The organism is Bradyrhizobium sp. IC3195 (assembly GCF_020193585.1).
Taxonomy (GTDB): domain Bacteria; phylum Pseudomonadota; class Alphaproteobacteria; order Rhizobiales; family Xanthobacteraceae; genus Bradyrhizobium; species Bradyrhizobium yuanmingense.
Genome location: NZ_JADYVG010000027.1, coordinates 1 through 97,991 on the forward strand (window position 1 = coordinate 1; position 97,991 = coordinate 97,991).

Genomic DNA, 97,991 nt, shown 5'->3' on the forward strand with positions numbered 1-97,991 from the left:
GGTGGAGGGGGTGACGGGGTGACTTCCCTTCTCCCCTTGTGGGAGAAGGTGGCGCGAAGCGCCGGATGAGGGGTTGTTGCCGCGCGTGGGACCGTTCGCGAGGATAGAACCCCTCACCCGGCTTCGATGCTTCGCATCGAAGCCACCCTCTCCCACAAGGGGAGAGGGGAAGCGCACTCCGCTACCGCTGCTTTTGCCTTTCGCTGACACTTTTCGTTAAAATTCTCAGGCGCGCCTTAGGCGGATCGCATCATCTCTTTTCCATGATTGGGACAGATCAGCCGCCGCGACCTGCGGAGTTGGAGGAGACGTGCCAATGCATCCGCGAAAGTTCGTCCGTGTGAAGCCCGCGGGCCTGGTGTCACGCCAGGCCAAGATCATCACCGACCCGCGCGCGCCGGTGATCCCGTGCACGCTGATCGACTATTCGCCCGGCGGAGCCTGCGTCGATCTCGGCGGCCAGGTGGCGATCCCCGATCGCTTCGAGCTGCTCCACGTCAACACCAAGAAGCGCTGCCGCATCGCCTGGAAGCGCGGCACGCGCGTGGGCGTGGTGTTTTGAGGGGGCGCTGATAGCCTGCCCTGCTTCGGCATCGGCACTGCGCTCCCTCCCCCGCCTGCGGGGGAGGGTTGGGGAGAGGGTGTCTCTGCGTTGGGGTTGTCGAGAATTGACTGAGGCTCTCCCTGCGCGGCGAGAGATCTCTGCGGGATACCCGCGACGGCTCCGCCGCGGAGAGAGCCCTCTCCCCAACCCTCTCCCGCAAGCGGGAGAGGGAGCTCGGTCCCGACGCCGAAGCACTGTTCACACAATCTGCAACAGCCCGCCTTTGCGCTGCAAACGGTCAGCGTCTTCGCGCATGACGGCTCCGGCGGGGTCGGCTAGATTGCGGCCACAACAACAAACGAATTGTCCGGGGAGGACAGGCGTGCACCAGGGGCGTGTCGTGTTCGGTGCGATCGAGGAGGTCGTGTTCGGCCATCCTGCGGCTGAAGCCATCGTCGCGCAGATGGACCGGCTGGGAACAAGCCGCGCCTTCCTGATGGTGTCGGGGACGCTGAACCGGCAGACCGATGAGATCACGAAAATCAGGGAGGCGCTCGGCTCCCGCTGCGCCGGCCTGTTCGACGCCATGCCGGCGCATACGCCGCGCGAGGCGGTGATCGCGGCGACACAAGCGGCGCGCGCGGCGGAGGCGGATCTGATCGTCACCATCGGCGGCGGTTCCATCACCGACGGCGCCAAGGCGGTGCAGCTCTGCCTTGCCAACGGGATCGACGATATCGCCGGTATCGACCGCATCCGCGTGCACAAGGGCGTTGCGCCCGAGATGAAGGCGCCTCACGTGCGGCAGGTCAGCGTGCCGACCACGATCGCCGGCGGCGAGTTCTCATCGATCGCTGGTGTCACCGACCGCGCGAGCCACGTGAAGCAGATGCTGCGGCATCCGCTCGCGGTGCCGCGCGCGACCATCCTCGATCCTGCGATCACCGTGCACACGCCGGAATGGCTGTTCCTGTCGACCGGCATCCGCGCCATCGACCATTGCGTCGAGGCGATCTGCTCGCGCGAGACGCATCCTTACGCCGATGCGCAGGCGGTGAAGGGCCTCGCCATGCTCGCCGACGCGCTGCCGCGGGTGAAGGCCGACCCTTTGGATCTCGATGCGCGGATGGATGCGCAGATCGGCACCTGGCTGTCGATGGGTGCGCTCGCCGCCGGCGTGCCCATGGGCGCGAGCCACGGCATCGGCTACGTGCTGGGCGGGGCCTTCGACGTGCCGCACGGCTACACCTCCTGCGTCATGCTGCCGGCGGTGATGCGCTGGAACGCGCGCGACAATGCCGAGCGGCAGATGATCGTCGCGGCCGCCATGGGCTATCCCGGCCGCAATGCTGCCGACGTGCTCGATGCCTTCATCCGCTCGCTCGGCATGCCGCGCAGCCTCGCCGACGTGCGCATCGCGCCGGATCATTTCAATGCGATTGCGGAAGCCGCGATGCGCACGAACTGGATTCCGCGCAACCCGCGCAAGATCGCTAGCTCCGCCGATGTGCGCGAGATCCTGCTGCTTGCCGCCTGATCGACATCCGGAGGATCGATGTATACAGGTCACCACGCCCGCCTGCGTCCGCTGCAGCCCGCCTTCATCATGGCGGCGACCGGCGAGGCCGTCACCTATCGCGACTTGGAGGCGCGCAGCAACCGGCTGGCGCACTTGTTCCGCCAGCACGGCTTGAGGCGGCTCGACCATTATTCAATCTTCATGGAGAACAATGCGCGTTATCTCGAAGCCTGCGGCGCGGGCGAGCGCTCCGGGCTCTACTACACCTGCATCAACTCGTTCCTGACGCCGGGCGAGCTCGCCTATCTGCTCGTCAACAGCCAGTCGAAGATTTTGATCACGTCGATGGCCAAGCTCGCCATCGCGCGCGAGGCGATCGAGGCTTGTCCCGACATCAAGCTCTGCATCGTCGCCGACGGCCCGGGCGAGAGCGAGCGCATCGTTGGCCTATCGGAGGTGACCGCCGGCCTGCCGGCAACGCCGATTCCCGACGAGTGGCTCGGCACCGCCATGCTCTATTCCTCCGGCACGACGGGACGACCTAAGGGCATCCTGCGCCCGCTGCCGGAGGAGAAACCGAAGCACAATCTGCCGCTGTTCGATTTCCTGTTGAGGCTCTGGCACTACCGCGAGGGCATGGTCTACCTGTCGCCGGCGCCGCTCTATCATTCGGCGCCGCAGGCGGCCGTGAACCTCACGATCCGCATGGGCGGCACCGTGATCATCATGGAAAGCTTCGATCCCGAGCGTTACCTGCAGCTGGTCGAGCAATGGGGCATCACCCACACGCAATTGGTGCCGACGATGTTCTCGCGCATGCTGAAGTTGCCGGAGGAGGTGCGCGCCCGCTACGATCTGTCCTCGCTGGAGATCGCCATCCACGCCGCCGCGCCCTGTCCGCCGCAGGTCAAGGACGAGATGATCAAATGGTGGGGACCGATCATCCACGAATATTACGGCGCCACCGAAGGCCTCGGCTTCACCGCCTGCAACAGCGAGGAATGGCTGGCGCATCGCGGCACCGTCGGCAAGGTGCTGCTCGGGGACCTGCACATTCTCGACGAGAACATGCGGGAATGCCCGACCGGCACGCCCGGCCAGGTCTGGTTCAAGACGGCAACGCCGTTCGAATATTTCAACGATCCCGAGAAAACCAAGGAGGCGCGCTCTGCCGATGGGAGCATGAGCACGGTCGGCGACGTCGGCTATGTCGATGCCGACCGCTTCCTATACCTGACCGACCGCGCCACCTTCATGATCATCTCCGGCGGGGTGAACATCTATCCGCAGGAATGCGAGAACCTCCTGATCATCCACCCCAAGGTGGCGGACGCCGCGGTGTTCGGCGTACCCAATGCCGATCTCGGCGAGGAGGTGAAGGCGGTGGTGCAGCCGATGCCCGGCGTGGAGCCGGGGCCGGCGCTCGCCGAGGAGCTGATCGCGTTCTGCGCAAAGTCGCTGTCGCGGCAGAAGGTGCCGCGCTCGGTCGATTTCGAAAAGGAATTGCCGCGGCTGCCGACCGGCAAGCTGTACAAGCGGCTGCTGCGGGACCGGTACTGGGGGAACAAGGTCTCGCGGATCGTGTGAGGGCTGCTTCGCTGCGCGCGCCGGCAAGCGCAACAAACTCTGCTGTCGTCCCGGGGCGCGACGAAGTCGCGAGCCCGGGACCCATAACCCCAGGGAGGAGTTGCGGCATGAGCTGGCAACTCCAAGTCTTCGCCAAACTCCTCCCTGTGGCTATGGATCCCGGATCGGCGCGCGCTTAGGGCGCGCTTGTCCAGGATGACAGCGGAGGTTGTTGAGGCGACCTCGCGCAAACTCTCACAGGGAATCGCGTCTTCGCACCTGCACTCTCGCATGATGAGAGAAGCGCCTGAGATATTCCGTCATCCGAATTGTCGAGAGCGCAGCTAGCCTTGCGGGTTGCCTCGCTGCACGCGCCTCGCTATCGTCGGGATAAACAGGCCGCAAAAGGCCGAGGTCCAGGGAGGATGAGCATGCGGAGCGTGTGGGCGCTCGCCGCAATGGCGGCGTTATCTGTGCTGACGACCTCAACTGCCACGCTCGCCGGCGAGCCCAAGCAGGGCGGCATTTTGCGGATGTATCACCGCGACAGTCCGGCCAACGCCTCGATCCTCGAAGGCGCGACCTATTCGATCAACATTCCCTTCATGGGGGTGTTCAACAATCTCCTCATCTACGATCAGCACATCGCGCAGAACAGCCCCGATACGCTGCGGCCGGACCTCGCCGAAAGCTGGTCCTGGAGCAGCGACAACAAGAAGCTGACGTTCAAGCTGCGCCAGGGCGTGAAATGGCACGACGGCAAGCCGTTCACCTCGGCCGACGTCAAATGCAGCTTCGATCTGTTGATGGGCAAGTCGCAGCAGAAGCTGCGGCAGAATCCGCGCAAGGCCTGGTACAGCGAGGTCAACGAGGTCACGACCAACGGCGAATTCGAGGTCACCTTCGACCTGAAGCGGCCGCAGCCCTCGCTGCTGGCGATGCTCGCCTCCGGCTACACGCCGGTCTATCCCTGTCATGTCTCGCCGGCGGACATGCGCACTCATCCGATCGGGACCGGACCGTTCAAGTTCGTCGAGTTCAAGGCCAACGAATCGATCAAGCTGACGCGCAATCCCAACTATTGGAAGAAGGGCCTGCCCCATCTCGACGGCATCGAGTACACCATCATCACCAACCGCTCGACCGCGATCCTGGCCTTCGTCGCCGGCAAGTTCGACATGACCTTTCCGACGCACATCACGATCCCGCTTTTGAAGGACATCAAGTCGCAGGCGCCGAATGCGACCTGCGTCGTCGAGCCGACCAACGTCTCGACCAACATCATCGTCAATTCGACCTCCGCGCCGTTCGACAACATCGACATCCGCCGTGCCATGGCGCTCGCGCTCGACCGCAAGGCGTTCGTCGACATCCTGTTCGAAGGCCAGGGCGACATCGGCGGCACCATGCTGCCGCCGCCGCAGGGCCTCTGGGGCATGCCGAAGGACAGGCTGGAGACCATTCCGGGCTATGGCCGCGACATCAACGCCAACCGCGAGGAAGCCAAGAAGCTGATGCAGAAGGCGGGCTACGGTCCGGACAAGCGCCTCGCCGTGAAAGTCTCGACGCGTAACATCGCGGAATATCGCGACCCCGCCGTGATCCTGATCGACCAGCTCAAGACCATCTATATCGACGGCGAGCTCGACGTCGTGGAAACCGCGAACTGGTTCCCGAAGGTCGCGCGCAAGGATTACATGCTCGGCCTCAACCTGACCGGCAATGCCGTCGACGATCCCGACCAGTCGTTCTACGAGAACTATGCCTGCGGCTCGGAGCGGAACTACACCAATTATTGCAACAAGGAGATCGAGAAGCTGTTCGACGTGCAGTCGCAGGAGACCGACATCGGAAAGCGCAGGCCGCTGGTGTGGGACATCGACAAGAAGCTGCAGGAGGACGTCGCCCGCCCGATCATCTTCCATGCCCGCGCCGGCACCTGCTGGCACCCCCACGTCAAGGGCGTCACGATCATGTCGAACAGCTCCTACAACGGCTTCCGCTACGAGGACGTGTGGCTCGACAAGTGACGCGACGCTAACGGCTGGCGCGGAGGGCGGTGCATGTTTGCCTATCTGGTGCGGCGCCTGTTCCTGATGTTCGTGACCCTGTTCGGGATCTCGATCGTCATCTTCTTCCTGCTGCGCATCGTGCCGGGCAACATCGTCGACATCCTGTTCGCCGCCGCCGGCTATGTCGACCCGGCCGACAAGGCCAATCTGGAGAAGGAGCTCGGCATCGACCGTCCCCTGATCGTGCAATATTGGCACTGGATCAGCGGCTTCATGCGCGGCGATTTCGGCTTCTCCTACGTCTCGGAGAAGCCGGCGCTGCAGGAGATCCTGCCGCGGATTCCGATCACGGCAAAGCTCGCCGGCCTCGCGCTGCTGTTCTCGGCATCGATCGGCATTCCGCTCGGCGTCATCAGCGCGGTGAAGCAGGGCACGAAGCTCGACTACGCGCTTCGCGTCGTCAGCCTCAGCGGGCTGTCGCTGCCCTCGTTCTGGCTCGGCCTTCTGATCCTCACAGCGTCGGTGGCGATGTTCGGGCAGATGCCGATCTTCAATCCCAACCCGAAGACCTGGCTCGAGGCGTTCGCGACCTACGCCGTGCCGGCTGCCGCCGTCGGCTTCCGCAGCGCGGCGCTGACCATGCGCATCACACGCTCCTCGATGCTGGAGGTGCTGCGGCAGGACTACATCCGCACCGCCCGCGCCAAGGGCGCATCCGAGGCGGCGGTGAACTATCACCACGCGCTGAAGAACGCGATCCTGCCCGTGATCACGGTGATCGGCATCGAGGCGGCGTTCCTGATCGGCGGCCTGATCGTCACTGAGACCGTGTTCAACATCCCCGGCGTCGCGCGCTTCCTGGTGGAGGCGATCCGCTGGCGCGACTATCCGATCGTGCAGAACCTCGTGATGTTCATCGCGGTCGTGGTGGTGTTCGCCAATTTCACCGTCGACATGCTCTACGCGGTGTTCGACCCGCGGATCAGGTACACGGATTAGGAGAGCAGCTTGGCCGCGATCGACTTCGACGTTGAGCTGAGGCGGGCCGGGGCGCATGCGACCGGGGGCTGGCGGCGCGTGCTGTTCATGGCGCAGCGGCACGTGCTGGGCGCGGCCGGGCTCGTCATCATGACATTGTTCGTGCTGACGGCGATCTTCGCCGATGTCATCGCGCGCTATGATCCGCTGACCGTCGATTCCGCCCGCGCGCTGGCGCGGCCGAGCTGGGCGCACTGGATGGGCACCGATTCCTTCGGCCGCGACGTGTTCAGCCGCATCATCCACGGCGCGCGGATTTCGCTCGCGGTCGGCATCGGCTCGACCGTGCTCGGCGGCACCATCGGTGTGATCGTCGGCCTTACCTCGGGCTATCTCTCCGGCTGGTTCGATCTGGTGTTCCAGCGCGTCTCCGACGTGCTGCAGGCACTGCCGCTCCTGGTGCTGGCGCTAGTGATGACAGCCGCGCTCGGGCCCTCGCTGCCGAACGTGATCATCGCCATCGCCATTCCGCTGATCCCGACGGTGGCGCGCGTCATCCGAGCCAACACGCTGGCGCTACGCGAACAGCCGTTCGTGGAGGCCGCCAAGTCGATCGGCATGAGCGAGATGCGGATCGCGCTGCGTCACGTGCTGCCGAACACGCTGGCGCCGCTGATCGTGCTCGCCACCGCCCAGCTCGGCTCGACCATCCTGACCGAGGCTTCGCTGTCCTTCCTCGGCCTCGGCATTCCCGAACCCTATCCGTCGTGGGGGCGCATGTTGTCCGAATCCGCCGCCGAATATGTCCGCACCGCGCCGTGGCTGGTGATCTTCCCGGGCGTCGCGATCAGCCTCGCCGTGTTCGGCGCCAACCTGTTCGGCGACGCCCTGCGCGACATCCTGGATCCGAGGCAGCGCGGCTGATGGCGGACAAGACCGATCTGGTGCTCGACGTGAAGAACCTGAAGACGGTGTTCTTCACCAATTCCGGCCTGTTCAAGGCGGTCGACGACCTCTCCTTCAGCGTGAGGCGCGGCGAGACGCTGGCGATCGTCGGTGAATCCGGCTGCGGCAAGAGCGTCACCGCGCTGTCGCTGATGCGTCTCGTGCCCGATCCGCCCGGCCGGATCGTCGGCGGCTCCGTCTCGCTGGAAGGCACCGACCTGCTGGCGCTGGATGAGGCGCAGATGCGCGCCGTCAGGGGCAATCGCATCTCCATGATCTTCCAGGAGCCGATGACCTCGCTCAATCCGGTGATGCGGATCGGCGACCAGATCGTCGAGGCGGTGCGGCTGCATCGGCATATCTCGGCGAAAGAGGCGCAAGGCATCGCCGTCGAGATGCTGCGGCTGGTGCGCATTCCCGAGCCGGCGCGGCGCGCGCGCGAGTATCCGCACCAGCTCTCCGGCGGCATGCGCCAGCGTGCGATGATCGCAATGGCGCTGGCCTGCCGGCCGGCGCTCCTGATCGCGGATGAGCCGACCACCGCGCTCGACGTCACCATCCAGGCGCAGATCCTGGCGCTGATCCTCGACCTGCAGAAGGAGCTCGGCACCGGGCTCGTGCTGATCACGCACGATCTCGGCGTGGTCGCGCAGACCGCGCAACGCGTGATCGTGATGTATGCGGGGCGAAAGGTCGAGGAGGCCAGCGTCGAGGCGCTGTTCGCCGCGCCGAAGCATCCCTATACGCGCGGGCTGATGGCCTCGATCCCGGCCGTGCCGGCCTCCGGCGCCGCCGCGCAGGCGCGGCTGAACGAAATCCCCGGCACGGTGCCGTCGCTGGTGCGGCTGCCGCAAGGCTGCGCCTTCGCGCCGCGCTGCAAGCTCGCCATCAAGCGCTGCGAGGCCGAATATCCGCCGCTGGCAGATTGGGGCGGCGGGCATCTGGCCGCCTGCTGGCGCGCCGAAGAAGTCGCGGAGGTGGCATGACCGAGGCGTTGCTCGAAGTCACCGACCTCAAGAAGCACTACCCTGTGCGCGCCGGCGTGTTGCGCCGGCAGGTTGGCACCGTGCACGCGGTCGATGGCGTCTCGTTCGCGCTCGGCACCGGCGAGACGCTCGGCCTCGTCGGCGAATCCGGCTGCGGCAAGTCCACGGTGGCGCGCAGCGTGCTGCGGCTGGTCGAGCCGACCTCGGGCCAGATCCGTCTCGACGGCGAGGACATCACGCATCTGTCGAAAACGGCGATGCGGCCGCATCGCCGCTCGATGCAGATCGTGTTCCAGGATCCGTTCGCCTCGCTCAATCCGCGCATGACCGCCGGCGACATCGTTGGCGAGCCGATCGCCGTGCACGGACTTGCCACAGGCAAGGAGCTGGAAGCCCGGGTCGCAACACTGTTCGAGCAGGTGGGATTGCGGCCTGACCAGATGCGCAATTTCCCGCATCAGTTCTCCGGCGGTCAGCGCCAGCGCATCTGCATTGCCCGCGCGCTGGCGCTGGGGCCACGCCTGATCGTCTGCGACGAGCCGGTCTCCGCGCTCGACGTCTCGATCCAGGCGCAGGTGATCAACCTTCTGATCGACCTGCAGCGGCAGCACGGCTTCTCCTATCTCTTCATCGCGCACGACCTTGCCGTGGTCGCCCATATCAGCCACCGCGTTGCCGTGATGTATCTCGGCCGCATCGTCGAGATCGCCGACAAGGACGAGCTGTTCCGCAATCCCCGGCATCCCTACACCCAGGCCCTGCTCGCCTCGGTGCCGGTCGCCAACCCGCTGGCGAAGAAGCTCGCGCCGCTGGTCGACGGCGACGTGCCGAGCCCGGTCAATCCGCCGTCGGGCTGCGCATTTCACACCCGCTGCCGGTTTGCGATGGAGCGGTGCAAGACGCAGCGGCCGGCGCTGGTGGATGCCGGAGACGGGCATCAGGTGGCGTGTCTGCTCAATGACGGGACGGGGCGAGGCCGCTAAGGCGGACTCATAGAAGAAATGTCAGCTCCTGAGGGAGGAGCGGAAATCTTCTGCTCGGCAGAGCGTTACCGCTTTTGACCCAAAGCGGACCTCAAGGGGCTATATGGGATCATCCTCACATGGAAATGACCAGTAAGGGCGGCTCTCGAGATTTGCGGGCCCAAGCCGATGCACCTCGCCCGCCAAGCAGGCGTGACAGGGACGGCGGCACATCCAAAGGATCCGGACAAGAATCTTGAAGTAGCGCAAAAATTTTTGCAGGTCCTCTTGACTAGAAATCCGCGTATTCCTAGGTCGTTTGCCGCCCGGGGGCCGGTTCCGGACCCGGATTTTGGACATCGCTGAACCTACCCAAGGAGGATGTGCATGCATTTCCGCCCGTTGCACGACCGTGTGCTCGTGCGCCGCATCGATGCCGAGGAGAAGACCGCCGGCGGCATCATCATTCCCGACACCGCCAAGGAGAAGCCGCAGCAGGGCGAGGTCATCGCCGTGGGGCCGGGCGGGCGAAACGAGCAGGGCCAGCTTGTGCCGCTCGACGTCAAGGTCGGCGACCGGGTGCTGTTCGGCAAGTGGTCGGGCACCGAGGTCAAAATCGACGGCGAGGAGCTGTTGATCATGAAGGAAAGCGATCTTCTCGGCGTGGCCGAGCAGGCCGGCACGCTGAAGAAGGCGGCGTAACGCTGACAGTCATCGAACGGAAAGGAGTTTAACAACATGGCTGCCAAGGACGTGAAGTTCGCGACCGAGGCCCGCGAGCGCATGCTGCAGGGCGTCGACACACTGGCGAATGCGGTGAAGGTCACGCTCGGTCCAAAGGGGCGCAACGTCGTCCTCGAGAAATCGTTCGGCGCTCCCCGCATCACCAAGGACGGCGTCACCGTCGCCAAGGAGATCGAGCTGGAGGACAAGTTCGAGAATATGGGCGCCCAGATGGTGCGCGAGGTCGCCTCGAAGACCAGTGATCTCGCCGGAGACGGCACCACCACGGCGACGGTGCTGGCGCAGGCCATCGTCAAGGAGGGCGCCAAGGCCGTCGCGGCCGGCATGAATCCGATGGACCTCAAGCGCGGCGTCGACCTTGCCGTGGATGCGATCGTCGCCGACCTCAAGTCGCACGCCAAGAAGATCACCTCTAACGACGAGATCGCCCAGGTCGGCACCATCTCGGCCAACGGCGACACCGAGATCGGCCGCTTCCTGGCGGATGCGATGCAGAAGGTCGGCAATGAGGGCGTGATCACGGTCGAGGAAGCGAAGAGCCTGCACACCGAGCTCGAAGTGGTCGAGGGCATGCAGTTCGACCGCGGCTACATCTCGCCCTATTTCGTCACCAACGCCGAGAAGATGAAGGCCGAGCTCGAAGATCCCTATGTGCTGATCCACGAGAAGAAGCTGTCGGGCCTGCAGACCGTGCTGCCGCTGCTGGAGCAGGTCGTGCAATCCGGCAAGCCGCTCCTGATCATCGCGGAGGAGGTCGAGGGTGAGGCGCTGGCGACGCTGGTCGTCAACCGCCTGCGCGGCGGCCTGAAGGTGGCCGCCGTCAAGGCGCCGGGCTTCGGCGACCGCCGCAAGGCGATGCTGGAGGATATCGCGATCCTTACCGGCGGCACCGTGATCTCCGAAGATCTCGGCATCAAGCTCGAGAACGTCACCGTGAAGATGCTGGGCCGTGCCAAGAAAGTGGTGATCGAGAAGGAGAACACGACGATCGTGGACGGCGCCGGCGCCAAGAAGGACATCGAGGCGCGCAGCCAGCAGATCAGGGCGCAGATCGAGGAAACCACCTCGGACTACGACCGCGAGAAGCTGCAGGAGCGTCTCGCCAAGCTCGCCGGCGGCGTCGCGGTGATCCGGGTCGGCGGCGCGACCGAGGTCGAGGTCAAGGAGCGCAAGGACCGCGTGGACGATGCGCTGCACGCGACCCGGGCCGCGGTCGAGGAAGGCATCCTGCCGGGCGGCGGCGTGGCACTGCTGCGCGCGCTCAAGGCGCTCGACGGGGTCAAGACCGCCAATGTCGACCAGAAGGCGGGCGTGGACATCGTGCGCCGCGCCATCCAGGTCCCGGCGCGGCAGATCGTGCAGAATGCGGGTGAGGACGGCTCCGTCGTCGTCGGCAAGCTGCTCGAGAACCAGACCTACACCTGGGGCTTCAATGCCGCGACTGGCGAGTACCAGGATCTGGTGCAGGCCGGCGTGATCGATCCTGCCAAGGTCGTCCGCACCGCCTTGCAGGATGCGGCCTCGGTGGCCTCGCTGCTCATCACGACCGAAGCGCTGGTGGCCGAGAAGCCGAAGAAGACGGAAGCGCCGAGCGCTCCCGCGATGGACTTCTAAGGACGGGCGAGCCCGGCCGAACGGCCGGGCTCGTTTGCCATGGATCTGTGACTGTGTTCTCGAACGAAAGGAGGATGAAATGATCAAGGATCGTGCTTTCTCCGCTCGCGGGGAAACCACTCGGAAAACGTTGCGGCGGCTCGCCGCCTTGGCCGTTGGGGCTGGCCTCTCGCTGGTGCCCTTTGCGGCCTTTGGCGCCGAAAGCCCCGGCCCTGCCGCCAAGACTGCGGACAGTTTCGAGCGGCTCGCCTTGCCGCCGATCCCGTACCTGGACACGATGCCGTGGTCGAGCTGGGATCGGGGCAGCCCGACCATGAAGGTGGACACATTGCTGCCGGTCCTCGGGCCATCCGGGATCCGGCTCGACCTCACGCCGCCTGATCGGGACAGGCCGGAGCCTGCCACCAGCTGATACGGGGGAGCGGCCGGCGAGGCCGCTCCTCATCGTTGCAGCCACTCATCGCTCACGCGAAAGGAGGATCATCAGATGAGAGGCATTGTCCTCGCCGTCGCTTTGTTGGGCATGGCCAATGGGCTCCAGGCCAAGGAGGCCGACACGCCTCGCGCCGAGATGCGGAGCTCGGCCGAGCCCGCCCGGCAGCTTGCGACCAGTTCCGTCGGAGCGTCTCGGAGCAATCCTGAGAAGTCCGGCCAGACCGAGCGCAGGAGCCGGGAGTTTTCGCCCGAACGTCTTGTCCCCGATATCTGCAGAGGATGCTGATCGGCCTTGGCCGATCAGCATTCTTCTTCGCTCGCCTAACGCGACGTCGCAAGGCGCGCCTCATCGAGGCGCGCGAACATCTTCGCCTTGATCCGCTGCAACGCGCGCTGCTCGATCTGCCGGACGCGCTCGCGCGAGATGCCGAACTTGCCGGCGAGCGCATCCAGCGTCTGCTGAGGCTCGCCGAGATATCGCGCCTCGACGATGCTGCGCTCCCGCGGTGTCAGCGCAGCGAGTGCATCGGCGAGGGCAGCCTTGGTGCGTTCACGGTCGGCCGCGTCCAGCAGCAGACTCTCCGGATCGGGAGAGAGATCCACCAGCCGGTCCTGCCATTGGTCGCCTTCTGTCTCGACGCTGATCGGCGCGTTGAGTGAGATGTCGCCGCGCAGCCGGCCGTTCATCTCGGCGACGTCGGCTTCCCTGACGTCGAGATGCCTCGCGATAGATGTCAGCTGATCCGTCCGGAGCTCGCCATCCTCCGCAACGCCAAGCTTGTTCTTCAGCTTGCGCAGGTTGAAGAACAGCTTCTTCTGCGCAGCAGTGGTGCCCAGCTTGACGAGCGACCATGATCGCAGGATGTATTCCTGAACCGAGGCCTTGATCCACCAGGAGGCATAGGTCGCAAGCCGGAAGCCTTTCTCGGGATCGAACCGCTTGACGGCCAGCATCAGCCCGACATTGGCCTCCGAGATGAGGTCGGCGATGGCGAGGCCATAGCGGCGATATTGCAGCGCGATCTTCGCCGCGAGCCGCAAATGGCTCGTCACCAGCCGATAGGCGGCGTCACGATCGCCGCTATCGCGCAATCGCCTCGCATAGTCGGCTTCCTCCGATGCCTCGAGCAGCGGAAAACGATGGATCTCCTTGAGATAGCGGGATAGCCCGCTTTCCCCGTGAAGGGCAGGAAGTGAGGCAACCAACATCGCGCCCTCCCTCACGAGCACCGTTCGCCCCGATCAGGGGCGCCTTGCCGATCCAAGCGATAATCTGAGTGAAGCGCCGAGAGCGGCGCGGTCCGAGCGCAGTCAGGTTTCATGGCCAAATCCTCGTTAGAGCAAGATGGTTGGACCACCGCGAACCTGATCGCTGAGCCCGATCATGGCACCCAGACGCCTCAGGCCGGTGGGCGCCACTAGAATTTGGAAATGGCCGGAATGTTCCAGCGTGAACGGTCGTGACGGAAATTGCGATTGCCGTATGCCTTTGCCGCTGCAGACAGGCTCTTGAAACGCGAAGCCTTCATTCCAATCTGGTCCACGCAGGCGCCGATGAGGCTGCACGCATGTTTGGTTCGTGGGATGGATAACTATCGTGATCTCGTGAGCGCGGCTCTTGCGCTGTTCTGCGCCGGCTTGATGTTGGTGGCCGGCCATCTCCTGATCGAATGGCACGCCAGAAGCACCGATCCCGGCATCGGGATCGAGGCGCCGAAGCGCGACGGCGCGCCCGCGCCGCTCATCTCGAACGGTTCGCCGCCGGACACGTGGATGATCGAGCTTCCCGCCGAGATCAGGCGCAAGCGCGCCGCGTGAGTGGCCCTAGATCGCCCGCAGCCCTTCCTTGGGCATTTCCCGGATCAGCGCATCGATGTCGCTCTGCTCCAGCGTCTCCTTCTCGAGCAGCTTCCTTGCGGCGCGGTCCAGGATCGGCCGCCGCGTGGTCAGGATGCCCTGGGTGCGCTGGAACACCTGGTCGACGATGGTTTTCACCTCGTGGTCGACCGCGGCCGCGGTCTCCTCGGCATAGTCGCGCTCGCGCGTCGGATAGGGGCGGTCAGGGCCGGCCAGGAAGTTGCCGGGATCGCGCTCATAGGCGACGCTGCCGAGACGCTCCGACATGCCGTAGCGCGTCACCATGCTGCGGGCGATATCGGTGACGCGGCGCAGGTCGTCCGCCGCACCGGTCGACAAGTGCCCGAACACGATAAGCTCCGCGGCGCGGCCGCCGAGCAGCACTGCCATCTTGTTCTCCAGCTCCTCCTTGGTCATCAGGAAACGGTCCTCGATCGGCCGCTGGATGGTGTAGCCGAGCGCGCCGACGCCGCGCGGGATGATCGAGACCTTGTGCACGGGATCGGTCCCCGGCAGTGAGAGCGCGACGAGGGCGTGCCCCATCTCGTGATAGGCGACGATCTCGCGTTCCCTGGGGTTGAGCAGGCGGTTGCGCTTTTCCAGGCCTGCGATCATGCGCTCGACCGCATTGTTGAAATCGCTCATGGTCACCGCCTCGGCGGCGCGGCGCGTCGCCAGCAGCGCGGCCTCGTTGACGAGATTGGCGAGATCCGCGCCCGTGAAGCCTGGTGTCAGCGCGGCAACGGCGTCTGCATCGACATTCTCGGCCAGGCGCACCTTCTTCATGTGCACCTTGAGGATCTCGATCCGGCCCCGCTTGTCTGGACGGTCGACCAGCACCTGGCGGTCAAAGCGGCCGGCGCGGAGCAGGGCAGGGTCGAGGATCTCGGGCCGGTTGGTGGCGGCGAGGATGACGAGCCCGGAGCGCGAATCGAAGCCGTCGAGCTCGACGAGCAGCTGGTTGAGCGTCTGCTCCTTCTCGTCATGGCCGCCGGCGAACGGGCCGATGCCGCGGGCGCGGCCCAGTGCGTCGAGCTCGTCGATGAAGATGATGGCCGGCGCCTTTTCGCGCGCCTGCTGGAACAGGTCCCGCACCCGCGCCGCGCCGACGCCGACGAACATCTCGACGAACTCCGAGCCGGAGATCGAGAAGAACGGCACCCTGGCCTCGCCGGCCACGGCCTTGGCGAGCAAGGTCTTGCCTGTACCCGGCGGCCCCACCAGCAGCACGCCCTTCGGCATGCGGCCGCCGAGCCGGCCATAGTCGGTCGGGTTCTTCAGGAAATCGACAACCTCGCGCAGTTCGTCCTTGGCCTCGTCCACGCCGGCGACGTCGACAAAGGTGACGCCGGTGTTGGATTCGACGTAGACCTTGGCCTTGCTCTTGCCGATCGCCATCAGCCCGCCGCCGATCCCGCCGCCCTCGGCCATGCGGCGGCCGATGTACCACCAGACGCCGAAGAACAGCAGAACCGGCATGACCCAGGACAACAGGTCGCGCAGAAACGTGCTCTCGATCTGCCCGGTGAAGCGGACGCTGTGCTTCTCTAGCTCCTGGGCGACGTCCTGGTCGACACGCGTGGTGACGAACTGCTTCTGCCCGCCGGGCAGCGGCTCCTTCAGCGTGCCCTGCAAGGTGCGGTCGGAGATGCCGACCGCCTCGACTTTCCCCTGCCGCAGCAATTGCTGATATTCGCTGTAGGGGATCACGGCGATCTGGTTCGCCGCCGAGATCAGATACTGGATTAGGAAGACCGCGAAAATTGCGGCGATGGCATATCCGAGATTGAAACGGGCATTCTTGTTCATGCGAAGACCAGATCCGATCGTGTTTCGCGGGCCGGGCTAACGTCGAGGCGCATCTTGGCGCGCGCGCTCGGGCCCGGTGCGCGTCCGGACCTGCATCTTAGCGACAGAACTTCTCCTGCTGCCATCGGTTCCAGTCGTCCCAAACGCGGGCGCGGCAGCGCCGTACTCAGGCGATCGAGATGCCAGGCAGCGATAAGGCCCGGTTGCAGGCCGGGCCTTTGCATCAGTTCACCAGGGATACCAGTAAGGGTATGCCGCCGGATAATACCGGACGGTCCGGTAATATCGGGGGCCGTAATAATATCGCGGCGGACCATAGACCGGCGCATAGTAGACCGGAGGTGCAGCCGCGGCGGCAAGTGCTCCGGTGAACAGGCCGAGCGCGATGGCCGGACCAATGCCTGGACCGCCCCAATGATGATGATGGCCCCGCCAATGGGCCGAGGCCGGCGCAACCGTTCCGATGAGGAGCGTTGCTGCCGCGGCGATTGCAAGAGCAAGCTTTCTCATGTGACTTCCCTCGACTTATGCCCGCGCAAGCGGGCTTCTCGATCCTTTGCATGAGTTTCGTTTTGCCGGACACAGCCGGCAGCGTCTGAACTTAGGATGGGCGGCGACGACTTCAAGCCTCTAACCGACAATTGGCCAAGTGGAGAGAACAGTCAGATCGTGTCAATCGAAGAAGGGCTTCGAACGTCCCTGCTGGCGCGTGCCAATAGTGACTAAGTCCGTAAATTCAGCCTTTGGTCCATCTGCGAAGTTGCGCTGCGTCTCACAGAGGTCTGCTTATCGCGGCAGAGCGGTCCAGATTTGCTCAACCTGAGTTCTTCGCATTTTGACCCTTCAGCGACCTCCGGAGCCGTCCGCTTTCCCGCCGCTGTTAAGGTTGGGACCGCAGGCGGTCAGCTGCTTAATGAGCACACAGCCTAGGACAGCACCGGCGCGGCGGGTCCGCCTCTCCGTTGCCATTATGCCGCGGGCCGCGATGGAAACCGGCTCGGCGATTACGCGGTTGATTTGGCATCGAAACCTCCGATGGAGGGTGCCATGCAGAATTGGGAAGGGAATTGGACGAACGCAAAGTTTTGTGACGTTGCGAACCTGATCCTCGGCGCGATACTGTTCGTTTCGCCCTGGATATTCGGTTTCGATGCGGGGACGGTCTCTCAGAACGCCGTTATCACCGGTATCGCCATCGCGATCCTTGCGGTCGCGGCGCTGGCGGCGTTCGCGGTGTGGGAGGAGTGGCTGAACCTCGTCGTCGGCTTGTGGGCACTGGTATCGCCCTGGGTATTGGGCTTCCAGGGAACCACCGCGATGACCGTGCATGTGATCATCGGCGCGGCGGTCGCAATCTTGGCAGCGATCGAGCTCTGGATTATGTCCCGCAACCCGCCGCGGCTGACCACCGGTAGCTGAGAAGCTGGATCGTTTGGCTCGTGGCATAGCTTCGCCGTCATCGGAAAAACCTGTCCAGCCGACGCGGACGAAATTCGGTGCGGACCTGGGGCCGGCAGCTACTCAGCGCAGTCGGCCTTGGGTCAGCCGTAAGTGCCGCAGCTCGAGCTAGCCTTGCTAACGGCTTACTCCCGGCGCCAAATTCCGAAAGTGCCGATGGAAAGGCCTTGCTCCGGGGCTAGGTTCATCGGGCATTCCGTTTGCGTCGGATTCCCAAATTTGAATGCCACGGGGCATGATTTTTGGGACCAAGCTGCGTTTGCCATCCAACGGCAGACCTCTCGGTCCCAGCTCGTTTTTCGATCCGGAAAAACCTCCAGGCTGGGGCCGATGTGGTCTACTCCGGGCGTAAGCCGCCCCATCAGTACCAGCCCATCTTGAAACAGAGACCAAGCCAACCAGCGAGCGCGACTAGAGCGGCAATGTTGATGTACTTCTGAGCGTCTTGCATCATTGCACCGCAATCAAAGGCGCCCCGCAATTCGGAGCAACGGTGATTTGCCACTACCCGTTCCGCCTCTCTGCCCTTGACCAGATCAACAAGGTTCCGGTTTCTGGCGCTCGGTTCATCGCGGGAGCTCGGGGTTTCTCCACCTTATGTGCTTTGGCGTGTTCTTCTCGACCTGCGGGACCATGCGGGCGGGATCGGGACCGCCCGGAACGCCCCTGGGGCCGAGCAGCTCACGCGTAATGTCATCCTCGGTTCTTTCCGGCTCGACGCCGTTGATGGGCCGCTGTCGCACGGGAGCGACCTCCTGATGCCCACGGCAAGCTCAGGTCACCTCAGGCTTGAAGGTCTGCGGCTGCTGCTCTGGCGGCGGCATTTTAAAAGGAATGGGGAACGGCCTGCGCGCGAGGCTTACCGGCGCCGCCCGTTCCTCGGAGAGACGGCTTTCGATGTACTCGCGCTCCAGATCGGAAAGGCGGGTCTTGAGCAGCCGGTGGTAGCGGTGAATGCTATTGCGGTGGGTGCGCAAGCGGGCGAGCTTTTCTTCCAGTGTCATCATCGTCGTCCTCGACGGTTACAAGCAATCCTTTCCAAAAGAGGTCGGAGGAGCCCTCCGGCGTGAGACTTAGAGAGGCTTGATCTTGTTTCAAGATGGATCAGAAGATTGGACCAATTGCCTCAACCTCAAGCCAGCGTTCTGTACGCTCCGTGCTCCCCAGCGCGGGGCCGGATCATGGCAACCGAAAATCCGCCATGTGCTCTTGCATCGTCCCGTTGATGTCCGCTTGTGGCCCTCAGCCGACCATTGGGATCTCGCCCTCCGAGGACCGCTTTCGACCCATAGCAGAAGTCTGAGCCTGCACTCCAACCCCTCAACCGCCCGGGTCGAAACTCATTCTTGCGGTTGCACGTGCCTGACGCCGGAACGTGAGCATCGTCAGGGTCCCTGATCCCCTTAAACAATGGCATGGTCAGCAATCGCAGCGAGATGTGTAGCAGTAATGCTGTCGCAAATTGGCTTGCCATATTGCAATTCTAGGTGCGGGAACAAATGCTTCTCGCTTCGTGGAGCTGGGGGAGACAGAAGTCTGCGGCGGTTCGCGGATGCAACGCTTTTGACCTTGGCCACTTTCAATGAGCTCGCCTGAACGGCTACGATGCCGTCACCAGAGAGTTTAGGAGCGCACATGAGACGGCGGGAGTTCATCACGCTTCTTGTCGGCGCGGCACCTCTGTGGCCGCTGACGGCGAGCGCGCAACGTTCAGCGGTACCTGTTATCGGTGTGTTGTCCGTGGGTTCCCCCGACATTGCGAGTCCCTATGACGCAGCATTCGAAAGAGGTCTCGCGGAGAGGGGTTTCGTAGTTGGCAAAAACGTTACGATACAACGTAGGTGGGCACGAGGAAACCACAGTAGGCTTCCGGAGCTCGCTCAGGAGCTCTTGCATTTCAATCCAGCGCTGATCATCGGAGGGGGCAATGTGGTTGCGCTCGCCGCAAGGAAAGTGACTTCAACCATTCCGATCGTATTCGTAATCGCGTCAGACCCCGTGAAGCTCGGACTGGCAAAGAGCTTCGCTCACCCCGGGGGCAACGCCACGGGCATATCTATGATGACAGCGAGGCTTGTCCTAAAGCGCCTCGAACTGATCCAGGAGCTGCTCCAGCAAAAGGCTACCGTCGGATTTTTGGTGAACCCTGACAATCAAGACTTGCTTCAGGAAATTGACGAAGTTGCCCGTTCGACCGGGCGGACCTTGAAAGTAGCCAAGGCGCGCAACCAGGATGAATTAGAGCCAGCTTTCAGGCAGCTTGTTAGCGCCCAAGTCGGTGCGGTCCTCGTCAGCAACGATGCGATATTTTTCAACCTGCGTGCGCAACTTGTCGCATTGGCCGATCGTCATTCGCTTCCGGCGTCCTATGAATTCCGCGAATTTCCGGCGGCCGGTGGCCTGATGAGCTACGGGCCGAGCCTTGTCGCAAACTTTGAAAAAGCCGGCATCTACGCCGCACGAATCTTGGGAGGTGCTCGGCCGGAGGATTTGCCCATTCAGCAGCCCACGGAGTTCAGTTTGGTTCTCAACTCAGCAACCGCGCGCTCCTTAGGCATCGAAATCCCGCCATCACTGCTCGCCCGTGCGGACGAGGTGATCGAATAAGGCTCTACGCCCGATGTCGGCCCGTAGCGACCTTGCCGCGCGACCGCGACCGTCTGCATTCGACCCATTGCGGACTCATTACCCTATCCTCGGTCCTGATTGCGCCCCATAATGCTCCGCTATTTGGAGGCGCTCGTCATGAGGCGACGCGATTTCATGTCGACTCTCGGCGGACTGGCCGCAATTTGGCCAGTTGCCGCGCGCGCCCGGCAAAAGGAACGTGTCCATCGAATTGTTTATCTAAGTGCTCCGAGCCGGGAGTTGGTACAACGCACGCTCGATGCTTTTCTGCGAAAGCTCCGAGAGCATAGTTGGGTTGAAGGCGAGAACTTCATCACTCGCTCTGACCCAATTCAGCGAGGTTCTTGCTGTGACGTTATTTTCGACTTATTCAACCAAACGGCCCATCTCAATCCCGCATACCTCCGTCGATCACACGGTCCCATGGCAAAATGCTAATGTAGTCATCCCCAGGCGTGGTCCTTGGAGGGTACATGCAGCGGCGGGAGTTCATTGCACTGATCGGGGCCATCGGTGCCGTTTGGCCGCGCAGCTTGATCGCGCAGCCCGCCCATCAGCTCATGAAGAAGATGCCTCGCATCGGTTTCCTGGCGTCAGTTCCGCACCAACGAATCGAAGCCTTCGATCGCGGACTCCGCGAGATGGGATATGTGGAGGGCGCGAACATCATCATCGAGCGCCGGTTCTGGAAGAATGACCGGGAACAACTGGCGAGATTTGCCGCCGAGCTGGTGGCTCTCGAAGTCGAGGTGATTGTGGCGTCCAGCACGCCCGAGGCAATTGCCGCCAGGGCAGTCACCGGCACGATCCCCATCGTGACTGCCACCGCAGACGCGGTCGGTGTCGGCCTTGCGGCAAGTCTTGCGCGGCCGGGTGGAAACGTGACGGGACTGACCGGGGTCGCAAGCAGCGGCAAGAATTTCGGGCTTCTGTTGGAGTTACTGCCACGGGCGTCGCGGTTCGCGGTGCTCCTCGACCCCGACAACCAATATCATGCACGGCTGATGGCCGACTTCCAGAAAACCGCCGCGGACCGGCAGGTCGAGATACTTCCGGTGATCAAACGCTCGGTGGAGGACATAGGCCCTGCTTTCCAGACCATAGCTTCGAAGGATATTCAGGGCCTGCTCGTGCTTGTGGACCCCATCGGGTTCGCCAACCGGCGCAAGATCATCGAGCTCGCCGCGCAAAACCGCATTCCGGCGGTGTATCACTGGCGTGAAGAAGCGGTCGAAGGCGGCCTTCTCGCGTATGGCCCTGACATCATTGACCTCAATCGCCGCTCCGCCGGTTATGTTGCAAAACTGCTGCGGGGCGCGAAAGCGGCCGAACTCCCGATCCAGCAGCCGGAACGCTTCCGATTGGTGATCAATCTTAAGACTGCTCGCGCTCTCGGTCTGAATATTCCAACCGCGCTACTCGCGACGGCTGACGAGGTGATTGAATGATGCTGCCCTGCATGAGTCCGCATGAGGCCCTTCAGCTGCATTGGAAGATTGCTGCTTCTCCGCTGGTGTTGGGGCTTAAGCGGACATCAGCCGGCGGCCAGCCGCTTAATGCGTACACGGCCTAGATCCCAGTGCCCGGATCACCGGCCAGGCCGCGAGCGCGGCGGCGAGATGTTTGAGCGTATGGCCTGAGATCATGTGGCCGGTCGCTTCGAACACGGTCACATCGCCGAGTTCGAACAGCTTGGCCAGCACATAGAAGACGATCACGCCGCCGAGCGGCACGCCAAGTGCGCCGGGCCGCGGGCGTGTCAACGCAAGGCCCACGGCCAGCGCCATGCCGCCGAACTGCACCACCACCCAAGGCGTGAGATTCTCGCGGGCCACCCAGGCAGCGAGCAGGCCAGCAACCATCGCCAGCACCAGCACCGTTTCGCCTGCGCGCGCGCTGATGCGTTCGCTGGCCGCGATGCCCAGAAAGCCTGCGAACGCGACCGCCATGCCGAGACGATCGGCGATGAGCCGTTGCGGCACGTCGGGGTCGAGATGATAGAAGCCCGAGCCGAGGCAAGTGAGGATCAGCCCGACGAAGAACCAGCTTGCACCCACCGGCGCATCATTTCGGGCGCGCAGCCGCTCCGAGCCCCACACGCCCATCGCGAGGAAGGCGAGATTGCTCAGCACGTCGCCGGCGTTGGGCACGCCGAGCCAGGTGCGGCTGTCGATGAAATGCGGGATGTGCCAAGCGGCGGCGGGTATCGCGGGCGCCAGAAGCGCGGTGAGCGTCAGGACGAGGAGCGCACCGATAAGATATTTCTCGCCGGTTTGAAGGGGGGCGTACGAGAGTCGGCGAACGACTGGCGGGACCAGTGCATTGGCCGGTTGAGCTTGGTCGCGCGCGCGCAGCATGAACATCTCTAGATATTGAACATTGTTCAATATTGGTAGCTCAAAATGAACTATGTTCAATGTGAAATGCTGTGGGATTTGCGTAACAAGCAAGATATTGAAATCGCTTTAGTTTCGGAGCGTGAGCGGCCGCCACAGCCGTAGGGTGGGCAAAGCGAAGCGGGCCCACCATTCCGCTTACGATCGATATTTGTGGGCACGGCGCTGCGTGCCTGCCCACCCTACGAGACCGCGTTTGTGGCGCTAACCCGCCCCGATCTCCGCGACGATGCGGCCCGTCGTGACCTGCTCGCCTTCGGCGACGTCGATCGCGCTGACCACGCCGTCGATGCCGGCCTTGTGGACGTGCTCCATCTTCATCGCTTCCAGCGTCAGCACCGGCTGGCCGGCGGTGACGCGGTCGCCGGGCTTGACGAGGACAGCGACGACGCGACCGTTCATGGCGGCGCGGACTTTGCCGTCGCCGCCATTCGTTGAAGTCGCCTTCGGCGCGGCGAGGGTGAGATCATTCGCCACCAGCGGGATGCCGCGGTGCTGGACGTACAGCCGATCGCCATCCCGCAGGAATTTTGCGCTGTCCATCACGCCGGCGAGGCGGAAGCGGACGGCGTCGGGATCGAGCTGGTCGATCTCGAACTTATGCTGGCGGCCTTCGACGGCGACGGTGTAGCTGCCGTCGCGCTCGCGCATGATGTCGAGCTCGTGCGCATCGCCGCCGATGTCGATTTTCGCCGGCAGCGGAAAGGTGGCGGCAAGGCTCCGCCCGCCCTGCCACGACGGCGCGCGCGGGTTGGTGACGTAGAGCAGCAGGCCTGCCAGCGCGATCTCGAATGCCGCGTTCGCACGCGGCGCAAGCAGCTCGTTGCGATGGGCGCCGATGAAAGCCGTCGTCGCTTCCCCCTTGGCAAAGCCGGGATGACGCAGGCACGACAACAGGAACGCCTGATTGGTCGTCACGCCGAACGCGGTGAGCTGCTCCAACCCGACGATCAGCCGCCCCCTCGCCTCCTCGCGATTGGCGCCGTGGCTGATCACCTTGGCGAACATGGAATCGTAGAATGGCGGAATCTCCGAGCCCGGTTGCAACGCGTGCTCGACGCGGATGCCCTCAGGCACCTGCCAGCGCGCCATGCGGCCGGACTGGGGCATGAAATCCTGCGCGGCGTCTTCCGAGCAGAGCCGCACCTCGATGGCGTGCCCGGAGAACTTGATGTCCTGCTGCTTGATCGGCAGCGGCTCGCCGCGCGCGATGCGCAATTGCAGCTCGACGAGATCGAGCCCGGTGATCGCCTCGGTGACGGGATGCTCGACCTGCAGCCGCGTGTTCATCTCCATGAAGTAGAACGCGCCACTGGCATCGAGCAGGAATTCCAGCGTGCCGGCGCCTTCATAGCGCAGCGCCTTGACCGCTGACACCGCGACCTCGCCCATTTTCGCGCGCAGCTCCGGCGTGACCGCCGGCGACGGCGCCTCCTCGATCAGCTTCTGGTGCCGCCGCTGCACCGAGCAATCGCGCTCGCCGAGATGGATGGCATTGCCGTGGCTGTCGCCGAACACCTGGATCTCGATGTGGCGCGGATTCTGGATCGCACGCTCGAGGATGACGGCAGCATCGCCGAACGCGGCTTTCGCTTCCGACCGCGCGCTGCGCAGGGCTTCGGGGAAGGACGCAGCGTCAGTGACGAGCCGCATGCCGCGGCCGCCGCCGCCGGCGACCGCCTTGATCATCACGGGGAAGCCGATCTTCCCGGCTTCGGCGAGCATGACCTCGTCGCCTTGCTCAGCGCCCTGGTAGCCGGGCACGATGGGCACGCCGGCCTTCTTCATGATCTCCTTGGCGCCTGCCTTGTTGCCCATCGCCTCGATCGCCTGCGGCGACGGGCCGATGAAGACGAGGCCGGCATCCTTGCAGGCGCGCGCAAACGCCTCGTTCTCGGCGAGGAAGCCATAGCCGGGGTGAACGGCATCCGCGCCGCTGGCCCTGGCCGCGGCCATGATCGCGGGGATGTTGAGATAGGATTGCGCCGGCAAGGCTTCGCCGATGCGCACGGCCTGATCCGCCTGCGTCACATGGAGCGCATCGCGATCCGCATCGGAATAGACCGCGACGACGCCGAGGCCGAGTTTTCGCGCGCTGCGCATCACGCGCAGTGCGATCTCGCCGCGATTGGCAACCAGAACCCTTGAGAACGGCCGGTGCTGCACTGATCCGTTCCTCATGGGCGGGCCACCGAAAACTGCATGCGCTGGGGCGTGCGCGCATCGCCCTCGCGGCAGATCGCGAGCACCTCCGACAGCACGGCGCGGGTGTCGCGCGGATCGATCACGCCGTCGTCGAGCACGCGGGCGCTGGTCGAGAACACATCCATCTGGCCGTCGAACACACCGATGATCTCAGCCTTCATGGCGTCCAGCCTGTCCTTTTCGATCGGCTTGCCGCGGCGCGCGGCAGCGGCCTCGGTCACGATCGCCATGGTCTCGGCGGCCTGCTCGCCGCCCATCACCGCGGTCTTGGCATTGGGCCAGGAGAAGCAGAAGCGCGGATGGAAGCCGCGACCGCACATACCGTAATTGCCGGCACCGAACGAGGCGCCGCAATAGATGGTGATCTGCGGCACCGTCGCCGAGGTCACCGCCTGGATCATCTTGGAGCCGTGCTTGATCATGCCGGCCTCCTCATAGGCCTTGCCTACCATGTAGCCGGTGGTGTTGTTCAGATAGAGGATCGGCGTGCGGGTCTGGCAGCAGGCCTGGATGAAATGCGTCGCCTTGTTGGCGCCGGCGGGATCGAGCGGGCCGTTGTTGGTGATGATGCCGATGGCCTGGCCCTCGATGCGGGCATGGCCGCAGACGGTGGCCGGGCCGTAACTCGGCGCCAGCTCGGTGAAATCGGAATCGTCGATAATGCGCGCGATCACCTGTTTCATGTCGACCGGACGCTTGTGGTCCATCGGCATGATGCCCAGCAGCTCGTCCTGGTCATAGCGCGGCGGCTTGAACTGCGACGACGCTTTGCCCGGTCGCTCCCAATGCAGCGCCGCCATGATCTCGCGCGCGATGCGCAATGCGTCACGATCGTCCTCGGCGAGGTAATCGCCGAGGCCGGAGATCTGCGTATGCATCTCGGCCCCGCCGAGCTCCTCCTCGGTCGCGATCTCGCCGGTCGCAGCTTTCAGCAGCGGGGGCCCGGCGAGGAAGGCGCGGGTGCGGCCGCGGACCATGACGATGTAGTCGGAGAGGCCGGTCTGATAGGCGCCGCCCGCGGTGGAGGAGCCGTGCGTGACGGTGACGACCGGCAGGCCCGCCGCCGACAGCCGCGCCAGGTTGCGAAAGATGTTGCCGCCGCGAACGAAATCCTCGACGCGGTAGCGCAGCAGATTGGCGCCGGCGCTTTCGACCAGTTGCACATAGGGCAGCTTGTTCTCCAGCGCGAGCTCCTGCACCCGCAGCGTCTTGTCGAGACCGTAAGGCTGCAGCGCACCGGCGTCGATGCCGGAATCGCTGGCGCTGACCATGCAGCGGATGCCCGAGACGAAGCCGATGCCGGCGATGACGCCGCCGCCCGGCACACTCTTGCTCGCATCCGGCACGTCGAACATGTAGCCCGCCAGCGTCGAGAGCTCGATGAAGGGCGCGCCGGGATCGAGCACCAGCGCGACGCGCTCGCGCGGCAGCAGCTGGCCGCGCTTGTGGAAGCGGTCCTTGGCCGCGGCGGACGCGGCGCGCGTGCGCTCCTCGAGCGCGCGCATGCGGTCGATCAGGCCGAGCATGCCGTCGCGGTTGGCTTGGTAGGCGGCGCTGCCGGGGGAGATGGTGTTTTCGATGGTGGACATGACTTGATCCTGCTCGTCATTGCGAGGAGCGAAGCGACGAAGCAATCCAGACTGCATCCGCGGAAAGATTCTGGATTGCTTCGCTTCGCTCGCAATGACGGGGCGATACCTTACCTGTTCGTCCCAAAGATCTTCCGCGCCTCGGCGGGGCTCGCGATCTCGCGGCCGGCGCGCCTTGCGCAGGCGGCGACGGCTTCGATCAGCTGGCCGTTCGACGTCACTTTCTTGCCGTCGGCGAGATAGAAGGTGTCCTCGAGGCCGGTGCGCAGATGACCGCCGAGCTCGGCGCAGCGCTGGTGCAGCGGCCAGATCTCCTCGCGGCCGATGGCGGTGACCTGCCAATGCGCCTCGGGGCGCTTCAGCTTCAAGAGGATCGGCAGCAATTCAGGATCGGCCGGCATGCCGGAGGCGACGCCCATGACGAAATTGTACTCGAGCGGGCCGTTGTACATGCCGACCTGGTGGTACATGCCGACGCAGCGGACGATACCGACGTCGAAGCATTCGAACTCGGGGATGGTGCCGGCCGCGTTCATGACGTCGAGATAGTCCTTCACCTTCTCGACCGCATTGTCGAACATCATCGGCGGCCAGGCCCAGCTGTTGTCGGCCTTCACCTTCAGGTAGTTCAGCGAGCCGGCATTGCAGGCGGCGATCTCCGGCCGGGTCTCGCGGATGCAGTCGAGCGCGCCTGAGTAATTCGGCCCCGACACGCCCGAGGTGTGGTTGATGATCACGCCCGGGCAGGCTTCGCGGATCGCCTGCTGGATCTCCTTGCTGACCGCGACCTCCCAGGACGGCAGATGTCCCTTGCCCGGCGCCTGCTGGCGCAAATGGATGTGCATGATGGACGCGCCGGCCTCGAACGCAGCCCTGGCCTCGCGCGCCATCTGCTCGGGCGTCACGGGCACGTTGTGCTGCTTGGGGTCGGTGAGCACGCCATTCAGCGCGCAGGTGATGACGGCCTTGTCGCTCATGCGTTCGATGTCTCGCACGTTGAGAATTCAACGCTTGCGATCATGTGACGCGCGACATGCGGCTTCTTGCGCGGAGAAGCTGGGAAAAACGACGAATTCGTAGGGTGGGTTAGCCGAAGGCGTAACCCACCACTGTCTGCCTCCGTGGACATTGAAGAGGTGGGTTACGCCGAGCAGCTGCGCTTCGCGCATCTGATCGGCTAACCCACCCTACGAAGCCTCCGCCATCCGCACGGTCTCGGTGCTGCGGTAGATCGCAAGATCGCGCGAGCCGACGAAGATCGCCCGCGGCTTCAATCCGTAGAAGCGGCGGATCGAGTGGCTGAAATGCGTGGAATCGGGATAGCCGATGTCCTGCGCCAGATGGGCGAGGTTGAGGTCCTGGTTGGCGAAGTGCAGCAGATACCGCGCGCGCTTCCAGGCGCGGAAGGAGCGGAACGAGATGCCGGTCTCCTCCTTGAACAGGTGCAGGAAGCGCGAGGCCGAGAGGCCGGCTTCAGCGGCGCAGGTATCCGCCGTCACCGGCTCGCCGGAGAAGCGCTCGATGCGGGCCACCGCACGCATCACGCGCGGATCCAGCACGCGGCGCGGCAGCGCCTCGCCAAAGCACATCTCGTCGAACTCGGCCGTGGTGATGTCGCCATAGCGGCGCTGACGCAGCAAGGCGTAGGCGGCGAGGATCTTGCGGGCATAGGCGGCCTGATCGGGTCCGGTCAGGCGCGCGGCCAAGGCTTCAATCACGCCATCCGCCATGCTTTCCGGCTCCAGCGTCACGCTGATGACGGTGCGATAGTCGCTGGCGATGGAGTGCCGCTGGTTCGGCAGGGTGACGAACAGCTCGCCGGTGGCGAGAACGTCGTCGATGGTCAGGTGCAGATTGCCCTTCACCGCGACATAGACATGGCAGCAGCCGGGTGTCCGTTTGCGCGGACGGCCGAGCAGGCCCGCATAAAACACCCGCTCCGGCGTGATCAGCATCAGGTGGTCGGATTCGCGACCGTTATATTCCATTGGGTTCCTCCTCGCGCGGCTCTCTGGCCGCTGCGGACGGAGGTCACCTTAGCGGAAATTTGGGCGCTGTCACGGTAGGATAGCGCTGTCAAAAGACATGGCGCGTCGTGGACGCGCAATAGCGCGAACCGGGAATCTCGAGGTTCCGGGATCGCGCTTCCGCGCCCCGGAATGACAGCCTCCCTTACGCCCTCACCCTCGGCGCGACATTCTGCTCTTGCCCGGCCTTTTGCTCCGCAGAAACCGCGCGCTTGAAACCCTCGCGCTGCTGCAGCCGCGCCCAATAGGCTGCGACGTTCGGCCCGAAATCCTTGGCAAGCCCGATATTGCTCGCGAGCCGGAGCGCGTAACCGATGACAATGTCAGCGGCGGTGAAGCGGCCCGCGCACAATGTTTCGGCATTCGCCGTCGCTGCCTCAACGGCGCGCAGTCTTCCCAGAAACCATTTCGCGTAATCGGTGGCGACCTGCGGGTTGCGGCGCTCCTCCGGCTCGAGCTGGGTGTATCTCAGCACCAGCGTTTGCGGGAAGGTTAACGTGGCGTCGCTGAAGTACATCCAGTTCAGGAACGTGCCGTAGGCGGGATCTTCAGGGCCGACCATCAACGGCGTCGGGCCGTATGTGATGCCGAGGTAATGGCAGATGCCGGAGGATTCCGTCATCCTGGTCTCGCCGTCGATCATGAAGGGGATGGTGCCGAGCGGATTGAGCGCGAGATAGTCCTTGGCGAAGACGCGCGGCGGGAACGGCAGCATCTTCAATTCATAGGGCAGCCCCATCTCCTCCAGCATCCAGAGCGGACGGAACGAGCGTGCGGCGTCGCAGTGATACAGCGTGATCATCAGGCGTTTCCTTTGCTGCCGGGCAGCGTGCCCATCATCTTGCACAGGACCATCAGCATGACCTCGTCGGCGCCGCCGCCGATCGAGGTCAAGCGGCTGTCGCGATAGGCGCGGCTGACCGGTGTCTCGTTGGTAAAGCCCATTCCGCCCCAGTATTGCAAGCAGGCGTCGGTGAGCTCGCGGCCGAGCCGGCCGGCCTTCAGCTTGGCCATGGTCGCAAGCCGCGTCACATCCTCGCCGGCGACCAGCTGCTCGCCGGCGCGATAGATCAGCGCGCGCAGGAGCTCGACCTCGGTCTGCATCTCCGCGAGCTTGAAGTGCACGACCTGGTTGTCGAGGATGGACTTCCCGAAGGCTTTGCGGTTGCGGGTGTATTCGATGGTCTGGTCGATGATGTATTCGTGCGCCTTCAGACAGGCGGCCGCGCCCCACAAGCGCTCCTCCTGGAACTGGATCATCTGGTAGGTAAAACCCTGGCCCTCCTCGCCGATCCGGTTGCGCTTGGGCACGCGGACATTGTCGAAGAAGATCTGCGCGGTGTCGGACGAGCGCATGCCCATCTTGTCGAGTTTGCGCGCGACGGTGACGCCCTTGCTCTTCATAGGCACGCAGATCAGTGACTTGTTGCGGTGAACGGGGCCGTCGCCGGTGTTTGCGAGCAGGCAGATCCAGTCGGCCTGGGTGCCGTTGGTGATCCACATCTTGCCGCCATTGATGACGTAATCGTCGCCGTCGGAGCGCGCCTGGGTCTTGATCGAGGCGACGTCCGAGCCTGCGCCCGGCTCGGAGACGCCGATGCAGGCGACGTAATCGCCCGAGATCGAGGGCGCCAGGAATTCGCGCCGCACCTCATCCGAGCCGAACCGCGCCAATGCCGGCGTCGCCATATCGGTCTGCACTCCGATCGCCATCGGCACGCCGCCGCAGGTGATGGCGCCCAGTTCCTCCGCCATCATCAGCGCGTAGGAATAGTCGAGGCCCGAGCCGCCGAATTCGACCGGCTTGTTCAGGCCGAGGAAGCCGAGGCTGCCCATCTTCTTGAACAGCTCGTGCGCCGGGAAGATGTCGGCCTTCTCCCACTCATCGACGTGCGGATTGATCTCGTTGGCGATGAACTTTTGCAGGGAGCGGCGGATGTCGTCGTGGTCGGCGGTGAATAACATTCTCTCTCAGCCTCGTCATTCCGGGACGCGCCCCTTGGCGCGGGCCCGGAATCCATAACCACGATCGTGAGTATGGATTCCGGGATCGCTCCGCTTCGCTCGCGCCCCGGAATGACGCGAGGAGAGAGCGTTCAAAGCCCCATTTGCCGCGACGCCAGATCCTTCATGATCTCCTCGGTGCCGCCGCCGATGGCGTTGACCTTGACCTCGCGGTAGATGCGCTCGGCCTTGATGCCGCGCATGAAGCCGGCGCCGCCGAAGATCTGCACGGCCTCCGAGGCGCAGAACGCCATGGTCTGCGTCGCCTGGTTCTTCATCATGCAGATTTCGGCGACCGGGCTCTCGCCCTGCTCGAGCCGCCAGGCCAGCATCTCCAGCATGGCTTGCGATGCCGCCACCTTCTGCGCCATGTCGACGATCTTGTGGCGGATGACCTGGTGCTGCGCGAGCGGCTTGCCGAAGGTCTGGCGTTCTCTGGCGTAGGCGATCGCCTCGTCGAGGCAGACGCGGGCAAAGGCGGTGCAGCTCGCGGCCATGCCCATGCGCTCGCTGTTGAAGTTCTGCATGATGATCCTGAAGCCTTGGCCCTCCTCGCCGATCAGGTTCTCGGCGGGCACGCGGCATGCGTCGAAATGCAGCGTCGCGGTATCGGAGGCCCACCAGCCCATCTTCTTCAGCTTGGTGCGCGACAGGCCGGGCGTGTCGCCTTCGATCAGGAGCAGGCTGACGCCGCCGGCGCCCTCGCCGCCGGTCCGCACCGCAACGGTGAGGTAATCGGCACGCATCCCCGAGGTGATGAAGGTCTTCTCCCCGCTCACGACGTAGTCATCGCCGTCGCGACGCGCCCGGGTGCGCAGGTTCGCAACGTCCGAGCCGCCGCCCGGCTCGGTGATCGCCAGTGCGGAGATCTTCTCGCCTGCCAACACCTGCGGCAGCACGCGCGCCTTCACCTCGGCGCGTGCGGCCCGCGCGATCGGCGGCGAGCCGATCGTATGGCTCATCAGGCTGGCGCTGACGCCGCCTGCGCCGGCGCGCGCAAGCTCCTGGCTCGCCACGATCTTCATGAACTGGTCGGCGGCGATGCCACCATATTCCTCCGGGAATCCAAGTCCCAGCAGGCCGATTCCAGCCGCCTTGCGATAGAGCGTGCGCGGGAATTCGCCGGCTTCGTCCCATTCATGGGCAAAGGGCGCGATCTCCTTCTCGACGAAGCGCCGCATCACGTCGCGGAACGCGTCGTGCTCGGCGGTATAGAACGGGCTCATCATCGCGAGACTTGCCTCGAACGGTTTCGTCTCAGCCACCATGGCTCGAACCTCGGCCGTTCACTTGCGCGGAGTGGCTGATCGGCGCGAACCCTTCGAGCAAGCCAGCAACGCACCCCCCAGCGGATTGCTGTCACAGCGTCAGAAACAACGCGAACGGCTCTTCCACCGTGCGGCGCAAGTGCTTTCGATACAAGGCGTGGTTGGGATCCTCGGGCGCAACCCGGCCCAAGGAAGGTTTTGGGATATTCCTGAGCGGCAGATAGGCGATCGGCGCGGCGATCGGCGTGAGCTGCGAGCCGGGCCCGGCGCGCAGCGTCGAGATGATGCCGTACATCTCGCCTGATACCGTCGGCCGCGACACCGTGATCACGCGGTGCTGGCCGTGCTTGATGATGACGAGGTAGATGAAGCCGGACTGATGCGGAACGGCGACCTCGCCGGTATGCTCGTAGGCGGCATCGGTCCGCTCGCCTTCGCGGAAGACCAGCGACGAGACCTTCGGCTCCCAGGCGATCTCGGTGCGGTAGGCGAAGATCGCGTCCTTGTCGCCGAACGACGGCCGCAGGGTGATGTAGACGTCCTCGAGCCAGGTCACCGCGCGGTGGGCATAGGAGCCGAGGCTGTCGGGCGCGACGTCGTTTGCGGCGGGGGGCGCCGCCGCGACGACATTTTTGCGCAGGGAAACGCCGAGCGCCTGCTCCAGCCGGACTGTCGTCGCCAGCGTGAACGGCCGCCGGCCGCCGAGCACTTTCTCCAGCGTCGACAGGCTCAGCTTGGCCTGCTCGGCCAGCGCCTGCCGCGACATCCGGCGCCGGGCGAGCTCCTCGCGGATGGTCTCGGCGATCTCGCGGCTCTGCTCGTCCGAAAGCTGCTTGTCCGTGAGTTTGTCCTGCATCTGCACCGTCAGCCCCGCTCCAGGCCGGTCACTCTAGCAGGGCGGACAAACCAGCACAAAACCGCACATGACCACCCCGGCCGAAACGAGTCCGGGCCGGCCGCGGCGGAACATTGCCGATCATTCTGCTCGCGAAATCCCGCCCCGCCGGCGGATGCTGAGGACCAGCAAACATGCTTCGGAGCAAGCCAAATGAACGCCTACGACACGGCCGATAGCGACGACCACCCGCTGTTGAGCCGCCTCATCAAGGTCGGACTGTTCCTTCTGGCGCAGGGCATCGCCGTGATGCTGGTCGCCTTCCTGGCCCTGCTGGTGAGTTTCGGGGCGAGCTGGTCGGCGACGACCGAACAGGCCAGCCTGCTCCAGCCCGGCGAAGCACGGTCGGGCAGCCTGCTACTGAAAGAGGACGGCACTACCACGGAGGCGATTCGCCTCGGGACCGATATCGACATCACCGTGTCGGGCCCGACCTTGCGCGCCCGCGTCACGCAAGCATTCCGCAACCCGACCAAGGATTGGGTCGAGGCCACCTACGTCTATCCGCTCGCGGCCGGCGGCGCCGTCGACACACTGAAGATGGTGGTCGGCGACCGCGTCATCATCGGCGACATCAAGGAACGGCAGCAAGCGCGCGTGATCTACGAGGAGGCGCGCCGCGCCGGCCAGAAGGCCGCGCTCACCGAGCAGGAGCGGCCGAACATCTTCACCAACTCGGTCGCCAATATCGGTCCCGGCGAAACCGTGCTGGTGCAGATCGAGTACCAGGAGCCGGTGCATCAAGTCGGCAACGAATATTCGTTGCGCCTGCCGCTCGTGGTCGGGCCGCGCTACAATCCCGCGCCGATCATCCAGAGCGTCGACTTCCGCAAGGACGGCTCGGGCTGGGGCGCGGCGACGTCGGACCCGGTGCCGGATCGCGAGCGCATCTCGCCCCCTGTGCTGGATCCCGCCAAACATGCGCCGCTCAATCCGACCAGCATCATTGTGCGCCTGCAGGCCGGCTTTGCGCTCGGCGAGGTCAAGAGCCACCATCACAACGTCAAGACGGAAAGCCCGGATAACATGACGCGCGTGGTGACGCTCGCCGACGGTGCCGTGCCCGCCGACCGTGATTTCGAGCTGACCTGGAAGCCGGCTGCCGAGACAGCGCCGTCGGTCGGACTGTTCCGCGAGCACATCGGCGATGCCGATTATTTGCTCGCCTTCGTCACCCCGCCGAGCGCCGAGCAGGCGACGCAGAAGCCGCTGCCCCGCGAGGTCGTGTTCGTGATCGACAATTCCGGCTCGATGGGCGGCACGTCCATCGTGCAGGCCAAGGCGAGCCTGCTTTACGCCCTCGGACGCCTGCAGCCGAATGACCGCTTCAACGTGATCCGCTTCGACGACACCATGGACATGCTGTTTCCGGCCGCCGTGCCGGCCGATGCCGCCCATATCGGCGAGGCGACCTCCTTCGTCGGCGCCTTGCAGGCGCGCGGCGGCACCGAGATGGTGCCGGCGATGCGCGCGGCACTGGCCGACAGGCTCGACACCGGCATGGTCCGCCAGGTCGTGTTCCTGACCGACGGCGCGATCGGCAACGAGCAGCAATTGTTCGATGCGATCACGACGATGCGCGGCCGCTCGCGCGTGTTCATGGTCGGCATCGGGTCGGCGCCCAACACCTATCTGATGACCCGTGCCGCCGAGCTCGGCCGCGGCGCCTTCACCCATATCGGCTCCACCGAGCAGGTGGAGGAGCGCATGCGCGGCCTGTTCGCCAAGCTGGAGAATCCGGCCGTGACCGGCCTCACCGCAAGGTTTTCCGAGGCCAATGCCGACGTCAGCCCCGCGATCATTCCCGACGTCTATCGCGACGAGCCCCTGGTGCTGGCGGCGAGGCTCGACAAGCTCGCAGGCTCGCTCGAGATCAAGGGCCGCGTCGGCGGCCGCCCATGGTCGGTGACGCTGCCGCTGCAAAACGCAGCCGAAGGCAAGGGCCTGTCGAAGCTCTGGGCCAGGCGGAAGATCGCCGATGCGGAGGTCGCGCGCACCCTGCGCGAGATGACGCCGGAGGAAGCTGACAAGGCGATCCTGGCGCTGGCGCTCGACCATCAGATCGTCACGCGGCTGACCAGCCTCGTCGCGGTCGACAAGACGCCAAGCCGTCCCGAAGGCGAACCGCTCAAGCTCAGCGAACTGCCGATCAACCTGCCCGCGGGCTGGGACTTCGAGAAGGTGTTTGGCGAGCGGCCGCATCTGACGCCGACGCAGCTGCACGAGCGCCATGCCGATGCGCGCAATCAGCCGGCAACGCGACGGCCGACGCCTGCTACGCCCGATGCGATCCGCCTACCCAAGACCGCGACCTCGGCCGAGCTGAAGATGATCGCGGGTTTTATCCTGATCGTGCTCGCCCTGATCCTGTTCGTGTTCAAGCGGCGTCGGACCTTGCTCACCGACGCCGCTTGAGAGAGGAGCTCCCCGAACTCCTCTGTTAGCGCGCGCGGCTGCCCGTCCCCTCCAAACGGCCGCGCGCGCCTTTTTTCACTGTTATTGCGAGGAGCGAAGCGAAGAAGCAATCCAGACTGCCGCCGCGGAGACAGTCTGGATTGCTTCGCTTCGCTCGCAATGACGGGAGACGAAACACAATGTCCCGCTTCATCTCTCCGCTGGTCCTCGCGCTTGTCGGCCTCATCCTGTTCGGCGACGGCGCCTATATCCACGCCAAGGCGTGGCTGGCGCAGGTGCTGCTGGAGCGCGCCTTCGACAGGAGCATTGCCACGGGACAGGCTGTAAAGCCCTGGTCCTGGGCCGACACCTGGCCGGTCGCGCGGATCGAGGTGAAGCGGATCGGTGCCAGCGCCATCGTGCTGGAAGGCGCGAGCGGACAGGCACTCGCTTTCGGGCCAGGTCATATCCAGCACACGGCTGATGCGGGCGAACGCGGGATTGCCGTCTATGCCGCCCATCGCGACACTCATTTCCGCTTCCTGAAGGATGTTGCCATGGGCGACGTCATCGATGTCACGCGCAGTGACGGTCGACACTTTCGCTATCGCGCGGATTCCTCGGCCGTGGTTCGCTTCGATGCATCCGGCATCGATCCCATGGCACAGGGTTTCGAGCTTGTTCTCGCGACCTGCTGGCCATTCGATGCCGTCACATCCGGCCCCGAGCGCTACATCCTGCATGCGACATTGATTGGCGCCGACGGATAGATCGCCGATCGGACTGACACGCACCGGTGCGCGCTTCATTCCACCACACGGCATACCAGCCACACAGTTGCCAAAGGACTCGCCATAGAACAGAGTGACGCGACACCAATAAGAACAACAGGTGAGGTCACGCCATGGAAGCCCGTGTGTCTGCTGCGCCCGCATCACGTCCATGGTCTCCGCCGCCCGATGCCAGCGACATCGTCAAGGGCATCCACGCAATGCTGCACCCGCACAACATCGTGCTGGTGGGCGCGACCGACAAGCCCGGCAATTATGCCGAGCGCATCTGGAACAATCTGATCAAATATGGTTTCGAAGGCGGGCTCTATCCGGTCAACGCCAAGCGCGATACCGTCTGGGGCGTTCCCTGCTACAAGGATTTTGCGAGTCTTCCGGAGAAGCCCGATCACGTCCTGGTGCTGGTGCCTGCGCGCTTTGCCGTGCAGGTGATCCGCGACGCCGCCGCAGCCGGCGCGCGGTCGGCCACCATCGTCACCTCCGGCTTCAGCGAGCTGCAGGATGACGAAAGCCAGAAGCTCGCTGCCGAATTGCAGGCTGCGGTGCGCGAGACGGGGCTCGCGGTCACGGGCCCGAACTGCCTCGGCAATTTGAGCGCCGGCGAAAAGCTCTTCACCAATATCGACGATCGCATCGTCACCATGGAGCAGGGCGCGGTGGCGATCGCCGGCCAATCCGGCGCGATCGTCATGGCGATCCGCCAGACGCTGGAAGACCGGGGTGTCGGCGTCGGCTACATGGTGACCACGGGCAACGAGGCCGGGCTCGAGACGCCGGATCTGATGCGCTACTTCGCCGAGGATCCGAGCATCAAGGTGATCGTCGTCTACCTCGAAGGCGTGCGCAACACCAAGGCGTTCCGCGATGCCTGCAAGGCGGCACGCGCGGCGAGCAAGCCCGTGATCGCGCTCAAGCTCGGCGCCTCCGAAGGCGGCCGCGCCGCGGCGATGGCCCATACCGGCGCACTCGCCGGCTCGATCGAGACGTTCGACGCGATCGCGACGCGCGAAGGGGTGATCCGGGTCGGCGGCCTCGACGAGCTGATCGAGACCACCGAGTGCTTCGTGCACGCGGCCGTTCCGAAAGGCGACCGGCTCGCCGCTGTGACGCTGTCCGGCGGCAAGCGCGGCATGCTGATCGACGCATTCTATGCCGCAGGCCTGAATTTCACGCCGCTGAGCCCGCATGTCAGCGCGGAGCTGGCGAAGATGCTCGGCCCCGGCTCGATCGTCGGCAATCCGCTCGATGCCGGCTTCGCCGCAGTGGTCGATCCCTCCGTCTACATGAAGTCGATCAAGCTGATGATCGACGACCCCGATATCGACATCGTCATCGTCGATGCCGAGCTGCCGAAGGCGCCGCACGAGCTGCGCGAGCGCAATTTGCGCATCGTCAACGAGATGGCGAGCCAGGCGGGCAAGCCGGTGATCTACATCAGTGCGATGTCGATCGGCTTCACCGAATACACCAAGGGCTTGCGGAAGTCGCTGCCGCATCTCGCGGTCATGCAGGGCATGGACCGCGCGGTGACCGCGATCAAGTCGCTGCTCGCCTATGCGAAGCTGCGCAAGGAGGTGCCCGATATCGTCTCGAGCTCGAAACCCGCCGCCCGCGCCGTGCTGGAGAAGACGTTGAAATCGGCGACCGGTGCTGCGCTCGACGAGGTCGCCTCGAAGAAGCTGCTCAAGGCCTACGGCATCCCGATCTCGAAGGAGGCGATCGCACAGACCGCGGCGGACGCCGTGAAGATTGCGAAGCAGATCGGTTTTCCGGTCGTGGCAAAACTCGTCAGTGCGGAGATCCTGCACAAGTCCGACATCGGCGGCGTGGTGCTGAACCTCAACAGCGCAGCCGAGGTGAAGAAGGCGTTCGCCGACATCACCGCGCGCGTGGCGAAGCTCAAGGGCAAGCCGAAGCTCGACGGCATCCTGATCGCACAGCAAGTCAAGGCCGAGCTCGAGCTCGTCGTCGGCGCCTCGCTCGATGCAGAGATGGGCCCGGTCGTGCTGTTCGGCACCGGCGGCATCGATATCGAGCTGATGAAGGACGTCGCGCTCGCCGGCGCGCCGCTGGATGAGAGCGAGGCACGGCTCCTGATCGGCCGCACCAAGGCCGGCGTCAAGATGCGCGGCTATCGCGGCAGGCCGGACTTGCACGAGGCCTCGGCGGTGAAGGCGCTGGTCGGGCTGTCCAACCTGATCGCGGATGCGGGCGATCGCATCGCCTCGATCGACATCAACCCGTTCCTGATCAACACCAGGACGGGCGTGGCCGTCGATGCCCTGATCGTGCTGAACAATGCTGCGGCAAAGCGGGCGGCCGGGCATTGACGTCGCGCCGTGCCGTAGGGTGGATTAGCGCAGCGTAATCCACCAATTCATCCCCAGGCGTACGAGAGATGGTGGCGGGTTACGCTTCGCTAACCCGCCCTACGTAACATCGCGGGCTCCTTCCAACTTCCCCGCTTTGGCCGTAAAATCGCCCCTGCATGGCACGCGCGAGCAATCTTGTGATCGGAACGGCAACGCTGGCGGCGATCGCCGTGGCGTTCGGCGGCCTGCTCGGCGCGCAGAAATGGCGCACCATCCAGAGCCGCAGCCAGTTGCGCGTGGTGTTCGAGGGCGGCTCCGCCAGCGGGCTGCGCCGCGGCGGGCCGGTCAATTTCGACGGCGTGCCCGCCGGCCAGATCCTGTCGATCAAGCTGGATAGTCCGCGCAGGATCGTGGCACTCGTCATGCTCGACAACACCGCGCCGATCCGCAAGGACACCGTGGCCGGAATCGAGTTCCAGGGCCTCACCGGCATTGCCGCGATCTCACTCATCGGCGGCGCCCCCTCTGCACCGCCGGTGCCGCTGGACGCGGACGGCATCCCGGTGCTGACGGCCGATCTCAGCGACGCCGAAACCATCGTCGAAACTCTGCACAGCGTCGACCGCACCATCGTGAACAACGCCCCCGCAATCAAGGAGGGCCTGCACACGTTCGAGACCTATACCGCCGACCTAAGGAGCAAGGGCGCCGAGATCGATTCGGTCATGGCCAAGGTCGACAGCGCCTTTGCGGGCTTCGACAAGGCGGTCGCCAAGATCGAGGGCGCGGTGCCGGGCTTCGTCGACGGCAAGGCCGACGAGCTGTTCGAGAAGATCCAGGGACTGCACGAGCTTGCCGGCACCATGAAGAAGAAATCGGCGGCCTACCTCGACGACATTCGCCGCTCGCTGCTCGACGTCAGCGAGGCCGCCAACAAGATGAGCGGCACGCCGGCGCCGCCGCGGCCCCCGCGCAGGCCCACCGAGCAGAAGCGGTAACGCCTCTTTCTTACCCTCCACTGGAGGGGGAGGGTCGGCTCACATGGAGCGTAGCGAAATGTGAGACGGGGTGGGGTGACGGTCTCTCCCCATCCAACAGCGCCCGAGAGGAGGGATCACCCCACCCCGCTCGCGCTACGCGCGATCAACCCTCCCCCTCCAGGGGAGGGTAAGGCGGAATCGGCGACGGCTCAGTAATTGCCGGCCGCCGCGCCGTTCGGAATGCCGTCGATCGGGCATTCCTCGGTACCTGGAGTCGCGCGGGTCATTGCCTCGACCATGTCGCGCGTGCCTTCGGGATCCCTGATCCAGTTCTTGTAGAAATCATACGGGCACGCAGCGAGGCCGCGCGGGCTGTCGCCGGAATTGATCATGCCGGTATAGCCGCGGTGAACCAGCTTGTAGAGATGGTTCTGCGACTGGCCGTTGCGGCGCGCGTCGCGGATCAGGTGTTTCGACAGCTGGGCGTACTGGATGCCGTAATCCTCCTCGCCGCATTCGCCGAGCGTGCGGCCGTCGAAACCGATGATCGCGGAGTGGCCGAAATAGGAGTAGACGCCGTCGAAGCCGGCGGCATTGGCGACCGCGACATAGACGTTGTTGGCCCAGGCCATCGCCTTGGAGATCATGACCTGCTGCTCCTTGGCCGGATACATGTAGCCCTGGCAGCGCACGATCAGCTCCGCGCCCTTCATGGCGCAGTCGCGCCAGATCTCGGGATAATTGCCGTCGTCGCAGATGATCAGGCTGACCTTCAGACCCTTGGGCCCCTCGGAGACATAGGTGCAATTGCCGGGGTACCAGCCTTCGATCGGCACCCAGGGCATGATCTTGCGATACTTCTGCACGATCTCGCCCTTATCGTTCATCAGGATCAGGGTGTTGTAGGGCGCCTTGTGCGGATGCTCCTCGTGACGCTCGCCGGTGAGCGAGAAAACGCCCCACACTTTGGCCTTGCGGCAGGCCTCGGCGAAGATCGCGGTCTCCTCGCCCGGCACCATCGAGGCCGTCTCGTACATCTCCTTGGCATCGTACATGATGCCTTGCGTGGAATATTCCGGGAAGATCACGAGATCCATGCCGGGCAGCCCGACCTTCATGCCGACGATCATGTCGGCGATCTTGCGGGCGTTGTCGAGCACCTCGGCCTTGGTGTGCAGGCGGGGCATCTTGTAATTGACCACCGCGACGCCGACCGTGTCGTTGCTGCTGGAGATGTCACCGTGAAGCATGTGGAGCGCTCCTGTTGTCTGATGCTGGCGTGGGTTAGTGGCTGATCATCCAGGGGCGTGCGGTCGGAAAGCCCTTGGCGCCGCTTTTGGTCTTGGTCATCAGCCGCGCCGGCTTTTTCCTGTCCGCCGCGCTCTTGTCCTTCACGGTCTTGCCCGAGGAGCAGCAGCCGCAGCCCGGGCCGTGCGAGGCCTTGTATTGCGCCAGCGTCTGCGGCGCGTGCGTGCTGCGTTCGTTGACGGCGTGCGCCTTGCGCTTCTCCGCCGGCATGCAGAAGAAGTTCGGCGCCGTCAGGATGACGCGGGGCGCCATCGTCTCGCAGTGTGGGCAGCTCTGCGGATCGTCGCATTCCGCCATCGGGCGCAGGTCCTTGAAGGGACCGCAGTCGTCACAGAGATATTCGTAGACCGGCATCGCATCACCTACGCTCTTGCCTGTTCACACAACTCGCTGCCACCGCGCGTCGGGGACAGCCCCTCACCCCGAACCCTCTCCCCGTGAGAACGGGGAGAGGGGGCGCGGCGTCACTTGTCCGGCGAGATCGGCATCTGAATGTCGCCGGTGATGTGCTTGATGGGCCCGGCCGCCGACGGCATCACGTCGAAGTCGAAGATCTCGGTCGGCAGCCATAGCGTGGCGCAGGCGTTGGGCACGTCGACGACGCCGGAGATGTGGCCCTGACACGGCGCGGTGCCGAGGATCGAATAGGCCTGGGCGCCGGAATAGCCGAACTTCTTGAGATACTCGATCGCATTCAAGCAGGCCTGGCGATAGGCGACGTGGACGTCGAGATAATGCTGCTTGCCGGCCTCGTCCACCGAGATGCCCTCGAAGATCAGATAGTCCTTGTAGTTCGGCGTGATCGGCGACGGCTTGAAGATCGGATTCTTGATGCCGTACTTCGACATGCCGTCTTTGATCACTTCCACCTTCAGGTGGAGCCAGCCGGCCATCTCGATCGCACCGCAGAAGGTGATCTCGCCGTCGCCTTGGCTGAAGTGCAGGTCGCCCATCGAAAGACCCGCGCCGGGGACGTAGACCGGGAAGTAGATCTTCGAGCCGCGCGAGAGATCCTTGATGTCGCAATTGCCGCCATGCTCGCGCGGCGGCACGGTGCGCGCACCCTCGGCGCCGATCTTGGCTTTCACATCGCCCTTGGCGCGGCCGCCATGGGCGGTCGGCGCGAACGGCGGATTGGCAAGGCCGGGCACGCGGGTCGGGTTGGTCGAGATCAGCTCGGCCTCGCGCTTATTCCAGGTGTCCAGCATCTTCGGATCGGGCAGACAGCCGATCAGGCCGGGATGGATCAGACCGGCAAAGTTGACGCCGGGCACGTGACGCGACGAGGTGTAGAGACCTTTGATGTCCCAGATCGACTTCTGCGCCAGCGGGAAATGGTCGGTGAGGAAGCCGCCGCCGTTCTGCTTGGAGAAGAAGCCGTTGAAGCCCCACAGGCTCTCCTTGAGCGGACCGACGTCGAGCAGGTCGACGACGAGAAGGTCGCCGGACTCGGCGCCCTTGACGCCGATCGGGCCGGAGAGGAAGTGCACGATCGACAGGTCGATGTCGCGCACGTCGTCGGCGGAATCGTTGTTCTTGATGAAGCCGCCGGTCCAGTCATAGGTCTCGATGATGAAATCGTCGCCGGGATTGACCCAGGCCACGATCGGGATGTCGGGGTGCCAGCGGTTGTGCACCATGTCGTTTTCATAGGCCGACTTGGTGAGATCGACCTTGATCAGTGTCTCTGGCATCGAGATGCTCCCCTTTTACACGGTTGGTTAGACGGACAGATATTTCGAGACCTGCGCGGCATCGACGGCATCGCGCGGATCATCGCGCACGATCTCGCCGTTCTCGATCACCAGCACGCGATCGGCGATGTCGAGCGCGAAACTGAGGACCTGCTCGGACACGACGATCGACAGCCCCTTCTCGTCGCGGATGCGCTTCAACGTGCGCGCCATCTCCTTGATGATCGAGGGCTGGATGCCTTCGGTCGGCTCGTCCAGCAGCAGCACCTTCGGCTTGGTGGCGAGCGCGCGCGCGATCGCCAATTGTTGCTGTTGCCCGCCGGAGAGATTGCCGCCACGGCGGCCCTTCATCTCCAGCAGCACCGGGAACAGTTCGTAGATGTCGTCAGGCACCTCGGAGCCGCCGGAGACGACGAGCCCGGTCTCGATGTTCTCCTTCACCGTCATGGTGGAGAAGATCATGCGGCCCTGCGGCACGTAGGCGAGACCCTTGGCGACGCGCTCAAAGCTCTTGAGGTTGCCGAGCTCGGCGCCATCCATGTTCACCGAGCCGCTCTTGGCCGGCAGGATGCCCATCAGCGACTTCATCAGCGTAGTCTTGCCCATGCCGTTGCGGCCCATGATCGCAACGATCTCGTTCGCCGCGACCTTGACGTTGAGCCCGTGCAGCACCTCGCTCTGGCCGTAGGCGACGTGGAGATCGGAAATAGCCAGCATCAGCCTGCTCCTTGCTTCTTGCGCATGATCTTGTCCGGAAACCGGACGCCACTTTCCGGGATCATGCGCTAGTGACCGAGGTACACTTCGATGACCTTGGGATCGTTCTTCACCTTCTCCATCGTCCCCTCCGAGAGGATCTGGCCCTGGTGCAGCACGGTGACCTTGTGCGCGATGTCCTCGACGAACTTCATGTCGTGCTCGATCACCAGCACCGAACGGTTCTTGATGATGCGGTTGAGCAGCTCGGCGGTCTTGGCGCGCTCGGACACGCTCATGCCGGCGACGGGCTCGTCGAGCATCAAGAGGTCGGGATCCTGGATCAGCAGCATGCCGATCTCGAGCCACTGCTTCTGGCCGTGGCTGAGCTCGTCGGCATAGGTGTTGAGCTTGTCCTTGAGGAAGATCATCTCCGCGACCTCCTCGACCCGCTCCTTCACCAGCTGGTCGCGCTGGAAGGTCAGAGAGCCGAACACGGTGCGGCCGCGCGGAAACGAGATCTCGAGGTTCTCGAATACGGTGAGATCCTCGAACACCGACGGCGTCTGGAACTTGCGCCCGACGCCGGTCTGCACGATCTCGTTCTCCTTCATCTTCGTGAGCTCCTTGCCACGAAACTGGATCGAGCCCGAGGTCGCCTTGGTCTTGCCGCAGATCAGATCGAGCACCGTGGTCTTGCCGGCGCCGTTGGGGCCGATGATGACGCGGATCTCGTTCTCCTCGACATAGAAGGAGAGGTCGTTGACCGCCTTGAACCCGTCGAACGAGACGGTGAGGCCGGAGACCGCGAGCAGGAAGTCCTTGGGCTGATGACCGATGAGCATGATCGCCTCCTCACTCTGCCGGCGCGCCGTCGGCGACGGAATTGTCGGTCCAGTTCTCCTTCGCCTTGCGCGAGGCGAACAGCCGGTCGATGCGCGGCTGCACGTAATCGGCCCAGAGCCCGGACAAGCCGTTCGGGAAAGCAAGCACGACCGCGATGAACAGCGCGCCGAGGCCGAACAGCCAGAGTTGCGGGAAGGATTCCGACAGGCTGGTCTTGGCGAAGTTCACCAGGATCGCGCCCCAGACCGCGCCGAAGATCGACATCCGCCCGCCGACCGCGGTGTAGATCACCATCTCGATCGACGGCACGATGCCGACGAAGGACGGCGACATGAAGCCGACATTGAGCGCGAACATGGCGCCGCCGATCGCGGCGAAGACCGCGGCCATGCAGAAGGCAAAGATCTTGAAATTGGCGACGCTGTAGCCGGAGAAGCGGACGCGGTCCTCCTGCTCGCGCATCGCCACCAGGATGCGGCCGAGCTTGGTCAGGCGGATGAACTGCGCGATGCCGATGCAGGCGAACAGCAGCACCACCTCGACGAAGTACAGGATGATCTTGGCGTGATCGGGCCGGATGTCCCAACCCTTCAGCGTGCGCAGATCGGTCATGCCGTTGATGCCGCCGGTATAGCCCTGCTGGCCGACGATGAGGATGGTCAGGATGGCGGCGACGGCCTGGGTGATGATCGCGAAATAGGTGCCGCCGACGCGGCGCTTGAACATCGCGGTGCCGATGATCAGAGCGAAAAGGCCGGGCACCATGATGATGGCGAGGATGGTGAAGGTGAGGCTGTGAAACGGCTGCCAGAAGAACGGCAGCGCCGTGATCTGATTCCAGTCCATGAAATCGGGGATGCCGGGCGTCGACTGGATCTTGGTGTTCTCGACGCTTGAGGCCTCGAGCTTGAGGAACATCGCCATGCAATAGCCGCCGAGGCCGAAGAACACGCCCTGCCCCAGGCTCAAGATGCCGCCGTAGCCCCAGCACAGCACGAGGCCGATCGCGACGAAGGCGTAGGTCAAATATTTCGCGACCAGATTGAGGCGGAACACGTCGAGCGTCAGCGGCAGGATCACGAACAGCACGGCGGCCAGCGCAATGAAGCCCATCAGTTCGGATCGGTTGAAGAAGCGTGAGTTGATGATCATGACTTGCCTGCTTCTCGTTATTTGCGGACCTTGAGGGCGAACAGACCCTGCGGCCGCAGCATCAGGATGCCGACGACGGCGAGCAGCGTGAGCACCTTGGCCATCGAGCCCGACATGAAGAACTCGAGCGTCGATTGCGTCTGCGAGATCGAGAAGGCCGAGGCGATGGTGCCGAGCAGGCTGGCGGCGCCGCCGAACACGACGACGAGGAAAGTGTCGACGATGTAGAGCTGGCCCGACGTCGGCCCGGTCGAGCCGATCATGGTGAAGGCGCTGCCGGCGACACCGGCGATGCCGCAGCCAAGGCCGAAGGTGTAGCGGTCGACCTTCTCGGTGTTGATGCCAACCGCGCCGGCCATGATGCGGTTCTGCACGACCGCGCGCACCTGGCGGCCCCAGCGCGACATGTAGAGGACGTAGGCGACGGCGATGGTGATCAGCACGGTGAGGCACATCACGAAGACGCCGTTGATCGGCACCTCGATGCTGTCGGTGACGCGGAGCGAGCCCAGCATCCATTGCGGCAGCTCGACGCCGACCTCGCGCGCGCCAAACACCGAGCGATAGGCCTGCTGCAGCATCAGGCTGAGGCCCCAGGTGGCGAGCAGCGTATCGAGCGGGCGCTTGTAGAGGTGCCGTATCAACCCCCATTCCACCAGCATGCCCAGCGCGCCCGAGGCGAGGAAGGCCAGTATCATGGCGAGGAAGAAGTAGCCGCTGAACAGGCTCGGCAAATAGGCCTGGAAGAGATTGGAGGTCATCCAGGTGACGTAGGCCCCGAGGATCATGAACTCGCCATGGGCCATGTTGATGACGCCCATCTGGCCGAAGATGATCGCAAGGCCGAGCGCCATCAGGACATAGACGGAGAACAGGATCAGTCCGGCGAACCCCTGCATGACGAAGATCGAGCCGAGGTCGCCAATCGAATAGTCGCCGAACATCCATGTCCTCCGTCGGGAAAGGGTCCCGCGTCGCGAGCAGGTTCGCGACGCGGGGGCTTGAGGCATGGACTTGCGATCCACGCCAGGGAGCGGTTTTGCCTTGAGGGGGTGCGACGGGCGCCGCGACTTACCGGTAACGCTTCTTACTGGTAACCCTTCGGGAACGGATCCGGCTCGACGAGATCGGCGGTCTCGTAGATCAACTCGAACTGGCCATCGAGCTTGGCGCGCCCCACCCGGGTCTTCGACCAGAGGTGATGGTTCTCGTGGATGCGCACATAGCCTTCCGGCGCGCCCTTGAACTCGACACCCGTAGAAGCCGTGGCGATCTTGTCGACGTCGAAAGAGCCGGCCTTTTCGACCGTCAGCTTCCACAGCCACGGGCCGAGATAGGCAGCCTGGGTGACGTCTCCGATCACGGTCTTCTCGCCCCACATCTTCTTGAACGCCGAGACGAAAGCCTTGTTGTTCGCATTGTCGAGCGACTGGAAGTACTTCATGCAGGCATAGGCGCCCGCGATGTTCTCGCCGCCGATACCGTCGATCTCGTCCTCGGTCACCGAGATCGTCAGCAGTGCCTGCTTGGAGAGATCGATGCCGGCCGCCTTGAGCTGCTTGTAGAAGGCGACGTTGGAGCCGCCGACGACGTCGGTGAAGATCACGTCCGGCTTGGTCAGCTTGATCTTGTTGATGACCGAATTGAACTGCGTCGAGCCGAGCGCATAATATTCCTCGCCGACCACTTTGCCCTTGAGCACGTTCTCGACGTGCTTGCGCGCGATCTTGTTGGAGGTGCGCGGCCAGATGTAATCCGAGCCGATGAAGAAGAAGGACTTGGCGCCCTTCTCCTTGGCGATCCAGTTCAGGCCGGCGAGAATCTGCTGGGTCGCTTCCTGGCCGGTATAGATGACGTTCTTGGACTGCTCGAGGCCTTCGTAGAAGGTCGGGTAGTACAGCATACCGTTATACTGCTCGACGACCGGCAGCACCGCCTTGCGCGAGGCCGAGGTCCAGCAGCCCATGATTGCCGCGACCTTGTCATTGACGAGGAGCTTCTTCGCCTTCTCGGCGAAGGTCGGCCAGTCCGACGCGCCGTCCTCCTGGATGAACTTGATCTTGCGGCCGAGCACGCCGCCAGCCGCGTTGATCTGCTCGATCGCGAGCTTTTCGGCCTGGATCGACCCGGTTTCGGAGATCGCCATCGTGCCGGTCGCCGAATGCAGGATGCCGACCGTGACCTCGGTGTCGGTGACCGCCAGTCCCGTGGTGTTGACCGCCGAGGTTGCCGGGGCCTGCGCAAATGACCCGCGCGGCAGCATGGTGATGGCCGGCACCGCAGCCATTCCCATCAATAATTTGCGCCGCAGCGGCGACAACAGGCCCTTGTTTGCTTCGTCTGACATGAGCACCCCACTTTTGTTCGAGAACACGATTGGCGCCCGTGAGGATGGCTCGGAACTATGCAGCGCGCGCATACGCAAGATCGCGTATACTGCACCGCAAAATGCCGACGTAGGCTTCTGGTACGGAATTTGCGAGGGGTCCGGGTCCGTATCGGGAGTGGGGTTAAGTGGCAGGGCGGCAGCGAATAGACCGCGTCAGGCGCCAGTACAATCAATGGGTCGCCAACCAGACGCTGGAAGATTACGCCCTGCGCTTCACCGCCAAGAGCGCGCGGCGCTGGTCCGCCGCCCGCGTCGCCAACACGGCACTGGGCGCGATCTCGTTCCTGGCGATGGAGGCGATCGGCGGGACCATCACGCTGAACTATGGCGTCACCAACGCGACGGCGGCCATCGTCGTGGTCTCCATCATCATCTTCGGCTGCGGGGTGCCGATCGCGTATTATGCCGCCAAATGCGGCATCGACATCGACCTGCTGACGCGGGGTGCCGGCTTCGGTTACATCGGCTCGACCGTCACCTCGCTGATCTACGCCTCCTTCACCTTCATCTTCTTCGCTATCGAGGCCGTGATCCTCGCATCCGCGCTCGAGATGTGCTTCGGGATTCCGCGCCCCGTGGGCTATCTCATCAGCGCCGTCGTCATCATCCCGCTGGTGGCCTACGGCATCACGCTGATCAGCCGCTTCCAATTGTGGACGCAGCCGCTGTGGGTGATCCTTCACATCATTCCGTTCGCCGCGATCGCCTGGCACAACCCGCACTCCTTTGCGGAGTGGCACAAATTCTCCGGCGAGCACGGCGATCTGAACGGGCATTTCGACCTCCTGCTGTTCGGCGTTGCGGCCTCGGTCGTGTTCTCGCTGGTGGCGCAGATCGGCGAACAGGTCGATTTCCTGCGGTTCCTGCCGCGCGACCGCCGCGCCTCCCGGGTCTCCTGGTGGATGGCGCTGATGAGCGCGGGGCCCGGCTGGATCGTGCTGGGCGCGCTGAAGCTGCTGGCGGGCTCGTTCCTCGCCTTCTTCGCGCTCAGCCACGGCGTGCCGCCCGAGGAAGCGGCCGAGCCGGCGCACATGTATCTCGAAGCCTTCCGCTACGTGCTGTCGCAGCCCGACCTCGCTTTGGCCTTGACCGGCACCTTCGTGATCCTGTCGCAGGTCAAGATCAACGTCACCAACGCCTATGCCGGCTCGATCGCCTGGTCGAACTTCTTCTCGCGCTTGACCCACAGCCATCCCGGGCGCGTGGTCTGGTTGGTCTTCAACGTCGTCGTGGCCCTGCTGCTGATGGAGATCGGCGTCTACAAGGCCCTGGAGCAGACGCTGGCGCTCTATTCCAACGTCGCGATCGCCTGGGTCGGCGCGCTGGTCGCCGACCTCGTCATCAACAAGCCGCTCGGACTGCGGCCGCAGCAGATCGAGTTCAAGCGCGCGCATCTCTACGACGTCAATCCAGTCGGCGTGGGAGCGATGACGATCGCGACCATCGTCTCGATCAGCGCCTTCTACGGCCTGTTCGGGCCGACCGCGAAGGCGCTGTCGGCCTTCATCGCGCTCGCGGCGGCCTTCCTCACGGCACCGTTGATCGCCTGGGCCACGGACGGCAAATACTACATCGCCCGCAAGCCGAAGCGGAGCTGGCAGAACATCGAGGCGATCCAGTGCTGCATCTGCGAGCACTCGTTCGAGCCGGAGGACATGGCCTCCTGCCCCGCTTACGCCGGCCCGATCTGCTCGCTGTGCTGTTCGCTGGACGCGCGCTGCCACGATCTCTGCAAGCCGCATGCGAGATTCCAGGCGCAGGTGTCGGAAACGCTGGGCCGGCTGATGCCGCAGCCGATCTACGCCCGGATCAACTCGCAAGTGGGCCACTATATCGGCGTGTTCGTGGTCTCCGCCGGCCTGATCGCCCTGGTGCTGGGACTCATCTATCTACAGACGTCGGCGAATGTGCACGGCGACAACGAGCTCGTGTCCGACGTGCTCTGGAAGGTGTTCTTCTCGCTCAGCATCATCATCGGCGTGGTGGCGTGGCTGTTCGTGCTGGCGCAGCAGAGCCGCCGCGCCGCCGAGGCCGAGACGCGGCGGCAGACCGCGCTGCTGATCCAGGAGATCGACGCGCACAAGCGCACCGATGCCGAGCTCCAGCGTGCCAAGGAGGTCGCCGAATCCGCCAACCTCGCCAAGAGCCGCTATGTGGTCGGGCTGAGCCACGAGCTGCGCTCGCCGCTCAATGCGATCAGCGGCTATGCGCAACTGCTCGAGCAGGATACGACTCTCGGCGCCAAGCCGCGCGACCAGGTCCGCGTCGTCCGCCGCAGCGCCGACCATCTCTCCGGCCTGATCGACGGCATCCTGGACATCTCCAAGATCGAGGCGGGGCGGCTGTATCTGTCGCGCGACGAGGTGCGCTTGAGCGAGTTCCTCGACCAGCTCGTCGGCATGTTCCGCCTCCAGGCCGCCGCCAAGGGCATCGACTTCGTGTTCAGGCGGCCGCCGACGCTGCCGCGGGTGGTCTATGCCGACGAGAAGCGGCTGCGTCAGGTGCTGATCAACCTGCTCTCGAACGCCATCAAGTTCACCCAGTCCGGCAGCGTGCAGTTCGTGGTGCACTACCGCAGCCCGGTCGCCGAGTTCGAGGTGATCGACACCGGCCCGGGTATCCAGGGCGACGACCTCGAACGCATCTTCGCGCCATTCGAGCGGGGTGCGCTCGGCGCGTCGCAGCCGCAGACCGGCACCGGCCTCGGGCTCACCATCAGCCGCCTGCTCGCCGGCGTGATGGGCGGGGACATCAAGGTCACGAGCACGGTCGGCACCGGCTCGACCTTCAGGGTCAAGATCCTGCTCTCGGAGGTCGCCAATCCCCAGCGGATCGCGCCGGTGGAGGCGCCGGTCTCAGGGTATCACGGCCCGCGCAAGACCATCCTCGTCACCGACGACGATCCCGTGCATCGCGACCTCCTGCGCGAGGTGCTGACGCCGCTCGGCTTCATCCTGCTCAGCGCACCCGACGGCGCCGGCTGCCTCGCATTGGCGCAGCATTGCCGGCCCGATCTGTTCCTGCTCGACATCTCGATGCCTGCCATGGACGGCTGGGCGGTCGCCGAGGCCTTGCGCGCCAGCGGCCATCATCAGGCCCGCATCCTGATGGTGTCGGCAAGCGCGCTCGAGGCTCATGGCACGCCGCTGGCGCAGCCCTTCCACGACGGCTACCTGATGAAGCCGATCGACATCCCGCGGCTGCTGGCGACGATTCGCCAGCTTCTCAAGATCGAATGGCAATACGGCTCGCATGAGGTCGCGGTGCCGTTCTGGCATCCGGAGACCGGATCGAAGCCGCCGCTGCGGCACATCGAGGCGCTGATCGGGCTCGGCCAGATCGGCTACGTCAAGGGCATCCAGTTGAAGCTGGACGAGATCGGCAGCGAGCACCCCGAGCATGCCGACTTCGTCGCGCAGATGCGGTCGCTGGTCGATCGCTTCGATCTCGACCAGTACATGGACACATTGAAGACGTTGCATGCTTATGAGCATTGAATCGAAGAAGCGCGACGTCGCGCTCGTCGTCGACGATTCCCCGGAGACGCTCCGGCTGCTCACCGACGCGCTCGACAGCGCCGGCATGACGGTGATGGTGGCGCTCGACGGCGCCGCGGCGATGCGCATCATCGACCAGATCACGCCCGACATCATCCTGCTCGATGCCGTGATGCCCGGCATCGACGGCTTCGAGACTTGCCGCCGGCTCAAGCGCGATGCGGGTCTCGCCAATGTCCCGGTCATCTTCATGACGGGTCTGGCCGAAACCGAGCACATCGTGCGTGGATTGGAAGCCGGCGGCGTCGACTACGTGGCCAAGCCGATCGTGATCGAGGAGATGCTGGCGCGCATCCGGGTCCATCTCGGCAATGCCCGGCTGACCCAGAGCGCGCGCGCCGCGCTCGACGTCTCCGGCCGTTTCCTGTTCGCGGTCAATCGCCAGGGCAGCGTGCTGTGGGCGACGCCGCAGGCGCAGAAGCTGCTATCCGATCATCACGGCGCGCAGGCCGACGACTTCGTGCTGCCGCCGACGCTGCTGCAATGGCTCGAGCAGGCGAAGGCCAAGAGCGGCTCGAAATCCCAGGCAGCGTCGCTGCCCGACAATCCGCAGCTCCGCTTCTATTACATGGGCGAGACCGCGCCGAACGAATTCCTGCTGCGGCTGTCCAAGGAAGCCGGCACCGCGCTGCCGCCCGAATTCACCAGCGAGCTCGGCCTCACCACGCGCGAAGGCGAGGTGCTGGCCTGGCTCAGCAAGGGCAAGACCAACCGCGACATCGCGCAAATTCTGGGCCTCAGCCCGCGCACCGTCGACAAGCACCTGGAGCAGATCTACGCCAAGCTCGGCGTCGAGAACCGGACCGCCGCGGCCGCGATCGCCGCGAATGCGACGCGGCGGAATTCTTGAGCGTGGTGTAGATGAGTTGAGGCGCTGCCAACCGAGCAAATGGTGTCGTCCCGGACAAGCGCAGCGAAGCGGAGCGCCGATCCGGGACCCATAACCCCAGGGAGTAGTTTGGCGAAGGCTCGGAGTGACCAGCTCGCTCTATGACCACCGCCTGGGAGTATGGGTCCCGGGCTCGCTTCGCGCCCCGGGACGACGGTGGAGTGTGTGGCGGGCGCCGCCGCCCCTCACACACGAGCCCTCAACCAGACGAGCTCATCACCCATACACAAACGCCTTGTCGTCCAGGTCCGTCTTCGGGATCTCGTCCTTCTCGGTCCAGTAATCCTGGCTGTGCTGCCATTCCGGCTTGTCGCCGCGCTTGGGCAGCAGGTTCATGTTGCGCATCATGTAGCCGGGGTTGAAGTTTTCCGGATCGATCCAGGGCAGGATCGGCATGTTGTGGTCTTCAGGCCGCAGCTTGACCTCGACCTTCTTTGCACCCTTCGCCTTCATGTGGCCGAGCAGCCGGCAGACAAAATCGGCAACGAGATCGACGCGCAGCGTCCAGCTGGCGCGGAAATAGCCGAACACCCAGACCATGTTCGGCACGCCCGTGAACATCATGCCGCGATAGGTGACTGTGTCGCCGAAGGCGAGCGGCTTGCCGTCGATCTCGAAGGCGATATCGCCGAGCGCGGCAAGATTGAAGCCGGTCGCTGTGACGACGACATCGGCCTCAAGCAGCTTGCCGGACTTGAGCTGGATGCCATTCTCGACGAAGCATTCGATCTCGTCGGTGACGACGGAGGCCTTGCCGCTGGCGATGCCCTTGAACAAATCGGCATCCGGCACGAAGGCAATGCGCTGCCGCCAGGGCCGGTATTTTGGCGTGAAATGGGTCTCGACGTCGTAGTCGGGACCGAGCACGGCGCTGATCTGGCCGATCAGCTCCTTCTTCACCTGCTCGGGCTTGGACACGCAGAGCTTGGTGAACGCATCCTGCTCGAACAGGATCTTGCGCCGCACGATCTCGTGGATCCAGGCTTCGTCGACCTGCAGCCGGCGCAGCTCCTCCGCGATCTCGATGGCGTTGCGGCCGAGGCGGAAATAGGTCGGCGAGCGCTGCAGCATGGTGACATGGGCGCACTTGTCGGTGATGTTCGGCACCAGCGTTGCCGCGGTCGCGCCCGAGCCGATCACGACGACCTTCTTGTTCGTGAGGTCGATATCGTCGGGCCAGGTCTGGGGATGGACGATGCGGCCCTTGAAACGGTCCATGCCCTTCCATTCCGGCGTGTAGCCTTCGGAATGGCGATAATAGCCCTGGCACATCCAGAGGAAGTTCGCCGTGAAGGTCCTGGGCTCGCCGGTGTCGGTCGTCACGGCGTCGATGGTCCAGAGATTCTGCTCGCTCGACCAGCTCGCGGAATTGATCTTGTGCTTGTAGCGAATGTGCCGCGCGATATCGTTGTCGTCGATCACCTCCTTCATATAGGAGAGGATCTCTTCGGCGGTCGCAATCGGCGGGCCGACCCAAGGCTTGAAGCTGTAGCCGAAAGTGTGGAGATCGCTGTCGGAGCGAATACCGGGATAGCGATGTGTGCTCCAGGTGCCGCCGAATGTTTCCTGCGTCTCCAGGATGACGTAGCTCGTGCCCGGCAGCTGCTTCTGGATGTGATAGGCGCTACCGATGCCGGAGATGCCGGCGCCGACGATCAGCACGTCGAAATGTTCAGAAGCCTGTTTGGCCGTGGCGTGACTGCGAACAGCGACATTCATTGTTGCTTCTATGCCTTGCTTGTCTTTGTGGCCGTCCTTGATTGGACGGCGCGTTTCCTCCGCGACGGGCATGATCACCCGCCGCGCCTCCGCTTCAAAATGACATAGATCAAGTCGCGGTCAAATCACAGTGCCGCACCCCAGCTCCGCGCGGTCTGCACGATCCAGTCGCGATAGAGCGTCAGCGGCGTCACGCCGGTCAAGCCGCCGCAACCGGCGGCGCCGTTCGGTCCTGTCGACCAGCTGATGAGGCCGACGAGCACGGGACCGTTCGACCTGTCCTCGAACACGGGGCCGCCGGAATCGCCGGTGCAGGCGCCAATTCCGCCGCGAACACCGTTGGTTACGGGATCGACCAGACGAATCTGCAGCGTGCCGGGCTGCCCGGTTGCAACGAGGCCGGCCACGCGCGTGGTGCCGCCGCTCTTGCCATCACCGAGAACCGTGACGCCGATGCCGGCGACGACGAAGCGACTGCCGACCTGAATTGGAATCGTGGGCATGCCGACCGTCACCGTGGATTTTCCCTTCAGTGGAATTTCCAACTGCAGCAGCGCCACGTCGGCGGTGGCGCGATGCGCCTGCATCGCCTGCATGTTGAAGTTCGGATGGATCGCGACGGTGCGCACGTTCAGCAATTGCGGCTGGCCGTCGCCGCCGCGATCGACCACCTTGTAATCCGCGCCCGGCTGCACGCAATGGGCGACCGTCAACACCAGCCTCGGGGCGATCAGACTGCCGGTGCAGAAATTGCCGCGCGAGCCGACGATGGTGACGACGGCGCGGGCGACGCCATCTGCCTGCGGCGTGCCGCCGCCGACGATGGCGTGAGCGGGCGCAGCGAGCAGCAGCGTAGCTGCGATGAGGGTGGCGAGCTTCTTCATGGGAACACGCATCGGCATCGATGAAGGCGGGCGATTGCTTCGGACTGGCTCTTGCCGATAGCGCATGCTAGCCCTCTTGGAAAGCAATTGACGAGGGCAGGACATTGGCGATCGAGGCGGTGATCTTTGATTTCGGCGGCGTGCTGACGAGCTCGCCCTTCGAGGCGTTCACGCGGTTCGAGACCGAGCGCGGCCTGCCCGCCGATATCATCCGGCGCACCAACGCCGCCAATCATCTGGAAAACGCCTGGGCCAAATTCGAGCGGGCCGAGGTCGACATCGAGACGTTCGACGCATTGTTCGCCGCCGAATCGCTCGCGCTCGGTGCGGAGGTGCGCGGCCGAGACGTGCTGCCGCTGCTGCAGGGCGATCTGCGCCCGGAGATGGTCGAGGCCCTGAAGCGCATCAAGGCGCAATTCAAGACCGGCTGCATCACCAACAATCTGCCGGCCAACGCGATCGGCAGCATGACGGGACGTTCTCTCTACATCGCCGAAGTCATGGTGCTGTTCGATCACGTCATCGAATCCGCCAAGATCGGTCTGCGCAAGCCGGATCCACGCATCTACCAGATGATGGTCGAGACGCTGAAGGTCGACCCGAACAATTGCGTTTATCTCGACGATCTCGGCGTCAACCTGAAGCCGGCGCGTCAGATGGGCATGACCACGATCAAGGTGACGAGCGGGGCGCAGGCGATCGCGGAGCTGGAGACGGCGACGGGGCTGAAGCTGGGGTAGGCTTCAACGACGACTCATACGTAGCCCGCATGGAGCGCAGCGCAATGCGGGATCGGCGGCCCCGGATTGCGCTTCGCTTCATCCGGGCTACGGCCGAGCGATCCGCTCCGGAAATGCCGCCGCCAGCGCGGCGCGATCCGGCTTCAGCACGCCGCGCTCGGTGATGAGACCGGTGACGAGCCGCGCCGGCGTCACGTCGAAGGCGTAGTTCGCGACCGGCGAGTTTTCGGGCACGATACGCACGGTCTCAAGCCGGCCGTCCGCGGTGCGGCCGGTCATGTCGGTGACCTCCACGCCGCTGCGCTGCTCAATCGGGATGTCGCGGATGCCGTCATGGACGGCGAAATCGATCGTCGGCGACGGCAGCGCGACGTAGAACGGCACACCGTTGTCATGCGCGGCAAGCGCCTTCAGGTAAGTACCGATCTTGTTGCAGACGTCGCCATTGGCGGCGACGCGGTCGGTGCCGACGATGGCGAGATCGACCATGCCGTGCTGCATCAGATGTCCGCCGGTATTGTCCGGGATCACCGTGTGCGGCACGCCGTGATGGCCGAGCTCCCAGGCCGTGAGCGAGGCGCCCTGGTTGCGCGGACGGGTCTCGTCGACCCAGACATGGATCTTGATCCCGCGCTCATGCGCAAGATAGATCGGCGCCGTCGCCGTGCCCCAATCGACGGTGGCGAGCCAGCCGGCGTTGCAATGGGTCAGCACGTTGACCACCTCGCCCGGCTTCTTCGCCGCGGTGGCCTCGATCAGCTTCAGGCCGTTGTCGGCAATGCCGCGGTTGATCTCGACGTCCTGCTCGGCGATCTCGTCGGCGCGCCCATAGGCCGCTTCCGCCCGTTCCACCGGATCGATCGGCGCGAGCGGCGCGCGCATCTCGTCCAGCGCCCACTTCAGGTTGATCGCGGTCGGCCGCGCCACGACCAGCGTGTCATAAGCGCGTTGCAGCCCGGCGTCGGAAGCGTCCTCGCGCATCGCGAGCGCCATGCCGTAGGCGGCGGTGGCGCCGATCAGCGGCGCGCCGCGCACAAGCATGTCGCGTATAGCAACGGCCGCATCTTCACACGAAGTCAGCCGCGCAATGACGAATTCATGCGGCAGCCGGCGCTGATCGATCGCGCCGACCGACCAGCCGTCGCGCTCGCGCCAGATGCTGCGGAAATGCTTGCCGTCGACCTTCATGGCATTCTGCCTTTTCGTTTGTCTTGCGTCTCACGCTCGCAGGATGCGCCCGGCCACCGCATCGAGCTTCTTCAGGAGCTCGGGATCGCGCGCCTCGGGCGCCGTGATCAGCGCGGTGTCGAGCGCACGGTCCGAACCGATCGGGCACGGCTCGTGCTCACGCGGAAAATCCTTGGCCAACCGCGCCACCAGCGCCTTCGCCTTGTCGGCGTTCGAATTCAGCACGCGGATGATGTCCTGCACAGTGACCGCATCGTGGTCGGGATGCCAGCAGTCGAAATCCGTCACCATTGCGACGGTGGCGTAACAGATCTCCGCCTCACGGGCGAGCTTGGCTTCGGGCATATTGGTCATGCCGATCACCGAGTAGCCCAGCGTCTTGTAGGTCATGCTTTCGGCGTAAGTGGAGAATTGCGGCCCTTCCATGCAGACATAAGTGCCGCCGCGCGCGATCGCGATGCCTTCGGCTTCCGCGGCGGCCGCCAGATGGATGCGCAGCCGCGGCGAGACCGGGTGCGCCATCGACACATGCGCGACGCAGCCGCGGCCGAAGAACGAGCTCTCGCGCTTGTGAGTGCGATCGACGAATTGATCGACGAGAACGAAGGTCCCAGGGGGCAGTTCCTCCCTGAAGGAACCGCAGGCCGAGAGCGAGATCAAATCGGTGACGCCGGCGCGCTTCAGCACGTCGATGTTGGCGCGATAATTGATGTCGGAGGGGGACAGCCGGTGCCCCTTGTCATGCCGGGGCAGGAACACGATCGGCAGGCCGGCGATGGAGCCACGCCTTAAAGGAGCCGACGGCTCGCCCCAGGGGCTCTCGATCACCTCTTCGCGCGCACCCTCTAAGCCGGGCAGGTCATATATGCCCGAGCCGCCGATGATGCCCAATACCGCCTGCGTCATGCCTGCTCCACCCTGTCCGCCAAATGTGACATGGTTAAGCTATGCCAGTTTTGCGGCGGATTTGGAACGGGGGGAGATGCGCCCCTGTTAAGCCGCGGTCGCCGGCTGGAGCTGCATCGCGACCATCCGCTCCAGCGTCTCGACGGACTGGAAATTCTCCGGCGTGATCTCGGACTGCGGAATGGTGAAGTCGAATTCGGCCTCGACGCCGAGCATGAGATTGACCATGTCCATCGAGGTCAGGCCGATATCGACGAGCTTGGCCGAAGGTGTGACCTCTGCGGCGAGCGAATTCTGTTCGAGAATGCCCTTCACCAGCTTGGTGATGCGGTTGCGCAAAACGGTATCGAAGGCCTGCATCGGCAAATTTCCATTTGTCTATCGGGGTCGGACCGGACTGCCGGCTACGATGGGTGCGGGCTGCCGGTCCTGCAATGGGCGACACCAATACTTCGCGTTTCTTAGTAAACGATGACTCAGATTGTCGGAAATCCAACCTTCTTCCAGAGTCCTAACGCGATACCAGAAAATCCGGCGATGCGAACAACCGGACCTTAACTGTTCGTTCGGAATTGGGTTTTGTTTACCCTCTATTTCATCGACGAATTTGAATTAAATCCGTAGCCTCGTCTCACAAGCAAAGATGGCTGGAGGATCGCCTCAAGCGGCATCGCGAATGATGCCGGCGATCTCGAACGGCAAACCGGAGGCGGACGAGCATGAACGTGCGTGAAGCAGTCCTCACTGTCGACGAAATGCAGGCGAGCTTTCTCGAGCAGGGTCCCTCCCTGATCGAGCGCGCCGCCCGGACCGCCGCAGCGGCCGCGGCCGACGCCGACGAGGTCGATCGCGACGCCCGCTTCCCGCACCGGGCTTTCGACGTCGCACGCGAGCAGAAGCTGCTCGGCGTGATGATTCCGGTCGAGTTCGGCGGCTTCGGCGCCTCGATCCATGACGTCACCGATATCTGCTACACGCTCGGACGCGCCTGCGCGTCCACGGCGATGATCTACGCGATGCACCAGACCAAGGTCGCCTGCGTCATCAGGCACGGCCATGGCATCCCCTGGATGGAGACCATGATGCGCCGGGTCGCCCGCGACCAGTGGCTGCTCGCCTCCTCCACCACCGAAGGCCAGAATGGCGGCAACATCCGCGCCAGCGCCGCCGCGGTCGACCATGCCGGCGATACCGTCTCGCTGGTGCGCGACGCCACCGTGATCTCCTACGGCGCCGAAGCCGATGGCCTCGTCACCATCGCCCGCCGCGCCACCGAAGCCGCCGCCTCCGACCAGGTGCTGCTGGCGCTCGCCAAGGACGATTATTCGCTGAAGCGGACGCTGGGCTGGGAAACGCTCGGCATGCGCGGCACCTGCTCGACCGGGTTCGAGCTGAAGGTCGACTGCCCCGCCGACCGCATCTTCCCGGAATCCTATGACAAGATCCACGCCCAGACCATGACGCCATTCGCGCATCTGTGCTGGTCGTCGGCCTGGGCCGGCATCGCCGCTGCGGCGGTGACGCGCGCGCAGGCCTTCATCCGCAAAGCGGCCCGCTCGTCTGGCGGACAGATGCCCCCGGCCGCGGCGCACTTCACCGCCGCCAAGATGTCGCTGGCCAAGCTGCGCGCTCTGATATCAGCCAATATCGACGCTTTCGCCCGCGTCGAGCATGACGAGCGTGCTCTGAGCTCGCTCGACTTCCAGTCCTCGATCACGCTCTTGAAGGTGCAGGCCTCCGAGCTCGCGGTCGAGACCGTGATGCATGCGATGCGCACCGCGGGACTTGCCGGCTATCGCAACGACGGCGAGTTCACGATGGGCCGCCACCTCCGCGACGTGCTGTCGTCGCCGATCATGATCAACAACGACCGGATCCTGGCCAATGCCGCGACGTCGACATTGATGAGCGGGGTGCCGGCGAGCCTTCGCGACTGACGTACCTCCGCGACCGATTCAACAAGAACAATTTTGAGATAGCAGGACATCGAACCATGAATATTGCCGTCCTCCCCGACTCGCCCACCACCGCGCCGCAAATGATCGATCCGCTCGATCATCTCGCCGACCAGCTGTTCCACCGCATGGGCGCCGATGGCGTCTATGCCCGCACCGCCCTCTATGAGGGCATCGTCGAGAAGCTCGCCGCGCTGATCACCGGTTATCGCGAGGCCGGCACCGAGGTGATGCGCTTCCCGCCGGTGATGAGCCGCTCCCAGCTGGAGAAGTCCGGCTATCTCAAGAGCTTTCCGAACCTGCTCGGCTGCGTCTGCGGCCTGCACGGCACCGAACGCGAGATCAACGCCGCAGTGAGCCGCTTCGATGCCGGCGGCGACTGGACCTCTTCGCTGTCGCCGGCCGATCTCGTGCTGTCGCCGGCGGCCTGCTATCCGGTCTATCCGATCGCGGCGAGCCGCGGCCAATTGCCGAAGGGCGGCCTGCGCTTCGACGTTGCCGCGGATTGCTTCCGCCGCGAGCCGTCGAAGCATCTCGACCGGCTGCAATCGTTCCGCATGCGCGAATATGTCTGCATCGGCAGCCCCGACGATGTCGCCGATTTCCGCGAGCGCTGGATGGTGCGCGCGCAGAAGATCGCGACCGACCTCGGCCTCAACTTCCGCGTCGACTATGCCAGCGATCCGTTCTTCGGCCGGGTCGGCCAAATGAAGGCGGTGAGCCAGAAGCAGCAGCAGCTCAAGTTCGAGCTGCTCATCCCGCTGCGCTCCGAAGAGCAGCCGACGGCGTGCATGAGCTTCAACTATCACCGCGAGCATTTCGGCACGACCTGGGGAATCCAGGACGCCAACGGCGAGCCGGCCCACACCGGCTGCGTTGCCTTCGGCATGGACCGTCTGGCCGTCGCCATGTTCCACACTCACGGTACCGATCTTTCCGCCTGGCCCGCCAAGGTGTGGGACGTCCTGAGCCTGCAGCCGCCTGTCGCGGCCGAGGCCCATGGCGAAGGTTGGCGCTAGAGCAACTCACGAGGCCGACCATTTCCACGGGCAAGACGAGCGTGATCCATACCAAGGTCCGATGCCGCGAGATCACCGAGTCCGACGTCGATAAGATCGCGGACTTGCTGACGCGCGGCTTCGTCGGCCGTTCACGCGACTACTGGATCCAGGGTCTGCGCCGGCAGGCCTTCCGGGCCGTGCCGGAGGGCTATCCGCGCTTCGGCTACATGCTCGACGACGACGGCAGGCCGGTCGGCGTGCTGCTCTTGATCTACACCTCACGCAAGGAGGGCGAAGAGACCGCCATCCGGTGCAATTTGTCGAGCTGGTATGTCGACCCGGCCTACCGCAACTACGCGCCGCTGCTGACCAAGATCGCCCAGCGGCACAAGCACGTCACTTATTTCAACATCAGCCCGGCGCAGTGGACCTGGCCAATCATCGAGACGCAGGGCTTTCGCGCCTATTGCCGCGGCATATTCTTCTCGGTCCCTGCGCTAGCGCGCGTCCCGCGCTGGAACGAGATCGAGGTCATTCCGCCGCACGCCAAGGAGATCAAGGGGCTTTCCGAGGCGGAGACCGAGCTTTTGACGCGACATGCGCGTTACAATTGCCTCAGTCTGGTGTGCCGCACGCCGAAGGGAACCTTCCCCTTCATCCTGCAACCGGTGCGCATCCGCCGCGGTTTCATCGCACCGCCCGCCATGAAGCTGATCTATTGCCGGAGCACCGCAGAATTTGCCGAATGCGCCGGCCGCATCGGACGGCTGCTGCTGCGGCTCGGCAAGATCGCGGTGGCCGTCGATGCCAACGGTCCGGTTCCCGGCCTCGTCGGCATCTACACCGAGCGGCGCGGCCGGAAATACTTCAGGGGCCCGCACCAGCCACAGCTCGGCGACCTCACCGATACGGAGCTCGTGCTGTACGGGCCGTAGAGCAACGCCCGGCGCTGTAAATCTGTACGAGCGGAGCGGGAATATCGCCGCGCTCGTCCGGAGCTACGGCCTATCGCCTTGGCAGCGGGCCGTTTACGCGTGCGCTCACCATCGCCGGTCATCCTCCGTAAACTACGGCGCTTAAGGGAATTTTCCGGCCTGTTCGCTAGCCTCGGCGGCTGAATTAGGCTGCATTCAGTCTATTGCTGGCCGAGGCCCCGCCGACCCCATGATGTCGACCCGCGACAGCGAGCTTGGTACAGGCCGTGAGCAGGGCCCAGGCGCCCTCGTCGCGCTGAGCCAGCTTGCGCTCGACCACATGGAACAGGGCGTCTGCGTCTACGATGCCGACAACCGCATCGTGGTGACGAACCAGCGCTATCTCAGACTGTTCGACATGTCGGCCGAAATCGTGCGGGTCGGCACCAGCTATCGCGAGGTGCTCGCGCACAGCGCAAGCCGCGGCAACTTTCCGCAAGACCAGCTCGACGCGTTGTATTCGAGGCGGATGGCGCAGATCGCCGCGGGCAAGCCGTTCCGCACCGAGCAAATGCTGGCGAGCGGCCTCGTTATGTCGCTCGAGCTGAAGCCGCTCCCCGGCGGCGGCTGGATGACGATCTGCGATGACGTCACCCGCCTCGCCCGGCTCGAAGCGGAACTGCGCGTGCAGACCGAGCGCAGCCAGCACGCGCTCGCCAACATGTCGCACGGACTGATCATGTACGACGTCGACAGCCGTGTCGTCGTTTGCAACGAACGGTTCCTGAAGCTCTACAACCTCGACCCCGAGATCGTGAAGCCGGGCGTCGCGCATTCCACGGTGATCGAGCACTGGATGTCGCGCGGCAACCTGCCGGGCATGTCGGGCGACGAATTCTACCAGAACCGGCTGGAGGACGTGCGCACTAGGAAGCCGAAGGCGCTGCTGGTGATGCGCTACGACGGACGGATGGTGCAGGCGGTCTCCCGCTTTCTTCCCGACGGCGGCTGGGTGACGGTGCACGAGGACGTCACGGAGCGGCTGCAATACGAGGAAACGCTGCGGCAGCAGAATTTCATCCTCGATGCGGCGCTGGAGAACATGGCCCACGGGCTCGCCTTCTTCGACAGCGACATGCGGCTTCGGGTCTGCAACTCCACCTACCTCAAGATCTACCTGTTGTCGCCGGAGGAGACCCGCCCCGGCACACACCTCGCCGAGCTGATCGAGCGATCCATGGCGAACGGCGCGTTCTCCCCGGAATACAGCCCGCAGCAGATCCTCAAAGCCGCCCGCGCGCGGATCGCAAGCCGTGATTCCTCGCCGATGCGCCGGCGCATGTCGAACGACACGGTGATCTCGGTGCGCTATTGCGCGCTGGCCGAAGGCGGCTTCGTCGCCACCTATGAGGACATTACCGAGCGCGAGCGTGCGATCGAGGAGCTGAGCGAGCAGTACCGCCGGTTCGACGCCGCCCTAAACAACATGAGCCAGGGCCTGTGCATGCTCGACGGCAGCCTGCGCGTGATCGTCTGCAACCGCCGCTATATCGAGATGTATGGATTGTCGCCGGAGACCGTGAAGCCAGGCGTCTCGATGCGCGACATCATGGAGCACGCCTGCGAGCTCGGCATCCATCCGAACATGACCGGCGCCAAGCTCTATGCCGACTACGTCGAGAGGCTGCGCGAGGGCGAGCACACGCTGCACCGCCATTTGAACGACGGCCGCATCATCAAGCTCAACCACAAGCGGATGGAGCATGGTGGCTGGGTCGTGACCTATGAGGACGTCACCGAGCGCCACAAGGCCCAGGCCCGGGTGGCGCACATGGCGCGGCACGATTCGCTCACCGACCTGCCCAACCGCACGCTGTTCCGCGAGAAGATGGGCGAGGGGCTGAACCAGGTCGCGATCGCCGGCGGCGCCATGGCCGTGCTGTGCTTCGACCTCGACAATTTCAAGACCGTCAACGACCGCCTCGGCCACGCCGCCGGCGACCGCCTGCTGCGCTGGGTCGCGGCGCGCCTCAAGGAGAATGTCGGCGAGCACGACACCGTCGCGCGGCTTGGCGGCGACGAGTTCGCCGTGCTCCAGCGCGGGCCGCAGCCGCAATCGGCCGAGGCGCTCGCCCGCCGCCTGGTCGAGATCATCGGTCATCCGCCGCCGCTGGAAAGCCAGTCGATCCATGTCGGCGTCTCCGTCGGCATCGCGATCGCGCCCGACCACGGACTCGATGCCGATGAGCTGATGAAATGCGCCGACCTCGCGCTCTACCAGGCCAAGGCCAAGGGGCGCGGAGCCTATCAGTTGTTCGAGCCCGAGATGGAGGAACAGGCGCGCAGCCGGCACGCGCTGGAGCAGGACCTGGTCGGCGCGCTGGAAGGGCGTGAATTCCACCTGGTGTTTCAACCGCAGATGCGGCTCGATTCCTCCGAGCTCACCGGCTTCGAGGCATTGCTGCGCTGGAAGCATCCCTCGCGCGGTTTCGTCTCTCCGGCCGAGTTCATCCCGATTGCGGAGGAGAACGGGCTGATCGTTCCGATCGGCGAATGGGTGCTGCGCACGGCCTGCGCCACCGCCGCGTCCTGGCCCGGCGTCACCGTCGCGGTGAACCTGTCTCCGGTGCAATTCCGCTCCCGCGGCCTGGTGGCGATGGTCACGAGCGCGCTTGCGGAAGCCGGCCTGCCGCCGCAGCGGCTCGAGCTCGAGGTCACGGAGACGGCGCTGCTCGACGACAGCAAGGCGACCATCGACATCCTGCACCAGCTCCGCGCACTCGGGGTGCGCGTCAGCCTCGACGATTTCGGGGTCGGCTATTCCTCCCTGAGCTATCTGCGCAAGTTTCCGTTCGACCGCATCAAGATCGATCGCTCCTTCGTCGGAACGCTCGGCGAAAGCCCGGAGAGCGTTGCCATCGTCAGAACGATCGCGAGCCTCGGCTCCGTGCTCGGCGTCGAGACCACGGCGGAGGGCGTGGAAACCGAGGAACAGCTCGACTTCGTCCGCGAATGCGGCTGCACCGCGGTCCAAGGCTATTATTTCGGCAAGCCGTGTCTCGCCTCAGAAGTCGGTCGCACCATCGAGAAGCTGAACACGGTCCGGCGGGTGGCCTGACCGCTTCGGCCGCTCAAATTCCGCCTCTCGGCACGCGGCCAAACGACGAATTGTCGCAGAGGTCGGCTCTGTCGGCGTTAGCTGACCGACGGCCGCACAGCGATGCGCGCAACACGCTTTTCTTCTCCGTCAAATTCAGGAACAATCGCCTCGCAACGAGAGACGGCGCCCCCAGAGAGGCCGCCGCGAGGGAGGCTTTCGATGTCGGGATACGGGCTGAAGACGATTGCATTTGCCGCGGTGCACGCCGTCATGGGCTTATTGCTCTCCACGGCGGTCAATGCGCAGGACTATCCAACGAAGCCGATCACGTTGATCGTGCCTTGGCCGGCCGGCGGATCGACTGATCTCTCGATGCGCGCGATCGCCGACAGCGCCTCGAAGGTACTGGGCCAGCCGATCGTGATCGACAACAAGGCCGGCGGCAGCGGCACGGTCGGGCCGGCGACGATGGCCGCGGCGGCGAAGCCGGACGGCTATACCATCTCACAGATCCCGATCACCGTGTTTCGCCTGCCCTTGATGCAGGAGGTGTCGTGGGATCCGGCAAAGGATTTCACCTATATCGTCCATCTCACCGGCTACACTTTCGGCGTGACCACGAGCGCGGAATCGCAGTTCAAGAGCTGGAAGGACGTGGTGGAGTTCGCAAAGGCGAATCCGGGCAAGGTAACCTACGCCACGCCCGGCGCCGGCACCTCGCTGCATATCGGCATGGAGCAGATCGCCGCGATGTCCGGCATCAAGTTGACGCAGGTCCCTTTCAAGGGCGGCGCGGAGACTAACGCCGCCGTGCTGGGACAGCACACTATGCTGCAGGCTGATTCCACGGGATGGCGGCCGCTGGTCGACGCCGGCAAGCTGCGGCTCCTGATGGTGTGGACCGGCGCACGCTCGCCGAACTATCCCGACGTGCCGACGCTGAAGGAGCTCGGCTATCCCATGGTCTATGATTCCCCGTTCGGCATTGCAGGACCGAAAGGGATGGATCCCAAGATCGTCGCCAAGCTGCACGACGCATTCAAGAAGGCGGTCGAGGATCCTGCGGTGGTCGCCACGCTGGCCAAATACGACATGGTGCCGAACTACAAGAACACGGAGGATTACAAGAAATTCATCGTCGAGGTCACGGAGTCCGAGCGCAAGGTGATCGAGACGCTCGGGCTCGCGAAGAAGTAAGACCGCGCTGCTTGTGTCCCGGACGCGCTGCAGCGTGCAACGCTGCTGCGCAGTGCCGGGACCCATCTTCTTCGCCCACACGCATGGGCCCCGGCTTTGCAGCGCACCTACCATAGCACGTCGAAGACGTGCGTGAACGCAACTTGCGGTGCTGCGCTGCGTCCGGGGCACGAGAGAGAATCGATGAACGATCCAACCAACGTCAAGCTCCGCCTCAGCAACTCCGAACTCTGGGGCGGGCTGATCGGGCTCGCACTCGGCGGCTTCGTGATCTGGTCGGGCTTGAAGCTCAGGCTCGGCACCATCAACGATCCCGGCTCCGGCTATGTGCTGTTCTACACGGGCATCCTGATGTGCGTGTTCGCGAGCGCGATCATCGTCTCGGCGATCACCGAGGGCGGGCCGACGCTGGCCTCGCGCTGGGAGAACGTGCGCTGGAGCAAGCCGCTTGTCCTCATCGCCTGCCTCACTGCATTCGCGTTCGCGCTGGAGCCGCTGGGATTCCTGCTGTCATCGATCCCGCTGATGCTGCTGCTGTTGCGGCTGATCGATCCGGTGCGCTGGACGCTGGCGATTCCGATCGCGGTGCTGGTGCCCTCGGGCATGTGGTGGGTGCTCAAGCGGCTGCTGTTGATCCAGTTGCCGTCAGGCCTGTTCGGGATCGGCTGACCCCCATGGATACGCTTGTCAACGTGGCACATGGATTCGGCGTCGCGCTGCTGCCGATCAACCTGCTCTACTGCTTCATCGGCGTGTTCATTGGCACGCTGGTCGGCGTGCTGCCCGGCATCGGCCCGATCTCGGCGATGTCGCTACTGCTACCGGTGACGCTGTCGGGAACGCCGGAATCCGGCATCATCATGATGGCCGGCATTTATTACGGCTCGATGTATGGCGGCTCGACCACCTCGATCCTGGTCAACATCCCCGGCGAGGCGGCCTCCGTCGTCACCTGCATCGACGGCCACCAAATGGCGAAGCAGGGCCGTGCGGGCCCCGCGCTCGGCATCGCCGCGTTCGGCTCCTTCGCTGCCGGCACCTTTGCGCTGGTCGCCTTGATGTTGGTGGCGCCGAAGCTCGCCAGTCTCGCCATTGCTTTCGGCCCGGCCGAGTATTTCAGCCTGATGGTGCTCGGCCTCGTCGTGCTCACCTTCCTCACCCAGGGATCGATGCCGAAGGCATTGCTGATGGCGTGCATCGGTGTCGTGCTCGGGCTGATCGGGCTCGACAGCATCACCGCGCAGCCGCGACTGACCTTCGGCCGCATGGAGCTGATCGACGGCATCGGCCTCGTGCCCGTGGTGATGGGCCTGTTCGGCGTCGCCGAGGTGCTGCTCAACACCGAGCAGGCGATCAAGCGCGACGTCATCAACACCAGGATCACCCATCTCCTGCCGAGCAAGGAGGACTGGAAGGCGAGCGCCGGTCCGGTCGGCCGCGGCACCATCCTCGGCTTTTTCCTCGGCATCCTGCCGGGCGGCGGCGCCGTGGTCTCGTCATTCGCGTCCTACGCGCTGGAGAAGCGGCTGTCGAAGACCCCTGAAAGGTTCGGCCACGGCGCGATCGAGGGCGTCGCCGGCCCGGAATCGGCGAACAACGCCGCAGCCGGCGGCGCCTTCATTCCGCTGATGACGCTCGGCATCCCGCCGAACGTGGTGATGGCGCTGCTGCTCGGAGCCTTCGTCATTCACGGCCTGCAGCCGGGCCCGCTGATGATCACGCAGAACCCCGGCCTGTTCTGGGGCATCGTCGCCAGCATGTATATCGGCAACGTCATGCTGCTGATCCTGAACCTGCCGATGATCGGCATGTGGGTGCAGCTGCTCAAGCTGCCCTACAACATCCTGTTCCCCCTGATCATCCTGTTCACGATCCTCGGCGTCTACTGCTCGAGCAACAACGTGTTCGACGTCTATGTGATGATCGCGTTCGGGATCATCGGCTATTTCATGCGCAAGCTCGGCTACGAGCCGGCGCCACTGGTGCTGGCCTTCGTGCTGGGTCCGATGATGGAGAACAATTTGCGCAAGTCGCTGATCCTGTCGCAGGGCGATCTCTGGACCTTCGTGCAGCGGCCGATCTCGGCAGTGTGTCTTGTGTTTGCCCTGGTGCTGCTGATCGCGCCGCTGCTGCCGTCGCTGCGCAAGAAGCGCGAGCTTGTGGCGCTGGACGAGGGAGCGTGAGAAGATCTCGTAGTCTGTAGGGTGGATTAGCCGAAGGCGTAATCCACCGCTTCTCTCTCGACGCGGATCGTAAAGTGGTGGGCTACGCCTTCGGCTAACCCACCCTACGCCATCTCAGCCCGCCGCAGGCAGCGCGCTGTCCGGCGGCACGCCCCACGGGCGTTCCGCCGAAGCCAGCCCGATCAGGCGGCCCTGGATGTAGTCGCAGCCCCAGTCGCGCAACATGTTTGCGGCTTCGTCGTCCTGCACCCATTCGGCGACGGTCTTGATGTCGAGGCGGCGGGCGAGGTCGATCAGGGTCTGCACGAAGGCGCGGTCGTCGGCGGAATGGGTGATGTTCTGCACGAAGGCGCCGTCGATCTTGACGATGTCTACGCCGAGCTTGCGCAAATTGCGGAACGAGGTGTAGCCGGCGCCGAAATCGTCGATGGCGATGCGGCTGCCGAAATGCTTGAGGCGGCTGACGAAGGCGCGGACGTCGTCGATGTCCTGGATCGCGACCGTCTCGGTGATCTCGACGATCAGCCGCTCGGCGACGCCGGGATGGGCCAGCATCAGCGATTCGATCCCCGCCCACCAGTCCGGATCCATGGTCGTATCCGGCGAGATGTTGAGGCTGAGGCAGACGTCGGGCGCCGCCGCGAGCTCGGCGACCACGAGCTCGAGCACGCGGTGATCGACCAGGCGGATCAGGCCGAGCCGTTCGGCGACCGGCACGATGTCGGGCGCGAGCAGCACCTGGCCGTCGCCCTGGTCCATCCGCACCAGGCATTCATGGAATGCGCGCTCGCGCGAGACAGCCGAGACGACGGGCTCATAGGCGAGCCTGATGCGGCGCTCGTTGAGCGCGGTGACGATCTCGTCGGTGACGCGGATGTTGACGCGGCGCTGTGCGTCGCGCGCGGCATCCGGACGCCAGGCCGCGAACGAGCCGGAGCGGCGGCGCTTGGCGGCGTCCAGCGTCTCATGGGCGCGGTTGACGGCCTCGTCGGTGTTGCGGGCATAACGCGGCAGGCTGACCGCGCCGATCGAGGCGGTGACCGAGACCGGACCGGATTTGGTCGGCACCACCTCGTCGCGGATGCCGGCGAGGAAGCGCTCGGCGGCCACGTTCATGTCGTCGACGGTGCAGTTCTTCAGGATCAGGCCGAACTTGTTGCCGGAGAAGCGCCCCAGCACGTCGCCGCCGCGCAGGCGCGCGCGAATGCGCTTGGCGACGTCGAGGATCACGGCGTCGGCGACGTCGAAGCCGAAAGCATCGTTGACGCGGGCGAGATGATCGATGCCGACCAGCATGAAGGCCGCTGTCGAGCGGAAGCGCGTGGTCTCCTCGATCGCCTCGGCCAGCGCCGCGATCAGATGCGAGCGGTTGAGCTCGCCGGTCAGCGGATCGAGCCGGGCCAGCCTGCTCAATTCCTCGTCCCGGGCGTGGCGCTCATTGTTGATGCGGACGGAGCCGATCGCTCGCGTGGGACGGCCGTCGGGACCTGCGAACCAGCGGCCGGTCTCCTCGATCCAGATCACGGGATCGGAGGCGCTCATGCGCACGCCGTACTCGATTCGGTAAGGGGTGCCGTCGGCGCCGTGCACCGGGGACGTCAGTGCCAGCGCCGCCGTCCGCAGCGTTTGCGCGGGCTCGATCAGCTTGGCGAATTCGGCGCCGGTCGAAAGCCGCTCGGCGGGAATGCCGGGGAAAACGGCGCTGACCTGCTCACCCCAGACGATGGCATCGCTGGCGATGTCCCAGGCGAACACGGCCTGACCGAGCGCGGCCAGGATGTCGGAGGCTTGCGGCAATCCAGGGGTCAAAGTCGCCTCGTTTCGGGACAGTGGAGAAGTCCTGAGCCGGCACAGGATAGAGCCAGATTCGCTGCCGAACCTAGGCAAAGTTGATAAACAATTTGGAAACCACGTTTCCGAAGGCGTCGGAACCAAACCGGCCCGGCCGGCATAGGCCTTGCGAGTACAGGACTCGCGACGGCCCCCGCGTCTCGAAACGCGACAGTCTCGCCGGATCAACGGTGATTGCGATGTTGAGTACTGATCGATCGGACGCGGCGGACAACGGCACAGGCACGGCCTTGGTGCCGCTGATGCCGACGTTGCGGTGGGTCCATAAGGTGCCCCTGCCCCGCCCCGATCCGAGCTTCGTCACACAATTGATCGCCAATGCCGAGCAGCTGCCGCAAACGAGCCGGCTCCGCCGCGCCTCCTCCGAGGATGCGCTGATGGCCTATGGCAGCAAGCGCCCGCTCGGAACCGTCAGCGCGCGCACGCGTCAGGTAGCTTAAGATTGATTGAAGTGAGAGCGCGCTTCTTACCTCTCGCCGCTTGCGGGGAGAGGTCGGATCGCCTCGGCGATGCGAAGCATCGTCCGGTGCGATCCGGGTGAGGGGGTACAGGTCCCGCGGCTATCGCATCCGCGGAGAGAGGCCCCTCACCCCAACCCACTCCCCGTAAGAACGGGGCAAGGGAGCACACTGCCGCGGCGGTGAGATGCGAGCCAATTCAGAGAAATCAGCGCGGCGGCGTGTCGGAAGACGGCGTGCCGTTCCCCGGCTGCAGCTGCGGCGAGGGAATTTCCGGCGAGGGGGCGCCCTGCACGGGCTTGGGCGCTGGGTGATCCATCAGCACGGATTCGGCGACGGATTGCGCGGTAGGTGCGGCCGGCGCCGGCTGCGGCGCGATCACCGGCTCGAACTTGCGCTCGGACTCCACGTCTTCCGCCGGCGCTTCGGCCCTGCGCTTGGCCTTACGAGGGGCCGGCACCGTGGTCTCGGCGACATAGGTGACTCGGCGGCGCGTGCGCTGGGCGATGCCAGCGAAGAAGTCCGCCATCGCCAGCAGCACCAGCAGAAAGAAGGTGGAGTTGCCGAATTTGGGCCACATCACGAATTCGGCAGCGGCCGCGCCGAAGATGATCAGCGACAGCAAATGATCCATCAGGAATTTCGAGCCCGGCCGCGCACCCTTGACCACCTCGAGCAGCAGCAGAACGATGCCGAGCGCGAGCAGGAGATCGGCGAGCGTGACCGGCCAGACCTCTCCGGACACCATAGGCACCTTGAACAGCACGTCCGTGAAGGACACGGTCGGCATCAGGAAGGCGATGATGTTGTAGACCGCGAGCGGAATCAGGAGCAGCGGGAAACCGACCATCGGCTTGATGCCTTCTCGATCAAGATATCCGGACAGAACAATGCAGCGGCGAAGCATCCGCTCCGCCGCCATCACCGTCTATCTCATGGGTTGGCCGAATCGGGCGGGTCCGATCTCCCGCCCGAGAAAGATCCTGGCTTCAGGACTCTTTCTTCTTCAGGACCTGGCGGCCCTTGTACATGCCGGTCTTGAGGTCGAGATGGTGCGGACGACGGAGCTCGCCGGAGTCCTTGTCTTCCACATAGGTCGGCTTCTTGATGGCGTCCGCCGAGCGGCGCATGCCACGGCGCGACGGCGAGGTTTTTCTTCTCGGAACGGCCATTTCAGTATCCTCTAGGGATTGGTGTCATCAGGGCATCGTCCGCGAAGGGACGGCTCAGCACCCGCAAATAACGAGGCGAGCTGAATGCCGATCAAGGCCGCGCTTATAGAGGAAGGCTGGCCGTAAAGCTAGGCTCTTGGGCCGGAAAATGCGCCCGGAACGGGTCAAAAATCAGCGATTTTCCCGCCAACAGGTCGCAAGCGAGCTCGCCTGCCCCCGCGCCATATAGGTGGCTGCCAGCCGCCGGACGCCCGGTCCCGGGGTCCGGGCGCTGCGCTTGACCGGATTCGGCAGGATCGAGGCCAGAAGCGCCGCCTCGCGGGGCGAGAGGCTTTCGGCCGATTTGCCGAAGGCATAGGCGCTGGCCGCCTCGACCCCGAACTGCCCCTGCGGGCCGAGCTCGGCGATGTTGAGGTAGATTTCGAGAATCCGCTGCTTGGGCAAGACGAGGTCGATCCAAAGCGCCAGCGGGAATTCAAGCGCCTTGCGTACGAAGTCGCGCCCCTGCCACAGGAACAGGTTCTTCGCGACCTGCTGGGTGATGGTGGAGGCGCCCCGGAAGGCGGTGCCGTCCTCCCTGGCGTCGTCGATCGCCTCGCGCAGCGCCCCCCAATCGATGCCGTGATGCTTGCAGAAATGGGCATCCTCGGCCGCCACCACCGCGCGCGGCAGAGAGGGCGACATATCAGCGAGATCGATCCACTCCCGCTGCATCGGCGCGCCCCGCAGGCTGCGCCAGGCCATCAGCGTCGAAACTGGGTGGCCGGTGCGGTAGAACGGCGCGATCACATAGGGTGCGAGGACCACGAGCGCGAGCGCCACCAGCAGGATTTTGACGATGCGCAAATCGACCTTTCCGGCACGAACTGACGAGCGGCCACGGGCTGGAGCATTAAGTCTGTGATAATTCGGGCCTTTTCCAGCACTTTTTAGGCCTTCCAAACGATTGACTGGCGCGGGCGCATAAAGGATTGTCCCGCCGAATTTTAGTTCTGGAGCCCTTCTTGATGACCGGCACGTCCCCGTCCGATTTCGCCAAACGTCTGGACAAGACCGCTGATGACACCGAAGCCCTGCTCGGGCGCCTGCTGTCGGACGACATCCTGCATGACGAAATCGCCCGGCCCAAGCGACTGATGGACGCAATGCGCTATTCGAGCCTCAACGGCGGCAAGCGCCTGCGGCCGTTCCTGGTGGTCGAGAGCGCCGCCGTGTTCGGCGTGCCGCGCGAGGCGGCCCTGCTCGTGGGCGCCGCGCTCGAATGCATCCATTGCTACTCGCTGATCCATGACGACCTGCCGGCCATGGACAATTCGGACCTGCGCCGCGGCCGCCCCACCCTGCACAAGCAAACCGACGACGCCACCGCGATCCTCGCCGGCGACGGCCTCCTGACGCTCGCCTTCGATATCATCACCCGCGACGAGGTCCATCGCGACGCCGATGTGCGGCTGCTCTTGACGCGTGCACTGGCGCGCTGCGCCGGCATCGGCGGCATGGTCGGTGGCCAGATCCTCGATCTCGCCGGCGAAGGCCGCTTTGGCGGCAACGAGCCGATCGACGTCGCCCGTATCCAGCAGATGAAGACCGGCGCGCTCTTGCGCTACGGCTGCATTGCCGGCGCGATCCTCGGCCAGGCCTCGAAGGCGGAATATCAGGCGCTCGACGATTACGGCCGCGCGCTCGGCGAAGCCTTCCAGATCGCCGACGATCTGCTCGACGTCGAGGGCGATGCGGCCGCGCTCGGCAAGCCGGCCGGCGCCGATGCCGCGCTCGGCAAGACCACCTTCGTGACCCAGCTCGGGATCGAAGGCGCCAAGCAGCGCGTGCGCGACCTGCTCGCGCGCGCCGACAGCGCCGTCTCGATCTTCGGCGACCGCGCCGCAATTTTGCAGGCCGCCGCGCGTTTCGTGGCCGAGCGGAAGAACTGAGCTAAAGCGCGATGCGATCAGGATGAATCGTCATCGCGCTTTAGGTTATTGTTCGAGTGGTCAGGAAAGCCGTGCCATTTCAGTTGCAGACCTCGACATTGGCGTCGACGTGGGGGCCGCCGCCGCCGCGATAAACGAGGCGGCAACCGGGCCTGACCGGCCGGCAGAGCAGAGCGTTGCAAAAGATCTGACCACTGCCGCTCGAGGCACGGCCCGCGCCAGCCGCCGCGGCTGCACCGTAGCCACCCGCAGCAGCACCGGCCCGCTGCCGCGCGGGGCGGTCCTCGCCGTCGTCGCGCCGCGAGGTCGCGGGCTTTGACGCCGGCTTGGCCGCGCGCTTCTTCTCGCATTCATTGTCGTCGTTCAGGACATAGCCGTTGCCGCAAACGATCCTGGTGCACTTGTCGCCTTCGGCCTTGAAACCGTGCTCGCAGACCAGCGGGCAGACCCGTGATGGCTTGGCCTTGACCGCATCGAGCGCGTCGGTGCTCGCCACCTTCACGTCGAGCTTGGTGCCGGCATAGCGGTTGAACTGCGACAGCGACCGCTGCGAGGACGTATTCCAATTGCCGTCGGCCTGCCCGGAGAAGCAGCCGACGCGGCCGAGCTCGCTCTGCACCGAGCGGTTGAGGTCGGCCGGCGCGGTCGCCGGGGTGAGCGCGGCAACGTTGGTGCCGGCGGCGCTCGTGGTGTTGCCCGGCGCAACGCCCGGCGCCGTGGCGGCGAGGTTGACGCGCTGCTGCTCGGCAGCGGCCGCCTGCTGCTGGGCCTGCTCCTTCGCCTTCTGCGCAGCAAGCTGCGCCTGCTCGGCGGCCTTCGCATCGGCCGCGGCCCTGGCTTGCGCATCCTTCTGCGCGCCGAGCGCAGCAAGGCGGTCGCGCTCGGCCTCGGCCTGCTTCGCTTTCGCGATCGCCGCCGCATGCGCCTGCTCCGCGCCGATCTTCTCGAGCTGGAGCTTGGCAAGGCTCGCATAGAACCCGTCGGGATGCTGGGCAAGGAAGGCTTCCCACGCCGGCCGGTTGCCGACCTGGAGCGCGAGCTCGTAGTCGCGGCGGATATCGGCCTGGGGATTGGCTACGGGCGCTGCCGGCGCCAGCTTGACCGGCACCAGCGGCACGTCCTCGCCACCCAGCGAGCCGTAGACGAACGGCTCTTGCTTGTTGCCGGTGGACTTCAGCACATCGTCGCGCACGAAGCCGAAGGCGCGGCGGACGTCGAGGCCCGGCGTCGTCAGATGCTTCGACAGCGCGATGGTGAACGGGCTGTTGGCACCGTCGCCGTCCTGCGCGGTGAAGCCGGCCTTGGCCGAATAGGCGATCAGCGTGTTGGGGCTGGACGGCTCGACCTGGGCGAGGCCGCGGCCGATGCTGCGCGAAGCGACCGTGCGCTTCATCCGCTTGCTGAACGGATTGTCGCGGCAGGCATCGAGGATCACCAGACGCAATTGCTTGGCGGGCTCGACCGCGACCAGGACACGGTCGAGGGAGAGCGCCTCGTCAAAGACGTCGGTGTCCCGCTCGAGCTTGGCATCCACCGGGATCAGATAGTTCGAGCCCTCCACCTCGATGCCGTGGCCGGCGTAGTAGACCACGGCGATTTCGGCGTCGCGGGTCGCGTCGGCGAAGTCGCGCAGCACGCGCCGTGTCTCCAGCGCCGACAGATCGTGCCGGGAGTCGACGACGTCGAAGCCGGCCTCCTTCAGGGTCTTGGCCATCACCGACCCGTCATTGACAGGATTGGCGAGCGAGGGCGCGTGCTGATAGGCCGAATTGGCCAGCACCAGCGCCACGCGCTTTCCGGCAACAGCCGGCCCGGCGCCGAACATCAGGCCGAGGGCGACGAAAAGCGGACAAAGTCTGAGCAAGCTGCGCATGACACGACTTCCGATGGTTCCGGGCCGTCCGGCCCTTTGGGACCGCTTTAGCAACATCCTCCGCCGGCGCTTGTGATGGAGGTCACGAAGCGGACCCGGCGGCAGGCCGTACGACCTCTCTTGTTTGTCGCGCCAGCGCTGTCGCGGTTCGCCAACGGACGGCGGTGCGGACCGGGTTCCATCAGACAACCCCGATGTGCTCCCGATATTGCGGCAGATCGTCCGTAATTTCATGCCAGGGCGCCTTCGAGCCGACGAAAATATGGGCGCTCGGCCGGATCGAGGGGGCATCGACCAGGGTTCCCATGGCAACGTGGACCCACTCTCCTTCGCGGACCCGGGAATAGAGCAGCGAGCCGCAGCGGCCACAATGCGCGTCATGGGTGGTGTCGTCGCCGAAAATCATCCGGAGGTCGCCACCCCTGACAATGCGAAGCCTGTCTTGCCGGATGCCGGCGAAGGGCTTGAAGGCGGCACCGGTGGTGCGCCGGCAGTTCGAGCAGTGGCAGTTCATCGCATAGGCGAATGCATCGGGCACCTCGAAGCGCACGGCGCGGCAGAAGCATTCGCCGACAAGAATGCGAGCATTCGAATTCTCTGATTCTGTCATCGTGACGCCTTCGCGCAAATCGCTGACACACCCATAGCGCATTTCGACGTGTCCGACTAAGTTGGCCCGAAGCCATCATGCAAAGGAACGACCCATGAGCCAGGACCGGTCGAGCGTCGAAGCCGTCGTGCAATCCTATTTTGACGGACTTTACGAGGGCAACGCCGACAAGCTCGGCGCCATCTTCCATCCCTCCGCCGATCTGCGCTGGGTCGAGAAGGGCGAGCTCCAGGTTCTGACCGTGCCGGACTGGCTCGACCGCGTGCGCAAGCGCGCTTCGGCCAAGGCCGAAGGCAAGCCGCGCGAGGACTTCATCGTCACCATCGACCGCTCGGACGACAAGACCGCCTTCATCAAGGTGCGCTGCCAGCTGCCGCCGCGCTATTTCACCGATTATCTGGTGGCGATGAAGCTCGCCGACGGCTGGCAAATCGTGTCGAAGTCGTACCGATATGATTTGAGGGAGTGACGGGCGCCGTTCCGCTGCCCGAATTCGGACGCACTCGCTATCCAATTCTCCGTCATTGCGAGCGCAGCGAAGCAATCCAGAATCTCACCGCGGAGACAGTCTGGATTGCTTCGCTGAGCCTGTCATCGGGCCGCGCTTCGCGCGGACCCGTTGGCTCGCAATGACAACGCGGATGCAGCGCCCGCTCCATCTCCCACCCTTGCTCGCCTGGAAATCACCATGCTTCTCGACCGCCGCTCCCTGCTCGCCTCATTCGCCTGGTTGGCCGCTTCACCTGCGCTTGCTGCGGAGGCGCCGACAGAGCTCGAATCCTACGAGCGCGAGAGCGGCGGGCGGATCGGGCTCTATGCGGAGAATCTCGCAACTGGCAAGAAGCTCGCCTGGCGCGCCGACGAAAGGTTCGTGATGTGCTCGACGTTCAAGGCTTCGCTCGCAGCTAGCGTGCTGGCGCGGGTCGATCGCGGCGAGGAGCAGCTCGCGGCCATGATCCCCTATGGTCAGGCGGATCTGCTGGAATACGCGCCGGTGGCGAGGGAAAATCTCGCGGCCGGCAAGATGTCGGTCGGCGAGATGTGCAAGGCCATCGTCGAGCTCAGCGACAACACCTGCGCCAATCTGCTGCTGGCGCGGATCGGCGGCCCCGCCGCGCTGACCGCCTTCTGGCGGTCGCTCGGAGATACCACCTCGCGGCTCGACCACAACGAGCCCGAGCTCAACCGTTCGCAGCCCGGCGACCCCCGGGACACCACGACGCCGGTGGCGATGGCGGGAAATTTGCGCCGGCTGGTCACGGGCGAGACGCTGTCGCCTGCTTCGCGGGTCCTGCTCACCGACTGGATGGTGAACTGCAAGACCGGCGCAAACCGCCTGCGTGGCGGACTCCCGGCAGGCTGGAAGATCGGCGACAAGACCGGCAACAACGGCAAGGATGCCTCGGGCGATATCGCGGTCGCCTGGCCGAAGCCGGACACGCCGATCCTGATCGCGGCCTATACCCAGGGCGGCACGCCGAGCGCAGCGCAGATCGCATCCGCGTTCGCGCGGATTGGTCGGATGGTGGCCGAACGGCTGGCGTGAGCCGCGCATTGACGTAGCTGTCGCTTCCGGGTCAAGACAGACCATCATGGAAGCGAAGTTTCAGACCTTTCTCATCCTGCTGGCCGTGCTCGCAGGCGTGGCACTCGCCGCGCGCCGCTTCAACGTCGCCCCGGCCATCCTGCTGATGCTGGCAGGCGTCGGCCTTGCTTTCGTGCCGGGCATGCCGACGGTGGAGCTGCCGCCGGAGCTGGTGCTGCTGGTGGTGCTGCCGCCGCTGATCTACTCGGCCAGCGTCGCAATGAGCTGGCGCGAATTCAAGAAGAACCTGCGTCCGATCGTGCTGCTCGCGGTCGGCGCCGTGATCTTCACCGCGGCGATGGTGGCGGCCGCCACACACTACATGATCGGCCTACCCTGGACCGTCGGCTTCCTGCTCGGGGCCATCGTCGCGCCGCCCGACGTGGTGGCGCCGCTCGCGATCGCCCGCCGGCTGAACATGCCGCGCCGCATCCTGGTCGTGCTCGAAGGCGAAGGTCTCGCCAACGATGCCACCGCGCTGATCCTCTACCGCTTCGCGCTCGCCGCGATACTCGTCGGGCACTTCTCGCTGCCGCTCGCGGCCGGTGAATTCCTCCTCATCGTCGCCGGCGAGATCGCCTTCGGCATCGGCGTCGGCTGGCTCTCCTTGCGCTTCCGCAAATGGTCCGGAGATCCGCAGGTCGAGCTGACGCTGTCGCTGATCACGCCCTATGTCTCGTACTGGCTGCCCGAGCATGTCGGCGGCTCCGGCGTGATCGCAACGGTGGCCTGCGGGCTCTATGTCAGCTGGAACGGCCCATTGCTGATCTCCTCGGCGACGCGCCTGCAAGGCATCTTCTTCTGGGATCTCGTGATCTACCTGATCGAGGGCATGTTGTTCCTGCTCACCGGCTTCCAGATGCGCGCGCTCTACGAGAAATCGAAGACTTTTCCGCTCGACGACATTCTCATCGCAATCGCCGTGGTGCTGGTGATCGTCGTGATCGCACGTTTTGCCTGGCTCTATCCCGCGACTTATCTGCCGCGGATGCTGTCCAAGTCGCTGCGCGAGCGCGATCCTTCGCCGCCATGGCAATGGCCGTTCGTGCTCGCCTTCACCGGCGTGCGCGGCGCGGTGTCGCTGGCCGCCGCGCTGGCGCTGCCGTTCACGCTGCCGAACGGCGAAGCGTTTCCGTATCGCGACCTGATCCTGTTCGTCGCGTTCGGCGTCATCTTCGTGACTCTGATCGGGGTCGGCCTGACGCTGCCGCCGATCGTGCGGTGGCTCGGCGTCGCCGAAGCGGGTCGGCACGAGCATGCCGCCGAGCACGAAGCGGAGATCGCCGCGCGCCGTCAGGCGCTGGAGGCCGCGCTGAAATCGCTCGACGCGCTCACGGCGGAAAAAGAGGTTTCCGACGAGGTGATGCGGCTGCTGCGCGCCCGCCACGACATCCGCCTCAACCAGCTCCCGGACTCGCTCGATCCCGACCGTCACGACATCTCTGCCGCCGGCACCGCTCTGACCCGCGACCTGATCGCCGCCGAGCGCAAATTCATCCACAAGCTGCTGCGCGACGGCCAGATCACCGACGAGACGCGCCGGCGGATCGAGCGCGATCTGGATCTGGAGGAGGCGAGCCTGGCGAACAGGGAATATCGGGCCGGGCCGCTGTAGCTTCCTCGTCATTGCGAGCGCACCTGAGCCAACTACCGCTTCTCGCAAAACTCCCTCATCGCAGCCGCAACGGCGCCCGCGACGGCCTCCTGCCGCTCCGGCGAGTTCATTTCCATTTCCTCGTCGCGATTGATGATCGAGCCGGCCTCGAGCAGCACGGCGGCGCTGCGCGTGCGCGACAGCACGACCAGCCCGTCATAGCGGTAGACGCCGACGTCCCTGTCGAGCAGCTGGCGCCGGTAGCGGCCCATCACCGGCAGGGTGTACTGACTGGCATAATGCAGGCCCTGCTCCTTCAGCTGCTTGCCGATCATCCGGGCCAGCATCAGGCTGGTGGCAAAGTGCGGATTCTGCCGCGACACGAACAGCGAGTGGCCCGAAAACCGGTCGCTGAAATAGCTCTTTGCGCCGTCGAATTCCCAGATCTCGAGCAGCTTGTCCGGCACCGAATCATGATGGACCGACAGGAACAGATCGGCGCGGCCTTCATTCGCAGCGCCGACGCGCTTGAACAGGCTCGGCCGTGCCTTGCCATCGGTGACCAGCAGGCGGGTTGCGGCAAAGCCCTCGGATTTGAGCTTGGCCGTGATCAGCCGTGCGAGGCGGAAGTTGAAGCCGAACTCCGGATCGTTGCGCGCGCTCAATGCACCGTAGGAATCCGGGGTGTGGCCGACATCCACGACGATCCGGAATTTAGGTATCTCGCATTTGGCCGATGATTGCGGCTGTTTCGGTTTGGCCTTCGCGACTTTTCGCGCGGCGGCGGCCTCGCCGCGGCTGGCCGGCGCGAGCGATGACAACAGGATCGCGGCAGTGAGGCCTGCGACGATGCTGCGCGATTGCCTCACGCGTCACTCCGCCGCTGCAATCCTGGGACGGCCGACAAAGCCGGTGACGTCGCCAAACCGTTCCAGCATCACGTCCGGCAGATCCTTGGCTTTGCTGGTGACGCAGGCGCCGGACCGCACCGCGTAGCGGTCCTGATGCGCGGCCTGCGGCGGCGGCTCGCCCTGCTGCAGTGCGCGCGCAAGATCCATCACGGTCTTGCGGAAATGCATGATGCCGAGATCGGTCGGCCCGAGATGCTCGCGGGTGCGGTCGGCGATCGGGCCCTGGCTGTCCTGCACGGCGGCATCCTGCTCGGAGACGCCCTTGATGCCAGTGTAGCTGCGGGTCTTCTGCAGCGTGCGATCGATCAGGTAGTCGTTGCCCTTGTGGCGCAGCGGCACGTAATTGTCGTCGACCTCCGCGATCACGCCGTTGCCGCGGTCATAGGCGTCACGCTCGAATTTCGTCAGCGGCCGCTCCGGATTCCAGGCGTAGGTATAGATCCAGCAATTGGTGTCGGTGACGGGCACGAAGGTCTGCCCAAAGATGTTCTCTCCCGGCATCGCGCTCGGCGCGTAGGCGTGAAACGGCATCAGGAATTGCGCGATGCGCCAGTAGATGTTGTCGCTGCCGGTAAGCCGGCCGCCGGCAATCGTCAGCCCCGCCGCGTGCGGAGCGACCTTGATCACGGGACGCGGGTCCTCGGCAATCCAGCGCATGTGGTCACTCGACATCCGCGAGAGCGGATTCACGAAATGCTTCTTGATGTCGAGGATCTCGTTCTCCTCCTTGTCGAAGGAGAGATGGGCGAAGGTGAAATGCGCCGTGTCGATCGAGCCTTCCAGCGCCTGCACCCAGTTGCAGTCCTGCCATTTCTTGCTGACGTAGCGATGCGAGGCTGGCAGCAGCGCCATCTCGAGATCGGGGAGCTCGGGCATGGCTTCAAGCGGGCCCATATAGGCCCAGACCATCTCACCCCATTCGCGCACCGGATAGGATTTGATGCGGATGAGATCCTTGGCGTTGAGATCGGGATAGGAGGTCGGCATGTCGACGCAACGGCCGTCGGTGTCGAACTTCCAGCCGTGATAGACGCAGCGGATGCCGCATTCCTCGTTCCGCCCAAGCCAGAGATTGGCGCCACGATGCGGGCAGTACTGGTCGATGACACCGACGATGCCGCGCGTGTCGCGGAAGGCGAGCAGCTCCTCGCCGAGCACGACGATCTTCTTCGGCTCGCCGTCGGGCTCGGGGAGTTCTTCCGAGAGGAGGACGGGAATCCAAAACCGGCGCAGCAGCTCGCCCATGCCGGTGCCTGCACCTGACTCGGTCAGAAATTTGTTGTCCTCGGCGCGGAGCATGGAAAATCCTCCCGATTTGTTTTTGGGAAGATTGGCGCGGGAGCGGAAAGACGTCAACGCAAGAACGGCTCTCGTAGGGTGGGCAAAGCGAAGCGTGCCCACGTCCTGCCTATTTGATGAGAAGTCGTGGGCACGGCGCTAACGCGCCTTTGCCCACCCTACGGCACCGCGTCCTAGACCGGCCGATCCCCCTTCACCGTCACGCGCGTGCCGGAGCGTGTGTGTGGCCAGTAGTCCCACATCGCGCGGTGCTGGGTGCAGCGGTTGTCCCAGAAGGCGATGGCGTTCTCGGTCCAGCGGAAGCGGCACTGGAACAGCGGGTTTTCGGCGTGCTGGTAGAGATAGGCGAGCATCGCATCGCTCTCGTCGCGCGGGATGCCGTTGATGTGGCGGGTGAAGCCGCGGTTGACGTAGAGCGCCTTCTTAGCCGTGACCGGATGTGTGCGCACGACGGGATGCTCGGCATGCGGATAGGAGGGGCGATCGGCAACGCCATAATTCGCATAGAGCCCTCGATAGATCGGCTCGCCGTCATGCAGCGCGGTGAGACCGTCGAGATACGTCTTCATGCGATCTGACAATGCCTCATAGGCCGCGTACATGTTGGCGAACAGGGTGTCGCCGCCACGCGGCGGGCATTGCTTGATGTAGAGGATCGAGCCCATCGGCGGCTCGAGATCGCAGGACACGTCGGAGTGCCATCCCTCCCCATTGGCGCGCGGCGAGTTCTTGTCCGCATAGATCTTCATCAAGGCCGGGTCTTCGTCCTCGTGGGGAGCTGCGGGATGAAAATGCAGCTCGCCGAACTTGCGGCCGAAGGCGAGGTGCTGCTGCGGCGTGATGTGCTGGTCGCGGAAGAAGATGACGAGGTTCTCGGCGAGCGCGCGGTGGATCTCGTCCATCTGCCGGTTGGAGCGGGCATCGTCCGAGACGAGCTCGCCGATCTCAACGCCGGAGATTTCCGCGCCGATGATCGGGGTGAGCTTCTCGACCGCGATGGTTTCGTAAGGAGCGCCGTCGTCAATCGTGTGGCGATAGCGCGGGCCCTGCTTGCCGGCGAGTGAGCTCATGGCGCGTCTCCCGATCGTTGTTGATTGGGAGCCATCGTAGCCCGGATGGAGCGAAGCGCAATCCGGGAGCAATCGTTCTGCGGTGGGCAGCGCCCCGGATTTCGCTCCGCTCCATCCGGGCTACGGCCCGCAAAAAATAAGGCGGGTTACGCTTCGCGAACCCGCCTTACAATTCCAACTTTTGAGCGACCCCTACTCCGCCGCAGGCGCCGGCACCTTGGCGCCCTGGCCGTAGCGCTGGTCGATGTAGTCGATCACCAGCGCCTTGAAGTCGGCGGAGATGGTCGGGCCGCGCAGCGTGCGGAACTTCTTGCCGTCGACGAAGACGGGCGCGGCCGGCGCTTCGCCGGTGCCGGGCAGCGAGATGCCGATATTGGCGTGCTTGGACTCGCCGGGGCCGTTGACGATGCAGCCCATCACCGCGACGTTGAGCTCTTCCACGCCGGGATATTTCGTCTTCCAGGTCGGCATCTCGTCGCGGATGAAATCCTGGATCGAGCGGGCCAGCTCCTGGAACGTGGTCGAGGTGGTGCGGCCGCAGCCGGGGCAGGCCGCAACCAGCGGCACGAAGGTGCGGAAGCCCATGGTCTGCAGGAGCTCCTGGCCGACCTGCACCTCGCGGGTGCGGTCGCCGCCGGGCTCGGGCGTCAGCGAGATGCGGATGGTGTCGCCGATGCCCTGCTGCAAGAGGATGCCGAGCGCGGCCGAGGACGCAACGATGCCCTTGGAGCCCATGCCGGCCTCGGTGAGACCGAGATGGATGGCGTAGTCCGAACGGGACGCGAGATCCTGATAGACCGCGATGAGATCCTGCACCGCCGAGACTTTTGCCGAGAGGATGATGCGGTCCTTGGGCATGCCGAGCTCTTCGGCGCGCGCCGCCGAGAGCAGCGCCGACTGCACCATGGCCTCGCGCGTCACCGCGCGCACGTCGCGCGGATTGGGCGAGGCCGCGTTCTCGTCCATCAGCTTGGTCAAAAGCTCCTGGTCGAGCGAGCCCCAATTGGCGCCGATGCGCACCGGCTTGTTGTTCTTGTTCGCGATCTCGATGATGTCGGCGAACTGGGTGTCGCGCTTGTCCTTGAAGCCGACATTGCCGGGATTGATGCGGTATTTGGCCAAGGCCTCGGCGCAGGCCGGATAGGCCGCGAGCAGCTTGTGGCCGATATAGTGGAAGTCGCCGATCAGCGGCGTGGTGATGCCGCGCTTGGCGAGGCCGTCGCGGATGTGCGGAACGGCGGCTGCGGCCTCCTCGCGGTCCACGGTGATGCGGACCATTTCGGAGCCGGCGCGCGCGAGCGCTGCAACCTGGGCGATGGTGCCTTCGACATCGGCGGTATCGGTGTTGGTCATCGACTGTACGACGATCGGCGCACCGCCGCCCACAGTGACGTTGCCGACCTTGACCTGGGTGGTCCGGTGCCGGGGCGCCGGGCCCGCAATGTCTGAATCGAGAGGGTTTTCGAACTTGTTCATGGCGGTCCAAATATCAGGTTTTGGTGACGTTCAGCAATGCATCGCGCGGCGCCGCAACCGATGGGCTGGGACGGTTAACCAGAAAAAGCCCAGCAATTACAAGGACCGCTGCGGCCCCGAATGTCAGGCTGAGGGTGTCGTGCATGATGAAATAGCTACCCACCACGCCAAACAAAGGGGTGATGAAGGTAAAAGCGGACAATTTGCTGGCCGAATAGGCCTTCACCAGCGCGAACCAAAGCGTGAACGTGGTTCCGACCACCCAGATCGCCTGGAAGGCCATCAGGCCGAGCGACAGCGGCGACGGAGTGTGGGTGATGGATTCGCCGAACAGCCAGGCCGCCAGCCCCAGGATCGGGATCGAGGTCGCGACCTGATAACCCAGGGCCTTCTCGGGCGCGGCGAAGCGCAGCCGCGTGCCCTTGGCAACCAGCGTCGTCGCGGCCCACAGCGCGGCGCCCCCGACGATCATGAGATCGCCGAGCAGAACCTGCGAATCGACATTGGGCTGGGGCACGCCGATCGCAAGCGCGACGCCGGCAAAGCTGATGGCAAGGCCGAGCCATTGCGCGCCACCGAGACGCTCGCCGAGCACCTGGTAGGAGCCGAGCGCCACGAAGAACGGCGCGGTGTAGAGGAACACCACCGCACGAGAAGCAGACGTGAAGTGCAGCCCCTGGAAGATCAACACGAATTCGATGCCGAACATCAGCCCGGCGATCAGGCCCGGCTTCCAGGTGCCGTCACGTTCGAAAAAATTGACACCGCGAAAGGTGCCGATGAGGAACAGCACCGGCAGCGCGCCCATCGAGCGGATGGTGGCCTGAAGCATGGGTGGAATGTCCGGCAGCACCAGCTTCACCGCGATCTGGTTGAATCCCCAGGTCAGGCACAGCATGAGCATCAGGGCGATGGCGCCGGCACTGAGGGGACGGCCGGCGGACGGTATGGCTTGAGGTGCGGACATTTCTTCCCAAAAATCCGGCTTTGCGCCGTTGTTGCTTCAAGACATTTTCTGACAATGCGTGCAGACGCCCGTGATCTCCACCACAGACAGCTTTGGCGCGAAGCCTGAGCTGCGCGCGGCGGCGTTGAGGTCCTTGGCGAAGGACGCCGAGGAGATCTCGCCGACCAGGCCGCAGCGCTCGCAGATCAGGAACGCCACCGCGGAGGTCGAATCGTGGTCGTGGGCTGCGCAAGCGAGATAGGCGTTGCGGCTTTCGATGCGATGCACGAGGCCGTTGGCCATCAAGAAGTCGAGCGCACGATAGATCGTGATCGGTGCCGGCCGCGCCATCGACTTGGCAAGCTCGTCGATGATTTCGTAGGCGCCGAGCGGGCGGTGGCTGGAGAGCAAGGCACCCAGCACCTGGCGGCGGATCGGCGTGAATTTCTGCGCGCGCTGCTGGCAGACCACCTCGGCATGCGCAAGCGCGTCCGCGGTGCAGCGGCCGTGATCATGGTCGGGCGCGGGGAATGCCGGCTTTGCGAGGCTCATGTCGCCGTCTTCTAGCATTCCGGCGGGGGAACCCAAAGCACGACGAGCCGTCCGGCTGCCAGCCATGCTCCTCCCGCGGGACAGCACCGCGCCCCCGGTCCGTGAATTAATCATAAGCTTGCTTATAATATTCAAGCTTATTGGAGACGACGCTCATGACGCGCGGGTCGGTCGACCAGAATTTCCTGTTCACGCTCGGTGAGCTCTATCGCCTCTTGCGCGTCTATGCCGACAAGGAGGCCTCGCGCTTCGGCATCACCCGGGCGCAATGGGCGGTGCTGGCCAAGGTGGAGCGCAGCGAGGGCATGAAGCAGTCCGAGCTCGCCGAGCTCCTGGAGATGCAGCCGATCACGCTGACACGGCTGATCGACAAGCTCTGCGACAACGACTGGATCGAGCGCCGCAGCGACGCTTCGGATCGCCGGGTCAAGCGCCTGTACCTCAAGAAGGCCGGGCGGCAATTGCTCGGCCGCATGAGCGGCCTGAAGTCGGAGCTGACGGCGAACGCGCTCGACGGCATCAATCCGGCGGACGCGCACCGCCTCCTCACCCAGCTCGAAACCATCAAGGAAAACGTGCGAACCGCGATCCAGGCATCCGGCGCGGAGCAAGCACGCAAGGAGCAGCGCCATGGCTGATCAGGTCGTCAAGTTGCAGCCCGAGCAGAAGAGCGACAGCGGCAAGCCGACCAAGAAGGCCGGCACCGATCCGCGCCGCCGCCTGCTGGCGGGCCTGCGCCGCTATCGCCGTTTCCTGCTCCTGGTCGTGCTGCCTGTCATCGTCGCCATCGGCGGCATCACCTTCTATCTGCATGGGGGCCGCTATGTCGGCACCGACGATGCCTATGTCGGCGCACAGAAGGTGCTGGTGACACCCGACATCTCCGGCAAGATCCTGAAGGTCGTCGTCAAGGAGGGCCAGTCGGTCAAGCGGGGCGACGAGTTGTTCGAGATCGACCCGGTTCCTTTCCGCCTCGCGGTCGAGGAGACCAAGGCGCAGCTCGCGCAGGCGCGCACGACCTATGACAACCTCGTCGCCAACATCAAGATCTACGGCGACATGTTGGGCCTCGCCCAGCAGGGCATCGATCTGAAGCAGCGCGACGTCGAGCGCAAGCAGGCGCTGGTGAAGAACAATTTCGGCTCCCAGCTCGATCTCGACAACGCCTCCAACGCACTGGTCACCGCCGGGGCGCAGGCGCAGTACATCAAGCAGCAGCTCTCCAACGCAAAGACCCAGCTGCTCGGCAACCCTGATCTGCCGCTCGAGCAATTCCCGCCCTACGCTCAGGCAAAAGCCAAGCTGGATGACGCGCAGCGCAACCTCGACCACACCGTGCTGCGCGCGCCGATGGATGGAGTGGCGACGCAGGTCGAGCAGATTCAGCTCGGCCGCTATGTGCCCGCCGGCACGCCGGTGTTCTCCATCATCGACGTCGCCCATCCCTGGGTCGACGCCAATCCGAAGGAGAGCGACCTCACCTATGTCACCGAAGGCCAGTCCGTCACGCTCGAGGTCGACGCGTTCCCGAACCATGTCTTCAAGGGCAAGATCGGCTCGCTCTCGCCCGGCACCGGCGCGCAATTCGCGATCCTGCCGCCGCAGAACGCCATGGGCAATTTCGTCAAGGTGGTGCAGCGTGTGCCGATCCGCATCTATTTTGACGAGACCGACAAATATGTGCGGAAGCTGAAAGCCGGCATGAGCGTCTACGCCACCATCGACACCGGTCATCGGCGGTCGCTTGCCGGCCTCCTCGGCCTGTCCGCGACCGCGGGCCAGGATAAAGAATAAGACAAGGACTGGCGCGATGTCCGGCCCCAATGCCAGCCTGATGGTCCCCGGCCTGCGCCGGAACATGGTGACGATCTGCGCCATGACCGCGACCATCATGCAGGCGCTCGACACGACCATCGCCAATGTCGCCCTCCCCTACATGCAGGGCACGCTGTCGGCCTCGCAGGACCAGATCAACTGGGTGCTGACCTCCTACATCGTCGCCGCCGCGATCATGACGGCGCCGGTGGGCTGGATCGCCAACCGCTTCGGCCGCAAGCGCATCTTCATCATCTGCTCGGCCGGCTTCACCATGGCATCGGTGCTGTGCGGCCTCGCGCAGGACATCAACCAGATGGTGCTGTTCCGCCTGCTGCAGGGCGTGTTCGGCGCCGCCCTGGTGCCGCTGTCACAATCGGTCATGCTCGACTATTACACGCTTCAGGAGCGCGCCAAGGCCATGTCGATCTGGGGCATGGGCGTGATGATGGGCCCGATCATGGGCCCCTCGCTCGGGGCCTGGCTCACCGAGACCTATTCCTGGCACTGGGTTTTCTTCGTCAATCTGCCGTTCGGCGCTATCACCGTGCTCGGGCTGATCGTCTTCATGGACGAGAACGAGAAGAACATCAGCCTCAGATTCGACTGGTTCGGTTTCGCCGCGCTGGCGGTTGCGATCGGCGCGCTGCAGCTCGCGCTCGACCGAGGCGAGCAATTGGGCTGGCTGGAATCGAACGAGATCCTCGCCGAGTTCATCGTCTCGGCCGCCGCCTTCTACTTCTTCCTCGCGCATTCCTTCACGACCTCGACCCCCTTCATCCGCTTCGCCCTGTTCCGGGACCGCAACTTCGTCACCGGCTGCCTGTTCATGATCGTGATGGGGCTCGTCCTGTTCTCCACCATGGCGCTCGCCTCGCCCTACATGCAGAACGTGATCGGCTATCCCATCATCACCGCCGGCCTGCTGCTGGCGACCCGCGGCATCGGCACCTTCTTCGCCATGATGCTGGTCGGCCGCATGATGCGTTATATCGAGGCGCGCACGCTGATCATCTGCGGCCTGACGCTGACGGCGGGCTCGCTGTTCCAGATGACCGGCTGGACCGATCTGACCCAGGTGCCGGAGATCGTCACCGTCAGCGTCATCCAGGGTTTTGGCTTCGGCCTCGTCTTCGTGCCGCTCTCGACCGTGGCGTTCCTGACACTGTCGAACGAGCTGCGCACCGACGGCACCGCGATGCTGACCCTGATGCGCAACGTCGCGAGCTCGGTCGGCATTTCCGTCGTCATCGCGCAATTGACGCAAGGCACGCGATGGACCTACGCGATCTTGTCCGAGCACATCAACCCGTTCAACCACGCACTGCAGATGCCCGGCGTCAGCGGCATCATCAATCTGTCGACCGACACCGGCCGCGCCATGGCCGACAGAATGGTCAACGTGCAGGCGCAGATCATCGCCTTCGCGCACGACTACCAGCTAGTGATGCTCTTCATCCTCTGCACCATCCCGCTCGCTTTGCTGATCGGCTCGACCAAAGCCACGCTGCGCAAGCAGGCGGCGGGGCCGGAGCATGCGGTGATGGAGTAGCGGATCTCGGGCCCCGGACGCAGCGCAGCGCTACACGTTGCACCGCGTCCGGGACACAACAGCGCTACAACAGCTCCTCGCAGCCCAAATCGTCCACGGCCGCAAACGCCCGTTCCAGATTATTCCACCAGATCAGCGGCGGGATGTTGATGCTCCACTGCCAGACCGGCCGCGTGATCTGCCAGAGCACCGCCCAGCGGTAGTCGCGATCGAGCGCGCCGCGGGTGTAGCCGGTGATGCCGCTCTCGATCAGCGTGTCGTGGTAGAGATTGAGCAGCAGCCGTTCGAGCGCCTGCCGGCGTTCCGGATACCAATGCATCGCCATCATATAGGCGAGGTCGTGCGTCGGAACGTCGATGCTCCACAGATCGAAATCGAAGATGCGCACGGTGTCATCGATTCCCGTGCGCGGCAGCAGGAAATTCCAGACATGGGCATCGCCATGCGTGATACTGAGGTGGCGGCGTGCATGGTAACGCTGGGACAGCCGCTCCGACTGGTCGATCAGCCGACGGTAGAGGATCCGCCGCTCTTCGCTGAGGCGATCGCCGAGAAGATCGGCAAAGCGGTCGTAAAGCCCCGCGAACGTCTCCATGCGTTGCGCGCGGTCCTCCACGCTCGCCCAGGTGCCGACGGTGTCGCCGAGGCTCGGATGGTCCCACCAGGCTGCATGCCAGCGCGCCAGCGTCGTGACGATGGCGAACGTCTGCTCGCGCGACGGCGGCACCGGCCAGGTCGTCGCGAGCTCGTGGCTGTCGGTGAGATCTTCCAGGAGCAGATGCCAGGCGAAGCTGTCCTCGTCGAAATGCCCATCAAAGCAGCGCGGCACGAGTCCCGGCGGCATCTGCGGCACCAGCTGCGTGTAATAGCCCACCTCGCGCCGGCCGCCATTGGCGAGGCGCTTGGCGAAAGCGGCATTGGGCGTCTTGAGGATCAGCGACTGCGGAGCACCGGCGGACTCGCCGACATAGCGCAGCCCGAGCCTGACGATATGCGACACCACTGTGTCGCGCTGATGCAGCACCTTCACCTCGCGGACGGCGCCTGCATCCAGCGCGCCGCCCCGGCGCAGCGCGGCCGTCAGTCGGGCGGGCTCAACGACCGCCGGCAATTGTGGAGATGTCATGAACCACGATGCCCCTGTCCCACGTCATACTGCACGATCACATGCCCGGGCACCAGCGGCTGCCGCCGGCTCAGGCTGCGGCGGTCGAGTCGCGCACCGTCCGCACAACAATCGCGCGCAGTTGATCGAGATTGGCCGTCATCCCGGCGATCGCCTGCCTCACATCCGCGGCGCGCTGGTTGACGGAGGCGGCATCGCGGCTGACGTCGCCGATCTTGGCCGAGACCTCCTGTGCGGCGGAGGCCGATTCGGAAATCGACCGCGTGATCTCCCGGGTCGCGGCATCCTGCTGTTCCATTGCGGCAGCGACCGATGTCGCCACGCCGTCGATCTCGATGATGTGGCCTCCCATGGCCTCGACGGCGTCGACCGCGGCCTGCGTCGAGGCCTGGATCTCTGCAATCAGCCGGCCGATCTCCTCGGTGGACTTGGCAGTCTGGTCGGACAGGGACTTCACCTCGGCGGCAACCACCGCGAAGCCGCGGCCGGCCTCGCCGGCGCGCGCCGCCTCGATCGTCGCGTTGAGCGCGAGGAGGTTGGTCTGGCCTGCGATGCCGCCGATGAGGTCGGAGACCTCCGCGATCTTCTTCACCGATCCGGCCAGCGCCTGAATGGTCGAACGCGCCTGCTCGCGGCCGGCGACCGCCGATTTGGTGACGGTGCTGGTCCGCGCGACCTGGCTCGTGATCTCGCGGATCGAGGCGCTCAACTCTTCGGCCGCAGCGGAGACGGCCTGCGAGCTGCCGAGCGCCTGGGTCGAGGCCGCCGCCACGGCTTGCGACTGCGCAGAGAGCGACTTTGCGATCTCAGAGAGGCCGGAGGCGGCTTGCTCCACGCCCAGCGTCGCCGCGGTCGCGGTATCGACCGAGCGGCCGGTCTCGCGCTCGACCGTTTCGGCCATCTGGTGCAGGGCGGAGCGCTTGGCGAGCGCCGCCGCCTGTTCCTGCCGCAACTGCTCCTCGCGCAGACGGGAGTTCTCGACCGCCGCCTGCTTGAACACCACAAGCGCACCCGCCATCGAGCCGACCTCGTCCTGGCGCTGCGCGAACGGAATCTCGGCGGCCAGATCGCCCGTCGCGAGCTTCTGCATCGTGTCCGTCATGCGCACGATCGGGCGCACCACGCCGAGGGCAACACCCAGCAGGCCGGCGGTAACGAAGGCGAGGACGGCGATGGAGACGCCGAGGAGGATATAGAGCATCGCGCTGTCGCGGTCCGCGGCCAGCTTCTCCATGGCGGCATTCCGCTTGTTGGCACTCTCGACGATGCTGTCGATGACGGCGCGATGCGCGGTATAGGCCTCCTTGAGCTGCGCATAGACGCGCTCGGAAGCCGCCGCGTCCTTGGCCTTGAGGGCGGGCAGAAGCTGATCCGATGCCTTCCAGAATTTCTGCACCTCCGCATCGGACTTCGACACCAGCGCGGTCTTGAGGTCGGCCGAGAGGCTGGAGGAGACCCAGAACGCCTTGCGCTCGTCGTAGTCCTTGCGGAGCTGGACCAGACGCTCGCCGTGGGCCGCCAGCTGATCCGGCTCGCGCATGGCCAGCGTCGCCTCGAGATAGGCTTCGATGATGTATTCGGGCGGCGGCAGGATGTCGGCGATGAGGTCATTGCCGAGCTTGATGTCGGAATAGAGCGGACCGCCGACCTTGAGCTCTTTTAGGGCGTACAGGCTGGTCGAAACAACGGCGGCGAAACCAATGGCGAGAACGATGCCAAACGCGACGATCGCAGAGGACAAGGACAGACGAAATTTCATGAAACAATCCAGGTCGGCGTCGAAACTGCGGCCACCCTAGACGACTACGGTAAATACGGGATTGATTCGCGCCGGAATTGTATTTCACGAACCCCGCATGAATACGGAGATTAGGCGTCAAGTCATCGGTATTGAGTCAGCGAGGCTGACGCACAACCGCGCAAAATCAACGTTCGAGTCTGATGCGGCAACGCAGCACCGGCTCCGATGCGCCGAATGAGATATGTGTGCCGAGGAGCAGGCCTCCCCGGCACGCCCTGCCCTCATACGTCGAAGAACACCGTCTCGTTGTCGCCCTGCAGGTGCAGGTCGAGCCGGTAGACCGGCTTGCCGGCCTCGCGGACCGCAGTGAGCGTGGCGCGGCGGTCAGCCGGCACCAGCACCAGCACGGGATCGGCGGCGTTGCCGGCCTCGTCGCTGAAATAGATGCGGGTGTAGAGATGCCTGAGCATGCCGCGGCCAAACACCGCAACCAGGATGTGCGGCGCCTGCGGCTTGCCAGCAGGATCGGGCACGACACCCGGCTTGATGGTCTCGAAGGAATAGTTGCCGTCCTTGTCAGTGCCGCAGCGGGCAAAGCCGCGGAAGCTCGCATTCGGCAGCGCGCGCTTGTCCTGGGGATCGGCAAAGCGGCCCTGCGCATCCGCCTGCCAGATCTCCAGCATGCAATCGGGGACGGCCACGCCGTCGCCATCGAACACCCGGCCCTCGATGCGGATGCGATCGCCGGTGACATCGGGCGTCAGCGTCGAATTGGTGAACGCGTCGTTCCAGGCGTACTCGCCGGTCGGCGTCAGGCCGTATTTGAAGAACGGACCGACCGTCTGCGATGGGGTGATCCCGTCGGGCTTCGCGGACTCTTGCACTTAATGGTTCTCCATGGGGGTGGCGTCCTTGCCGCGCAGCACGATGTCGAAGCGGTAGCACAGCGCCCATTCGGGCTGGGTATTCTCCAAGTCGAACGACGAGACCATCCGCGCTCGCGCCTTCTCGTCCGGCACCGAGTTGAAGATCGGGTCGAACGCGAACAAGGGATCGTTCGGGAAATACATCTGCGTCACCAGGCGCGTGACGAAGGAATGGCCGAACACCGACAGATGGATGTGCGCAGGCCTCCAGGCGTTATGATGATTGCCCCAAGGGTAGGCGCCAGGCCTGATCGTCACGAAGCGATAATAGCCGGACGCATTGCTCACGGTGCGGCCCGCGCCGGTGAAATTCGGATCGAGCGGCGCCGGATGCTGATCACGAACGTGGACATAACGGCCGCAGGAATTGGCCTGCCAGATCTCGACGAGCGAGTTCGGCACGCCGCGGCCGTCCTCGTCGCGGACATGGCCGTGCACGATGATGCGCTCGCCGAGCGGCTCGCCCGCGTGCTGGCGGGTGAGGTCGTTGTCGCCCTCGCGCACGGTCTCGTGGCCGTAGACCGGCCCGGTCAGCTCCGACAGCGTATGGGGCATCGGAATCAAGGGCTTGTTCGGCGCGCGTTTGATCGAGCTCTTGTAGTCGGGCGACAGCGGCAGCGGATGCGCCGCGTTGCTGCCGGTGGGATAGATGAATGTCATTGGCGAACTCCTCCCCGGCCGTTTTCGGTCCGGCCGGTCAACTCTTCCGCCAATCATTATAGGATATAACTAATTTGGGAAAGCCGGTTTGGCGGCGTTCCCGCGCATGGCAGCCGGCCGCTGCTACCTGATCGGCGCACGCGGAAGCACGGCCTCTCCGGCCTCGAGCCGGTAGGTATGGTCGAGCGAATACCAAGGCAACGAGGCGTCCTTCGCCGTCGGATGCGGCGTATCGTGGCGCACGAACTTGCCGATCAGCGCCTGTGTCACACCGAACTGCACGTCGCTGTCGATATGGGGGTCGCTGGGATCATAGACCTGCGAGATCAGCACCTTGAATCCCGGCTTGAAGATCAGGGCATGCAGATGCGCGGGCCGATAGGGGTGGCGGGCCTGCGCCGCGAGCAGGCGGCCGACGACACCGTCGGTCGGAATGGGATAGCCGACCATCATCACCGAGCGGAAGGAAAAGCGCCCGTCAGAATCGGTCGTGAACTTGCCGCGCAGATTCATGTCGGCCTGCTCGGGGTCCTGGTTCTCGTAGAGGCCGACCGGCGAGGCGTGCCAGACATCGACCTCGGCACCGGCGACGGGCCGGCCGTCCTGATCGACGACGCGGCCGCTGACGAACAGCGTGGCCCCCGGTGTCTCCGAGCGCACGATCGATCCGCCATTCTCGACCCGGGGCGAATTCAACCGCCAGAACGGCCCGAGCAATGATTGATCGGTCTCCGTATTGCCTTGATCGCCGTTATTGAGCAGGCACACCAGCGAGGAGACGCCGAGCGACCCCGCCATCAGCACGACTTCGTTATGCGTGTCGGTGGTCAGCTTGCCGAGCTCGGCCACAATCGCCGCGGCGTCGCGGAACTCCTTCTCGGTCAGCCTGACATCGCGGACGAAGGCGTGCAAATGCTTGACCAGGGAGACCATGATCTCGCGCAGCCGCGGATCGGATGTCCGTTCCATTACCGCCAGGGCCGCGGCCGTGACGTCCTTCTCGCGCTCGATGATCACAGGCTATTTTCTCCCTGTCTTTCCGGAACGCGAGAGAAATGCGCGAGCCCGGGCACTTCGCCTCTCCCCGCGAAGAGCGGGGAGAGGTGAAGGAGAGAGTTCAATTCAGCTTCTCGATCGCAACCGCGACGCCCTGGCCGACGCCGACGCACATGGTGGCGAGTGCGAGCTTGCCGCCGCGCTTCTCCATGCCGTGCACGGCAGTGAGCGCGAGGCGGGCGCCGCTCATGCCGAGCGGATGGCCGAGCGCGATGGCGCCGCCATGCGGATTGACGAAATCGGCGTCATCGGCGACGCCGAGCTGGCGCATGCAGGCGATGCCCTGCGAAGCGAAAGCTTCGTTCAGCTCGATCAGGTCGAAATCGCTGATCTTCTTAGCCAGCCGTTCCATCAGCTTGCGGGTCGCCGGCACCGGGCCGATGCCCATGATCCGCGGCGGCACGCCGGCCGAGGCGAGCCCGAGGATGCGGGCGCGGGGCGTCAGGCCGTGCTTCCTGACCGCGGCTTCCGAGGCCAGGATCATGGCGGCGGCGCCGTCATTGACGCCGGAGGCGTTGCCGGCCGTGACGGTGCCGGCATTGCGCACGATCGGCTTCAGTTTTGCCAAACCTTCCAGCGTGGTCTCAGGACGCGGATGCTCGTCCTTGTCGATGGTGATCGGGCCGGCCTTGCCGCCGGGAATGGTGATGGGCGTGATTTCTTCCGCGAAATAGCCGGCGGCGATCGCTGCGCCTGCGCGCTGCTGCGAGCGGATGGCGAAGGCGTCCTGGTCCGCGCGCGAGACCTGGAACTCCTCGGCGACGTTCTCGCCGGTCTCCGGCATCGCATCGACGCCATACTGCGCCTTCAGCAGCGGATTGATGAAGCGCCAGCCGATCGTGGTGTCGAAGATTTCGGCCGAGCGCGAGAAGGCTTCCTGCGCCTTGCCCATCACGAAGGGCGCGCGGGTCATCGATTCGACGCCGCCGGCAATCGCGAGATCGATCTCGCCGGAACGAATGGCGCGGCCCGCGGCGCCGACCGCATCGAGGCCCGAGGCGCAGAGCCGGTTCAGAGTCTGGCCGGGAACCGAATCCGGCAGGCCCGCCAGCAGCAGCGCCATGCGCGCGACGTTGCGATTGTCCTCGCCGGCCTGGTTGGCGCAGCCGAAGAACACCTCGTCCACCTGTGCCCAATCGAGATTGGGGTGCTTGGCCATCAGCGCCTTGATCGGGGCGGCGGCGAGATCGTCGGCGCGCACCTTGGCGAGCGAGCCGCCGAAACGGCCGATCGGGGTCCGCACGGCATCGCAGATAAAGACGTCACGCATCGTTGTTCTCCCTGAATGCCGCGATCCGGCCAAATTCTTCAATGTCGGCGGAGTTTTAGGAGGGCGCCCGCGGCAGGTCAATTGACGGTTTCGCGGAGCAGACGTCATTCCGGGGCGCGCCATTTGGCGCAAACCCGGAATCCATTTGTCGGCGTGACGTGCGGCCCGATGGATTCGGGGCCTGCGCCGTTCCGGCGCATCCCGGAATGACGGCGGAAAATGTGGCAGCCGCATGCGCTACACGGACAACGTGGAAAACCTTCGCTTCCCCGGCAAAGCAAATAGGAGCAGGTGCCGAAATTTTGTAGGTTGCGCCGCCCATGACGATGCAACAGCCGATACAAGTTCCGCCCGCCGATGACACGCCCGCGCCGCAGGCCGAGGCTGCCGCGCGCGTCACGCCGATGATGGAGCAGTATCTGGAGATCAAGGCGGCGCATCAGGGCTTGCTGCTGTTCTACCGGATGGGCGACTTCTACGAGCTGTTCTTCGAGGATGCCGAGATCGCCTCGAGGACGCTCGGCATCGTCCTGACCAAGCGCGGCAAGCACCAGGGCGCGGATATCCCGATGTGCGGCGTGCCGGTCGAGCGCTCAGAGGATTATCTGCATCGTCTCATCAGCGCCGGGCATCGGGTCGCGGTCTGCGAGCAGACCGAGGATCCTGCCGCGGCGAAAGCGCGCGGCAACAAGAGCGTGGTACGCCGCGGCGTGGTGCGGCTGGTGACGCCGGGCACGCTGACCGAGGACACGCTGCTGGATGCACGCGCCAATAATTACCTGCTGGCGATCGCGCGCGCCCGCTCCTCCGCCGGCGGCGACCGCTTCGGCCTTGCCTGGATCGACATCTCGACGGCCGAATTCATGGTCACCGAGGTCTCGGGCGGCGAGCTCGCCGCGACGCTGGCGCGCATCAACCCGAACGAGGCGATCGTCACCGACGCGCTCTTTGGCGACAACGAGCTCGGCCAGACCTTGCGCGAGCTGCCGGCCGTGACGCCGCTGACCCGCGACGTCTTCGACGGCGCCACCGCCGAGAAGCGGCTCTGCGACTATTTTGCCGTCGCGACCATGGACGGGCTCGCGCAGCTGACGCGCCTGGAAGCCACCGCCGCGGCCGCCGCCGTCACCTATGTCGACCGCACCCAGGTCGGCAAGCATCCGCCGCTGTCGCCGCCCGCGCGCGAGGCCTCCGGCGCGACCATGGCGATCGATCCGGCCACGCGCGCCAATCTCGAGCTGACGCGCACCCTCGCCGGTGAACGCCGCGGCTCGCTGCTCGACGCGATCGACTGCACCGTCACCTCGGCGGGCTCGCGCCTGCTGGCGCAGCGTCTGGCGGCGCCGCTGACCGATGCGCCGGCGATCGCGCGGCGGCTAGACGCGGTCAGCACCTTCGTGGCCGATTCCGCCGCGCGCGAGGACATCCGCAGCATCCTGCGCGGCGCGCCCGACATGTCGCGCGCTCTGGCTCGGCTCTCGGTCGGCCGCGGCGGGCCGCGCGACCTCGCCGGCATCCGCGACGGCATCATCGCCGCCGACCAGGTGCTGACGCGCCTCTCCGAGCTGGATCAACCACCACAGGAAATCGCGGCGGTGATGGCGGCGCTGCAGCGGCCGTCGCGCGCGCTCGCTGCCGAGTTCGCCAGCGCGCTCGACGAGCAGCTGCCGCTGATCAAGCGCGACGGCGGCTTCGTCCGTCAGGGCTACGAGCCGGCGCTGGACGAAGCGCGAAACCTGCGCGATGCCTCGCGCCTCGTGGTCGCTTCGATGCAGGCGCGCTACGCCGATGCGACCTCCGTCAAGGGTCTCAAGATCCGGCACAACAACGTGCTCGGCTATTTCGTCGAGGTCACCGCCCAGCACGGCGACAAGCTGATGTCGCCGCCGCTGAACGCGACCTTCATCCATCGCCAGACGCTGGCGGGACAGGTGCGCTTCACCACCGCCGAGTTAGGGGAGATCGAGGCCAAGATCGCCAATGCCGGCGACCGCGCGCTCGGCCTCGAGCTCGAGATCTTCGAGCGGCTCTGCGGCAAGGCGCTCGCGATCAGCGACGATCTGCGCGCCGCGGCGCAAGGCTTTGCGCTGCTCGACGTCGCGACGTCACTGGCCAAGCTCGCCGTGGACGAGAACTATGTGCGGCCCGAGGTCGACGGTTCGCTCAGCTTTGCGATCGAGGCCGGCCGCCACCCCGTGGTCGAGCAGGCGCTCAAGCGCAACGGCGAGCCGTTCATCGCCAATGCCTGCGACCTGTCGCCGGCGCCGGCGCAGAAGTCAGGCCAGCTCTGGCTGCTCACCGGTCCCAACATGGCCGGTAAATCGACCTTCCTGCGCCAGAACGCGCTGATCGCCTTGATGGCCCAGATCGGCAGCTTCGTGCCGGCGACGCGCGCGCGGATCGGCATCGTCGACCGCCTGTTCTCGCGCGTCGGCGCCGCCGATGATCTCGCCCGCGGCCGCTCCACCTTCATGGTGGAGATGGTCGAGACCGCGGCGATCCTGAACCAGGCCGGCGAGCGCTCGCTCGTCATCCTCGATGAGATCGGCCGCGGCACCGCGACCTTCGACGGCCTCTCGATCGCCTGGGCCGCGATCGAGCATCTGCACGAGAGCAACCGCTGCCGAACCTTGTTCGCGACGCATTATCACGAGCTGACCGCGCTCGCGGCAAAAATGCCGCGGATGTTCAACGCCACGGTGCGGGTGAAGGAATGGCAGGGCAACGTCGTGTTCCTGCACGAGGTGCTGCCGGGCTCGGCCGACCGCTCCTACGGCATCCAGGTGGCGAAACTCGCCGGCCTGCCGCCGGCGGTGATCACGCGCGCCAAATCGGTGCTGTCCAAGCTGGAGGCGCAGGACCGCGGCCAGACCGCACGAGCCCTGGTCGACGATCTGCCGCTGTTCGCTGTCCCTTCGCGCGCCGCCACTGAAGCCGCGCCGCCGAGCGAAGCGGAGCTGCTGATGGAGGCGGTGAAGGCGCTGCACCCCGACGAGATGTCGCCGCGCGAGGCGCTCGATGCTCTGTATGCGCTGAAGGCGAAGCTGCCGAAGCAGTGATGGTGCCGTAGGGCGGGCGAAGCGGAGTGTGCCCACCGCTCCATGAAGCGATCGGGGAGAGATGGTGGGCACGGCGCGCAAAGAGCGCACCTTTGCCCACCCTGTACCCTTCTGGCGTTCGGAGGCCAGTCAGTTGGTGTAGGCTGGTCGCCGGGCCGATCCGCCGGGAGCCGCCTTGCCCACCTGTGCCTAGAGCACCGACGTAGGACCCGCGCCCTGGCG

82 protein-coding genes are annotated in these 97,991 nt (G+C 64.9%); 38 read left to right on the plus strand and 44 right to left on the minus strand.

The window, feature by feature from the left end:
• The first annotated feature begins 316 nt into the window (after positions 1–316).
• From I6F09_RS32840 to I6F09_RS32890, 11 genes are all read left to right on the plus strand, one after another.
• On the plus strand, positions 317–562 hold the full coding sequence (locus I6F09_RS32840) for a PilZ domain-containing protein (RefSeq protein WP_036020176.1): 246 nt from the start codon (positions 317–319) through the stop codon (positions 560–562).
• Positions 563–926: 364 nt separating this feature from the next.
• Positions 927–2,081, plus strand: a complete 1,155-nt coding sequence (locus I6F09_RS32845) for an iron-containing alcohol dehydrogenase (RefSeq protein ID WP_225189859.1) — start codon at positions 927–929, stop codon at positions 2,079–2,081.
• A gap of 18 nt (positions 2,082–2,099) precedes the next feature.
• Positions 2,100–3,650: an AMP-binding protein gene (locus I6F09_RS32850; protein ID WP_225189860.1), complete on the plus strand. Its 1,551-nt coding sequence runs from the start codon at positions 2,100–2,102 to the stop codon at positions 3,648–3,650.
• A gap of 410 nt (positions 3,651–4,060) precedes the next feature.
• On the plus strand, positions 4,061–5,659 hold the full coding sequence (locus tag I6F09_RS32855; protein ID WP_225189861.1) for an ABC transporter substrate-binding protein: 1,599 nt from the start codon (positions 4,061–4,063) through the stop codon (positions 5,657–5,659).
• 33 nt (positions 5,660–5,692) lie between these two features.
• Positions 5,693–6,640, plus strand: coding sequence for an ABC transporter permease (locus I6F09_RS32860; RefSeq protein WP_036002026.1), 948 nt, complete (start codon positions 5,693–5,695; stop codon positions 6,638–6,640).
• Positions 6,641–6,649: 9 nt separating this feature from the next.
• Positions 6,650–7,543: an ABC transporter permease gene (locus tag I6F09_RS32865; protein ID WP_036020171.1), complete on the plus strand. Its 894-nt coding sequence runs from the start codon at positions 6,650–6,652 to the stop codon at positions 7,541–7,543.
• Positions 7,543–8,550, plus strand: a complete 1,008-nt coding sequence (locus I6F09_RS32870) for an ABC transporter ATP-binding protein (RefSeq protein ID WP_036002031.1) — start codon at positions 7,543–7,545, stop codon at positions 8,548–8,550. The genes I6F09_RS32865 and I6F09_RS32870 overlap by 1 nt, the downstream gene beginning before the upstream one ends.
• Positions 8,547–9,533 (plus strand): dipeptide ABC transporter ATP-binding protein, encoded by a 987-nt coding sequence (locus I6F09_RS32875; protein ID WP_225148580.1) that lies wholly within the window; start codon positions 8,547–8,549, stop codon positions 9,531–9,533. The genes I6F09_RS32870 and I6F09_RS32875 overlap by 4 nt, the downstream gene beginning before the upstream one ends.
• 366 nt (positions 9,534–9,899) lie before the next feature.
• On the plus strand, positions 9,900–10,214 hold the full coding sequence (gene groES / locus I6F09_RS32880) for a co-chaperone GroES (protein ID WP_036020204.1): 315 nt from the start codon (positions 9,900–9,902) through the stop codon (positions 10,212–10,214).
• Positions 10,215–10,250: 36 nt separating this feature from the next.
• Positions 10,251–11,870, plus strand: coding sequence for a chaperonin GroEL (groL, locus tag I6F09_RS32885; RefSeq protein WP_225189862.1), 1,620 nt, complete (start codon positions 10,251–10,253; stop codon positions 11,868–11,870).
• Between the two features lie 79 nt (positions 11,871–11,949).
• Positions 11,950–12,282 (plus strand): hypothetical protein, encoded by a 333-nt coding sequence (locus I6F09_RS32890; protein ID WP_225153563.1) that lies wholly within the window; start codon positions 11,950–11,952, stop codon positions 12,280–12,282.
• 344 nt (positions 12,283–12,626) lie between these two features.
• Here the strand turns inward: I6F09_RS32890 and rpoH are convergent, their stop codons facing one another.
• The gene (rpoH, locus tag I6F09_RS32895; RefSeq protein ID WP_225189863.1) at positions 12,627–13,514 is read right to left on the minus strand and encodes an RNA polymerase sigma factor RpoH; all 888 of its coding nucleotides are present in this window, start codon (positions 13,512–13,514) and stop codon (positions 12,627–12,629) included.
• Between the two features lie 375 nt (positions 13,515–13,889).
• Between rpoH and I6F09_RS32900 the strand changes: the two genes are divergently transcribed.
• Positions 13,890–14,123 (plus strand): hypothetical protein, encoded by a 234-nt coding sequence (locus tag I6F09_RS32900; protein WP_225189864.1) that lies wholly within the window; start codon positions 13,890–13,892, stop codon positions 14,121–14,123.
• A 6-nt stretch (positions 14,124–14,129) separates the two neighbouring features.
• On the opposite strand, the gene ftsH is transcribed toward I6F09_RS32900, so the two are convergent.
• Together ftsH and I6F09_RS32910 are read right to left on the minus strand one after the other, a co-directional pair.
• A complete protein-coding gene (gene ftsH / locus I6F09_RS32905) occupies positions 14,130–15,971 on the minus strand; it encodes an ATP-dependent zinc metalloprotease FtsH (RefSeq protein WP_225189865.1) in 1,842 nt (613 codons plus the stop codon).
• Positions 15,972–16,199: 228 nt separating this feature from the next.
• Complete coding sequence (locus I6F09_RS32910; protein ID WP_036002069.1) at positions 16,200–16,481, minus strand: hypothetical protein; 282 nt, start codon at positions 16,479–16,481, stop codon at positions 16,200–16,202.
• 537 nt (positions 16,482–17,018) lie between these two features.
• Here I6F09_RS32910 and I6F09_RS32915 point away from each other — a divergent pair.
• Entirely contained in the window at positions 17,019–17,390 is a 372-nt protein-coding gene (locus tag I6F09_RS32915; RefSeq protein WP_036002168.1) for an SPW repeat protein, read from the plus strand.
• 812 nt (positions 17,391–18,202) lie between these two features.
• Here the strand turns inward: I6F09_RS32915 and I6F09_RS32920 are convergent.
• Positions 18,203–18,436, minus strand: coding sequence for a hypothetical protein (locus tag I6F09_RS32920; RefSeq protein WP_225189866.1), 234 nt, complete (start codon positions 18,434–18,436; stop codon positions 18,203–18,205).
• Positions 18,437–19,064: 628 nt separating this feature from the next.
• Between I6F09_RS32920 and I6F09_RS32925 the strand changes: the two genes are divergently transcribed.
• Both I6F09_RS32925 and I6F09_RS32930 read left to right on the plus strand, forming a co-directional pair.
• Positions 19,065–20,036 carry an ABC transporter substrate-binding protein gene (locus I6F09_RS32925; protein WP_225189867.1) on the plus strand — a complete coding sequence of 324 codons (972 nt, stop codon included), beginning with the start codon at positions 19,065–19,067 and terminating at the stop codon, positions 20,034–20,036.
• A gap of 494 nt (positions 20,037–20,530) precedes the next feature.
• The gene (locus tag I6F09_RS32930) at positions 20,531–21,505 is read left to right on the plus strand and encodes an ABC transporter substrate-binding protein (protein WP_036002174.1); all 975 of its coding nucleotides are present in this window, start codon (positions 20,531–20,533) and stop codon (positions 21,503–21,505) included.
• A 105-nt stretch (positions 21,506–21,610) separates the two neighbouring features.
• Here the strand turns inward: I6F09_RS32930 and I6F09_RS32935 are convergent, their stop codons facing one another.
• The 9 genes from I6F09_RS32935 to I6F09_RS32975 form a co-directional block, all read right to left on the minus strand.
• On the minus strand, positions 21,611–22,414 hold the full coding sequence (locus I6F09_RS32935; protein ID WP_225189868.1) for a hypothetical protein: 804 nt from the start codon (positions 22,412–22,414) through the stop codon (positions 21,611–21,613).
• 243 nt (positions 22,415–22,657) lie between these two features.
• Entirely contained in the window at positions 22,658–24,634 is a 1,977-nt protein-coding gene (locus tag I6F09_RS32940) for an acetyl-CoA carboxylase biotin carboxylase subunit (protein WP_225144876.1), read from the minus strand.
• Positions 24,631–26,247, minus strand: a complete 1,617-nt coding sequence (locus I6F09_RS32945) for an acyl-CoA carboxylase subunit beta (RefSeq protein WP_225144875.1) — start codon at positions 26,245–26,247, stop codon at positions 24,631–24,633. The genes I6F09_RS32940 and I6F09_RS32945 overlap by 4 nt, the downstream gene beginning before the upstream one ends.
• Positions 26,248–26,357: 110 nt before the next feature.
• A complete protein-coding gene (locus I6F09_RS32950; protein WP_225189869.1) occupies positions 26,358–27,224 on the minus strand; it encodes a 3-keto-5-aminohexanoate cleavage protein in 867 nt (288 codons plus the stop codon).
• A gap of 210 nt (positions 27,225–27,434) precedes the next feature.
• Positions 27,435–28,235, minus strand: a complete 801-nt coding sequence (locus tag I6F09_RS32955; RefSeq protein ID WP_036023887.1) for an AraC family transcriptional regulator — start codon at positions 28,233–28,235, stop codon at positions 27,435–27,437.
• Positions 28,236–28,419: 184 nt separating this feature from the next.
• Positions 28,420–29,076 carry a glutathione S-transferase family protein gene (locus I6F09_RS32960; RefSeq protein ID WP_225144873.1) on the minus strand — a complete coding sequence of 219 codons (657 nt, stop codon included), beginning with the start codon at positions 29,074–29,076 and terminating at the stop codon, positions 28,420–28,422.
• Positions 29,076–30,239 (minus strand): acyl-CoA dehydrogenase family protein, encoded by a 1,164-nt coding sequence (locus tag I6F09_RS32965; RefSeq protein ID WP_225189870.1) that lies wholly within the window; start codon positions 30,237–30,239, stop codon positions 29,076–29,078. Before I6F09_RS32965 ends, I6F09_RS32960 begins: the two co-directional genes overlap by 1 nt.
• Positions 30,240–30,370: 131 nt before the next feature.
• Positions 30,371–31,507 carry an acyl-CoA dehydrogenase family protein gene (locus I6F09_RS32970; RefSeq protein ID WP_225189897.1) on the minus strand — a complete coding sequence of 379 codons (1,137 nt, stop codon included), beginning with the start codon at positions 31,505–31,507 and terminating at the stop codon, positions 30,371–30,373.
• 130 nt (positions 31,508–31,637) lie between these two features.
• Positions 31,638–32,408: a helix-turn-helix transcriptional regulator gene (locus tag I6F09_RS32975; RefSeq protein ID WP_225189871.1), complete on the minus strand. Its 771-nt coding sequence runs from the start codon at positions 32,406–32,408 to the stop codon at positions 31,638–31,640.
• A 186-nt stretch (positions 32,409–32,594) separates the two neighbouring features.
• Between I6F09_RS32975 and I6F09_RS32980 the strand changes: the two genes are divergently transcribed.
• The 4 genes from I6F09_RS32980 (at position 32,595) to I6F09_RS32995 (ending at position 38,936) form a co-directional block, all read left to right on the plus strand.
• Positions 32,595–34,856, plus strand: coding sequence for a marine proteobacterial sortase target protein (locus tag I6F09_RS32980; RefSeq protein ID WP_225189872.1), 2,262 nt, complete (start codon positions 32,595–32,597; stop codon positions 34,854–34,856).
• A 179-nt stretch (positions 34,857–35,035) separates the two neighbouring features.
• Positions 35,036–35,605, plus strand: a complete 570-nt coding sequence (locus tag I6F09_RS32985; protein WP_225189873.1) for a class GN sortase — start codon at positions 35,036–35,038, stop codon at positions 35,603–35,605.
• Between the two features lie 134 nt (positions 35,606–35,739).
• Complete coding sequence (locus tag I6F09_RS32990) at positions 35,740–37,956, plus strand: acetate--CoA ligase family protein (protein ID WP_225157965.1); 2,217 nt, start codon at positions 35,740–35,742, stop codon at positions 37,954–37,956.
• 158 nt (positions 37,957–38,114) lie between these two features.
• A complete protein-coding gene (locus I6F09_RS32995) occupies positions 38,115–38,936 on the plus strand; it encodes an MlaD family protein (RefSeq protein WP_036002108.1) in 822 nt (273 codons plus the stop codon).
• A 191-nt stretch (positions 38,937–39,127) separates the two neighbouring features.
• Here I6F09_RS32995 and I6F09_RS33000 read toward each other — a convergent pair whose 3' ends face one another.
• The 8 genes from I6F09_RS33000 to urtA form a co-directional block, all read right to left on the minus strand.
• Positions 39,128–40,168 carry an aliphatic amidase gene (locus tag I6F09_RS33000; RefSeq protein WP_225189874.1) on the minus strand — a complete coding sequence of 347 codons (1,041 nt, stop codon included), beginning with the start codon at positions 40,166–40,168 and terminating at the stop codon, positions 39,128–39,130.
• Positions 40,169–40,202: 34 nt separating this feature from the next.
• Entirely contained in the window at positions 40,203–40,580 is a 378-nt protein-coding gene (locus I6F09_RS33005; RefSeq protein ID WP_036002114.1) for a zinc ribbon domain-containing protein, read from the minus strand.
• A 110-nt stretch (positions 40,581–40,690) separates the two neighbouring features.
• Positions 40,691–41,920, minus strand: coding sequence for a formamidase (fmdA, locus tag I6F09_RS33010; RefSeq protein ID WP_225189875.1), 1,230 nt, complete (start codon positions 41,918–41,920; stop codon positions 40,691–40,693).
• A gap of 27 nt (positions 41,921–41,947) precedes the next feature.
• Entirely contained in the window at positions 41,948–42,637 is a 690-nt protein-coding gene (urtE, locus tag I6F09_RS33015) for an urea ABC transporter ATP-binding subunit UrtE (RefSeq protein WP_036002119.1), read from the minus strand.
• A 68-nt stretch (positions 42,638–42,705) separates the two neighbouring features.
• Positions 42,706–43,461, minus strand: coding sequence for an urea ABC transporter ATP-binding protein UrtD (urtD, locus tag I6F09_RS33020; protein WP_057025953.1), 756 nt, complete (start codon positions 43,459–43,461; stop codon positions 42,706–42,708).
• 10 nt (positions 43,462–43,471) lie between these two features.
• Positions 43,472–44,614, minus strand: coding sequence for an urea ABC transporter permease subunit UrtC (gene urtC, locus I6F09_RS33025; RefSeq protein ID WP_225189876.1), 1,143 nt, complete (start codon positions 44,612–44,614; stop codon positions 43,472–43,474).
• Positions 44,615–44,631: 17 nt separating this feature from the next.
• Positions 44,632–45,558, minus strand: a complete 927-nt coding sequence (gene urtB / locus I6F09_RS33030; RefSeq protein WP_036002129.1) for an urea ABC transporter permease subunit UrtB — start codon at positions 45,556–45,558, stop codon at positions 44,632–44,634.
• Positions 45,559–45,701: 143 nt separating this feature from the next.
• Positions 45,702–46,961, minus strand: coding sequence for an urea ABC transporter substrate-binding protein (gene urtA / locus I6F09_RS33035; protein ID WP_036002134.1), 1,260 nt, complete (start codon positions 46,959–46,961; stop codon positions 45,702–45,704).
• 167 nt (positions 46,962–47,128) lie between these two features.
• On the opposite strand from urtA, the gene I6F09_RS33040 reads away from it, so the two are divergent.
• Positions 47,129–50,500: an ATP-binding protein gene (locus I6F09_RS33040; RefSeq protein ID WP_225189877.1), complete on the plus strand. Its 3,372-nt coding sequence runs from the start codon at positions 47,129–47,131 to the stop codon at positions 50,498–50,500.
• On the plus strand, positions 50,484–51,410 hold the full coding sequence (locus tag I6F09_RS33045) for a response regulator (protein ID WP_225189878.1): 927 nt from the start codon (positions 50,484–50,486) through the stop codon (positions 51,408–51,410). Before I6F09_RS33040 ends, I6F09_RS33045 begins: the two co-directional genes overlap by 17 nt.
• Before the next feature lie 255 nt (positions 51,411–51,665).
• Here the strand turns inward: I6F09_RS33045 and I6F09_RS33050 are convergent, their stop codons facing one another.
• Both I6F09_RS33050 and I6F09_RS33055 read right to left on the minus strand, forming a co-directional pair.
• Positions 51,666–53,168: an NAD(P)/FAD-dependent oxidoreductase gene (locus tag I6F09_RS33050; protein ID WP_057025995.1), complete on the minus strand. Its 1,503-nt coding sequence runs from the start codon at positions 53,166–53,168 to the stop codon at positions 51,666–51,668.
• A 125-nt stretch (positions 53,169–53,293) separates the two neighbouring features.
• Complete coding sequence (locus I6F09_RS33055; protein WP_036002143.1) at positions 53,294–54,052, minus strand: trypsin-like serine protease; 759 nt, start codon at positions 54,050–54,052, stop codon at positions 53,294–53,296.
• Positions 54,053–54,156: 104 nt separating this feature from the next.
• Here I6F09_RS33055 and I6F09_RS33060 point away from each other — a divergent pair, with 104 nt between their 5' ends.
• A complete protein-coding gene (locus tag I6F09_RS33060; protein ID WP_036002146.1) occupies positions 54,157–54,792 on the plus strand; it encodes an HAD-IA family hydrolase in 636 nt (211 codons plus the stop codon).
• Between the two features lie 87 nt (positions 54,793–54,879).
• On the opposite strand, the gene mtnA is transcribed toward I6F09_RS33060, so the two are convergent.
• The 3 genes from mtnA to I6F09_RS33075 form a co-directional block, all read right to left on the minus strand.
• On the minus strand, positions 54,880–55,980 hold the full coding sequence (gene mtnA, locus I6F09_RS33065; protein WP_225189879.1) for an S-methyl-5-thioribose-1-phosphate isomerase: 1,101 nt from the start codon (positions 55,978–55,980) through the stop codon (positions 54,880–54,882).
• Between the two features lie 30 nt (positions 55,981–56,010).
• Positions 56,011–56,886: an S-methyl-5'-thioadenosine phosphorylase gene (locus tag I6F09_RS33070; RefSeq protein ID WP_057025947.1), complete on the minus strand. Its 876-nt coding sequence runs from the start codon at positions 56,884–56,886 to the stop codon at positions 56,011–56,013.
• 87 nt (positions 56,887–56,973) lie between these two features.
• Positions 56,974–57,246 (minus strand): phosphopantetheine-binding protein, encoded by a 273-nt coding sequence (locus I6F09_RS33075; protein ID WP_225113321.1) that lies wholly within the window; start codon positions 57,244–57,246, stop codon positions 56,974–56,976.
• A 359-nt stretch (positions 57,247–57,605) separates the two neighbouring features.
• Between I6F09_RS33075 and I6F09_RS33080 the strand changes: the two genes are divergently transcribed.
• The 7 genes from I6F09_RS33080 to I6F09_RS33110 all read left to right on the plus strand — a co-directional run bounded on the left by I6F09_RS33080 (position 57,606) and on the right by I6F09_RS33110 (position 67,236).
• Positions 57,606–58,823 (plus strand): acyl-CoA dehydrogenase family protein, encoded by a 1,218-nt coding sequence (locus I6F09_RS33080; protein WP_057025945.1) that lies wholly within the window; start codon positions 57,606–57,608, stop codon positions 58,821–58,823.
• A gap of 56 nt (positions 58,824–58,879) precedes the next feature.
• Positions 58,880–59,860: an amino acid--[acyl-carrier-protein] ligase gene (locus tag I6F09_RS33085; RefSeq protein WP_225189880.1), complete on the plus strand. Its 981-nt coding sequence runs from the start codon at positions 58,880–58,882 to the stop codon at positions 59,858–59,860.
• Positions 59,861–59,901: 41 nt separating this feature from the next.
• On the plus strand, positions 59,902–60,777 hold the full coding sequence (locus I6F09_RS33090) for an acyl-CoA acyltransferase (protein ID WP_036023925.1): 876 nt from the start codon (positions 59,902–59,904) through the stop codon (positions 60,775–60,777).
• A gap of 229 nt (positions 60,778–61,006) precedes the next feature.
• The gene (locus I6F09_RS33095; RefSeq protein WP_225189881.1) at positions 61,007–63,874 is read left to right on the plus strand and encodes a PAS-domain containing protein; all 2,868 of its coding nucleotides are present in this window, start codon (positions 61,007–61,009) and stop codon (positions 63,872–63,874) included.
• A gap of 201 nt (positions 63,875–64,075) precedes the next feature.
• On the plus strand, positions 64,076–65,053 hold the full coding sequence (locus I6F09_RS33100) for a tripartite tricarboxylate transporter substrate binding protein (RefSeq protein WP_036023927.1): 978 nt from the start codon (positions 64,076–64,078) through the stop codon (positions 65,051–65,053).
• 183 nt (positions 65,054–65,236) lie between these two features.
• Entirely contained in the window at positions 65,237–65,722 is a 486-nt protein-coding gene (locus tag I6F09_RS33105; RefSeq protein WP_074447634.1) for a tripartite tricarboxylate transporter TctB family protein, read from the plus strand.
• A 5-nt stretch (positions 65,723–65,727) separates the two neighbouring features.
• Positions 65,728–67,236 (plus strand): tripartite tricarboxylate transporter permease, encoded by a 1,509-nt coding sequence (locus I6F09_RS33110; protein ID WP_225126232.1) that lies wholly within the window; start codon positions 65,728–65,730, stop codon positions 67,234–67,236.
• A gap of 114 nt (positions 67,237–67,350) precedes the next feature.
• On the opposite strand, the gene I6F09_RS33115 is transcribed toward I6F09_RS33110, so the two are convergent.
• The gene (locus I6F09_RS33115) at positions 67,351–69,045 is read right to left on the minus strand and encodes a bifunctional diguanylate cyclase/phosphodiesterase (protein ID WP_225141273.1); all 1,695 of its coding nucleotides are present in this window, start codon (positions 69,043–69,045) and stop codon (positions 67,351–67,353) included.
• Positions 69,046–69,266: 221 nt separating this feature from the next.
• Between I6F09_RS33115 and I6F09_RS33120 the strand changes: the two genes are divergently transcribed.
• Complete coding sequence (locus I6F09_RS33120) at positions 69,267–69,527, plus strand: hypothetical protein (RefSeq protein ID WP_036002219.1); 261 nt, start codon at positions 69,267–69,269, stop codon at positions 69,525–69,527.
• Between the two features lie 226 nt (positions 69,528–69,753).
• Here the strand turns inward: I6F09_RS33120 and I6F09_RS33125 are convergent, their stop codons facing one another.
• The 3 genes from I6F09_RS33125 to mtgA form a co-directional block, all read right to left on the minus strand.
• Positions 69,754–70,395 (minus strand): hypothetical protein, encoded by a 642-nt coding sequence (locus I6F09_RS33125; RefSeq protein ID WP_036002287.1) that lies wholly within the window; start codon positions 70,393–70,395, stop codon positions 69,754–69,756.
• Between the two features lie 139 nt (positions 70,396–70,534).
• Complete coding sequence (rpmF, locus tag I6F09_RS33130; RefSeq protein ID WP_007598106.1) at positions 70,535–70,717, minus strand: 50S ribosomal protein L32; 183 nt, start codon at positions 70,715–70,717, stop codon at positions 70,535–70,537.
• Positions 70,718–70,888: 171 nt separating this feature from the next.
• On the minus strand, positions 70,889–71,563 hold the full coding sequence (mtgA, locus tag I6F09_RS33135; RefSeq protein WP_225148606.1) for a monofunctional biosynthetic peptidoglycan transglycosylase: 675 nt from the start codon (positions 71,561–71,563) through the stop codon (positions 70,889–70,891).
• A 161-nt stretch (positions 71,564–71,724) separates the two neighbouring features.
• On the opposite strand from mtgA, the gene I6F09_RS33140 reads away from it, so the two are divergent.
• The gene (locus I6F09_RS33140) at positions 71,725–72,648 is read left to right on the plus strand and encodes a polyprenyl synthetase family protein (protein ID WP_225152339.1); all 924 of its coding nucleotides are present in this window, start codon (positions 71,725–71,727) and stop codon (positions 72,646–72,648) included.
• A 79-nt stretch (positions 72,649–72,727) separates the two neighbouring features.
• On the opposite strand, the gene I6F09_RS33145 is transcribed toward I6F09_RS33140, so the two are convergent.
• Both I6F09_RS33145 and I6F09_RS33150 read right to left on the minus strand, forming a co-directional pair.
• Positions 72,728–74,521, minus strand: a complete 1,794-nt coding sequence (locus tag I6F09_RS33145; protein WP_225189882.1) for a caspase family protein — start codon at positions 74,519–74,521, stop codon at positions 72,728–72,730.
• Between the two features lie 181 nt (positions 74,522–74,702).
• A complete protein-coding gene (locus tag I6F09_RS33150; protein ID WP_225189898.1) occupies positions 74,703–75,131 on the minus strand; it encodes a GFA family protein in 429 nt (142 codons plus the stop codon).
• Between the two features lie 94 nt (positions 75,132–75,225).
• Here I6F09_RS33150 and I6F09_RS33155 point away from each other — a divergent pair, with 94 nt between their 5' ends.
• The 3 genes from I6F09_RS33155 to I6F09_RS33165 all read left to right on the plus strand — a co-directional run bounded on the left by I6F09_RS33155 (position 75,226) and on the right by I6F09_RS33165 (position 78,331).
• Positions 75,226–75,600, plus strand: coding sequence for a nuclear transport factor 2 family protein (locus tag I6F09_RS33155; RefSeq protein WP_036038516.1), 375 nt, complete (start codon positions 75,226–75,228; stop codon positions 75,598–75,600).
• 219 nt (positions 75,601–75,819) lie between these two features.
• Positions 75,820–76,677: a class A beta-lactamase gene (gene bla, locus I6F09_RS33160; RefSeq protein WP_225189883.1), complete on the plus strand. Its 858-nt coding sequence runs from the start codon at positions 75,820–75,822 to the stop codon at positions 76,675–76,677.
• Between the two features lie 46 nt (positions 76,678–76,723).
• The gene (locus tag I6F09_RS33165; protein WP_225189884.1) at positions 76,724–78,331 is read left to right on the plus strand and encodes a Na+/H+ antiporter; all 1,608 of its coding nucleotides are present in this window, start codon (positions 76,724–76,726) and stop codon (positions 78,329–78,331) included.
• 32 nt (positions 78,332–78,363) lie between these two features.
• On the opposite strand, the gene I6F09_RS33170 is transcribed toward I6F09_RS33165, so the two are convergent.
• The 6 genes from I6F09_RS33170 to I6F09_RS33195 all read right to left on the minus strand — a co-directional run bounded on the left by I6F09_RS33170 (position 78,364) and on the right by I6F09_RS33195 (position 84,564).
• On the minus strand, positions 78,364–79,179 hold the full coding sequence (locus tag I6F09_RS33170; RefSeq protein WP_225189885.1) for an N-acetylmuramoyl-L-alanine amidase: 816 nt from the start codon (positions 79,177–79,179) through the stop codon (positions 78,364–78,366).
• Positions 79,180–79,182: 3 nt separating this feature from the next.
• Complete coding sequence (locus I6F09_RS33175; protein ID WP_225189886.1) at positions 79,183–80,520, minus strand: Rieske 2Fe-2S domain-containing protein; 1,338 nt, start codon at positions 80,518–80,520, stop codon at positions 79,183–79,185.
• A 173-nt stretch (positions 80,521–80,693) separates the two neighbouring features.
• Positions 80,694–81,590, minus strand: a complete 897-nt coding sequence (locus I6F09_RS33180) for a TauD/TfdA family dioxygenase (RefSeq protein WP_225189887.1) — start codon at positions 81,588–81,590, stop codon at positions 80,694–80,696.
• A 192-nt stretch (positions 81,591–81,782) separates the two neighbouring features.
• Positions 81,783–83,066: a flavodoxin-dependent (E)-4-hydroxy-3-methylbut-2-enyl-diphosphate synthase gene (gene ispG, locus I6F09_RS33185; protein WP_225189888.1), complete on the minus strand. Its 1,284-nt coding sequence runs from the start codon at positions 83,064–83,066 to the stop codon at positions 81,783–81,785.
• Positions 83,067–83,079: 13 nt separating this feature from the next.
• Positions 83,080–84,033 (minus strand): DMT family transporter, encoded by a 954-nt coding sequence (locus tag I6F09_RS33190; RefSeq protein WP_225189889.1) that lies wholly within the window; start codon positions 84,031–84,033, stop codon positions 83,080–83,082.
• Positions 84,034–84,069: 36 nt separating this feature from the next.
• The gene (locus I6F09_RS33195; RefSeq protein ID WP_036002259.1) at positions 84,070–84,564 is read right to left on the minus strand and encodes a transcriptional repressor; all 495 of its coding nucleotides are present in this window, start codon (positions 84,562–84,564) and stop codon (positions 84,070–84,072) included.
• A 155-nt stretch (positions 84,565–84,719) separates the two neighbouring features.
• On the opposite strand from I6F09_RS33195, the gene I6F09_RS33200 reads away from it, so the two are divergent.
• The 3 genes from I6F09_RS33200 to I6F09_RS33210 are packed head-to-tail and all read left to right on the plus strand — an operon-like array spanning position 84,720 to position 87,931.
• On the plus strand, positions 84,720–85,202 hold the full coding sequence (locus I6F09_RS33200; protein ID WP_225134738.1) for a MarR family transcriptional regulator: 483 nt from the start codon (positions 84,720–84,722) through the stop codon (positions 85,200–85,202).
• Entirely contained in the window at positions 85,195–86,358 is a 1,164-nt protein-coding gene (locus I6F09_RS33205; protein WP_225174246.1) for an HlyD family secretion protein, read from the plus strand. Before I6F09_RS33200 ends, I6F09_RS33205 begins: the two co-directional genes overlap by 8 nt.
• A gap of 16 nt (positions 86,359–86,374) precedes the next feature.
• Positions 86,375–87,931: an MDR family MFS transporter gene (locus I6F09_RS33210; protein WP_249784684.1), complete on the plus strand. Its 1,557-nt coding sequence runs from the start codon at positions 86,375–86,377 to the stop codon at positions 87,929–87,931.
• 64 nt (positions 87,932–87,995) lie between these two features.
• Here the strand turns inward: I6F09_RS33210 and I6F09_RS33215 are convergent, their stop codons facing one another.
• From I6F09_RS33215 to pcaF, 6 genes are all read right to left on the minus strand, one after another.
• Entirely contained in the window at positions 87,996–89,057 is a 1,062-nt protein-coding gene (locus I6F09_RS33215) for an ecdysteroid 22-kinase family protein (protein ID WP_225189891.1), read from the minus strand.
• Between the two features lie 70 nt (positions 89,058–89,127).
• A complete protein-coding gene (locus tag I6F09_RS33220) occupies positions 89,128–90,816 on the minus strand; it encodes a HAMP domain-containing methyl-accepting chemotaxis protein (RefSeq protein ID WP_225189892.1) in 1,689 nt (562 codons plus the stop codon).
• A 263-nt stretch (positions 90,817–91,079) separates the two neighbouring features.
• Positions 91,080–91,682 carry a protocatechuate 3,4-dioxygenase subunit alpha gene (gene pcaG / locus I6F09_RS33225; RefSeq protein WP_225189893.1) on the minus strand — a complete coding sequence of 201 codons (603 nt, stop codon included), beginning with the start codon at positions 91,680–91,682 and terminating at the stop codon, positions 91,080–91,082.
• A complete protein-coding gene (gene pcaH / locus I6F09_RS33230) occupies positions 91,683–92,384 on the minus strand; it encodes a protocatechuate 3,4-dioxygenase subunit beta (protein ID WP_225189894.1) in 702 nt (233 codons plus the stop codon).
• Between the two features lie 123 nt (positions 92,385–92,507).
• Positions 92,508–93,401: a dioxygenase gene (locus tag I6F09_RS33235; RefSeq protein WP_225153616.1), complete on the minus strand. Its 894-nt coding sequence runs from the start codon at positions 93,399–93,401 to the stop codon at positions 92,508–92,510.
• 100 nt (positions 93,402–93,501) lie between these two features.
• Positions 93,502–94,710 (minus strand): 3-oxoadipyl-CoA thiolase, encoded by a 1,209-nt coding sequence (gene pcaF, locus I6F09_RS33240; protein WP_225189895.1) that lies wholly within the window; start codon positions 94,708–94,710, stop codon positions 93,502–93,504.
• A 320-nt stretch (positions 94,711–95,030) separates the two neighbouring features.
• On the opposite strand from pcaF, the gene mutS reads away from it, so the two are divergent.
• Positions 95,031–97,769, plus strand: coding sequence for a DNA mismatch repair protein MutS (mutS, locus tag I6F09_RS33245; protein WP_225189896.1), 2,739 nt, complete (start codon positions 95,031–95,033; stop codon positions 97,767–97,769).
• The last annotated feature ends 222 nt before the right edge of the window (positions 97,770–97,991 follow it).

Coding starts and splice junctions, on each gene's coding strand:
- ispG (WP_225189888.1), bottom strand. CDS start 83,066: ATGAACAAGTTCGAAAACCCTCTCGATTCAGACATTGCGGGCCCGGCG.
- fmdA (WP_225189875.1), bottom strand. CDS start 41,920: ATGCCAGAGACACTGATCAAGGTCGATCTCACCAAGTCGGCCTATGAA.
- I6F09_RS33175 (WP_225189886.1), bottom strand. CDS start 80,520: ATGCTCCGCGCCGAGGACAACAAATTTCTGACCGAGTCAGGTGCAGGC.
- I6F09_RS32965 (WP_225189870.1), bottom strand. CDS start 30,239: ATGTTATTCACCGCCGACCACGACGACATCCGCCGCTCCCTGCAAAAG.
- bla (WP_225189883.1), top strand. CDS start 75,820: ATGCTTCTCGACCGCCGCTCCCTGCTCGCCTCATTCGCCTGGTTGGCC.
- I6F09_RS33100 (WP_036023927.1), top strand. CDS start 64,076: ATGTCGGGATACGGGCTGAAGACGATTGCATTTGCCGCGGTGCACGCC.
- pcaH (WP_225189894.1), bottom strand. CDS start 92,384: ATGACATTCATCTATCCCACCGGCAGCAACGCGGCGCATCCGCTGCCG.
- I6F09_RS32985 (WP_225189873.1), top strand. CDS start 35,036: ATGTCCCGCTTCATCTCTCCGCTGGTCCTCGCGCTTGTCGGCCTCATC.
- I6F09_RS33050 (WP_057025995.1), bottom strand. CDS start 53,168: ATGAATGTCGCTGTTCGCAGTCACGCCACGGCCAAACAGGCTTCTGAA.
- I6F09_RS33005 (WP_036002114.1), bottom strand. CDS start 40,580: ATGCCGGTCTACGAATATCTCTGTGACGACTGCGGTCCCTTCAAGGAC.
- I6F09_RS32940 (WP_225144876.1), bottom strand. CDS start 24,634: ATGAGGAACGGATCAGTGCAGCACCGGCCGTTCTCAAGGGTTCTGGTT.
- I6F09_RS33190 (WP_225189889.1), bottom strand. CDS start 84,033: ATGTCCGCACCTCAAGCCATACCGTCCGCCGGCCGTCCCCTCAGTGCC.
- urtB (WP_036002129.1), bottom strand. CDS start 45,558: ATGTTCGGCGACTATTCGATTGGCGACCTCGGCTCGATCTTCGTCATG.
- rpmF (WP_007598106.1), bottom strand. CDS start 70,717: ATGGCCGTTCCGAGAAGAAAAACCTCGCCGTCGCGCCGTGGCATGCGC.
- I6F09_RS33105 (WP_074447634.1), top strand. CDS start 65,237: ATGAACGATCCAACCAACGTCAAGCTCCGCCTCAGCAACTCCGAACTC.
- pcaF (WP_225189895.1), bottom strand. CDS start 94,710: ATGCGTGACGTCTTTATCTGCGATGCCGTGCGGACCCCGATCGGCCGT.
- urtA (WP_036002134.1), bottom strand. CDS start 46,961: ATGTCAGACGAAGCAAACAAGGGCCTGTTGTCGCCGCTGCGGCGCAAA.
- I6F09_RS32995 (WP_036002108.1), top strand. CDS start 38,115: ATGGCACGCGCGAGCAATCTTGTGATCGGAACGGCAACGCTGGCGGCG.
- I6F09_RS32955 (WP_036023887.1), bottom strand. CDS start 28,235: ATGGAATATAACGGTCGCGAATCCGACCACCTGATGCTGATCACGCCG.
- I6F09_RS32990 (WP_225157965.1), top strand. CDS start 35,740: ATGGAAGCCCGTGTGTCTGCTGCGCCCGCATCACGTCCATGGTCTCCG.
- I6F09_RS33200 (WP_225134738.1), top strand. CDS start 84,720: ATGACGCGCGGGTCGGTCGACCAGAATTTCCTGTTCACGCTCGGTGAG.
- I6F09_RS32970 (WP_225189897.1), bottom strand. CDS start 31,507: ATGATGAGCCCGTTCTATACCGCCGAGCACGACGCGTTCCGCGACGTG.
- I6F09_RS33085 (WP_225189880.1), top strand. CDS start 58,880: ATGAATATTGCCGTCCTCCCCGACTCGCCCACCACCGCGCCGCAAATG.
- I6F09_RS33140 (WP_225152339.1), top strand. CDS start 71,725: ATGACCGGCACGTCCCCGTCCGATTTCGCCAAACGTCTGGACAAGACC.
- groL (WP_225189862.1), top strand. CDS start 10,251: ATGGCTGCCAAGGACGTGAAGTTCGCGACCGAGGCCCGCGAGCGCATG.
- I6F09_RS32910 (WP_036002069.1), bottom strand. CDS start 16,481: ATGAGAAAGCTTGCTCTTGCAATCGCCGCGGCAGCAACGCTCCTCATC.
- I6F09_RS33080 (WP_057025945.1), top strand. CDS start 57,606: ATGAACGTGCGTGAAGCAGTCCTCACTGTCGACGAAATGCAGGCGAGC.
- I6F09_RS32950 (WP_225189869.1), bottom strand. CDS start 27,224: ATGAGCGACAAGGCCGTCATCACCTGCGCGCTGAATGGCGTGCTCACC.
- I6F09_RS32960 (WP_225144873.1), bottom strand. CDS start 29,076: ATGATCACGCTGTATCACTGCGACGCCGCACGCTCGTTCCGTCCGCTC.
- I6F09_RS32840 (WP_036020176.1), top strand. CDS start 317: ATGCATCCGCGAAAGTTCGTCCGTGTGAAGCCCGCGGGCCTGGTGTCA.
- I6F09_RS33075 (WP_225113321.1), bottom strand. CDS start 57,246: ATGCAGGCCTTCGATACCGTTTTGCGCAACCGCATCACCAAGCTGGTG.
- urtC (WP_225189876.1), bottom strand. CDS start 44,614: ATGATCATCAACTCACGCTTCTTCAACCGATCCGAACTGATGGGCTTC.
- I6F09_RS32900 (WP_225189864.1), top strand. CDS start 13,890: ATGGATAACTATCGTGATCTCGTGAGCGCGGCTCTTGCGCTGTTCTGC.
- I6F09_RS33120 (WP_036002219.1), top strand. CDS start 69,267: ATGTTGAGTACTGATCGATCGGACGCGGCGGACAACGGCACAGGCACG.
- urtD (WP_057025953.1), bottom strand. CDS start 43,461: ATGCTCATCGGTCATCAGCCCAAGGACTTCCTGCTCGCGGTCTCCGGC.
- I6F09_RS32980 (WP_225189872.1), top strand. CDS start 32,595: ATGAACGCCTACGACACGGCCGATAGCGACGACCACCCGCTGTTGAGC.
- I6F09_RS32890 (WP_225153563.1), top strand. CDS start 11,950: ATGATCAAGGATCGTGCTTTCTCCGCTCGCGGGGAAACCACTCGGAAA.
- urtE (WP_036002119.1), bottom strand. CDS start 42,637: ATGCTGGCTATTTCCGATCTCCACGTCGCCTACGGCCAGAGCGAGGTG.
- I6F09_RS32855 (WP_225189861.1), top strand. CDS start 4,061: ATGCGGAGCGTGTGGGCGCTCGCCGCAATGGCGGCGTTATCTGTGCTG.
- I6F09_RS33110 (WP_225126232.1), top strand. CDS start 65,728: ATGGATACGCTTGTCAACGTGGCACATGGATTCGGCGTCGCGCTGCTG.
- I6F09_RS32875 (WP_225148580.1), top strand. CDS start 8,547: ATGACCGAGGCGTTGCTCGAAGTCACCGACCTCAAGAAGCACTACCCT.
- I6F09_RS33055 (WP_036002143.1), bottom strand. CDS start 54,052: ATGAAGAAGCTCGCCACCCTCATCGCAGCTACGCTGCTGCTCGCTGCG.
- ftsH (WP_225189865.1), bottom strand. CDS start 15,971: ATGAACAAGAATGCCCGTTTCAATCTCGGATATGCCATCGCCGCAATT.
- I6F09_RS32930 (WP_036002174.1), top strand. CDS start 20,531: ATGCAGCGGCGGGAGTTCATTGCACTGATCGGGGCCATCGGTGCCGTT.
- I6F09_RS33095 (WP_225189881.1), top strand. CDS start 61,007: ATGATGTCGACCCGCGACAGCGAGCTTGGTACAGGCCGTGAGCAGGGC.
- mutS (WP_225189896.1), top strand. CDS start 95,031: ATGACGATGCAACAGCCGATACAAGTTCCGCCCGCCGATGACACGCCC.
- I6F09_RS33000 (WP_225189874.1), bottom strand. CDS start 40,168: ATGCTTCACGGTGACATCTCCAGCAGCAACGACACGGTCGGCGTCGCG.
- mtnA (WP_225189879.1), bottom strand. CDS start 55,980: ATGAAGGTCGACGGCAAGCATTTCCGCAGCATCTGGCGCGAGCGCGAC.
- I6F09_RS33210 (WP_249784684.1), top strand. CDS start 86,375: ATGTCCGGCCCCAATGCCAGCCTGATGGTCCCCGGCCTGCGCCGGAAC.
- I6F09_RS33215 (WP_225189891.1), bottom strand. CDS start 89,057: ATGACATCTCCACAATTGCCGGCGGTCGTTGAGCCCGCCCGACTGACG.
- I6F09_RS33155 (WP_036038516.1), top strand. CDS start 75,226: ATGAGCCAGGACCGGTCGAGCGTCGAAGCCGTCGTGCAATCCTATTTT.
- I6F09_RS33070 (WP_057025947.1), bottom strand. CDS start 56,886: ATGACGCAGGCGGTATTGGGCATCATCGGCGGCTCGGGCATATATGAC.
- I6F09_RS32850 (WP_225189860.1), top strand. CDS start 2,100: ATGTATACAGGTCACCACGCCCGCCTGCGTCCGCTGCAGCCCGCCTTC.
- groES (WP_036020204.1), top strand. CDS start 9,900: ATGCATTTCCGCCCGTTGCACGACCGTGTGCTCGTGCGCCGCATCGAT.
- rpoH (WP_225189863.1), bottom strand. CDS start 13,514: ATGTTGGTTGCCTCACTTCCTGCCCTTCACGGGGAAAGCGGGCTATCC.
- I6F09_RS33045 (WP_225189878.1), top strand. CDS start 50,484: ATGCTTATGAGCATTGAATCGAAGAAGCGCGACGTCGCGCTCGTCGTC.
- I6F09_RS32925 (WP_225189867.1), top strand. CDS start 19,065: ATGAGACGGCGGGAGTTCATCACGCTTCTTGTCGGCGCGGCACCTCTG.
- I6F09_RS32945 (WP_225144875.1), bottom strand. CDS start 26,247: ATGTCCACCATCGAAAACACCATCTCCCCCGGCAGCGCCGCCTACCAA.
- I6F09_RS32920 (WP_225189866.1), bottom strand. CDS start 18,436: ATGATGACACTGGAAGAAAAGCTCGCCCGCTTGCGCACCCACCGCAAT.
- I6F09_RS33165 (WP_225189884.1), top strand. CDS start 76,724: ATGGAAGCGAAGTTTCAGACCTTTCTCATCCTGCTGGCCGTGCTCGCA.
- I6F09_RS33180 (WP_225189887.1), bottom strand. CDS start 81,590: ATGAGCTCACTCGCCGGCAAGCAGGGCCCGCGCTATCGCCACACGATT.
- I6F09_RS33145 (WP_225189882.1), bottom strand. CDS start 74,521: ATGCGCAGCTTGCTCAGACTTTGTCCGCTTTTCGTCGCCCTCGGCCTG.
- I6F09_RS33220 (WP_225189892.1), bottom strand. CDS start 90,816: ATGAAATTTCGTCTGTCCTTGTCCTCTGCGATCGTCGCGTTTGGCATC.
- I6F09_RS33195 (WP_036002259.1), bottom strand. CDS start 84,564: ATGAGCCTCGCAAAGCCGGCATTCCCCGCGCCCGACCATGATCACGGC.
- I6F09_RS32870 (WP_036002031.1), top strand. CDS start 7,543: ATGGCGGACAAGACCGATCTGGTGCTCGACGTGAAGAACCTGAAGACG.
- I6F09_RS32935 (WP_225189868.1), bottom strand. CDS start 22,414: ATGCTGCGCGCGCGCGACCAAGCTCAACCGGCCAATGCACTGGTCCCG.
- I6F09_RS32915 (WP_036002168.1), top strand. CDS start 17,019: ATGCAGAATTGGGAAGGGAATTGGACGAACGCAAAGTTTTGTGACGTT.
- I6F09_RS33150 (WP_225189898.1), bottom strand. CDS start 75,131: ATGACAGAATCAGAGAATTCGAATGCTCGCATTCTTGTCGGCGAATGC.
- I6F09_RS32860 (WP_036002026.1), top strand. CDS start 5,693: ATGTTTGCCTATCTGGTGCGGCGCCTGTTCCTGATGTTCGTGACCCTG.
- I6F09_RS33205 (WP_225174246.1), top strand. CDS start 85,195: ATGGCTGATCAGGTCGTCAAGTTGCAGCCCGAGCAGAAGAGCGACAGC.
- I6F09_RS33125 (WP_036002287.1), bottom strand. CDS start 70,395: ATGGTCGGTTTCCCGCTGCTCCTGATTCCGCTCGCGGTCTACAACATC.